This is a genomic window from Paenibacillus azoreducens (assembly GCF_021654775.1).
GTDB classification, from domain to species: domain Bacteria; phylum Bacillota; class Bacilli; order Paenibacillales; family Paenibacillaceae; genus Paenibacillus_AQ; species Paenibacillus_AQ azoreducens.
Genome location: NZ_AP025343.1, coordinates 57,672 through 173,014 on the forward strand (window position 1 = coordinate 57,672; position 115,343 = coordinate 173,014).

Below are 115,343 nucleotides of genomic sequence, written 5' to 3' on the forward strand. Positions count from 1 at the left end.
CGAGCCGCCATGGAAATAGAGAATGATTCCTGTGCGGGCATCCTGTGCGGGGTCAACGATCACGCCGGGGCGATTACCCAAGGTCGTCGGCGCGTTCCGAACGCCCGCAGGTACTTTCATAGTTGCCATCATGGCAGCGAAGTTCGCGCGCATTTCCTCGACGCTTTGTGGTTTGGTGGGCTCAGGACGCCGCAGCATTTCATCCAGAATTTTACGTTGTTCTCTAGACATATGATGTTCTCCTTCTCTTTTTTTAGTCGCTTTCCACCGTAATCTCTCCCAACGATCCGGCTTATTCATAGTGTATAATATAAATGTGACAGAACTTGTCACTATATTTTTTGGGGGTGAATATAATGGGAAAGTCGAGGCGCCTGATTGAATTGATGATGGCAGTAAATCGGAAGCGGAAATTCACCGTCAAAGAGCTTGCTGAAGAATTTGGTGTGTCTACCCGGACTATGCTGCGCGATTTGCAGGAGCTTAGTGGAATGGGAGTGCCTTTATACTCTCAAGTTGGTGCAGGAGGTGGATACCAGGTTCTTACAGAGCGAACCCTTCCACCGATTTCATTTACGGAAAATGAGGCATTCTCCATATTCTTTGCTTCCCATGCTCTTCGACACTTCAGTTCGCTGCCCTTCGAGGCATCTGCAGAGTCCGCACTTCGAAAATTTTACAGGCATTTATCGGATGATGTGAAAAGTCAAATAGACGAGATGCGGCACCGAATTGATTTCTTTACGCATACACGCCCTGAACGAGCTGGCTACCTTGAGATATTGCTCCAAGCGTCCATTAGAAAGTTGCCCGTGACAATCAATTATGGAACACAGAAGTATGAGACCAATGAAAGAACGATTCAACCCATCGGTATATATGCCCATGAGGGATATTGGTTTTGCCCAGCTTACTGCTATTTGCGAAAAGCTTTCCGATTATTCCGGGTAGATCGGATATGGTCAGCCGTTTGGGCGGATGCCGAAGCGTTGCCTACAGTAGATGTTTCAGAGGTGGATTTAACGAATTGGGGACTGCATTTCTACAGCAAACTGGAAAGCGTAGATGTCAAAGTGAAACTAACGGCAAAAGGGATTGAGTTATTCCGAAATAAGGGCTGGATTTTCCCTTGGGGAGAATTACATAGTTCCAATGACGGCACAGGCATACTACAGATGGGTATCTTCCCCTCAGAAATACGATTCTTTGCTGAATACTTCTTTTCGTTCGGTGCTGAAGCGGTCGTGCTCCAACCGGAGGAACTAAGAGAAGCTGTCAGAAGGAAGTTGGTCTGTGCGCTCGAAGAGTATAATGTCCCAAACTCCTAGTCTTCGATTTCGATTTTAAAGGTGGATCGGAATTCTTTTGGGCGTTAGATGCAGAAAACGAGCTTATCCTTATGTCAAGGGGCTTTTCCGGACAATAGAAAAACCCCTTCCCCTATGTCAGCAAAAGGGGCTGCGCTTAAAAAATGCTTTGTGAGTTGGGCGTCAATCTGCTTTAATTTCTTCACAGAACAACCGTCATTTTCTTAGCAAGCTCAGACAAATTTTTGGTTTTAAAAAAAAGATTATGTTACGCAAATGGGCAGTTTAGAGCCCTTATCCTGCCTTCTTGCGTGTTATGTTTCTTACTGTACTAAACTATCCAAATCCGGCTGTAATTTGGATCGCAGAACGTACAGCATGATGGCGCCAACAAGGAACGCGACGGCATCCGCAATGACGAGTGACCAGACTACCCCGTGGAAGCCGTTCATACGATTGGCGATAAACAGCACAGGAATTAGAGTAATTCCTTGAATAACTGACATCACAAACGCTGCTGTTCCTTGCGCCGTCGCTTGGAAGATCCCCGTAAACAACGTGGTCATTCCTGTAATGAACAAGGATAAGAACGTCACATGCAGAATATAGCTGCCCATTTCAATCAATTGCGGGTCATTCGTAAATAAACCAATTAAGTGGTCGGAAATAAGATACACAATGACGCCGAACACGACGGCTAACGCCACAATCACTTTGATCGTGAATCCAATGGTATGCTTCATGCGTAATTTATTTGCTGTAAAAGAGAAGGCAAGGAGCGGCACGACCCCCTCGCATAAACCCATCAGAATAAACTCAGGAAATTGCAATAAACGTGATGAAATTCCGTAAGCCGCTACGGCCGGATCCCCATATTCAACAAGGAAATGATTAAAGATAAGAGACATCGCTCCTAAGAAGATGCTCATAATAAAGACGGGAACTCCAATTTTGATTACATTGCCCAGAATGTCCTTGGTAGCCTTGAACCATTTTATGGATACAGTTAAGAATTGGCTCTTATATCTCATATGGAAGGCATAGAATGCACCCGCAACCAAGTTAGAAATGACCGTAGCAGAAGCAACGCCGATCACGCCCCAATGGAAGACGAAGATGACTAACGCATCAAGAATAATATTTACGACAACACTGAGAATCATACCGGTCATCGATGTGATTGCAGCGCCCTCCGAGCGCACGATATTCTCCAGCGTGAAGAATAATACGACGAATGGCGAACCTATAAGCATAATCGTGACATAGTCCTTCGTAAATCCGAAGGAGTCAGGCGTTGCCCCCAGGCCATGAACGATGGGATCGATCAACGGGAGGCCGACGGCTATCACAATAAGACCGAGAACTAAGCTGCTGTAAAAGGCGAATGAAGACACATGTTTTACATCATCATATTTCTTCTCTCCTAGCAAACGTGAGATAAATGTCCCGCCGCCTATACCAATCAAGTTGCCTAGTGCCATAATGATCGCGAATAACGGCAGGGTTAGCGCGAGTGCGGTTAACATTGCTGTATTGTGGAGTGTGCCGAGAAAATAGGCATTCAGGATGGAATAGATGACACTCATTGACGTGCCTAACATCATCGGTACGGCGAAGTGAGCTACGGCTTTGGCGATGGGTGCTTTCTCAAAGTATTGAAGGTTTTCTGCATCCATATGGATCACCACTTTCTGCTTTAATATTGGTCCTTCATCTAACGGTGTTAGTTTGAACCTTACAGTGTTAGATGATATCATGGATATATAAGCTTGTAAAGCATAAACTTACACTGTTAGATAAAAGGGTGGATACGGATGAAAAAACAGCAGCCTCAGATTTCGGAGGATAAGATACTGAAAGCCTCATGGGAGCTTCTTGGAGAAGAGGGTATCGAAAAGCTCAGCATGCGGCGATTGGCCGATCGGCTGGGGATTCAGGCGCCCTCTTTGTATTGGTACTTCAAGAGCAAGCAGGAGCTCTATCAGCGTCTTGCCAACCAGGTATCGAAAATCATTCTGGATGAGTTCCACTCCGAGGGGGACTGGAGGGAGCAGCTGACGGGGCTTGCGGTTACAGTACGGAGTGTACTTAGCCGGTATCCTTGCTCTACGCAGCTTATGATGATGACGCTGCCCCACGAACCGGACATCATCCGGTTCACCAACCGTATGCTGCTCTGCGTAGAATCGACTCCACTTGACCAAGAGCAGAAAATACAAGTAGTTCTCACCCTTGTGAACTATGTCTATAACTTTGTTCTGGATAATTATCAGCATCAGCGCAATGTCTCCGCAATCCTTAAGGAGCGGAAAGATCTTCCAGGAGGAGAAATGCTTCACCTCCTGGACTCCATGAGCGAGACGGAAGCGGGTCTGTTTCGGAGGATGTTCAAGAGTGGGCTATTTGAGCTGATGGGGACCGACAGTGCGTTTCAGTTCGGCTTGAAGTTGATTCTGCTCGGGATTGAGCAGGTGATAAAAAGCAGCTCTGAATACGATTCTTTGTGAGACGGAATGGCTTCGTTATCATAGCTTTGTTCAAGAATGGGATGAAGGAATTTGTATGGCAAAAATAGATAATGGGGCAGGGGATCATCTTATCATGTTGTTTTCCGTTGAAGGCTCCATCATCAAGGGTTTTGATCATGAATCCCAATTAAGCCCGTATGCACAAGACGAACATAAAGTATGGCCAGGTATCTATGATAACGTTCCAAGCGAATTATTATCTCATCTGGAGCATTCCGTTGGCCGGGTTGGAATTTTTCAGCGCATTTTGAAACTGGCCGTAATGTAGCCGCAGATGCAAATTACATTGCAAGCGTCATCAAAGATTGTCCGCCTGAAATCAAAGATTGTGCCGAACGCATTCGCTTCGTATTCTCGCCTGATGAAGGACGGGATTTCACGAATCATATCATTTGGGCGATAGACTATTTGTCGGAGATACCAGGCGCAATCATTTTTGATGAAAGTCAAAAAGAAATAATTCGTTGCTGGTAAAGAGGTAGCCTGACTATAATAGGGGACTTCTGCACACTCGAAATATTAAATAAATTACAAGGGTTGAAATTGTTGCAATGGAAAATTGCAATCCGATTGAACTCACCTTTACCAGAAAGCTCTGTTGGAGTCGGTGAGTGCTTTGCGTATAAGCCGAAGCGGGATCCCAGGCGGATTGGTTTTTTATCCAGTCGGCGCACCGTTTCAGCTTTTCGGGTTGCAAGTACGTCGTTCTTCGATTTTAACTGTTTGATGCGCTCGGCGAGCAGGTCGTTGTCGGTCGTAGCGCTTTCGTAGCCAAAGGATATCGTAAATGAAACAGAAACAACGACCCGCGCACTTCGGGCATCTCAAGCATTGACAGGAATTAGCAGGTTATCGCTCTGCATGAAATATCTGTGCTTGCTCAAGTTATTTATTCATTTTGTTTGACTTCCAACTTTGCTCATGATTTAGCAGCCATTCTTTACGTGCAACTCCGCCACCATACCCACCGAGTTTGCCATCTGTATTGATTACGCGGTGACAAGGGACGACAATCGCCAGCTGATTGGCGCCGTTTGCTTGCGCTACCGCGCGATAAGCGGTGGGTTTTCCAAGCGCCAGCGCGATGTCGGCGTAGGAACGGGTTTCCCCAGGTGGAATCTGCTGTAATTGCTCCCATACGCTTCGTTGAAATGGTGTTCCAATAAAATGAAGAGGGGTCCTGAACTCGGTTAACGTACCCTCGAAGTATTGAGTCAGTTCTTGTTCAATCGATTGAATGGGTTTTGTTTGGCCGGGAATTATAGCTGCTTTCAATCTTTTTCTCAGTCGTTCAACCTCTCGTTCTAGTCCTCGACGGTCCACGAATTCCAGCAGAAACAGCCTGATCTCGTCGGATATGGCGATCATAGGGCCAAGCTGCGTGTCCAACCACGCTGCCTTGAAAATACGGCTGTCATCCAGGAGTGTAGGAGGTGCGCCCATTATGCGAGAGAATGCATCTCTAAATCCGCTACTGGAATCGTAACCTGAAGCTAATTGCGTATCGATAATCTTCTCCCCCAATCGGATGCTCTTTAAAGCCAGTCCCATTCGACGTGCCCGAGCGTATTCAACGAATGTCATGCCAAAGCGCTTTTTGAACTGACGGCGGGCAGTGGACTCATCGATGGATAGAGTCTTAAAATCATGCCCCTTCCAACGTTTCTCCGGGTTTTGCTCAACTGCTTCGACGAGTAGCCGGACGATATCCGAGACTTGATTCGGATGCGACATGGGTCGGCAGCGCTGACAGGGACGGAAGGAAGCCAGAAGCGCTTGCTGAGCAGTCTCATAGAACTCGCAGTTTTCGTATTTCGGTTTCCTAGCAGGACAAGTCGGTCGGCAAAACACACCTGTGGACGTGACACCAACGTAGAAGACGCCTTCATAGTCAGATCTTTTCTCGACAAGCGCATTATAATATTCGATTTTGCGTTCCTCATTATGGATCATAATTGTTGCACCTTCGCATTAAGAATGAGTTTATTATACCCTGCGCTTATGACAGCCGTAGCCGAAAATCAGGCATTAATTTTAAAGAATTGTATCGATATCCAAAGTGCGCTAGAACGTATCTTTCTAAAGAAAGAATCACCCGCTTGCATAAGAAGGCAAATAAAAAGAGACACTGATTATAGTGTCTTTTGTGTTCTTTCCTTTGTTTTTTTATTCCTGGATTCCCCATATCATTCACTTGTTTTTTTATTTTCCTCTAACTCAGCATTTAATTTAGCATTCTCTCTTAACAAACTTGCATTCTCTTCCCATAACTTTTGTACGTCTGGGACATCCTTGCCGGAAAACCAGCCGCATAAATCGTCTCTTCCTGCATACTCTTGCAATTGATCATGAATAACCAACTGGATATGCTGTACATCTTCAACATAAAATGTGGGTATTTCCTCCAACACTGATCGCTTAAACTCTTGAAGCTTCTGATAGTATCCTCCTAACTCAAAGTCATATGGCTTTTGTTCTAATGCTTCATCTGTGACAACAAAAGCAAACCTGGGTTTACCAACTTCTCCGGCATAATCATATTCCCAATGAGTATAACTCTTTGATTCATCATCACGAAGTGTTAAACCATAGAATCCTCCGAGAATTAGGATATATACATCAGATTCGTCGATCGATCTCTTAATAATTCCCATTTGAGTTTCCTTGAAGAATAGCCCAACTCCAGCAGGAATATGACCAGCTTCAAGTACAGCTTCTACAGCGGCATGTCTTTCCTCAACTAAATCAGCATAAGTAGACGATATGTAGACTTGTAGTTTTTTTCTCATAAGCCACCTTTATGAAATGAAATTAATATAAATCATACCGTTGGCTCACTCCATCTGTCAATATTTACCGAAATCCGCTTCTCTAGTATATGTCGCGGTTTTATAAAAATATTGTCCAGAACATTCGGGGCGTTGTAGCTTCCCCTTTCAGGGCAACCGAAAGGATTATGGACGCAAGAGTTTAAAGGAGTGCGGAGAGAAAAGAAGTAGTGTTACTTTATTAACGGGATTTCAGGAGCCTGTCGTCACGACAGCTCCTTTCGTGTTTTTAGCAGACAGACCCGTTAAGTTGAACCCTATCACAAGCAGGGTGAAAATTTTGTAGCAGCAGCTGCCCTTTTGGCGTGAAGGCAATGTGACAGAATATTGCTATTGTAGCCTCGATTGCCGCGTAGGCCATCACCTCTCCACAGGGGATAACTCTAGTTTATCGTCATGCGATTTCCTTGTTCTCTTCCCCTGTAATGTGGCTAGAACTACCCCGCAAATGATTAGAACGGATCCTACCACTTGCGTTAAGGAAATCGGGGTCCCAAGCGTGATATAACCTAAAACCATGGCAACAAACGGCTGTAAATTCAGAAACAGCGATGCTTTAGCCGCCCCTACTTTTCGAATCTGTCCATTCCAGATGACCGCGCATAAGCCCTGAATAAGCAGCGCCGATCCGATCAAGAGAACCCACCACCAGAAGCGGGGCTGGGCCTGTACGTGAGGCTCGCTCCAGATCGCTATCGGGTATACCGAAATGCAGCCCAGCACCGTCGTATACACGGTTGCGACCAATGCGTCCATACGTTCCGTCAGCTTTCTCATTAGGATCATAGATCCTGATAACGCCAGCATACAGACAAACATGATCGAGATGCCTGGAGTGATGGCAATTCTCAAGCCTCCGCCATGTCCAACGACGAGGAAGACGCCGGCGAAGGCGACAATCGAGCCCGCGGCCATGCGGATCGTAAATGGTTCTTTCAAAAATAAGCGGGCAAACAGCGCTGTGAAAATCGGAGCTAACGACAAGATGAGCGAAGCCGTCGTTGCATCCGTTGTCCGAAGCCCCGTAAAGAAAGAAACTTGATGCAGCAGCATCCCGATCAGGACGAATGGCACCAAATAAACGGAGTCACGTAACGTAATCTTCGTTAAGCGACGGGTTGCAGCCAAATAAATAAGCAGGAACACCGATGAAACCATAAGCCGGTATGCCGACAGGTGCAAGGCGGGAAATGCTTGCAGCAGCAGCGAGCCTAAGACGAAATTGCTCCCGTAAAGGGTTGCACAAAATAAGAGAAGCAAATAAGATCGCAAGCAGATGCGCCTTCTTTCAAAGAAATCCAAGATGATGGAGCGGGTTTAAATGCGTTTGACTGCGATAAGCTCTATTTCAATCCTGGCGCCTCTTGGAAGTTTAGACACTTCTACGGTTGTTCTGGCAGGGTGATGATCGCTGAAATATTGGCTGTACACTTCATTCATCTGTTGAAATTGCTCTAAATCCGTCATGAAAACGGATGTTTTGACAACATCTTCTAAGGAAAGTCCGGCTTCAGCCAAGACGGCCTGCAGGTTCTTTAGTGCTTGATGGGTTTGGTCAATGATGCCTTCCTTCAGATTTCCTTCGGCATCAATTGGCAGCATGCCCGAAGTGTAGACGGTATTTCCCAAAGCGATGGCTTGCGAATAAGGGCCGATAGCTGACGGTGCTTTTGTTGTTGTTATGGCGGTATGGCTCATCGTATTAAATTCCTCTCTGTCTTCTATAAATTTTGTAATAAAAGACCCGGGCCACAATGCCGCGGGCCTCTCTAATTAGGCGAGCGATATCATTAAAATCCGCTCTTGCAGCGGCATCTTTATTTCGCAGGTGCGTACGCTTCATCCAAGAAACCGCGGATGGCTTGAAAAGCCTGAAGTCTGTTTTTCTCCAGCAAAACCATGTGCGTCCCTTCTCCGATTTCGACCCAGCGGCGATAGGCAGCTCCTGTCAGGGAAGTGAAGAAATTCTGGGCTAATTCAAGGGGTACATCAATATCCCACTCGGCATGAACAAGAAGGACGGGAACGGTGATTTCCTTAGGATCATAGAAAGCTTTGCCAGCCGTCCAGTATTCGCGGATATCCAGGATAGGGCCATTGGTCGCCCGAATATGCTCAGGATGATCGGTTAGGCTCCCTGGATCGGAAGCAAGAGTGGCTTTGACCCATTGTTCAAACCAGCCCTCCGGAATCAAATCTCCGCGTTTATGTTCCGGCGCAGCGCTTAGCCAGCGTTCCTTCGTGCTGCCAACAGCAACAAGGCGATACGAACCAAGCGGACCTCCGGTATCGATCGGAACCGGTTTGGAGCTCAGCCATTGCGGAGCGACAAGCGTAAGCTTGGTTACCTTATCGTTGTTTTGACTGGTATAAGCCCCTGCAACCGTTCCTCCCCAAGACATGCCCAGAACATTAACCTTCGTTAAATTCCGGTGTTTCAGAACATAGTCCACAGCTGTGCCAAAATCCCGAACACCTGTTTCCGTACGGACAAGCGGTGGATTAAGGTCGGCAGGCTGCTCCATCTCAGGGGGTCTTGTCGAGCCGCCGTAGCCGCGAACGTCCACGGCGTACACGTCATAGCCATGGCTGGCAAGATAGTCCAGAAAAGTGAAGCCATCCAGCTCCACATCGTACAGACTGCCAATTGGATAGGTAGCGCCATGAACCATCACGATCGTTTTTTCGTTGGAGAAGGTATTCATGGAAGCTGGCCGTTTATTTCGTACATAAAGTTGGATTCCGGGTGTATCGCTTGGGATGCGAAGGTCTTCGGTAACGATATTTACATTATTAAGAAAACTATGGGTTGTCATAAGCTCAGCGCCTTTCGTATTGTGTTTGTGTCAGGTCATATTAAATAAAGTCCCACTTGTATCCGTCCCCGCTTCGAGTCACGTACCCCGCCGCGCTTTCCGGGAAATGCGTGCTGAAATAAATGACTGGACGATCCGCGATGTTCTCCAGTACCCGGAGCCGTGAAACTCGGGCCTGATCGGTAAATTCGCAGTACATGGAATTCCATTCGGGGTTAAAAACCTGGAACGGATGGTGCATCACATCGGCGCCAAATAAAGCTTCTTCTCCGCCGGTTTTAAGACGGATGGACATTTGGCCGATACTGTGGCCAGGCGTCGGAATGAATGTGAAAATATCAAGAAATTCCCCGCCCTCAGGGCTAATGGTTTGCGTTAAGCCGGCTTCAACAACAGGCAATACGCTTTCTTCGTAAACGTTAAAGTTGGCTTCGTTTGCTTTGTTGTGGCTGGCCTCACTTGAGTAATATTGTTGTTCCGCGAGGGGAAATACGTATTTGGCATTTGGGAACGTTGGTACCCATTTTCCGTCAACGAGCTTCGTATTCCAACCGACATGGTCCACGTGCAGATGTGTCAGCAGAACGTAATCGACTTCCTCCGGTGTAACTCCCGCCTCTTTCAACCGTTCGAGATAAGGGAGCTTGAGATTGGCGAGATCCGGATTTAAAGGCAGGTTTTTATCATTTCCTGTAGCCGTATCGATAAGGATCGTATGCTTCGGGGTTTTCACTACCCATGTTCCAATGCTAACAATAAGCTGAGAATTGTCATCGATCAGGCCGGCCGGAAGAGAGTCCCGATTTTCCTCCAGAAACTTGGGGTCCCACGATCCCGCAAAATACACTTCCGGTGGAACACCGTCAAGCATCATCTCCGTGACACGTGTAACGGTAACATCACCTACTTGATAGACCTTGGGAATTATATTAGTCATTCTTTTTGCCCCTTTCGTCCTTTTGACACGTATATATGAATCCGAATAACAAGGAACGGCTTTCCGTTGCCATCATGTGATTCGTGCCTCGTAACCATCGAAAATTTCGCTGTAAATGAAAATTATTCTGTTGAGAATGAACGATCTGTAGTACCCGGGTAAAATTCGTTCGTCAGCCCTAATAAAATAGTAGTCCAATAAAACTGATAAATCAACGTTTTTACACCGTAATTCCGTCCTAGTAAAAGGGCTTGATATTGCTCATGTTTACCCCTATTATAAAATTATGAATTTCGCTATCAGCGAAATTACTTCCGTAATTTAGGAGACTTACAAATGAACTCGATCGGTGAAACCATTCGAAGCACGCGAAAAAAACAGAAATTAACGCTCAAGAGGGTAGCCGAAGCGGCATCTGTATCCTTGTCTTTTCTCAGTGAAATTGAACGGGATAAGGCGAATCCCTCCATCAGTGTACTTAAGCGCATAGCGAACGCATTAAACGTGAATTTTACGGATTTGTTCGGGGAAGAAAAGCGAAGCATTGTCGTTAGAAAAAACGAGCGCAAACCTTTGGTGCATTCCGAGGGTTCTCGCATTACCTGGTACGCGCTCAGCCAAGGAAGCAGCAACAAAATGGGACCGATATGGGGAGTGCTGGAAGAAGGAGCATCTTACGGCGACGTCAGCGTCGGCCATAGCGATGGCGAGGAGTTTCTGTTTGTCCACTCCGGACGTTTGGAGTTTGTACTTGGCAATGAACGTTATACGCTAGAAGAAGGGGACAGCATCTATTATGATGCCAGAACCCCCCATAGTTATAAGAATATCTGGGATGGTGAAACGCTGCTGATAGCGGTTTCTACTCCGCCTACTTTTTAACAAAGTCAGCTCCAACGGTGATGAAATCGGAAAGAAAACATTGGCTGTGCGGACACATCGTTGTCCTACTTGTGGTTTTGAATGTGACCGTGATGTAAATGCCGCCAAAAACATTCTCAAGCGGGCAGTACAACAAATAACAAACGTTTCTTAAGACACGAAGGGCTAGGAATCAGCCTTTATGAGAGAGTGCGGCAATAGTCGGCTGTTAATGAAGCGAGAAGCTCTCCTAAATTATTGGGAGGGAGGTTCAGATTACACTTGACACCGTCGTATTGGTTATATAACATTAATCCTAATAATTAGAATACGTTGAAAAGGAATAGTACGGTTTTCTAAGCGAACAGAGAGCTGTTGGATGGTGTGAAACAGCCGTAGAGAAGATCGGAACTCGCCTTGGAGTTGCTCGCTGAACCATTAAAGTGCGAGTTCAAAAAGTCGGTTTTCAGCACCGAAAGACTGAATCGCGGTCGTTCATCCTTGATTGGCCTCGATTGGTTTTCTTATCAAAAGACGACTTTTTGAACAACCTTTTAAAGTAGGTGGAGCCGGAGCCTGACCGTTATCGTTCAGGAGGATGCAGGGTTTGTCCGTTTATGGCCGACCCGTATCCGCAGAGTGCATGCCGATGGGTGGCATGAATTCGGAGTGGTACCGCGTAAGATGTCAAAGTCTTTCGTCTCTGTCAGAGGAGATGAAGGGCTTTTTTTGCGCTTCCGATCTTTAGCAGATCAGCACAGCAAATCGATGAAGGGAAGGACATCCATGAAAAATGTAAACAAATACGCCAGAGGATATTTTATGCCTCAGGAGACCAGCTTGAAGTGGGCCCAAAAGGAATACATTACAGAGGCGCCGATTTGGTGCAGCGTTGACCTTCGCGACGGCAATCAGGCGTTAATCGTTCCGATGAATCTGGAGGAGAAGCTGGAATACTTCAAGATGCTCGTGGATATCGGGTTCAAGGAGATCGAAGTCGGATTTCCCGCAGCGTCGGAAACGGAGTTCGCTTTTTTACGCACATTGATCGAGCAGGAATTGATTCCGGATGATGTAACAATCCAAGTGCTTACCCAATCGAGAGAGCACATTATCCGCAAAACCTTTGAATCGCTGAAAGGCGCGAAAAAAGCCGTCGTCCATTTGTACAACTCGACCTCCGTGGCGCAGCGGGAACAGGTATTCCGCAAATCCAAGGAAGAGATTATCGACATCGCCGTAAGCGGCGCCAAGCTGTTGAAGGAATGTGCGGAGGAGACGGAAGGGAACTTTCAGTTCCAGTATTCGCCGGAGAGCTTCACCGGTACGGAGATCGATTTTGCGCTGGACATCTGCAACAGCGTGCTCGACGTATGGCAGCCGACGACGGAGAACCCGGTCATCATCAATCTTCCTGCAACAGTGTCCATGTCGATGCCTCACGTCTACGCCAGCCAGATCGAGTATATGAGCGAGCACCTGAACTATCGGGAGCACGTGATTTTATCGGTCCATCCGCATAACGACAGAGGTACGGGTGTGGCGGACGCCGAGCTTGGAATGCTGGCCGGAGCTCAGCGTGTCGAAGGCACTTTGTTCGGCAACGGAGAACGGACGGGGAACGTGGACATCGTCACGCTGGCCCTGAACATGTACTCGCATGGGGTCGATCCGAAGCTGAATTTTGAGAACATCCCTGCGATCATCTCCGTGTATGAACGTCTGACCAAAATGAGAGTAAGCGAAAGACATCCTTATGGAGGCGAGCTCGTATTTACCGCATTCTCCGGTTCGCATCAGGATGCCATCGCCAAAGGCATGAAGTGGCGCGAGGAAAAAGAACCCCGGCATTGGTCCGTTCCATATCTGCTGATTGATCCCAAGGACATCGGCAGGGAGTACGAAGGCGATATTATCCGCATTAACAGCCAGTCCGGCAAAGGCGGAATCGGATATGTGCTGCAGCTGAAGTACGGACTTGATCTCCCGGCGAAAATGCGCGAAAATTTCGGGTATTTCGTTAAAAACGTATCGGATCAGCAGCAAAAGGAACTGATGCCCGATGAAATATACGATATTTTCATGAAAGAATACGTGAATATAAAAACACCCGTCGAGTTCGTTAAATATCGCTTTACAGACAACGAAGATTTTCATACCGTCGTCACGATACGCTCCGGCAATCAAGTCAAGGAAATCGAAGGCACCGGGAACGGAAGGCTCGATGCGATCAGCAATGCGCTGCAAACCGATCTTGGACTGAATTATTCCGATTTGGTCTATACAGAGCACGCTCTGGAAACAGGCTCCAAATCGCAAGCTGTTTCTTATATCGGCATCACGGCTTCCAACGGCAGCGTATATTGGGGTTGCGGCATCGACGCTGACATTATGACCTCATCGGTAAAAGCGCTGTTTAGTGCCGTGAATCGATTTAGCCGTAATAACACAAACTGATCGTTTTTGGGGAGATGAAAGGTGCTTGTATCCCACCTAGAGAGGATGGGAATCTTCTCCCGCTAACGAACAAACGAAGGAGCTGCCAGCGGCAGCTCCTTTTGATTTTCCGCCTCCGCCGTTTTGGCGGAAGGGGCGGGTTCCTAGTCAATCGCGGAACTTATTTGCTTCATGAACATCAAAAAAACGGTCAAGGCGGCGGGGCTTTACATCATGTCGTAGACCTGCTCCTTCTATCCTCGCTATTTTATTCCTCGACGGCGATGCCGGCAGCTTTCAAATGCCCGTGCGTAACGATTCTGCTAAATTGGGATGAAACTTCATCCGCAGGAAGAGGCCGGTCGTTTTTAATCCACCAAATGACAATACCCATGAAAGCCGATACGAGGTATTCGAGCAGCAATTCCTTAGATATCGCTAAAGTGGAATTTCCCTGAGCAGGATCCCATCCCTCGTTTAGTTTATCTTTGATGATATTCTCCATCTTCGCTCGAAACTGATAGATTCTATTCTCTTCAATTAACATGGCATAGTAAAAAATGATGTTGCCCGAAATCTGTTCCAATACCGACTTCATAACAGTTTCGAGTCTGGAAATACTGAAAGGATTCATGTGGATTGGACATAGAACGACGGCCTTCTTTAATTCGCTCAACAACTCATCCATACATGTATCCAATAGATCAGGTTTGTTTTGGTAGTGAAGATAAAACGTGTTTCGATTGATCATAGCCCGATCTGCAATATCCTGGATTGTTATCGCTTCATATCCTTTTTCCTGAATAAGCTCATAAAATGCCTTTCGAACCGATTGTTTGGTGCGCAGTATTCTTAGATCGGTTTTTTTCTTGTTCATTGTTTTCGTCCCCTAAATAAAAAATTTGAATCGTTAAGCGACAAAGCTCTACGAATTGTATTTTATCCTTCAAAACTAAAAATATTGAATATTGAGCGTTGTATTGATCTTCATTATAATGAGCGCAAGATAGATAAACAACAAAGAGTTCATTATTTATCTAATGACTATAAAATCGGATTGAAAGAGGTGGAATGAAGATCATTGTTATTGTTAATTTAGTTCGAAATAAGGCAAATCCGTTCCAAACGGAAATTAACTTTTGTTAAAACAAGGAGGATATTATAGTGGCATCAAACCATCAAAATGAGCTTGTCCTTAAGGCGATCGCTGTGCTGGAAAGTTTAGAGAGCGGCAACCCCGAAGCGATTACGAAGTACATTCATCCCGATAAATATATTCAGCACAATCAGGCCTTGCACGATGGTCGTGCGGCCATGCTTGATGCACTTGATCATTTAAAAGAAATTGGAACAAAGGTAAGCATTAAACGCACTTTAGTCGACGGAGAATATGTCGCCCTTCATTCTGTATATGATTTTTTTGGCACCAAGATCGGTATTGATATTTTCCGTTTTGAGAATGGTCTGATCGTCGAACATTGGGACAATTTGCAAGAGATGGTGGAAAAAACAGCAAGTAATCATACGATGATTGACGGACCGGACACGATTAAGGATATCGACAAGACGGATGCGAACAAAGGACTTGTCAAAAGCTATGTCGAGAACATCTTGTTCGGGAAAAACCCGGACCTGCTTACTTCTTACTTTGACGGGGATAACTACATTCAGCATAGCCCGCATATTGCAGACGGCCTTTCCGGTCTTCATGCTGCATTGGAGGGCCTTAAGAAAAAAAATATTGAGTTTCAATATACTCATCTCCACCAGGTCATCGGACAAGGCGACTTTGTGCTTGCGGTGAGTGAAGGGATTTTTAATGGTCAGCATACTGCTTTCTACGATTTGTTCCGCGTGGAGAATGGAAAGATTGCCGAGCATTGGGATGTAGTTGAGGCCGTACTGCCGGCAGAAAAACGAAAAAATACGAACAGTAGATTTTGAGGTTCATGCAGCTGAATCGCAAGAAGGACAGTGGAAAACGTATGAGTTTATTTAAAAACAAATTCATTATTGCGTTACCCCTTATCGTTATTGCTGTCATCTTCGTCTTTAGCCTTGCCATGATTCCAAGCATCAATCCTGCTCCCCATAACTTGCCGATTGCCATTGTAAATGAGGATCAAGGCTTGACGATCCCAAAAGTAAATATGGGCGAGACAATGGTGTCTAACATTCAGTCAGCTGCCTCTGTGAACTCGGTTGGAGAGCCGCCGATGAAATGGATCGAAGTAAGTAGCGAAGAAGAAGTAAGAGCAGGTCTCGATAACCAAAAATATTATGCGGCTTTGGTGATTCACAAGGATTTTAGCGAGAAGCTAGCATCGCTTACAACGCCGGATCCGTCTTCGCCCCGGATACAGATTTATGTCAATCAAGGCATGAATGCATCGGCATCTAGTATGGCTGAGCAAATGCTAAATCAAGCGGTTCATGACGTGAATAATAAGATGCGTACTGAGCTATTAGCGACTTTCGATCAGCAAGGCGCAGCGATCTCAACGAAACAAGCCGCTGCACTAGCTTCGCCAATCGATTGCGTAGTCATCCATGTGAATGCAACAGGTACGCATAGTGCAAACGGGAATTCACCGATTTTGATGTTCCAGCCTTTGTGGATGGCCAGTCTAATCGGAAGCGTGATTTTCTTGCTTGTGAAGAACAAATCCAATTATGCGAATCATAATGAACGGCTTCAGGCGAATATAGTCCAAGTCTTGTGGGGAGGGGTCATGGCTTTGGCGGCTGGATTTAGCTTCACTTGGTTCGCCAAGAGCTGGGGCGTAGACATTTCTCATTTCGCAGATACAGCTTTATTCTTGACCATTGCTTATTTAACATTTTTTCTGATGATATCCGCTGTTTTCTCTTGGGTGGGACTTAAAGGCATGATTATTTTTGTATTGCTTCTATTCTTAGGTGCGCCACTGCTTAGTTTTGCTCCGGAGTTATTATCTTCGTTTTACCGGGATTGGATATTATCATGGCTGCCGATGCGTTTTATGGTTGAAGGCCTGCGTGAGTTGTTTTTCTTTGGACAAGGCTTTCGCTTGAATCATCCGACCATGGTTTTAATCTGGATCGGCGCCTGCGGCCTGTTGGTCCTGCTTACATCTGCCTTTAAACATTCCCGTAAACCGGAACAGAAAAAAGAGGTTGAAATTGCTTGGAAGTAATCCATAAGACGATCTTAGCCGTACGGATGATCACTCCATACGGCTAAAGGTGCATTCTGAAAATATTTCATATCATGTATTTGCTCTTTTATTTTTCTCTAACTCAGCATTTAATTTAGCATTCTCTCTCAACAAACTTGCATTCTCTTCCCGTAACTTTTGTACGTCTGGGATATCCTTGCCAGAAACCCATCCAGACAAATCTTCTCTTTTTGCATACTCTGGCAATTTATCATGGATAACCAACTTAATGTGCCGTTCATCTTCAGCATAAAATATAGGTATTTCTTCTGATACGGATTGTTTAAACTCCTGAAACTTTTGATAGTTTTCCATTGTTACAAAGTCGTATGGTAGTCGTCTTAATGCTTCATCTGTGACAACAAATGCAAATCTAGGTTTACCGATTTCTCCGGCATAATCATATTCCCAATGAGTATAGCTCTTGGATTCATCAGGAAGCATTGAACCATAGAATCCTCCGAGAATTAGGATATATACATCAGATTCATCGATCCATCTCTTAATAATTCCCATTTGAGTTTCGTCGTGATATAGCTCAATTCCTGCAGGGATGTGTCCAGCTTTAAGTATAGCTTCTGCAGCGGCATGCCTTTCCACAATTAAATCAGCATAAGTAGACGATATGTAGACTTGTAATTTTTTCCTCATAGGTCACCTACATTAATGAAATTAATATAAATCATACCGTTGGCTCGCTTTATATGTCAATATTTCCCGAGGTTTACTCTTCCAGTTACTTGTCTCCTTTTGTCTTTACAATTATTCCACAAGAACATAAAACTATTGTTTTATGGGTTATTTCACAGAAGACATGCATAGATATGAGTTTTGTATAAACAGATTTTCAGAAGCCGATAACCTCATTAAGCTGAACCTTACCATAATGATGGTTAAATCTTTTCGTGCGGGAAGTGCGTGAAGAGCCTGTATTTGACCGGCTCCCATGACCAATTCGCGTGATATTGCATCAACCAAAATGATTATAATAATTCATTACCAAACAAAACATCAATAAAAAGGTAAAATATTACTGTTACTAAAATTATTAAAAATGGCGGTGTCTTGCTTGAGAAAAGTAGAGGTTCGGATATTTACAAAGGATGATATGCAGAAGTTAGGCGATTTGTATCATGCCGTTACATCTAAAAACAACACCGTTTTCTGGTGGGTTGGAGAAGAAGAGAATTGGCTGAATGTATTCGTAGCGATTGAGAGCGGACAAATCATAGGTAAGGGACAAGTTGGTATAATTACCGAGATTCCGCCGGGCAGTTCCCAAGAGCATGCACATTATATTTTTATCAATTTGAAGACACTCCCGCAAAGGGAAGACGACTATCCGCTCTATGATCTCCTATATGAGTGTTTATTAAATAGAGCGTACGAGCTAAAAAAAACGCTGCCTGGTTCGAATCGAACAATGATTGCTATAGGCAACCAATCAACTGAAGAGTACAACAACAATTATTTCGTATCGAAGGGTTTTGTGTACTGGAAGAGTTCGTATACGATGCGAAGAGACTTATCCAAGAAGATTGAAGAGTCCGTACTTACTGCTTCTTACCGTTGCTTGCGAGGGGCAATGGATTCGGAGGAAAGCGTCGATGAATACTTAAAAGTTGACATGGAGATTTGGCCTGAGGCCCCAATCGGGTTAAAGAGGTTAATGGATAACCGGAAGAATTCTTCGTGGACTGCTTTTGTTGTAAGGGAGAATACCACCTTAGTAGGTAGTGTCATGGCTTGGGTGGATAATGATGGAGATGGGATTATTGAAGATCTATTTGTGAGAGAGCCTTGGCGGAAACAAGGGATTGCAAAGCATCTACTTTCTCAGGCGCTCACCTATCTCAAAGACCATGGATGTGCGTTCGCAGAACTACAAGTTGAAACGGCCAATAGATCCGCTTTATCTTTATATCACGCAGTTGGCTTCAAAGAAGTATCGGAAGAAGTGCGTTACCACCGAGAACTCTAAAACGTGAAAACAACTGAGAACACTATTTCAGTTAGGCATACTCAGCAAAGAAAGGGCCATCCCGGCAGGGGTGGCCTAAAAATTTGCCGTTACAGACAGCACGGAATAACGATTAGGATAGTTTAATTATGAATTAATTATTGTAAAGTCATCTTGAAATGATTTTGATACCATTGGAGCGATAGGGAAAACCATGAGGGGGTAGACGCATAATTGTCCGTAGACTACGGGCTTCCCTATTTGAGACGAGGAACTATTCCCTTTGCAGCAAAAAATAAGTCAAAAGCACAAGGAAGTGAACATAATGACAAATCAACAAAAAGTAATAAATATGCCTTTATTTTCACAAACGATAACTGACTTTTGGCGGGCGCAATTTTTGAACGGAGACGTCCTCTATAGCGATGAAGTCTTTACTGTCGCTACTAACCCGGATCTGGACGAAGACAGTCGGGTCATGGTGCTGGAAACCACAGACGGCCGGGTCATGGCGGTTCTGACGCCTGCGATGGCCGATAAGGTAGGCCTTTATCAACGACAAGATCTGTCTGAGGAGATCTTTCGTCAGATGTTGAATGAAGCGGGAGTCACTTTGCATGGCGCAGATTATGTTTTTTATTTTTCAGAAGCCGAAAAGAACGTATTGCTGCAAGAAAGCCTGGAAGGCGTCTTGCGCCGGTTAACAGAGCAAGATGATGCGGTTTTCTCCGAGTTCCAGTCCTCTGCCTCAGAACAAGACTTGGATGACGCTTATGTGGAGTTGGATCACTGGGCGGTGTTCGGCTCTTTTGAGCAAAACCGCCTGGTCAGCGCAGCCAGCATGTATCCCTGGGGGTACAATGCGCAAATTGCGGATCTCGGCGTACTGACCCTGACGACCTTTAGAGGAAAAGGCCACGCCCGTAAAGTGGTGCGTTCCATTTGCAAGTATGCCTATGATCAGGGATACGAACCCCAGTACCGATGCCAGCTCGATAACCAGGCGTCTACGGCGTTGGCTAAAGCGGCGGGGTTGACGCTGTTTGGAAAGTGGGACGTGATTTCTCCCGACTCCACTGACTGAGAGCCGACTCAAAACAGATTCTTTAATTTTATTCAAGCTCTTGCGACGGGATATCCCCTTTAAAATGAACCGCACCAAAGCTTCTTTGGATGTTGCGGAACTATATTTTTCCGGAGCGGTAGCGGCGGAATAGGTGTAATGAAGCCGTGCAGAGAAAAGCGATCAGTATTGCACAGGCTGACAAAATCCAAATTTTACGAAAAGCCGACAACCCTAGGTTCGTGTCCAACCGAATCATTGAGGCAGCCGTTGAAGTGCCTACGGCGAGTCCAATATTTTGCACCATCCGCTGAATGGATCCGATTGTTCCCTGTAATTCAAGGCCTACCGAGCCCATAATAGCCGATAGATTAGCGGGAATAAATATGCCTGCGCCAAAACCGTAGAGCAATAATAAGGCGCTGAATGTAACGCTATGCCAGTTAAGCTGCATTGTACTTAACGCAATAAGAGCGATAAACATGATCCCTAGCCCCGATAATGTTAACGGAGTTATCCCGTAGGAACCGATAAGTTTTCCCGAAAGCTTGGACAGCATAACCAGACCTAATGGGGCTGCTAGATTCACTAATCCAACCTGCCAAGGCATAAGGTGGGCTACCCCCTCAAGATAGTATGCCGGAACGATAAAAGCAATTGCAGTGGCAAAACCCAGGACAAGGGCGGACAGAATCGGGACAATAAAGGCGCCGCTGCGAAATAATGACAATGGTATGATTGGGTTTGTTACCCGAGTCTCCCAGAAGATGTAGCCAATTAAAGATAACGCAAAGAAGCCATATGGAAGCATCCTTGGAAATCCGGGTAATGAATCTGCCGAAAGCCCGCAGAGAAGGCTGAATGTAGCAACACCCAGAAGAACGCTGCCCACGATGTTGAGAGGAACCGGGCTCACTTGCTCTTTCGTCACTCTTGCAATCTTGTAGCATCCCCATAATCCCATGGCACAAATAGGGATGTTTATCCAGAAAATCCAGCGCCATCCCACGAACGAAAGAAGCAGTCCGCCAGCGCTTGGGCCCAAAACATTGCCAAGTCCAAGTATCATCCCCAAGGTCCCTAAAGCAGCCCCTTGCCTCTCTTTTGCAATATAGGTCGTAATAATGGCTGCTGAAGTTGCTTGAAGCATCGCAGCTCCAATTCCTTGCAGTCCCCTAAAGATTATCAGTTGGGGAGCGGAGAATGCACTTCCGCACAGAATGGATGCGATGGCAAAAACGGCCAAACCTATGGAATAAACCTTCATTCGACCAACCCGGTCGCTAATACGGCCGAATATGATGATTGTGGAACTGAGTGAAATAAGATACAGAGTCACCGTCCAAGCAACGGCATTAACATCGACATGAAAAGTCTGCCCGAGCGTCGGCAGCGCCACGTTCATAATGCCCGTATCCAATGCAGATAGAAAAAAACCAACCCCAGCCGTAACAATAATAGGCCAGTCACGAGTGGTTGCGTGTTGTTGATCGACTGCCGTCAATCCTTGCATGTTCGTTCCCTCAACTTTCTGCTTTATTCTGTGTGGATTGTAACATGCCATTATTTCATGTATCATCGAAATATGAATATGTACAAAAATATAGCCTCTATCGGAGCTCTCTTTGGCGACCCTACTCGTACTACAATCCTGGTTTCTCTTGCCGATGGGCGGTCGCTAACCGCAGGCGAACTGGCCTATATCGCCGAAGTGTCGCCGCAAACGGCAAGTGCTCACCTCACCAAGTTGGTCGAAGGGGGGCTTATCGTGATGGAACCGCAAGGGCGGCATCGTTATTATCGATTGGCAAGTTCGAAAGTGGCAGAAGTGATGGAGGAAATGGCTTCTCTCACGACTCCTGTTCCTGCCAGATCCTTGCGCGAATCCGACCAAGCAAAGGCGCTTCGTTATGCCAGGACATGTTATGAGCATTTGGCTGGCGAGCTCGGGGTATCAATTACCAATGCACTTTTGAGGAAAGAGTACATTAAAGAATCGGATGGAAAGTACCAACTTACTGTATTAGGAGAAAAGTGGCTTATAGAGTTTGGAGTGAAAATAGACGGTTTAAACAGGCTTGCACGTTCTATTCCTCGCCATATCGACTGGACTGAACGGCACCACCATATGGGAGGTCCTATCGCGGTCGGCATCACTCGCCGTCTATTTGAGCTGGGCTGGATTGCCAGGGGTGCTGTGAAGCGTTCTATTATAATTACAGACACCGGGCGTATTCAAATTCAACGGGAATTTAACCTGGAGTTATAGAGCAGAAAACGATTATTCGTTAAATTCATAAATGAGATTTATAACGGACAGGAGAAATAACGATGCAACTTTCAGATTCCATCTATTCCGAAATCACCGCTTTATCTAAACAAGGCGAAGATTTAGTGAAGGCAGGCGACCTTGAAGCTGGCAAGCATAAGTATGTTGCGGCCCTCCGCTTATTACCGGAAAACCATCGGGAATGGGAGGCTGCTACGTGGTTATACGTGGCTATTGGGGATGTTCATTTTCGAATGGAGAATTACGAGAAGGCATTCAAGTGCTTTTTTAACGCTGTTCAGTGTCCGAAAGGGTTGGGTAACCCCTATATTCATCTTCGGCTAGGTCAGTTGTATTATGAACAGGGTAATCTTGAAAAGGCAGCAGACGAGCTAACGCGGGCTTACATGGGTGCGGGAATTGATATTTTTATGGAAGATGACCCAAAGTATCTTGAGTTTTTGGAGGCAAACATAGAGATTTGAGGTTTGAATAACAATCAGGCCGCCGATTATTCGGCGGCCTTTTACATAATTATGAAAGTTCAATCAGAGCCCATGCGTTATTTACGCCTCAATAACTTGGGCCAACGAAACGCATCCACCCGTTCGAGCATCGTCCGGAATATCATCCCCCATTGGCGTTCATTTAACGTGCAGATCGGGGCCTGCCGGTCAACGCCAAGATTTTTGAACAGATGTTTAAGCTGAGGCGGGGTAAAGATGCCCTGCAGCACCACGTATATCGGCAGCTCGGGACGTTTCAGCGCGTACTCGGCGAATCCGGCAAAATGCCGGTGGTGGCGGATTTGGACGTAGGGATCTGCTTTGCGGCGAATGCGGAATATAGCTGATTCCACGCTCGGCGGGGGAGAAAATTCAGTCCGCGGAAACACCTTAATCAATTCCAGGTCGAACCACATTCTCCACCGTAAGATGCGCGGGTCACGGATTGGCCTGGAAGTGAAGCGCTTGGCCGCTCCGTATTCGATCAAAAGCATCGCTCCTTGAAAGAAATCGGTCGGGGGGTCCAGCAGCTTTTCTAAAATTGGAGTCGTAATGGCGTAGGGGATGTTCGCGACGACGCGAAACGGTTTATTGGGCAAATAAGCCAGTCTAATATCTTTCTCGATAATGGCGACATTGGCATGTGCTTGGGACTTGGCTTTAAGAATTTCCGCAAAGCGGGGATCATTTTCGATCGCCACAACGCTGCTGGCTTTTTCCGCCAGTGCAAACGTCATAGCGCCTTTTCCGGCTCCAAGGTCCATCACGATTTCGCTGGGCCGGATGCCCGACTGATCGATGATTTGCCGCACAATTCGTGGGTTATGCAGCAGATGCTGACCGCTAAAGTTCGGTTCATTCAGGCATTTCCGCACCTTGCGGTGCTTTTTGTCATTCGGATGCATGTCATCAGTTCCTCCATTTTTACGCATTTGTGACCGAAAAAAATAAAAAAACACAGGCAGACCGCTGCCTGTGTTTCCGGTCATTAGGAGGACATATCCAAACGCAAGAAACCAAAGTTTCTTTTGCCGATTTAGAATTTGGCCTTCCGAAACAGACGCAAGAAGGGTGGAGCCACGACAAACGACACCGACAGGCAGGGCCTGACGCTCTCCGCTTACGTAACCGGCTTTCTTGTAATCCGCTTAGGAAATAGCTGCTCTTTCTTTGTGTTGATCTAGGGGGCAGCATCGATCTCGATCGAGGATTCAGATCTAAGAAGCACAGATGGCCAAAGATTGCATGATATATACCAGAACCGACAATTCGCAATCGGGCGCAGCAGAATAAAGGAAACAGACTACTCTCTTCTCAAAAAATCAGAAAATACAAATGATTCATGGTTTTAACGGTAAGTTGGTAATAAAGGGAATATAGGGGATTTATAGAAAATAAAAATATTTTATACAAATACTGTAACTATTTATCGTTTGAGTTGTTTAATAATATGAAAAACAAATTTTACAAGAGAATAGGAGGCTTTTTATCATGAAAAAATTCAAAGCACTACTGGCAACATCGGCTCTGGCGTTAGCTATTCCATTCGGCTTGGTACAAGCTGAATCGGACTCAGTCGAACAACAAGGTTCAGCTCAAGAGACTCAAGTCTTAAATCAAGATAGTCAGGCGTTTTCAATTTTCACAGAGGATGTAAATCAGAAATTGCTTGATATTTATTCAAAGTATGATCTGAATCAGCCATTTTCTGAAGAAGATGCTGCATACGTGAAAAGCCATACCATTCCAGTTAACCCAGGCGAATTTTCCACACTTGCCGTCAAGAGCAGCAGCTTCTATGGTAAAGGATCTGGGGTCTTTTCATCTGTCGAGACATCCGGAACAGTCACAGTTGATATTGGAGTAATTAATAACCAGGTGGACGTAAATATGGTTACTCGAGATACAACATCAAAATATCATAGTTATATTGGTAATAATCTCCAATTCACTGCCATTGGCCTTATTGGATCAGATGGGCTAGGGAAAGTTGCTGACTTTGATTTGCCTAGCAGTACAAGTAATGGAAACTACGATAAATTGGTTGGGACTAAGAAGTTTGTTGCAAGTGTAGCTTATTATTCTGCTGTTCCTACAGGCAAAGTATCGGATCCGGGTAACACTCAAACAATTAATGTAACAATGAACTAAGTAATAGAAGGAAGGAGAGGCTTATCATAGCCCCCCTTCCTTCTTAATTTACTGAAGATAAGCCACCGCTGCGATAATTAATATCGACACTACAGTTATCAGGAATGTATTTTTTTTAGACATACTGTTTTTTTGAAAAGCTTTATAAAAGGTCCTATTACCCAAGAAGTTACGGTAGAACACATATAAAAGCGCTAAATTTGCAATCATGTATGGAAGCATAAGCCATGGCTTTTGAAATTCTTTTATAAAAGAATTTTCTATTGCATTAAGAAAAAGCAGTCCTATTATTAGAAATAAAATATTTCTTAACAGATCTAAAATTATATATAAAGCATCTTTATACTTTACATTATTCCCCATTTGCTTCACCATCCAATAAGTAATAAAATTTGTATAAGCTTTACATTACATTATACTACATGGAAGTCATTAACATCAAACTAATTGCCCGCCCCAAGTTTCTCCTGCCATCAATTATGAGTCGCCTGGTGCAACTCACACTCGGGCCAATAATGATAATTTGGGGATTTTATATTCCAGCATTCACTGATTTCGAGATCAGTATATTTTTTCTCCAATGCTTTAATGAACCATTCAGCATTTCAATTAAATTCTGAACCTATTCGCGGTCACGTAATCTATCCATACCATCCAGGGATTGCTCACCCTTCATTAAAAATTTCATTGAGTAGGCATCCTTAGGAAAATTTCTTATCACAACAGCCTTGGAACATCCTCATATCTGCATTCAGCAATTCTCAACTTTTCCGCGTCAGCGGATGATGTTTTATTTTGTTGGACTACGAAATGATGTGGAAAAATTTCCAATTGATTAGGTCTATAATAAAACCGATCCATATAACAGCTGTCGCTACCCGAAACCAGATCTGGCTGCGGGTTAGGGGTTGCTTTCGTCCGGCCCATATGGCGACAGCTGCGCAGATTACCGCAATGGCGGCGGCGAAGTAATTTATTAGAATGCAGCGGTTAAACAGGCTAACCTCCGCATATGGATTTGTGATCATCGTAGCCATTAGAAACAGAACCATGGCAGCCGTGATGGTTCCACAACCGACTATCGCCGCCATAAGCAGGCTGGATACGGTAGAGTTCAAACCCTTTCTCCTGCGAATCAGCCAGCGGATGAACATGGCGACCGGTGTGACCGCGAAGAAAATAACTGCCATGGCCCCCACGACGGCCGAAAGCAATAAGACCGCATTCGATCGGCTTGCCTTAACCGGCAGCATATCCATGCCCTGGCCGCCGCTCAAGCGAACTACCTTCCCCTTTTCGTCTTTTTCGACGTATAAGTACGCTGCTGACATTTGTAAGCTTTTACTTTTGGTGTTCTTTAACCTGTACAGATTAGGACTCACTTGCGTGTATTCGCCGGATCTTCCCATGGCGGTGACGGTAAGATCATGTTCGCCGCTTGGTTTCACGCTTACCCGTGTCAGATACCCCATAATCTCCTGAAACGTGGTCAGCGTATTTCGCGATAATACATAATTTCCGGCTGCATCTTGCGATGACGGCAAATGGGTGCCGGGAACAATATCGTTGGCTTTTTTATTTTGAATGAGCTTGTTAACCAGGCTTGGAACGATATCCGGCTCGACTTCCGTATTCGTCAGAACGACGATCCCCAGCCGCTCCTCGGGCACAATCGCAAAATTGCTGGAAAAGCCTACTGCGCCTCCGCTATGGCCGACAGTTCGCGGATTGACGCTGTACTCCCAAAAGCCGTGCGCATTGGATGGCATTTCAGGATGTGGCGTATAGCTTTGGGCAAGCATCGACTGCTGCATTTTAACGGATTTAAACAACGGATGATCAGCGGCAGTCAAGCCGATGGCGAAGCGGGCCAAATCTTCAGCGGTTCCTTTCATGGCACCTGCCGGATAAAACGGAATGTAATGCTTCTCTCTAGCTTCGAACTTTCCGCTCCCGAGGCGGCCATAGCCGGTCGCTTCAAGCTTCTGCAGTTCAGGCCGGTCCCCCAGCTCCGGATGCCCCGATGTATGATCCATCCCAAGCGGCCGTAAAATATGCTTTAACTCATAATCCGAAAAAGATTCGCCGCTTACTTTTTCTACCGCATACCCGGCCAGCGCCGTTGAGAAATTGGAATAAGACATGACTTTTCCGGGTTCATATGTTTGTGCTGGCTGCGAGGACAGCAGAACATTTTCAAGAGAATCCAGCTTTTTCGTCGCTTTAATGAACAGCCCGCCCGAATATTCTTCATAACCTGCAGTATGACTCATCATATCCAGCAGTGTGAAAGGTTTATCGGCACGCAGTTTATCGGCAAACGATTTTGGGAAATAGGTCCGAACATCCTGATCGAGCGCCATCTCGCCCTTTTCTACCAGCTGCATAATCGACGTCCATACGAACAGCTTATTAATCGACCCGAAGCCGAATACTGTTTTCGCCGGGTCAACAGGAGTTTTTTGTTCCAGATTTGCATAGCCGTATCCTTTGGAAAAAATGATGTGGTCGTCTTTCGTAATGACAATGGCCGCGCCTGGCGTCGACTGCCCGATAAAGGGTTCGACAAAACGATCGATTTCCTGGCCAAGCTCCTCATAAGGAATGCCAGACGGCGTACTCATGCTTTCGCCCGCTCCCCTGCCATGTTCGGCAGCAACCAGGCCGGGTGTAGTGAATACGGTTGTACTCGTAAACAGAATCATGATAGCAAACGCAATAACAATTCGCGTCACACGTGTTATTCGTGTTCTCTTCATTTCGCTTCTCCCCTCTTTTTCCGAAATAATCTATAAGGTGTATGGATCCAGCATACAAAAGCAATTCTTAATCAGTCTTTGTCTGTTCCTTAACCAATTCTTAATTGCTAGGGAATTTTTACGGGCTTTATTGAGGAGAAGCAAGACGCAGTGAATCGATTTCACAAATGAGGCGAAATCTTGGGTGTTTAGCTCTCTGCCGATGAAAATGAAAAAGCCGCTCGACGAGGAGCGTCTTGCATTTGCTCTTCTTGCCGCCGGTTACGTTGATTATGCATTCCTTCTATGAAGTACGCGGATCCCAACGAAGCAGAGAACCAACAGGGGCATTTTATGAAGAATATCGCTTTAATCATGTTCCAATACAATACCTTGGTTTTTTGTGTTTTCCCATGATTTTGCGGACGGTTTCTCGCTTCTTAAATGTTATTGGCTTGTAAATGGCATATAACAATCATTTAACAGTCTGTAAAATAGTGATATAATATTTATCAGGTTATAATTCATCTAGAAAAGGTGTGAGACCAGGTCGTACTCTGATTTATTGTGAGAGCGCCTACATCTTTTCTTCAAATATTAGCGTGTAAGGACGGTAAAAATGAGCAGCAGACAAACCGAAACAGACGTTATCTTAATTGGTGCCGGAATCATGAGTGCGACTTTGGGGACATTGCTGAAAGAATTAGTACCGGAATGGAAAATTACAGTGTTTGAGAAGCTGGCAAGCGCAGGCGAGGAAAGCTCTAACGAATGGAATAATGCGGGAACGGGGCATGCTGCACTGTGCGAGCTTAACTACACAGCCGAGAAATCGGACGGATCTATCGATATTAGCAAAGCGATCGTGGTTAATGAGCATTTCCAAGTTTCAATGCAGTTTTGGTCTTATCTTGTAAACAGCAATCTGATTCGTAATCCGCAAGATTTTATCATGCCATTGCCACACATGAGTTTAGTGCAAGGGGAAAAAGATGTAGCGTATTTGAAAAAACGTTTTGAGACGATGTCCAAAAACCCGCTGTTCCAAGGGATGGAGTTTTCCGACGACCCGAAAAAACTGATGGAATGGATTCCGCTTATTATGAAAGACCGTACATCGAACGAACCTATAGCGGCAACAAAAATGGACTCTGGAACGGACGTTAACTTTGGCGCTTTAACGCGCATGCTGTTCGATCACTTAAGGAAGAAAAACGTCGATATTCATTACAAACATAGTGTCGATGACATCAAACGTACAAGCGATGGCTTGTGGGAATTGAAAATAAGGAATGATAGCGGCACAGTCGAACGCCATACTGCCAAATTCGTCTTTATCGGCGGCGGGGGAGGAAGTCTTCCTCTGCTGCAAAAATCCGGTATTCCTGAAGGAAAACATATCGGAGGATTCCCGATCAGCGGGCTATTTATGGTGTGCAACAATCCGAAAGTCGTAGCGCAGCATCATGCCAAAGTATACGGCAAAGCGAAGGTCGGGGCGCCTCCAATGTCTGTCCCGCATCTTGACACGAGATTTATCGATAATAAAAAATCGCTGCTCTTTGGACCGTTTGCCGGCTTCTCGCCGAAGTTCCTAAAAACCGGGTCCATGTTTGATTTGATCGGCTCCGTAAAACCGAATAATCTGTTCACGATGTTGGCGGCAGGTGCAAAGAATCTTTCGTTGACAAAATACCTCGTCCAACAATTGATGTTGTCGAAAGAGAAGCGTATGGAAGAGCTGCGAGAGTTTATCCCGAATGCCAAAAGCGAAGACTGGGATATGCTGGTAGCCGGCCAGCGTGTGCAGGTTATTAAAGATACTGTCTCTGGCGGTAAAGGAACGCTTCAATTTGGTACGGAAGTGGTGACTGCCGCTGATGGATCGGTCGCCGCCTTGCTCGGCGCTTCTCCGGGGGCTTCCACTGCCGTTTCCGTCATGCTGGAGGTCATCGAAAAATGCTTCCCGCAGCATCTAAAAGAATGGGAGCCGAAAATAAAAGAAATGGTTCCTTCTTATGGCTTGCCACTCGTGGAAAATCCTGAGCTTGTCCGTGAAATTCATGCTTCTACGGCGCGGACGCTTGGTCTAAAGAAGTTGAAATCCGTCAGTAGTCAATAACAAAATAGAAATGAAATGAACTCGGCCTTTATCCTGAAATTCATGGAACTAAAGGCCGTTTTGCTTTGCCTTCAACCTTTGTAGGCAAGAAGTGTTTTTCTTTTATGCCCAACACAAAATATGGGAGGAACGTTGTAAATCAACGTAATACATCAAAATGCGCGTAGATCGATTACTCTCCATGTTATTAATTATCTCAAAAAAAGGTATGGTTACAGGCAAAGAGCTTGCGGAACATTTTGAAGTATCCATACGAACCATTTACAGGGATATAGAAAAATTAGGCGAAGCAGGTATTCCGGTCGCATCCATTGGCGGTAAAGGTGGGGGCTATTACATTATGGAAAACTATAATGTGGACAATCTTTTTTTGAAGAGAGATGAAGCTTCCACCTTCATGGCGATCATGAATAATCTAAATTTTCTGTTTGGGAAAAACACACAGTTTAATGATATGGTTTTAAAGATCGAGAATACGTATACACAAGAAAAAAATACGGATAAGTTGAACATTAACATGTCCCATTTCAGTATGGAGAGTGAATTAAAGGAATACCTGTTTCTGATGAACCAAGCCATTGAAGAAAACAAGCTGATGGTATTTGATTATTGCAACAGACAAATGGAATATTCCGAAAGAATTGTAGAGCCGCTTCAAATCACGTTTTCTGCCGGTCATTGGCATTTGGTTGGATTTTGCAGATACAGAAACGACTACAGAAAGTTTAAACTGGTACGGATCAGGAATTTGAAGATGGGTGACAGTTTCGAAAAAAGAGATATTTCAAAGGGAGAAATCGAAGAAATATTTAAGGAAAGCATCCGCAAATCAAGTATTCGAGTTAGCTTGAAATTTTCCAATCGAATGGGCAAGGGGCTAACCGAGTATTTCCAAGAAGCGGATATTCATCAAACGGAAGATAACCAATACATTGTTGTAGATCATTTTCCTCATGATGAAGGGTTACTCAAATATATTTTAAGCTTTGGCAAGGAATGCGAGATTGTAGAGCCCCTTTATTTGAGAGATGAATTAAAAGAATATATAAAAAAATTATTGCTCCCATACAATGGCTGACATACTGATGTCAGTCGTTTTGTTTTATTGTAGAGGTATAGCAGGGAGTTAACATATGAAGAAGCTACAAAAGAATGCGATTGTTCATTTCTACATAAGGAGTGGCACAAAAATGCGTATGGTTGAAGCCTTCCATACCTGTCATGGCCGCAAGCTGTTCAGCAAATATTCGTTAAAAGGTACGCCAAGCGTAATATTCATCGCAGGATTGGGTGATAGCTCGGAGTCATGGGATGTAGTGCAGGACCGGATATCGCGGATCACATCAACCTTTTCGTATGACAGGGTGGGCGTGGGTAGAAGTGAAGCTGCGCCGCTTCCGCGGACATGCCTTGACTTGGTGCAGGAGCTTTCCGAGTTGTTATCGAGTATTCCAATGGAACCGCCGTATATTCTTGTTGGACATTCCTTTGGAGGATTGGTTGCCAGGTTATTTGCGAGTCGTTATCCGGCGATGGTATCGGGGATCGTCCTGATTGATGCTGCACACGAATATAAAGAGCTCGCTTATGAAAAGATTCTGCCTGAGAAGCTGATCTCAGTGAATAGAGCTTATCTCGAAAATCCGATGTTGAATCGGGAGAAGATCGATAAGTTACGGAGCTATAAGGAGGTCGTTGATCATTCACGGCAAAGCAATATTCCCTTGTCAATTATTACAAGCGGGCTGCCGGATGGCGGTGATAGAGATGATGGTAATGATGATAATGATGGCGATGATGGGGAATGGCCACAACAAGAAATATTGCAAATGGAGCAAAGGCTGCAAGCCGGTTTTAAGCGGCTGTCAACGGTAAGCAAGATCAGGGTTGCCGGGCGCAGCGGGCATTATGTTCATCATGATGAACCGGAAATTGTAATAGAGGAAATTATCAATATGTTGAAGGGGATGGAATTGTGAACGATACAAGGATGAAACTCATGACGGACCTGCAAAGAATAGAAAAGGAGCAGTACCAACTTCGTGAAGGAGAGTGTTATCAGGATTTCTTAACTTTGATGCTGCAATTTATAGGGGATCCTCAGCCGGAATTACGGGATGATCTGATTTGTACGACATTTTATGAATGGATTGAAGAAGATGGCAGCAGGTTAACGGAAACGGAATTGCGTGGTCTCCTGGCTGTTCTAACCGATGAGCGACATTTGTTTTATCATATTGGCAGCGAGGGTGACGAGTCTGTATTTACAAGGGCGTTCTCTGTCCTGCCCATCGGTTTGATCGTGTTGCGCCACAGAAAGAAACCTTTTCTGGATCATGCCGAATTCCAGCATCTTAAGCATTCACTGCTCCGCTATTATAAGGAGGAAAAGGATCTGCGCGGCTATCTGCCTGAAGGGGGTTGGGCTCACAGTGCGGCACACGGTGCGGATGCTTTGGTGGAGCTGGTTCAGTGCCAGGAGAGTGATGCTGCGGTACAGCTTGAGGTGCTTGCCGCTGTTCAGGGAATGCTGCATAACGGGATACAAATTTTTAGCGAAGAAGAAGATGAGCGGATCGCCCGTATCGTGGATACCATGATTGACAAAAGTCTGCTCCCGCAGCAGGAGGTCGCAGACTGGATCAGTGGACTGACACACTGCGCCGACTTGCCGCAAAGCCGTGGTCCGAGGATCGCCCGCGTAAATAGCAAAAACTTTCTCCGCAGCCTTTATTTCAGAAGAGGGCAGATCAGCCGTGGGAATATCCTTGACGCTGCCATACTTGCAGGAGAGGCTAAATTGAACAGATTTGCGATAGGGAAAGATTGAATTCATTTTGCGGAAGCTGCTTTTTTGAAAGCAAAAGCCCCCTCCACCGTTTTAGTGGAGAGGGCCGATTCATAAAATGCCTTTGTAACGTTAGGACAAAACGCAAACCTGATGTGTTCGGCTCCGAGTATTTTCTAACGGACCCCATGGACGTTAATTCGCTGAAAAGGGCGGCTTTCATATTGTAACGGACACCACAGCACTTAATTGCTCCTAAAGCACCGCCAGAAGGGGATTTTTCGCAAAATAACTGCATTTGTGTCCGTTAGAATTCATAATGGTCGCAATTGACCCTGATAACGGCCGCTGTGTCCGTTAGAGTTTGGAGTTGCGTTTATATAGTTCAGCTCGTTAGTTTATTTCGTTAGTTCACTTCGTGTAGTTATCAAAATATCCCTGAATAAAGATAACAGGCGTGCCCTTATCTCCACTTCCGGAAGTTAAATCCGACAGAGAGCCGATCAGATCGGTTAATCTTCTTGGCGTCGTACCTTGGGCTTCCATGGCTCCAACCAGATTCGCATCTTTTTTGTTAATATATTGAGATATTGCCTGCTTCAGTTCCTCGCCCCTTAAATCAGCGAAGTTATTATCGGCAAGGTATTTCAACTTTACTTCATTCGGTGTGCCGTCAAGTCCCGCCGTGTAAGCTGGCGATACAACCGGATCCGCAAGCTCCCATATTTTACCCACAGGGTCTTTGAATGCCCCATCCCCATAAATCATCACTTCAACCTGCTTGCCCGTTTTTTCTTTGAGCATGCGCTGGATGTTATCCACGATAGGTTGGCAATTACGCGGGAACAGCTTTACGCTGTTTTCGGTGGATTTGTTGGAGCCTAACAGGCCATAAGCTTCATTACATCCGCTGCCATCAATGGATGCTGTCAGGATGTCATCGAGACCATACACTTTTTCTCCGCCATTGGCTTTCAAAATTTTCTTCGTTCTGAATCTGGTATGGATATCGCATGTCAGCACGTTTTTGGTGTATTCCAAGATCGTCTTTGGATTGTTCGAGAAAATGACTTCGCATTCCACGCCGTATTCTTCAATCAATGATTTATAGTAATCGATATAATCGATGCCGGTAAAAGTATGTTTTTTATAACCAAAAAGCTCGCGGAATTGCTGCTCTGTCAACACATCTGTCCAAGGATTAACCCCTTTTTCATCAAGCATGTCGAGATCCACCAAGTGGTTTCCCACTTCATCCGATGGATAGCTGAGCATGAGAACGATTTTTTTAGCGCCTTTGGCGATGCCGCGAAGACAGATTGCAAAGCGATTCCGGCTTAAGATCGGGAAAATGACTCCAACCGTTTCCTCCCCGTATTTGGAGCTCACATCTTTCGCAATGTGATCAATCGTAGCATAGTTGCCTTGCGCACGAGCAACGATGGATTCGGTAACGGTAACGATATCTTTATCATGAATGTTGAAGCCTTCCGCTTCGGAAGCTTTTAATACGCTATCTACGACGATTTCCTCGATGCTGTCCCCTTGATTGATGATTGGGCAACGGAGGCCTCTAACGACTGTTCCAACCACTCTTTCCAAAATAATCGCTCCTTAGGACTACTATAGTGAATAACATGATTTGGCATTCCTATTTGTAATATACACCCATCTAATGGTATAAGTGAAATTAATATATCGAATAGATGATATAAGAGGTGCTTATGAAGTGAGCAAGTTGGATTTATATAAAGTGTTTTGTATGGTAGCCAAAAGCAAGAGCTTTTCCAAGGCGGCTCAGGACCTTTACATGACGCAGCCAGCCGTCAGCCAGGCGATCATGCAATTAGAAAGGGAACTGGATACTCGTCTGTTCACAAGAACATCGAAAGGCGTATTTTTAACCAACGAAGGCCGTCTTTTATTTGATTATGCGAATTCAGCCATGAATTTAATCCACGTCGGGGAAGAAAAGATGCTGGAATTAAAAAATTTAACGACAGGCGAGTTGAAAATAGGTGTTGGCGATACGATATCCAGGTATTTTTTGCTTCCTTATCTGGAGGAATTTCATAATCGGTACCCCAATATTAAGTTCAAGATTGTGAATGGCACAACCCTTGAAATTTGTACTCTGATCAAATCGGGTGAGGTGGATATTGGAATTTGTAATTTTCCGCTTGAAGATCCGGCATTAGAACGAAGACCATGCATTGATATTCATGATATTTTTGTATATGGGGAGAGATTCAAGAGCATATTATCCCGTCGTGTCAGCCTTGATCAGATAGCCAAACTGCCGTTAATCTTCCTTGAATCGAAATCCAATTCCAGAAAGTATGTGGAAGACTATATGTTGTCTAAAGGAATTAAGATATCTCCGGATTTTGAATTGGGATCACATGATCTGTTATTGGAGTTTGCCAAAATCAATTTAGGCGTAGCGAGCGTGACAAAGGAGTTCTCTCAGGAGTATCTGGATAAAGGCATATTGCATGAAGTTCGATTAACCCAGGAAATACCCAAGAGAAGCATTGGCGTATGTTTTTTAAAAAGCGTATCTCTATCGCCGGCATCAACGAAATTTGTTGAGATTATAGAAAAAAAGTTGTTGGACTAACGCGCCCATATATTTTCACCGTCGGGCATTCCGTAAATGGTTTGATAAAAATGAGAGAGCCTTAGGCTGCATTGTTTCTGGCCAAGTTGTTTTCTATACTCTTATAAAACTTTGAGTGGGAGTGGGTATGGGATGATCAAGCTGAAAGATATCGGGAGGTTCGAGGAGCTGCCGGAAATCGCGATGGACATTTACACAGGAAATATACCGGGTTTGGAGGCTGCAATGGCAGCAGGCTGGGATATTGAAGAAGGCATCGTACTTAGCAAGTATATTACGTTAAGCCCGCTCGATCTGGCGCTGATATCGGAGAGGCTGGATGTTGTTAAGCTGTTGGTAGAGCGCGGCGCCGATTTGAATGTCTCCAATAATCCGTCTTTTTTGCGAGCCGTTCGTTATTGCAAAGAAGACATCGTTCGCTACGTTGCGGCGCAAGGCGCTAAGCTGGACATGCTCAATCAAGTCGGGTCCGGCGCTTATTCACAGGCCTACTATGGAAACAAAAAGAATATCCCGCTCATCCATGAGCTGGGCTTGGATATTAAGCTGCATGGCGGCGCTGTATTGCGTCAAGCCGTGTCGGATCATGACCTTAAGACAATCGCTTATTTACTCGAACATGGGGTGGACATTAATTATAATCAACCGGATATGGTCTATCCTTACCGGGCGACTCCGTTAACCGTTGCAGCGCGCATGGGGAATCCAGCCATGGTCAAATATTTGGTTGAGCACGGCGCAGACGTTACTCTAGCGGAAAAAGATGGCGAACGCCCGTACACGATTGCAGTCAGCAACAAGGATACGGTCCTGGCTGATTATTTGAAGTCGCTTGAGCCCGCAGAGTTTCATAATCTCGAGAACAAAAAGCATGAATTGAAAAAATATAAATTGACCGATGAGCTGATCAGCTTTCTTACCGGGGACAAGCTGCGCCTTGAACTGGCGCAAAATGAATATGAAATCGGGTATATCGATTTTTTCACATTGACCGACACGATCGAGATGAAAGTCGGACGGCAAAAGCTGCTGCGGCTGTCAGCCGACTTCGACAATTACTCCCATCTGCAGCTCGTGTGGAATCCAAAGAAAAAAGGCCTGATCGGCTGTTACGACGTGGAGCATCAGGAGTATGCGGATTTGTGCAGCTTTGCAGAGTTTCTTGCGCAGCCTGAAATGTACCTCATCAAGTTTCTTGAGGGGGAACTGTAACTGGTCAACGTTATACAATGTCGCTCTCGCTTATGAGGGGCATTTTCAAGCTCGATGAATCCAATATATTGCTGCGAAAAGAGCATGATTACTGCACCGCCATTCTGCCTTAAACGGTATAATAATGGAAAAGAAGCGGACATTAAAAAAGCGATGAAATTATAACAAGCGCTAAAAAATAACAAGGACAGACAAGACAAAAGATAAGGAGAGTCTATGACAAAACATATAGGATCAGGATGGAACTTCGACAATAGTTATGCCCGGCTGCCGGAATTATTGTTTGCCCGTGCAGAGCCAAGTCCCGTACGCTCGCCGAAGCTGGCCATTCTTAATCATCCTTTGGCAGCATCCCTGGGCTTGAGCGTTCAGGCGCTGCAAAGCGAGGCTGGCATAGCCGTATTTGCCGGGAATCAAGTGCTGGAAGGGGCCTCGCCTCTGGCTCAAGCTTATGCCGGGCATCAATTCGGATATTTTAACATGTTAGGGGATGGCCGGGCTATTCTACTCGGTGAGCAGATTACACCCCAAGGCAAGAGGGTGGATATCCAGCTGAAGGGTTCAGGCAGAACGCCGTACTCTCGTGGGGGGGATGGCCGGGCTGCAATTGGACCGATGCTGCGCGAATACATCATCAGCGAAGCCATGCATGCGCTTGGCATCCCGACCACCCGCAGTCTTGCCGTCGTGACAACGGGGCAGTTCATAACCCGTGAAAAAGAGCTTCCGGGCGCCGTTCTGACACGGGTAGCTGCGAGCCATATACGTGTCGGCACCTATGAATATTTGGCGCAATTTGGCACCGAACAAAACCTGCGCATCTTTGCCGACTATACCATAGATCGCCATTATCCAGACATTGAAGCGGGTGAGAACCGATATCTTGCGCTGCTTGAAGAAGTGATCAAACGCCAGGCTTCGCTTATCGCCAAATGGCAGCTGGTTGGCTTTATTCACGGCGTGATGAACACCGACAACATGACCATTAGCGGCGAAACGATCGATTACGGCCCTTGCGCCTTCATGGATGCTTATGATCCCTCCACGGTTTTTAGCTCCATTGATACGCAAGGACGCTATGCTTATGGCAATCAGCCGTACATTGCCGGATGGAACCTTGCGCGATTTGCCGAGACGTTATTGCCGCTTTTGCATGATGATCAGGAGCAGGCTATCAAGCTGGCCCAGGACAAAATTTCCGGATTTATGGATTTGTATGAGGGGAATTGGATTGAGGGCATGAGAGCCAAGCTGGGGATTTTTAACGGAGAAGATCCGGATAAAGAACTTATTAACGACCTTCTCGGTCTGATGGAAAAATATCATGCGGACTATACCAATACCTTCCGGGCGTTAACCTTGGATACAATCGAGGGCACGGATCTGTTCGGGGCTCCCGAATTCGCCCAGTGGCATGAACGCTGGAAGGCGAGACTCGGCAGACAGCAAGAATCGGAAGCCGCCTCCAAGCAGCTGATGCGAAGCAGCAATCCAGCGGTAATTCCAAGGAATCACCGGGTCGAGGAGGCATTGGAAGCCGCATCGGAACAGGAAGACTACAGCGTGATGGAACGGCTGCTTACGGTTTTATCCGACCCGTTCGCGTACTCCGCCGAACAGGATGAATACTGCGGATTGCCTGCGTCAACCAAACCTTACCGGACGTATTGCGGTACGTGATGAAGCGGATGTTTCGCTGCGGATTTTCCGCTGTATGACCCGTTAAGCCCGAGCTGTATCGCAAGAACGGCAAGTTTCTTTGATGAAATAAACGGGGCTTCTTATAGGTTCGTCATTTGAACTGCAGGTTTAAATTAGCCATTTTGACCAATACAGTATTTAACAGTATTTAACGGTATTCAAATTAAAGGCCATCCCGTTAAGGATGGCCTCAGGCTGTCGAGAAAGTCTCGGCAGTTATTTTTTTATATCCCAGGGCCGTAGTGCTTCCTTCAGGCTGGCTACGGTGATTTTTCCTAACGATATTTGTGCTCGGACAAACCCCGGCTTATATCCTACCGTGTTAACGGCTGCCCATAAGCTAACGAAACCCACAATCGTTATTCGGGCAAAAATGAGCCGCCAAAACTTCTAACGAAACTGGGAAACGCTATTCAGCTCCATAGAGGTTCATTTAGCCGTATTTCGTGCAAATAACGATCTGTAGTTTCGTTAAATTCAAATCTGCATCGTTTTTGTGAATATAACGCTCCCTAGTTTCGTTAGGAGTATTCAGATAAGCTAAGGCGCGCGGGCAGGGCCTGGAGAAACAGGTAGGATAAAAATAACCACGCACATTGATTATTAGTTTAGATGAGAGAAAAATATAAGTCTATATCTTTTTAGAAAATACTGTTAACTTAGGTTTATCCCCCGGCCGGGAAACTTTCAGAACTGGAGGTTTGAGATGGTAAGTCGGGAACTATTGGCTAAAGTGGCGGAGTCCTTTGAATTTGATGTTGATACACTGGTTTTTATCAGTCATTCGTGCAATGAGGTGTACCGGTTCACCAAAAATGATCTTCTATATATCTTGCGTTTATCTGAAAAACCATTTCATGATGTGGACAATTTGAAAGCGGAACTTCACTGGGTTCGATATTTGGCCGAAAAAGGAGTGCGCGTTTCGCTGCCGATCACAACGAAGGATGGGAAATTAACTACCGTTTACAACGAGAATGATACGTGGTTTATTGCTGCAGTGTTTCAAATGGCACCGGGGATTGTTTTTGATAGAGAACCGCAAATATGGGGCCCTTCCTTATTCCATACATGGGGAGAAACAATGGGGGAGATTCACCGGCTTACAAAAGCTTACGAACCTGCCGAGCCTAGCTATAAAAGAGCTGAGTGGAGCGCAGCGAAAATCAACAACCCTAACCTTTTCCAAGGGAACTATCGAATTTTACTTGACAAGTTAAAATCCCTCGAGGGAATCATTTCGTCCCTTCCTAAAGATAAGGAATCCTACGGATTGATCCATTATGATTTCCACCCCTATAACTTTCTTGTCGATCAGGGAGATATTACGGTCTTTGATTTTGATGACGCGATTTATGGCTGGTTTGCGCTTGATATCGGTGTCGCGGCCGCTCATGCCGTATGGTGGGGATCGCCTAACAATGATCGGAAATCAAAACATGAATTTTCAAAACGGTTCCTAAATGAATTTCTAACAGGTTACCTCAGACAAAACCATTTGAACCAGTACTGGATCGGACAGATTCCGATGTTCATGGACTACAGAAATATTAGTTCTTTCTTCTGGTGGCTTCATAGTTGGGATGGGAACGAGGTTAATCTGTCGGAATTTCAGAAAATTGCAATTGTAAATGGAGTTGAACTGATCCAGAATGGTCTTTCTTTTGATGGGTGCGACATCCAGTTATAACAAACGAGCTCGGCATTCAAATCATAGGCCATTCAACAATCTGACCACAGCAAAAACTGTGGTTTTTTTTGTGTTCATCTTCTTGTCATTTAAATTAATCACATGACATTAGTCACACTTGACTATATGATATGGAGTGACTACACTATGGTTATGGATACATAATCATCGATGACTATATGTTGTTATACACAGGATTCGAATTGAGAATGGGGTGTATTTATGAAGCGTGAATTAAAGTTGAGTCTGCTTGTTTTCGCCATAGGGGTGTTTATGGCAGCGTTAGATAACGGGATCATTACGGCTGCGCTGACGACACTGACCAAATCATTTCATGTCTCTGCAACTTGGGGTGCTTGGTCGATTACGGTATATACTTTAGGTCTCGCAATCAGTGTTCCGATTATCGGAAAGCTCTCCGATCGGTATGGACGTAAAACATTATTTATGGTGGAAGCAACGTTGTTTGGTTTAGGATCATTATTTGTTGCTCTAAGTCCGACCTTTACTTGGTTTTTGATCGCGAGATTCTTTCAATCCATGGGCGGCGGCGGTATTTATATTATTGCTAGCTCCTTTGTCCTCAATACGTTTCCAAAGGAGAAACAAGGTCAAACGCTGGGCATGTTAGGCGGAATGAATGGAATCGCATCAGTGCTTGGCCCCAACATCGGTTCCTTTATTCTTGGTGTTACCGGAAGCTGGCATTGGCTGTTTTTGATCAATGTTCCTATCGCAGCCTTGCTTGTTCTCTTTGGCGCAAAATATATTCACGAAAAACAAATCCTTACGCAATCCCGAATGGACTGGGTCGGCGTAACGGCGCTCAGTCTGGCGATGTTATCCATGATGTATGGATTTACAAATTTGGATGGCGTGAACTTTATCGATAGTTTAACCTCAGCATCTTTCCTTGGATTTTTCGGTGCAGGGGTTGCGCTGCTTATCTTTTTGTATTTTGTGGAGAAAAGAGTGGAGAAATCATCGATTGATCCGATCCTGCCCATGTATCTGTTTAAAGATAATACATTTCGTTGGACGCTCGTATTCGCGATGTTCTCAGGTTCGATTATCGCGTCGATAATATTCGTTCCGGGTTTTGTTGAGCAGTATCTCGGCGTAAGCAGCACGGTATCAGGGTACTGGTTCACGCCGCTTGCGCTCGCTTCCGGGATCGGGGCGGCATTGGGCGGACGGCTGGTGGATAAGAAGGGCTCTGTCTTTACTTTATTGATCGCAAGCTCCTTGGCGGCTATCGGGTTCCTGCTGTTCTCGCTGTGGGTAACAACCAAATGGGAGATGGTGTTTGCCAGTGTTCTGGTCGGCGTAGGTTTTGGTTCGATGATCGGCGCGCCGGTCAATGTATTAGCGGCTGAAAAGGCAGGGGCTAACAAAGGCGTGGCACTTTCGACCACCTCGCTTGCCCGTCAGGTTGGCCTGACGCTGGCCCCAACGTTTCTCGCAGGGTTTATCGCGCGTTCGTATATGAACATGGGTAACGTCATCCAAAGCAATATGAAAGCAGCGAATATCGTGCCTGCAGGATCAGGAGTGATGCAAATGCCGGCTCAAATGGATTTCAACTCCCTGCAAGCCAGCTTCCAGCATATCCAAGATCCAACTGTAAAGCAGGTTATGATCGACTCTCTTCATCAGGTCGCGGGGAATGGTTATGGCGGATTATTTACCACATCGGCGATGATTTGTGCCGTCTGTATAATGCTTGCTTCCGTCATTGGCGTCGTTCGGAAAAAGCAAAAAAATCATCAGGTCAACGCGGAACTTAATGTAAGTAAATAATTAAAATTTAAAATAAAGCAGGCAGCGATTATCCACTGTCTGCTTTTTGTGTCTAACCATCCTCGTTTGGCGTGGAAAGAGGGCGTTAGGGTATGGGGCATCCGGAAATAGGCAGGGTAATATCTACAATCGTGCCCTTTTTGATTTCACTTGTGATGTTGATGCTGCCTTGATGGTCTTTAATGATTTTGTTGCTGACAAGTAAGCCCAGCCCTGTTCCCTTCTCTTTTGTCGTATAAAAAGGTTCACCGAGTCTGGGAAGCAGTTCCTGAGATATGCCGCAGCCGTTATCCGAAAGGCGAATAAGGACCTCGTTGTCGCTTAGAAGTTTGGTTTGAATACCGATTTCACCATTCGCAGAAATGGCCTCCAGGGAATTTTTGATGATGTTGAAAAACGCTTGTTTTAATTGATTTTCTACGCTGTTGATCGTAACGGGCGGATTCGTAAAATTGGTACTGATGATGATATTTCTTGAACTTAGTTCTGGTTGGAGTAATTCTATAACGTTTTCTATAATGCCGTGCAAAAGCATTGGTTTCATATCGAGGTTTTGCGGCTTCGCTAAAACAAGCAGCTCACTGACGATAAAGTTGATTCGATCCAGTTCAGACAACATAACGTCCGTATAAAGGGAATTCTCTGAAAGTGCAGGCTGTAAAAACTGAATAAAGCCCTTTAATGAGGTCAGCGGATTTCTGATTTCATGCGCTATACTCGCAGCCAATTCACCAATAATGGTCAGCTTTTCCGTTTTACGCAGAAGCTCTTCGTTTTGTCTCCTCTCCGTAATATCCCGCGTAACGTTAAAAAAATAAGGGCATTCGCCATCCATGTTGAAAAAAGGCATTCCTCTGGATTCCAAGTGAATCCAGGTTCCGTCTTCAAGTTTGTATCGATATATGCAGATAACAGGGGTTTTCGATTGGAGCATGTAAGAGTATCGTTCACAAACGAGAGATGCATCGTCAGGATGGATATTTTCAAAGCGAATTCGATCCGTGCCTAGCTTCTTCACATGTGAGGGAGAACTGTAAGTGGTATCGCCATTTTTATCCATCACGGAAATGAAGTCCACTGTGTTTTCAGCAATAAACCTGTATTGTTCCTCGCTCTTGCGCAACGCTTCTTCGGAGTGTTTTCGCTCTGTGATATTGCGCGATACGACCAGGAAGCCCTCGATCTCAGCGTTCTCGGATAAAATCGGCACACAACGGGACTCAAAATATACCCATGACAAGTTTTTATGTTTAACTCTATATTCCAACTGAACGGTTTTTTTATGGATGGAGATGGATTGCCGGAGATTCAGGATTTCGTTTATATCATCAGGATGAACCATATCCAAAGTATCCGTTTGAAGATATTCATCCGGAGTGTATCCCAAGTGAAGCTCTACGGAAGAAGATACGAAAATCTTTTGCAAATCCAGATCATAGGTGCTGATAATGTCATTCGTATTTTCTACGAGTATCCGGTATTTGGCTTCGCTTTCCAACAATGCGGTTTCAGCCGCTTTGCGGCCTGTAATGTCCCTGGCGATCACCGAAGTACCGACGATTTTCCCTGCCGAATCTCGTATAGGGGCACCTGTCAGACATACCTGAACCAACGTACCGTCTTTTCGCATTCGTACAGTCTCATAATCCGAGAGCTTTTCTCCAAAGAATTTGACCGGATGGAACACTTCTTTCGTTTCGTTTATTAAATGTTCCGGTACCAGGCAGTAAGGATCTTGGAGCAGATCTTGGTATGTCCAGCCATAAATTTGCTCAAAAGCATGATTGATGAGAAGTATATTCCCTTGCATGTCTCGAATGGAAATCGCGTCCGTCGTCGTTTCGACAAGAGACTGAAGCAGTTCCTTCAAATAGATAGGTTCGTTGCTTAGGTTCGTACGAAGAGTATCTTTATCCATAGGCGATCCCTACCTTAAAGAAAGATTTTTTTAATATAAATTCTATCTTTCTTGTAAAAGTCCTTGGGAATATCCCCCCTGTAATACAGAATTTCCGTCATTTTTGCGTCCGTAGAATATTTTACCAAGTCGTAATACTTCCGCCCTGTTCGCTTACCGGGAAGTATGTGATGATGGGTACATCAAAGAGTTCAAGGCCACAAGGCTTCGAACTTTGACCTTCAGGCTATGGCGGTCCTTCCTTCTAATTCAATTGGGTGAACTAGGGCCGCGGCTTCCCTGAAGGATTTTTATTCATGAGAGGAGGCATCCAGGCTATAATATTCCTTCCTTCTACTGACATTTAAACCATTTAGGGATATTGCTTTCCTGGAGTCTTTATGATGATCAATACCATTTATTTACGAAGAGCGAACAAAGTGATTGTGAACCGGGGGCAAGGTTCTAACCGGATTTCGGAAGCTTATTTGGCTACGGCGATGAAAAATATCGAATATCTTGGTTTTACGTTCTCCCATCATTTGATGGGCACTGTCCGCACTTTATCCAAGGAGCAGTTTGAAGCATTTTATTCTCAGTTGGTCGCCGATCTGAGGGTGATGGTTGGCGCTCATGTGGAATACAAACCGATGTATCCTGACTTCCCAGTGCAGGTCATGGAGCAATCGGATGCCGAGCTTTATCTGAATGCGGTCTATCATTATCTTACGTTGGATTTGCCTGAGTATAAGGCTGCTGGGAGAATCCCTTTAATGGATAATATCAACCTGAAAGTGATTGACCTGGGAAGCAAAGCGGAGTTTCATACGATGATACGCCAGCTTATTGAGGCCAAGGTATCGATCTCTGCGACGGACAAAGAGGATATCGATGCTGCGATAGAGTGTGCGGATGTAGATGAACTGGATGGGATACTTCCTTCCGAAATTCCGTTCAAGGAAAATGCGGGATTTGTTGTGGGTTCATTATTGAAGCATGATAAGGCCAATATGAAACTCATCGGACGATACTTCAAGACCGCAACCGATGTCCTTCGCTTGGCTGTTGCATGGTCGGATGGCGATGTCAGTCTGGCCGAGGCCACGCGTTTTCGCAAATTTAAGCGTCCCGAGAGACGGCTGCTGCTTAGATTGCTCGAACAGTGCTGCCCGATTACAGAAGACATGCTGAGATATAAACAGCGCTGGATTCGATTAGGCGAAATTTTGCATCCTTCAGAATATAAAAATCAATTTGCAGGGTGTAAGGAAGCTTTTGATATTTTGCGCAATAATAAGCCCTTTACGACCTTTAACGGAAGTGTCGAACTCGCATTCCAATATCATAATGTCTGGACTTTGATCGATCTGTTGATGCAGCGTCCGGGTGAATTTGCAAGAAGACTGGATCATTTATTGCGATTAACCGAGCATGCGGAGTATGTGGTGTTGGCATTCGGCGAGGTTGCGAGTCAAGTTTCGACGCCTGTGTTGCTGCAGGTGAAAAAGCATTTTGCACATCGCCATGAGCCTCAAGACTTGCGCATCTTTTTCCCAAAAGGAAATATAGCCAAAGCAACCGCGATTCCCAATACTCTGCCGGAGATTGATGCAGCGGCATGCCAGGACATCGTAGGAATTTGCGATCAGGTGCTTATACAGCGATTTTCGACGCTGCCTTCGTTAGGGAAAATCTATGTTGATGAACGCTTGAAAAGCTATAATGTTCCGTTCTCCCAAAGATCGGCAAGCAAAGCTTTGCGTACGATTGTTCGGGGAAGCCGTGTGCCCATGCAGGAGGGGGATACGATCCGTTTCTTCAGCTGGTGGAAAGAAGGGACAGTGAACGGCAAGCATACCGGCCGTGTCGATATCGATCTGTCCGCTGTCATGTATGATCGAAACTGGCAGTGTGTTGAACATATTTCATATACGAATCTGCGATCCTCCAAATACCAGGCCGTGCATAGCGGAGATATCGTGACAGCTCCTCAAGGAGCGTGTGAGTTCATCGATCTTCATATCCCTTCCATCGTGGATCATGGCGTGCGTTATATCGTCGCTACACTTCATTCGTATACGGTTCAGCCGTATTGCGACTTGCCGGAATGTTTCGTGGGGTGGATGATGCGCAAAAAACCGGGTTCCGGCGAGATATTCGAGCCTGCTACGGTGGAGAATAAAATTGATGTCACAGCCGATACGCAGATTGCGATTCCCGTCATCCTGGATCTGGTGGAACGTGCGGTCATATGGACGGATCTATCGCTGACGAGACATCCTAACTACTACAATAATATCGAGGGGAATCAAAAAGGGATGGTCTTAATGGGCAAAGCCATGGCTGCTTTACAGAAGCCGGATCTGTATGATTTATTCATGCTCCATGCTAAGGCAAGGGGGGAGTTGGTAGATACTGCGGATCAGGCGGATGCGATATTTTCGGAGGGAAAAGGGATTACTCCATATGATATCGAGCAGATTATGGCTGAATATCTTGTGTAGATGCAGCAAAAAGCCAGTCTCCGGATCATCTCCGGGAGGCTGGCTGCTTGGATTTTGCTTGCAAATGGGGTCTCATCTGCGTGAAAAGATCAGGCCATTTCGTGGAGATTTTCGACATCCTGCAGCAGATCGGGTATCCAAGCTTCTGATCCAGGAATGATATCTGTCCCGCCATAAACAAGCCAATGCAATGTCTTGATCAGCCAGCATATACCGCCTATTCTCAATTGCCAGTTCAGATGATCCACATGAACATCAGCTATTTCGAGGTAGGCTGAAACTATATCTTCCTTCGATACATGACTCCAGGCTTGTGCCTCCCCAATCAAACAGTATAGATCTCCAAGATGAGGGCTTAAATAGGCTGTGGACCAGTCAATCGGCACGACGCTATTATCCTCGATCAAAAGATTCTTTGCATGATAATCATGATGAACGATGGTGGCGGGTACCGTTTGATAGAGTTGTTCTAAATAACGAGGCAGGACTGCCTTAACTTTAAATAAAGCTTTGTATTCTGCTAACTTTTTCGATTTCAAAAGACCATCTAGCAACCCTAAAAATTTTTCAGCTGAAACGTAATAAGTGTTCATGATCTGCTTAGGAAGAGTCTTTTCCAAGTTGGATGCTGCTTGCATTCTTAGTCTTGCCAATTCCCTTGCAGCCTCCAAAAAATAAGCCGACTTTGGATTCTCTTCCAAATTTTCTTTTCCCGCATCTTCCATGATCATGACTCCGCTGCTCTTCAACTGCACATATTCAAAAATCTGCGGAGCTTTAATCTGCAACGGACCCACTAAATCCCGATATACTCCAGCTTCGCCGGCCATCTCACGGCCACCCCATTTGATGATGCGTGATTCACCATTCGTTAGCTTTATCCTGTAGACTTCAGAAAGAGTCCATTTTCTTAATAACGACCATTCAGCAACCTCATTCAGCAAAGGTATTTTGGAGCAATAATCTGAAAAGCATGTTGGAATCATTCCATTTTTCCCTCCCGCACAATATTGTACGAAACAGATTTTTACATATATGGCGGGGAAAATATAGACTTATAATTCTCCTTTTGGTATGATGTTGAATGAGGTCTTGAAAAATTTCAGGACTCTTTTTTTATGTCTTCGTAATCAATGGTGGCCATTTCAAAAGGATGGCCTTTCTCTTTTAGCGTTAAAAATAAGTCCAAAACTGTTTAATAAAGTTCTTTTTCGCCGATATGTCCATTTTGTCCGTCTAATCCTATTACAAGCGAGGGTATTCATGCTGGTCATTGATTTCGTTATCGCCAATTTATTCATACCTGGTCTGCTTATGTGGTGGGTTTGGAAATCCAGGGGATCGAACTGGGCAGGGAGTATTCTTTGTTTGCTGACTACGGCGTCTTATTTTGTGTTTTATTGGGTTGGAGAGTTCAATAAAGCGATCACGTTATTCGGTGCAGTATGGACGCTCCTTATTCTTTTTGCATCCTATCGCCTAATCAAAAAGTCGAAAACAGCTCCTTTATTTCCACAAAAGATAGGTAAGCGTGTGGTCCTTTCCGTTATTGCGCTGATATCCTTCATCTTTATCTATTTGAACCTGTCGTCATTACAATCCAGTTTTTATAAGAATCGGCTGGAAACGCAGCACTTTATCTTTTACAGCTCCAAAAACGATGACTCGCTAGATAAGCTTGCAGATCTTCTGGAACAGAACTATGGACGTATTACAGATGCGATTCAAGTGAAGCTGCCTGCGAAAACGAAGGTTACCGTATTTCCAAACCCAATGAATTTTATTTATTCGATCGGGCAATTTTCTAACTTTTGGTCGCTTGGCGTTTTTGGCGAAGACGCTTTATACATTGTATCCCCAAAATATCGGCCCTCCATGTTTCAATCAACCGTTCACGAATTTACGCATGTCGTCTTATCGCATGTTGACAGTAAGCGGCCCACATGGTTGGAAGAAGGGGTTGCCAATTATTTCGGGAAAACAGACTTAAATGCCTTGAACGTGCTTCCCCCTTTGGTATCTGCCGGCAAAATACCTGGCTTTGATGAGTTAGACGGGTCTGCCTTCGTTTATAGGAACGGATATCCATATTCGTATACCATTGTGGAATTTTTGGCTGCCAAATACGGATATGAGAAATTAAATGATTTTATCAGGCATCCTGAGGATTGGGATCGTATCTTTGGGGTCAGCAAAGCGGAATTGCATGATCTATGGGTGGGTTATTTAAGAGAAAATTACGGTTCAAAGATGGTAAGAGCAAAGTAAGTAAGAAAATGACCTTTTTGATCACGATGAACGATAAGAGTTGGTTTATGTTATAGGAGGGGACTTCCCCTTCTTTTTTGTTTTATTCCTATCAATAAGCAGAAAACGCGCCATCATAAACAATAGAAATTTTGGGGTCCATCACTTTTCATCGGTGTGATATGATTGATTGCAGAGGAAAGAGTTATTGATCAGCCCCAGTTTGGGGAAATTTGAAAAGGTGTTTGGTTGCTACAGAAACACCCTGTTTTTATACATATTTGTTTTATATTTCCATAAAATCATCATGCTGTCCCCGTCGTAATCCGTGATGAAGCTTTATCATGCCGCCGGCAACATGATAGGCGTAGAAGAACAATATTTGCTTCTGAAACAGAGGATCGAACGCGAGTTGGAACTGCCAATTCACGCCGACATTACCCGTTGGTATAAACAGTGGAAGTCCTTGAATCCCATTCCGTCAGCTGAAGCAACAATAAGGCATCGCTCTGGCCGGACTGCAAAGTTATGAAATCAAAGATAAGGGATAGGCATATCCCAGAGAAGGTTGCCAAACCGCCCAACACATCTGAGTCCTCAAGCACAGATGACGCGTGCCGAGGTAACGGCGCTTATCGCAAGAATGCTCAAAACAACTAATCTGATCGACATGTAAACAAGCGATCTACAATAGCTAACTTAGCCAAACAACCATCCCGGGTTTTGATCTCGCGGATGGTTGTTTTCTCAACGCCCAATGGGTAGGGAGAAACCGATTAGATCCACTCATCGTATGTTTGGAATTCAAATGATAAGAGGCGTGAATCACTTGATTATTCACTTTTTGAGTGTAGGGATACTTTCAATCCCGAATCCGTCAGCTAACCTCGTAAGCGTTATGAAAGAGGAATTTGTTGTGTGCTCATGAAAGCTACGGGAAAGTCCAACTTTCCTGTGGCTTTTTTGTGCCAAAATTGATTTTATGGGTAACAATAAGGGTACATCCATGGTTTCTTCAACTTAAACACTGGCGGTGACATAAACAATGGCAGCATTGAAAAGGTTTCTTATTGGCCGGCCTCTAAAATCTAAAGAACTGGGAGAACAAAAATTAAATAAGAAAAAGGCATTAGCCGTACTTTCATCGGATGCGTTATCTTCCGTAGCCTACGGTCCGGAGCAGATCCTCTTAGTTCTGGTCACCGTCAGTACAGCGGCTTTCTGGTATTCGATCCCTATCGGGATTGGAGTGCTCATTTTATTAACGGCGTTGATTCTGTCATATCGGCAAATTATTTTTGCCTATCCACACGGCGGAGGAGCATATGTTGTGTCCAAGCAGAATCTGGGGATTCTTCCTGGATTGGTAGCTGGAGGCTCTTTGTTGGTGGATTATATTTTAACAGTAGCGGTCAGTGTCTCGGCGGGGACGGATGCGATAACGTCAGCTTTTCCTGTGCTGCATGAGCATACGGTAGGGATTGCCGTAACATTTGTTATTCTGATTACCATTTTGAACCTGAGGGGTGTAACCGAGTCGGCATCCATCTTGGCCTATCCGGTTTACTTATTTGCATTTGCGCTGTTCATTTTGATCGGCGTAGGGCTGCACAATATCATGACCGGTCATGTTTCCCCCAATCTTCATACGCCAATAGGAACACCTGTAGCGGGCATCAGTTTATTTTTGCTGTTAAAAGCTTTTGCATCAGGCAGTTCGGCCTTGACAGGTGTTGAAGCAATATCCAATGCCATCCCGAACTTCAAAGATCCGGCCCCGAAAAATGCCGCCAGAACATTAATGGCGATGGGGGTTCTGCTAGCCCTGTTGTTTTCCGGTATCGTGTTTCTTGCCTATTATTTAGGGATTTCCCCGAATCCCCAGGAGACGGTGGTATCCCAGATCGCCAAGCAGACGTTTGGACGAAATTTTATGTACTTTTTCATCCAGGGAACAACCGCTCTGATCCTTGTCCTTGCCGCCAATACAGGTTACTCGGCCTTCCCGCTGCTTGCGGTTAATCTGGCGAAGGACCGGTTCATTCCTCGAATGTTTACCGTAAGGGGCGACCGTCTTGGTTACTCCAACGGGATCATTATTCTTGGTTTGCTCTCGATCGTGCTGATAATCGCCTTCCACGGGCAAACGGAACATTTGATTCCGCTGTATGCGGTAGGGGTATTCATTCCATTCACGCTGTCACAGACAGGCATGATGGTGAAATGGATTCGTGAGAAGCCTGCGGGCTGGGTGATGAAACTAATCATCAATACGATCGGCGCGCTGATCAGCTTTACGGTTTCAGTCATGTTCTTTGTAACGAAGTTTCCGCAAATCTGGCCGGTGCTGATATTTTTACCGCTGATCGTTTATCTGTTTCATCGCATTAAGAAGCATTATGAAGCGGTGGGTGACCAGCTACGTTTGTCGACCTGCGAACCGGTGGTTCCGATTGAAGGGAATGTCGTTATTCTTCCCGTATCCGGCATCACGCATGTTGTCGAACGTTCCTTAAATTATGCGCAGTCTCTGTCAGCGGACCAGATTATTGCAGTCTACATTCCTTTTGAACGGGAAGAGGAGAACAGGTTTGAGGAAAAATGGAACAAGTGGCGCCCCGACGTCCGACTGGTCACATTGCCTTCACCTTACAGGAGCATCATCCACCCGCTAAGTAAATTTATTGATACCGTTCACCGGAAAGCAAGCGAGTCAAATTATCAGGTGACGGTTATCATTCCCCAGTTTATTCCTAAGCGCAGCTGGCAGAATTTGCTCCATAACCAGACAAGTTTAATGATTCGTACGTATTTGTTGTACCGTAAAGACGTGATTGTGACAACGGTACCGTATCATTTGAAGAAATAAGGAAAGGAAGTAAAACCACCATTAACATAATCCGTGATGAGGCGTTGTTGTAAATTGGTGTTTAGAGAATTATTTTCATGATATGATTGTGTAAGAGATTCTGCCGATAAGAGGAGCGGGTTGATTTCTATGGACTTGGAAGCGCAAAGGGCTTGGAGTCAAAGCCATAAGGCACTAAATAACATCATTTTAAAACCCCAAGAACATTCGCAAGCGATTCAATTATTTCTTTCTCTACATGCCTGGCTGCATTCTCCGGCCGTTGGAGACACAGACAAGCCAACACTGGAAAATTTAGCGGTAGAACATTTGAATGAAACAACTTTCAGAAAGTATCCGGTAACCCTCCCGAATACCAAAAACTCGATAGCATGGCATCTATGGCATATTACTCGCATTGAAGATATGACTATGAATATTTTGGTCGCGGATGGTCAACAAGTTCTTTATGCCGGAAATTGGTTTGACAAAATGAATACTGGATTTTCCCATTCCGGTAATGAGATGAGCGGAGAGGATATTGCTGATCTAAGTTCAAGCATCCATTTTGAATCCTTATTGGCATATCGAACAGCCGTGGGTAAGCAAACACGACAAATCGTATCGGAGCTGGCACCAGGACAGTTCAAAGAAAAAGTTGAACCAGACAGGATCAAACGATTGTTTGATGAACATGCCATTACGCAAGATGCGATATGGTTAGCCGAGTACTGGAGCAAGAAAACTATAGCCGGGCTCATGTTAATGCCTGCAACGAGACATATTTTTTTGCACCTGAAAAAATGCGTACATATAAAGGATAAACTCAATAAACCATTAAAGAATCCGCTTCAAAGTTAAGGAGTCCCTGATCTCAAGTCGGTTTCCCTAGTAAAATAGAAAAAGCCTGATTGCTTCAGTACAAGCAAATCGGGCTTTTTATCATTGATTAAATCGTGCGGCCAGGGCACATCTTCACAAGGCGGATCCCGCTATGATGACGGCTTTGTTTTTGGAATGGTAAACGAAACCGAGGTTCCGAGGCCCAATTCGCTTTCAATCTTCAGACCGCTGCCGCAAAATTGCATTAAGCGCCGATGGGTGTTAAATAAACCGATTCCCGCGCGTTTATCCGTTTGTTTGTCCAAGATATGCTTCAATGTATCTTCATGAATTCCCACACCGTTATCGGAAACGCGTATTTCGACAAATTGGCCAAAATCGGTAATTCGTATGCGTACTTCGCCGCCCACGCTGCGCTTCATAATGCCGTGAGAGACCGCATTTTCCACCAACGGCTGAATGGTCAGGGGAGGAATGCGGATATTCATGGCGTCCACGTTATCATCGATTTCCCACACAGTCTGAAGTCTGTCTTCAAACCGTTCTTTTTGGATGAAAAAGTAGGAACGAATCAGTTTGAGCTCACGGTCAAGCGGGGCTGCCTGATCGAAATTTGGAAGATCGATGCCAAGCCTGAAATAATTGGTCAGCTCCTCGATGACGTCGTCCATTTTATCGGTGTCGATCCTGCTTAGGGCAGATACTGCCGTAAAGGTATTGTTCAGGAAATGCGGTTGAATTTGAGCGTGCAGCAACGCTGCTTCCATTCGCAGCCGTTCGTTTACCGACTTTTTCAGATGGGTCAGCGATTGAACCCTCGTCTTCAGCTCTGTCGCATTCATCGGTTTGGTAACATAGTCATTGGCGCCTGAACGGAATCCGGCCTCAATGTCTTTTTCCCGATTGCTTGCTGTTAGAAGAAGTATGGGGAGCTCGGCGATGGAGAAACGTTCGCGAATCCGCGCAGTCAGTTCATAACCGGACATGGCCGGCATGATCACATCGGAAATGATCAGATCCCATTCGCCTGAACCCAGGAGCTTGAGCGCTTCCTCACCGCTAAAGGCCGTGGATATTTCATAATGTTCCTCCGCAAAAATCGTTCTGAGCACATTCAGATTGACGGGATCGTCATCGACAGCCAGCAACCGAATCCGGTCCGAGGATGGGGTATAAGTTCCATCATGCACAGGCATCCGGGCATCTTCGGTCCTGCCGTCTTCAGACACAGCATCAGCCGCTGCTATCAGCGGTATGGCCGACTCTTCGGCAGCCCGGTCTGCGGTGATCTTTAAAGTAAAGGTGAATTCGGAACCCTCATTTGGCTTTGAGCGAACGGTCAATGTTCCCCCGTGCATTTCGACAAGTTTTTTGCAGATGCTGAGGCCAAGTCCGAATCCGCCCCTGAGTGCATCCTGCGATGACGCAGCCTGCTCGTAGGGTTCGAAAATTCTCTTCATGGTATCCGTATCCATCCCGATGCCCCTGTCTGTTACCGATACGCTTGCCCATCCATCGTGAATGTCAGCATCCACAGTAATCTCGCCGGCATTGGAGTATTTTACGGCGTTATGCAAAAGATTAAACAGGATTTGGTTCAGTCTGTTCTCGTCGGCATAAACAAGCGGGAAAGCAGCAGGTACGCGGTTGTTCAGCAGGATCGCTTTGCCTTCTGTCATGAAGCGGAGCATATCGATCACGCTTGAAGCCACGCCATGTAAGGATACGCCGGTAAAATGCAGGCTGATCCGGTTTTCCTTTAACCTTGCCATATCCAGCAGATCATTCAGCGTATAAGACATGCGGCGACCGACCTCGACAAGCATTCGCAGGTCATTGGCGCTTTGCTTTCCGAGTTTATGCCGCTCTCTTTCCGAGAGGGCATGCGAAATATTAATCATGCCATGCAGCGGATTCCGCAGTTCATGAGCGACGGTAGAGAGAAATTCATCTTTTTGCTTATCCGCTTGCTGAAGCGCCTCCGCCAATTGACGCGTTGCCTCGGACATCCGAAAATAGCGCTTGGACCAAAAAACCGACAGGCAAATCATCGCAATAATGAGATCGAACGGATAAGAAATCATTTCGATATGCAGGTAATTAAGCACAAGGAGCCAGATCATACTGCTGAATGCGGCAATCGCAGCCAGGAGCAAGAAAATATTATCGGCATCGATTTTCGCCGTCGACCGGAACATCATCAACGCCAAGCAAAGGCAAGGGACAAGCATCAAAACCAGATATACTTCCTGTAAAAGCAGTGCAGCGTGTAACGGCAGGAGCAGGACGGATAGAACCGCAATGCCGCACAGCAGCTCATATGCCCGTGCAGCCCTGCGCCGCAGTGCTGATGGCAGCTTGTCTTTAATTAACTGATGTACGAAATAGCCGCCGGATAGCGCAACGAGATTTTCTATTTTTGAGCCCCATCCAAAAGGGAGCGGAATCCAGGTTTGCAGCAATCTTTCCCCGTCCAGCAGCGTTGCGAGAATAACGCATACAACCATCAGGGAGTAGTAGATCAGCCTTCGATCCCTGCCGCCCACCAGATATATGATAATGCCGTACAGAACGTGAATCGCATAAACGACGCAAGCAATCCAGATCATGTTCGTTGAAAAGGTCAGGTCTTTCCTCAGGGTGTCCTCAGGCCCGAATTTCATTGAGCGGACAATCCCGCCATTGCGGGAGTTATCGAAATTCGAAGCCTGGATAACGAGTTCGATCTCACCTTTGTTCTCGTTCCCTAAATCGAAGTACGTCGTATATGGGACATCGAGCGGGATGTAACCATCTTTATTGTCCGCGGGCTGGCCGGAATGACCGAGAAGCTGCCCGTTTATATATACCTCCGATGAGCTTTTAGTACTCGAAATGTGAATGCCGTAAGCATTCCCTTGGTCCGGATCGACCAGGATCCTCAGCCGGTAAGTGCCGAAGCCGTATTTGTCTCCGCCATTGGTCCCATCTTCAAGCTTCCAATTACCAGGCACCTGAATCCATCTGCTCGGGGATTCGTTATCGGGTTGGCGTGTCCCGTCGTGAAACTGAAAGCTGCCCGGATAAAACTGCCATTCACCGTTTAGGGGAATGGAATGTTTGGTTAGAGAATCCCAGCCGCGCAAGTCTAATACGCCTTTGGTCGCAACCGGATAGTGCGAAGCCGAATTATAGAGAAGCCACAAACAACGGAAACCCGTCAATACCGCCAAAAATATCGTTGTGATAATCCATATTTTCCTTTTTGCCATCATAGCTATATAATTCGACATCTTTTTCCATATCCCTCTAAAGACACACGTAAAATATGATTTGAAACATCATATTTATGAATATTATGCGACATTAGACAGGGTGGCAAGGTTGTTTGCAAGGTTTGCCCTGCTGGAGAGTCCCGTCCCGGAAATGGTATAATCTCCAAAAGGGTTATTTTGGGAGGCTTAAAACATGCAGGATGAACTTTTGGCAAAGCTGGACCGGTGGCATGAAGAGGATCAATTCGATGAAATCGTGGAAGCAATCACAGAGATTCCCGATGAGGACAGAGATTATGTGCTGGTCAGCCATTTAGGCAGGGCGTTAAATAATCTCGAACGTTACGAAGAGGCGGTGGAACAGTTTTTAACCGTTGCGGAAGAGGGCAAGGATGACCCGCTTTGGCATTACCGCATAGGCACATCGTACTATTATTTGGATCAATATGACGATGCCCGGAGAGAGTTTGAAATCGTAAATCAATTAGACCCTGAAGATGAGGATGCCTTGGAATTCCTGGAATGGATTGAGAGCAAAACCGCTCAAGATTCAATTGAAGAGTCCGAGGAGCATGAGGAGTCCAGTGCGGAGCCGAATGCTGAATCGAACGCCGAGTCTAATACTGAAAAGAACGCTAAGGTGGATGCAGGACCAAGACCCGAGATAAACGTCGATTCCGATTTCGTGAACTTTTGGGATGACAGCGAAGAGGCGTTTGAAAAATATATTTTGAATCCGGCTACGGATGAGCAGATTGCTGCCGTGGAAGAACGGCTCGTCTTCAGGCTGCCTGCTTTTTATATTCATATGATGAAATTACATAATGGCGGAATTCCCCAAAACAGATGTTTTCCTTTGAAGGAGACCGTTTCTGGCGGAAAAGATCATATTACCATCTCAGGTATTTTGGGCATTGGTCGGGAAAAGAAACATTCGCTGTGTGGGGAATCGGGCAGCTGGCCAACCATTGAAAATGGCGGTTATCCGGAATTTGGCGTGATGTTCTGTGATACTCCTTCCGAATCCGGAATCGTTATGTTAGATTATCGTCCATCCGGAAATGACGGCGAACCAGAGGTCGTTTACGTGGATAAAGAAAATAACTACAAGGTCACCAAGCTGGCCGACAATTTCGAGGCTTTTATTCGCGGATTGGTGCATGAGAATTCCTACGGTGCCGGAGAGTAGGATCGTTATATCCCGGATACGAAATGAGAAGAACATGGAAATATCCAGTGTTTTAAAAACGGAATAGAAGCTTACGGTGTAACGAAAAAGGGCAAGCTCTTCCTCAACAGGAAGGGCTTTTTTCTATTTCTGAATAAAAGCTCCATGGAATTTTTCAAACAAGCGATCTGCAGTATAAAAAAATGGATTGAATTTATTGTAACTACTAGTTATAATACAAGACATAACAAATAAAAACGCTTACAAGAAGAGGAGGTGAAGCAATGAAAATAGCAGGAATGAATATAACGTATCGGCATTTTCCTTTCAGGGACTTTTTGAATTCGATGGCTCGATTGGGGGTTGAAGATATTGAGCTATGGGCGGGCGAACCGCATTTATACGTTTACCGCAACGTTCTGGGCAACATAAGGCAAATAAGAAAAGAGCTGCAGTCTCGAAACATGAACATTGCTTGCTACACGCCTGAACAATGCGTATACCCATACAATATTGCGGCTTCCGACCCCTGCTTGCGTCAAAAGAGCATCGATTATTTTATTGATAACCTTTACGCCGCTCTGGAGCTGGGCACCGATATGATGCTCATGACTTCCGGAATAGGGGACTTCTCCGTTCCGCAAGAGGAATCGTGGAAATATGCCAGCGACTCCCTCGATCAGATCTCCCATGTGGCCGAAAAAGAGGGGGTTACCCTTGCATTGGAGCCTTTAACCCGTTTCGAATCGAATCTGATTACCGACGCCAAAGGAATCAAGAGCATGATAGACGGGATCAGGTCCCCTTCATTAAAAGGAATGATCGATACCGTAGCCATGCAGCTCGCAGGCGAAACGCCGGAAGATTATTTTTCCGTTCTCCCGGAGATATGCCATTTTCACTTGATCGATGGGGACGGTTTGTCGGATGCGCATCTGGGCCTAGATGACGGGGTGCTCCGTTGGAGAGAATGCTTAACAAGTCTTCAAAGCTATCGTTACGAGGGAGTCTGTACGTTAGAGATTATGGGATTCGAGTATTATCGGAATCCGCATGAAGCGCTTATGAGATCAATCAGGAAAATAAGGGAACTCGGAGTCTTATCATCTTGATTTGGAGGAACTCTCTATGAGTAATGGCACGCTTACGCGAAAACTTGGTTTCTGGTCGGCCCTGGCCATCGCCGTTGGAACTACGGTAGGTTCCGGCATATTCGTCTCTACCGGGGACGTTGCCCGAGCTGCGGGCATTCCCTCGATTTCGATTCTGGCCTGGATTATCGGCGGAATCATCGCGATTCCGCAGGTCATGGTGCTGGCCGAGCTGTCGACTGCTTACCCCCAAAATGGAAGCGGTTACGTCTACCTGAATAAAGCGGGATGGAGACCTCTGGCCTTTCTGTACGGATGGGCGACGTTCTGGGCGTTGGATCCCCCGTCCATTTCGATCATGGCTTTGGCTATCGTTTCTTACCTGGCCAGCTTCTTTCCGTTTTTCTCCGGAATCGCCGGCAAATTACTGGGGGTCGCGATCATCCTGATCATCACTTCCATCCATTATCGCAGCGTGAAAGGAGGCGGAAGCTTTCAAGTTTTGATTACTGCGATCAAAATTATTCCGTTCCTGATTGTTATCATCCTGGGTCTGATGTACATGAACTTTGACCATTTTTCTTACACGCCTGCGCATGGAGCCCCACAGGGAAGTTTGATCGGCGGCGTCTCTGCCACGACTTGGGCTTACACCGGAATGGCCTCCATCTGTTTTATGGCCGGAGAATTCAAAAATCCGGGGAAAACCCTTCCGCGGGCATTGATTAGTTCGGTATTGATCGTATTGGCTTTATATACGCTGCTTTCGGTTTGCGTTACAGGCCTTATGCCGTTTGATAAATTGATGGGATCCAGCGCCGCCGTTTCCGATGCCGTCAAATACATCCCCGGTTTATCCGGTATGGCCTCATCCTTTGTAGCGATTACTGCGATTATCGTCATTTTGGGTTCCCTGAGCTCTTGCATCATGTTTCAACCCCGACTGGAATATGCAATGGCAAAGGACGGGCTGTTCTTTCAGCGCTTTGCGAAAGTCCATCCCAAATTCGAAACGCCAAGTTTTTCGATCATCGCCCAGGTTACGTTTGCCTGCATACTAGTGTTCTTCAGTAATTTAACGGCATTGCTCGGCTATTTTACGCTTATTCAATTGGTGATTAACATTTTGGATTTTGCCGCGGTTTATAAATGCCGGAAAAGGGATGACTATAACCCGATTTACCGGATGCCGGTGTGGCGGGTGACGACCGTTTTGGCGATACTTGGGGCGGCATGGCTTGCATGGGGAACTTTTACGTGGGCTCCGGTACAAGGAATGATAGCAGCACTTATCGTCATTGTTACAGGTTTGCCCGTTTATTACTATTGGGAAAAGAAATATGGACCGAACCCTAATAAAGGCAGCAAAGGGGCCGCCTAGCGGATGGTCCTACAGAGATAGGCCAAAAAATCAATTGTAAATATTATTATGTTTGAATACAATACAAGATATAACAAATAAAATAGGGATATATTGGAGATTAATCTCCGGTATAGGGAGGAAACGCAGATGCTAAAATTTGATGAAGAGTTGTTTCTTAAACTGGTGGAAAAAGAAGGTCTGGCCTTTAGAGGACAAATTGAAGATATTGTGGATGGAATCGCCAAAAAAGGGTACAGCAATATTTTTCTGATTGGTGCGGGCGGCACGATTGCCATGATGTATCCGTATGAATATATTTTAAAGTCGAATTCCACCATCGATGTACATGCCGAGATCGCCGCTGAATTCATGGTCATGAACAATAAACATTTCAATAAAGATTCGGTTTGCATCTTCACCTCCGTGTCCGGAACGACGCAAGAAACGGTGGCCGCGGCACAATTTTGCAAAGAACGGGGAGCGACGACATTTGCGCTGGTGGCCGAACCGGATACCCCGTTAACCCAAATAGTGGATCATTGCATAACGACCGGCTCCGAAAAACACTCGTTCGACACTTTCTTTATGCTGCTGTATATGGTCATTTTCCGTTTCATGTATAACAACGATGAATTTCCTCAATATGAACAATTTGCGAAGGAAGTTTCTTTACTGCCGCGCGCCATTCTGGACGCCGTCAAATCCTTTGACAAGCAGGCGGAGGCTTTTGCCGTCAAGCATAAAGATACTGATTACCACATGATGGTCGGCTCCGGCAACCTATGGGGGAATACGTACTCCTACGCCATGTGCATATTGGAGGAAATGCAGTGGATACATGCCAAGTCGATCCATGCGGCGGAGTTTTTCCATGGCACGCTTGAGCTTGTTGTTGAAGATACCAGTGTCATTTTATTAAAAGGTGAAGATGAAACCAGACCGCTGATGGACCGCGTGGAGAGATTTGCCGAAAAGATTACGAAGCAGCTTACTGTGATCGATACCAAAGACTTCGAGATGAAAGGCATCAGCGAGGAATTCAGAAAACACTTTGCCGTAAGCATCAACTGGTCGGTATTAAGCCGCATCAGCGTCTATCTGGAACGTGAAAGAAACCATCCGTTAACGCTCAGAAGATACTATCGTCAAATGGAATATTAAGATAATGGACGGCACTACTTTAGGTAGTGCTTGTTCTTTCGAATCAGGAAAGGCGGTGGAAGGATGAGAATCGTTACAATCGGAGATAACTGCATGGACGTTTATCAGGCCAGCGGAATGGCTTATCCGGGCGGAAACCCTGTTAATGTGGCCGTCTATTTACAAGAATTAGGAGCGGAGACTGCCTATATGGGCTGGGTTGGAACCGACCCTTATGGTGAAATCATGATCAAATCCATTCAGGGCAAGGGCGTCGATACTTCACGGATGGTAAAAAAAGAAGGGAACACAGCCGTTACTTACGTTGAAATGGTGGGCAATGACCGTAAATTTGGCGATTACGACGAAGGCGTCATGGCACATTTTGCTCTTACGACGGAGCAGCTCGACTTTGCCCAAACGCATCAGCTTGTGCATGCGGGGATATGGGGACATGCGGATGAGTACTATCCTTTTTTTAAAGAGAAGGGATTGCTTACATCATTCGATTTCTCGGACAAGCTGGGCCACGACCTGGTAAAAACGTTAACGCCGTACGTCGATTACCCGTTTTTTTCTTACGTAAAAGATGATGAGCATATCCGCCAATTTTTGAAAGAGGTGAAACAGCGGGGCTCCAAAATCGCCGTGGCAACATTAGGGGAAAATGGTTCGATTGCCTATGATGGGGAACTATTCTATCAGCATGGCGTAAACGATGTGGATGTCGTGGACACGATGGGAGCTGGCGATTCTTTTATTGCCGGGTTTATATATGGCGTGTTAGGAGGGCGTCCGATTCCTGATTGTTTGGAGCTGGGCACATCAAGGGCTGCGAAGACCATCGGTTATTTCGGCGCATGGTGACTGGAATGGACCATCAATGTATAATGGATATCATAAACATTGATGGATAAGGATGAATGTTAGATGAATTTAAATCCTTCAACCCCCCAGCCGCTGTATATGCAGATCAGGCAAATGTTGAAGAATGATATTCAGCAAGGGCGATATAAACCGGATGAGCAAATTCCGACTGAAGCGGAGCTTTGCGACATTTATAATGTAAGCCGGATCACAATACGGAAAGCGATAGAAGAATTGGTCCGGGAGGGGACGCTGACGCGAATTCCGAGAAGAGGGACCTTTGTTGCCTCCAATAAATTCCATAATGAGCTGTTATCTGTAAGCGGATTCTCGGAGTTTAGCCATCAATTGGGCATGATCCCCAACTCGCGAATTTTAAGAAGCGAAGTGATTCAAGCGTCCGAGGATGTGGCCAAACATCTTTTGATTGAAGAGGGAAGTCCGGTACTTGAGCTTGAACGGCTGATGTATGTTAATGACCGCCCTCTTTTTTATGATATCGCGCATTATTCGCTGATCCGTTTTCCTGATCTGGAAAAAAAGATCGCCATGAACGATTCGACCTATAAAATCCTCTCGGAGGATTACCATACGGAAATCGTGAGCAACGATAAGATTATCGATGTGATCGGGGCGACCAAAGATTACGCGAAATTATTGGAATGCGATGTTGGCGCCAATTTGTTTCGGATATTAAAGATTGCTTTTGATGCGAACGATAAACCCGTTCATCTGTCTACTTTCATGTGCGAAACCAATAAGGTCAATCTGACGGTTCACCGCGCCAAATAGCATGCCAACGCGAAACCAATAATGATAAAAACTAAAGATCCCGCGAGATTTCTATAAAACAGGCCTCAAAAGCCTGTTTTTTCTTTGGTTGCGCGTACAGAAGGACGGTGAAAGCGCCCGACCGCGAAGGGGCCTGGCCCCTGCGAAGCCGGGGGACCTGCATATAATGAAATCCGTGCATGGATGGCCCCGAAACAAAGTGCCCCTCTTACAGGAGGCAAATTACTTCCGCGAATCCGAAATAGTTGCAGTTCTTTGCAATAGGGACCTACAAACCAGAGAGATACTAAAAGCTAGGTAGGATACAGAGAGTATGATCAATCCATTCACGAAATCGGGGGCAATAGTTAGCCTATCGAGGGATGGAACCCCGCTTTCATAAGGAACGAGATAAAAAATGTAATACAGCACCCCAGTCAGGATTAAACCATTCAAAACCCAGCATATGAGGATGATGAAAAGGTTTGGTTTTTTGAATGAGTAACTCGCTTTCTTTCTTAACCGTAAGACAATAGTTGGCAGCCACATCAGCAGTACAATGATTGTAAACAAAGCGCTGAACCCCGGAAGCCCTCCATTTTTCTCGATGGTATTCCCGGTAATGTCCCAACCGAACCCATGCCCGATCGATTCGTCGAAAATAGCCGCATGATGCATTTCAGTAAGGCTCGCTGAATGAAGAACGGGATTGTTCCCCTTTGCGGAGCTACTTAGAAGAAAAGATATATACTTGCCCAAATCTTCGGCATTCGTCGACAATCCCGCAGAACCCAAAGTAGCAAAGGACAATTTTTCGTGAAATGGGTGGATATCTCCCCAAATGTAACGATGCCCGGTGGCTGAATTAGATGATTGATTCCCAGTGGCAAAAACTGTCCGACTCATTCCCAGAGGATGAAACACCTTTTGACTCATATAATCGGGAAAAGGCAGGTTTGTCACCTGTTCGGCGATTAATTGCAGCAAGTCATAATTCATGTTGGTGTATTCATACTTTTCACCGGGAGGCGCAACTAGACGTACATTCTGAAGCTTGTGTTCTAGTTGGGATGAGACAAGATTCATATCGGATCCTTTGATATCATGTGCATTAAGCCGACCCGGAAGTCCACTAGTATGATGAAGCAAGTCTCTGACAGTTATCCGGTCGGAGAGCGAGGCATCTTTCGTTGCAAACCATGGCAAGTATTGTTTAATAGGTAAATCCAATTCAACTAGCCCTTGATCACGAAGCTGCATGATGGCTAATGACGTAAATACTTTGGAGATGGAACCAATTTTAAAATTCGTTTGGGAATTAACTCTCTGGGTGCCCCCAAACTCATTCAATCCATATCCTTTGGCATAAACGATGCCTTCCTCGTTTGCAAGCACGAATGCCATACCAGGAATATTGAAACGCTGCATGTTCTGTTGAATCTCCGCATCAATCTGCTGTACCTTATCCAGTAGCTGATTAGTTGCTCCATTAGCCTTTGTGAAGGGAAAGAAACAAAAAAGAACGACGAAAATTAGAATGAAAAATGTACGAATAATAGGTTCCCTCACTTTATGTAGATTGCATAGTTTTATATTTCCAATTAAACCAAATTCCACTTGGGAAATACATAGGAAAACTAGATGTGTTTTATTTAAACAAAAGGTCATCCTTAGAGGATGGCTTTTACGTTTCTTCTAACAAGCAATAGAACAAGCCACTTTTCGCCAGGCGAGACCAACTCGATTTGCCAGAAGAATTATTTTCACCGCAAAAACACTTGAAAGTGACGTTACGTCATTTTGTATAATCGAGGCAATGAGCCATGAGTATGGTTCACACGGCGGGTGTACAGGAAAAGAGACGGATATAAAGGGGACGATGGAGATGAAACGAGAGGATGCCTTTATTTATGCTTGCGTTATTATCGGCGGGGGGATTGGATTAATGTTGGGCAAGCCCTTTCCGGGAGTTGTCGTCGGCTTGGGACTCGGGTATCTGCTGAAATCCGTCGTAAATAAAGATAAAGAAAAATAACCCGGTGGAGGTGCTTGTTTTGATTCATATAAAGGAAGTTGCCAAACAAACGGATATTACGGTCAGAACCCTTCGGTATTATGATCAGATCGGGCTTCTGACAGCACCGGCCAAAACGGAAGGAGGACATCGCCTGTATTCCGAAGAGGAGCTGAAGAAGCTCCAATATATCCAATTTCTCAAAGGAATGGGTTACAGCCTGCAGGATATTAAAGATATGTTATTGGGCTCCGATTGGGATTGGCTGGCCAGTTTGCAGAACCAGTTGGTTTGCATCATGGAAGAGCAGCAAAGATTAAAGCAAATTGAGTCGTCCCTGCGGGAGCTGATCAATGGGATTATCGTCGAAGGCGGGGATGAACGGGCGGCGGTGCAGAAGCTCATTCGGTTATCGCATCAACACAAAAAAAGAGTTCCGGGCTTCAAGGAGAGCCTGTTTAACGAGAGGGAAATTCAGCTTTTGAAAAAGGTCCCCAAAATGAATGGGGAAGACCCGGATTCCATGGAATGGATCGCTTTGCTGGGACAGCTAAAGCAGCATATGAAGGACGGTCCCGATTCGCCTAAAGTCCAAAACATCATCCGTCGTATGCTGGAAAAACAAGCGGAAGAATTTAAAGATGAAGATGAATTTATTGATAAATTATGGGAATCGAGAAAATCCTCAAAACAATCCGAGATGCTTGGCCTATATCCAATCGAAAAGGAAGTTCTTGATTTTATGGAGCAGGCTTATGACATTTATATGGCTTCTTTTCAGGAAACAACAAAGAAAGGAAGAGAATCATGAGTTTTGAACTGTTGGGTATGATCGGGGGCTTGGCCTTATTAGATACGCTTAGTCCGGCAACTTTGGGAGTAACGGTATATTTGCTGATTTCTGAAAAAGAGCGGGTAGGTTCGCGCTTAATGATTTATTTGGGGACTGTTGCTGTTTTTTATTTTTCGGTAGGCGTAGCACTTATGTTAGGGCTTGATGCGCTGCTGTCTGCAGTGTCCTCTATTTTTCAAAACCGCACCGTAAGCTGGGTAACGATGATAATTGGAGTGGGGCTGTTTATAGCGAGCTTTTATTATCCCAAGAACAAAAAAGAATCTGATTTACCAAGACCGAAGTCAAGAACCAATACATCCATGGTTGCATTCGGCATCACGACATCACTCATCGAAGTGGGGACAGCTATTCCTTATTTCGCTGCGATCGGCCTGATGACAACCTCGAATTTGGCCGTTTATCAATGGCTCCCCATTTTGGCCGGCTATAATTTCATTATGGTGCTGCCGCCATTAATTCTGTTTGTTTTGCATGTATTATTAGGGAGGCTTATGCAAAAACCATTGGAACGGCTGCGAACCAAACTTGCAAAAAATGCGGGTTCGGCTGTCTCATGGATCATGTGCATCGTTGGGCTGATTTTGGTTTACAACAGTGTGGATAATCTGTGACTTAGCCATCACTCGAATAATCCATCCGTATCACGGCGAAGGCCATCCTGCCCGGATGGCCTTAAACATGCCTAGTTCATTCCAAGCCATCAAGAACTCCGGCCGCTTGCACGATCCGGGATCGTGAACGACACGGTTGTTCCTGCATCAGGTTGGCTGACGATGGACAGCCCTTGACCGTAAAGCTGCTTGAGCCGCCGGTTGGTGTTGGCGATGCCTATTCCGGTTTTACCCTTCAACGTTGGATCCAGCAGCTGAACAACCTGTTCATGCTCCATACCTTTGCCGTCATCTTTGACTTCAATCAGCGTCCGGCCGGGCTGTCGGGTAATCCGGATACAGACGGTGCCGCCTTTTTGGCGGCTGAGGACGCCATGTTTGACGGCATTTTCGATCAGCGGCTGAATCGAGAGCGGAGGCAGAAGCAAGTTGATTCCAGGCTCAACCTCCCATTCAATGGCGAGCTTGTCCCGGAACCGCTCCTTTTCAATATACAAATAGGTTTTCGCAAGCTCCAGTTCATGGGAAAGCTTGACCAATTCCCCGGTATTCAAAAAATCAAAGCTGATCCGTAAAAAAGATACAAACGCCTCGGCCAGATCCTGCATTTTCTTCGTATCGATCTCACTGAGCGCCATAATCGAATTGAGCGTATTAAATAAAAAATGCGGGTGAATTTGTGCCTGCAGATAAGCCGCTTCCATGCGCAACCGTTCATTGATGGATTGCTTCACCATGATGAGCGCCCGGATTCTGTATTTCAGTTCCAACGCATCCACGGGTTTGGTCGCATAATCGTTGGCTCCGGCCGAAAATCCGGTGTAAATGTCAGCCGGTTGACTACGCGCGGTCAGGAGCAGAACCGGCAGCTCTGAAATGGAATAAGTCTCCCGCACTTTCTGCGTCAACTCATAACCGGACATGTGAGGCATCATCACATCGGCTATCAACAAATCCCATTGCTGTGTGCCTAGAAGTGTCAACGCTTCTTGTGCCGACCCGGCAGTCGTAACATGATACGGCTCTGCCGACAGGATGCCGACGAGAACATTCAGATTGACAGGATCGTCGTCTACGGCCAGGATATTCATTTTTTCCTCACTAAACAGCGGTGGCATGTCAATTGAGGCAGCCATCTCACCGACTGTCGTGTCCGGAACGAACAAACTAAAGGCCGCGATTTCCGTTTCGTCTGTCTTCTTATCCGGTTGAGCGAGATCCTGCGCCAGCGGGAACTTCGCCTCTTCCGCCAACAGAAGATCAAAGCTGAATACGGAACCTTTGCCCGGCGTGGATTGCACCGCCAGTGAACCTCCGTGCAGTTCCACCAGCTGCTTGCAGATGCTAAGCCCAAGTCCGATACCCCTTCCGTCGCTTATTCCGTAAGAACCTTGCTCGTATGGAAAAAACACTCTTGCCTGCGTGTCCTCATCCATGCCCACCCCTGTATCAGAAACGGAAATGATGACAGATCCGCCCCTTGTTTTGGCGGAGACGGAAATCGTCCCTTCTACCGTATATTTAAAAGCGTTATGCAGCAAATTGTACAAAATCTGCACCAGTCTCTTTTCATCAGCCAGGACAGGGGGCAGCGATTCGGGAATATTCAGCTGCAGCTGAACGGGTTTGCCCTCGGCCATGAATTTAAGCATTCCGGCAACGCCGGGAACGATGGATTGAATTTTCAAGGGTTCTTGCTGCAGCATGATGCGCTGCTCCTGAAGCCGGGCGACATCCAGAAGGTCGCCAAGCATACGCGACATTTGGCGGCTTATGGTGATCAGCAGATCCATATCTTTGAGGCTGTTTTGATTCATGCTCTGCTTCTCATTGGTCACAACGTTCTGGGCGATATTCATGATCCCATGCAACGGGGTTCTCAATTCATGTGACGTATTGGCCAGAAATTGGTCTTTCCGTTTGTCCGCCTTCTTCAATTGTTCGTTAAGCAGGGCATTTTCATTGGCGTGACGGAAGTATTTTTTGAACCAATAGGTAGAGAATCCGGCAATGGATGTGATGATATCGATTGGATAATACACCACGGTATCTTCTCTGAAAGTATCCCATAGACCCCAAAGAAAATTGGATGTGATGCCGGCAGCGGACAGCAGCAAAAAAACGATGTCCTTGTCGGTTTGCTTCCTGAAGATCATTCCACCGACGATATATAGAAACCAGGCGAATGGAAGCGTGTAGAAGAAATGAAATATACCCAAGTCGACCGCTGCATTGACCAGCGAGGCGTTTGCTGCAAGAAGGAACCCCGCAAAAGCAGCGGTCACAACGGCGTACACTCGAATCCATTGTTTTTTCTGGGGGATCGAAGTGAATCTCCTGAACACCACCAGAATCAGAAACGTCTGCAGCAGAAGGGCAAGCAGTTTTATTTTGAGTGCCCATGTGTAATTGGCCGGCAGCCATAAATAAAGGATGTTATCGTGGCCGGCCACGATGGATATTGCAAAGGACACCGTTACCAAGGCAACAAAAAGCAGCGTTTTTTCTTTGGGATTAAAAACATAAAGAATAAGAGCGTAGAAGCTGTGAAGCAAAATAACGATAAACGTAACGAGCTGAAATCCGATCGAATACCAGCGCACATAATCGATTTCTGCCTGCGTGCCGAAACGAAGCGTCCTCAGGATTCCGCCATTGTACGGATCATCGAAATTGGCCACCCGAATGAGCAGCTCGACTTCCGTCGCTCCTTTTTTAAAATAAGAAGCCGTGTATGAAACATTTTGCGGCTTATACTTGTCCGGATTCACATCGGGCTTGCCGATGTCATTTCCGGGAATGCCATTGATCTCCACGCCGGATGAGGCTTGTATCCCCTGAAGCCAAAATGCTACAGGCTCCTCCAGCGGATCGGTTAAAATACGCAGCCTATATGTTCCGTACCCATATGACAATGAATCGGGGTTGTTTTTTTTCAGTCCGCTGCTCCAGTCTCCTGGAACCCGGATAAAGCGGGCCGATTTCTCATCATGATTTTGTATCTCCTTATGTGAGATTAGTTTCCCGGGATAAAACTGCCACTCCCCATCCAGCCGGATCGAGGCGGATTGCCCCAGGTCTTGGCCGCGCAAATCGAGCACGCCAAGAGTAACCCCGGTGTGCTTGGACGAAGGGAAGATCTCAAGCCAAATCCACCTCAAGCCTTGAAGAACGGCAAGAAGCAGCAAAATGGTGCTTATATTTTTAAAGGTGGTTTTTTGGGTTATTTTCGTCATCATGCATAAGAAATTCGACATAAAACGCGTGTATTCCTGTTCAATAGCGGAAATGAGGCGATGATCTTCTCGAGGTGGGCGGTAGTTCACGGAAAACAAATGCCAGATACAAATGAACTTTCCGTATAGGCTATTCGTATTATAGTTATTCTACTGGAAAAGCGCATGGAAAGAAGATATGGTGCTGCATTAAGATGTATATCACACCAATGGAAAGGTGAAGGAAGATGCTCAAAATAAAACATTTTACCAAGAGCTATAAGGGTGGCAAAAAGGCCGTAAACGACTTGAATTTAGTGGTCGAGAAAGGCGACATTTATGGTTTTATCGGACATAACGGTGCGGGAAAAACAACAACGATCCGATCGGTTGTTGGTGTCCTCGACTTTGAAGAAGGGGATATTGAAATTGACGGCATCTCGATAAAAAAAGATCCGGTTGCCTGCAAAGCGGTTACTGCGTACATTCCCGATAACCCGGATCTATACGATCATCTTACCGGCATACAGTACTTGAATTTTATTGGCGATCTCTTTAGCGTTTCCCAAGCAGATCGTGAGCTGCTCATTAAGAAATATGGCGATGCTTTTCAGATTACAGCCAGTTTAGGCGATTTGATCTCCTCGTATTCTCATGGCATGAAGCAAAAGCTGGCTATTATTTCTGCTCTTATTCATAAACCAAAGTTGTTAGTACTGGACGAACCTTTTGTTGGACTTGATCCGAAGGCTGCCCACATGTTAAAGACGATCATGGCAGAGCTGTGCAGTAACGGCGGTGCCATCTTCTTCTCAACCCATGTACTTGATGTTGCAGAAAAGCTATGCAATAAAATTGCTATCATTAAAGCGGGCCAATTGGTAACCCATGGCAAGACAGAAGAAGTTAAGGGTGACAACAGCCTTGAAGATGTGTTCCTGGAGTTGATAGACAATGATTAATATATGGAGATTAACGAAGATACAGCTGCTTTCTTCATTTGGCTTGAATAAAGCATTGCATACGCGCGATGTTAAGGAAAGACGTAAATTCCTTCTGCTGAGCAGCGGTATTCTCATTGGTGTGGTCATGATTGCAGTGTTTTCATTTGGATACAGCTTCATGATGGCACAGGCCTTTGAACAAATAGGCCGTATGGATCTGCTGCTGGCCGTTATGATGGCGGTAACTTCTATTATCGGGTTCTTTACAACGATCTATAAAGCAAGCGGAGTATTATTTGGTTTTAAAGATTATGATTTGGTCATGTCGTTGCCTATCCCAACTAGCCATGTCGTAGCGAGCCGTGTTCTTCAGCTGTATGCGCTGAATTTATTTTTCACTGTGATGGTGATGCTGCCAGCCGGTGTGGTTTATGCAATAAAAGTGAACCCTCAAGCGTTATATTATCTGTTTTTTCTGATAGCACTTATGTTTATTCCGTTACTGCCCATCATTGCGGCAACCATTATCGGCGCACTGATCAGCTGGATTTCCTCCCGTTTTAAAGCGAGTCGAATGATCAGCCTCATTCTAACCATGGTTGTCATCATTGGAGTTATGATTGGTTCGTCCCGCATCAACGGAAATGAGCAGGCACTTGTCGATATGAGTACACAAATGGCAGACATGATATTTAAGCTGTATCCTCTTGCAGCCATGTATGTAGATGCCGTTTGCTCTTATCGAATGGGTCCATTGCTATTATTTATTACAAATTCTATGCTGGCTTTTATACTGTTTTCCACTATACTGGGCACGAGATATAAAGCTATACACACTGGCTTAACGACTTCTCATGCAAGCAGAAAATATACAATGAAGCCGCTAAAAACATCTTCTCCTTTTCGTGCCTTGTACAAGAAGGAGCTGCGTCGATATATCAGTTCTCCCTTATATGTGCTGAATACGGGTATAGGCATGATTATTTTGCTCGTGACATCGATTGCCTTATTGTTTATTAGCACGGAGAAACTTGGGCAACTGATAGAAATTCCGCAATTGTCCGATTACCTGAGCAAAATGGCTCCACTGGTCGTTTCTTTGTTCGTCATTTTAAGCTGTACAGCGTCAAGTGCTATTTCTCTCGAAGGAAACAATCTATGGATACTAAAAAGTTCGCCGGTATCAAAGAAATCCATATTGCTCAGCAAAGTTGCGGTGAATCTCACCGTTACAATACCTGTCTCGATGATTAGCTGCGTGATGCTCATGATATCGCTGCGCACTGGATGGATTGAAAGCTTGTTATTGCTTGTTATCCCATTAATATATGCGTGTTATTCGGCGCTGATGGGAGTTATTGTCAATTTGAAGCTTCCTAACCTGGAGTGGACAAGCGAAGTCACGGTGATCAAACAAAGTGCGTCGGTATTCGTGTCCATGTTCACGGGCTTCATCAGTATAGTCGTTCCATGTGTTGTACTGTTTCTTCTATCCCATGTAAATGGCAATCTGATCTTGTTAGGCATTGGAGCAATCATGTTAGCTGTATGCAGTGTGATGTATAGATACATCCAGATCAAAGGGGAGAAGCTGTTTCAGGCTCTTTAAAAAGCGGCACAGGGCTTGATCGGATAGAACGATCGGGCCCGTCACGTTTTTCATTTTACAAAGGCTGCCTTACAGTAACAATGATAATACAAATGTCCAAATACATACAAAGGTCAGGAATCCTATACTGTATTTTAAAACCATTTTCGTTAAAACAGACTCTTGACCTGTTTCGCCGACAGCAGCTGTTGCAATGGCAATAGATTGCGGGGAAATGAGTTTTGCCATCGTGCCTCCCGCAGTATTGGCGGAAACCAGCAATGCCGGATTTGTCCCTATAATATGGCCTGCAGTGGCTTGAATCGGCGCAAACAATGTATTGTTGTTCACGACGGACCCCGTCATAAATACCCCTATCCAGCCTAAAATTGGCGATAATAATGGAAAGAAGTTTCCGGTTGCCGCAATCTTTTCACCTATTGCACTTGTTAAGCCGCCATAAGTCATTAATTTAGCTATGCCTAGGATTGCGCAGATCATCACAATGGGAATCCAAAATTCCGCAACTGTTTTTCCAAAGAGCGAAAATCCTTTTGAGAAACCGATGGATGTTGTCGTCATTATTGTTGTTAGGACGGCAAGCAAGATGGCCGTACCCGTTGCACTTATTAAATCGATTTTCGAGATCAGCGTAGAGCCCGGTATTTTAAAGGCTAATGTCGTAAAATCCAGAGCCCCGCCTTCCGTAAACAGACCTTTAAATGCAGGCAGGCTCCATATTAAAACAAATATGCTTAATAAATAAAATGGAGACCAAGCCTTGATAATATGAACAACCGTATGTTTTTCCGTTTGAACCGCTCGATCATTCAGTAAGAAGATATGCTTTGGCTGCCATTTTTTCGAAAATAAGGCCAGTATCCCTAAAGCTAGCAAAGAAGGAATGATATCAGCCAATTCAGGCCCCATTATCAATGTAATCATGGCTTGAGATGCTGTATAGGTGACAGATACCACTAAAATGGCTGGCAGAGTTTCTTTAATTCCTTTAAATCCATCCACTAACCAAATGAGCAGAAACGGAATGGTAAAATTGATTATAGGCAACGTCAACGCCGTCATCATGGATACATCCATGGAAGTTACATTACCTTTTAAGTTTAATGCACCTGTTATGGCAACAGGAATTCCGATTGCTCCGAACGCTCCGGAAGCACCATTAGAGATTAGACATAACATGGCAGCTTGCAAAGTTTTGAATCCTAAGGAAACTAATAGAACGGCGCAAATTGCGATGGGCACGCCAAAACCCGCAGCACCTTCAAGAAAGGCATTAAAGCAAAAACCAATGAGTAAAAGTTGAAGACGCTGATCTTGCGAAATGCCGGCAATACTCGCACGTAATATGTCGAATTTTCCCGATATTACGGATGTCTTATATAACCAAACAGCCATAATAATAATGTAACCAATGGGCCAGATTCCTTGAATTACGCCTTGTATCACACTACCCATGGATTCACCGAACGGCAAGTCAAATAAAAACATCGAAATCAAAAAGGTAATCACCAAGTTCAGTAAAGCTGCATGGATCCCTTTCATTTTAAATAGGGTCAAACATAAAAGGAATGAAATAATGGGAACAGCCCCGACAAGCGAGGAGATCATGAGATTGTGAAATGGGTCAAAGGTTTCTACTAGCATGATAGTGCTCCCTTTTATGTGTTCTTTACTTTTAAACAAGCTATCCATTCAGTCAGCATCCACCATATTTTTTGCAATGTATTAGGAAATATTCAAATTTTTCCCGACCGAGCGAAGATCACTTATGGAGGTCGCAAGAAGAGGCGTTCAGCGGTGCAGTACATTAATGCCTTAGACGGCTAATTTATGTTCAAAATTTTTTGGGCTATAATGAGTGAATGGATATTCGAATACATGTAGAGGATGGAGTAGAATTGTCAAAATCTATTGTGGAAAAATTGGGTCTGCAAAAGTACAAGCGAGTGGCGATATTAAATCAGCCTGAAGGCACGGATTATTTCGCAGAGTTGACAGGTTATGATACAGCACTCAACGGGAATGCGTATGATCTCATATTTGCTTTTGTGCTGGATCTGGAGTCGTTAAAGGAGCTTGTGAACCGCGTCATTGAACGGCAGCATCTGCAAAAGAATGGCTATCTTTTTGCGGCATATCCTAAAAAGGGAAATAAAGTGTACGCTACGTTCATCCACCGCGATGATTTGCTTGCGGGACTCGGAAGCGATGAGCAGGGGTATATTGGGACAAGCAATATTAAATTTGCGCGCATGGTGGGGTTGGACGATGTTTTTACAGTTGTCGGTTTCAAGGAGGATGCAAAGGGTAGAGGCCAGACGTCTTCCAAACCAAGTCAGTGCGTGGATGATTATATTTCATTGATTCCCAACGTGGAGAAGGATTTGGAGGATACCCCGGAGTTGCTCGCTATTTACCAATCTCTTACCCCAGGGTACCGTAAAGATTGGGCTCGTTATGTGTACAGCGCCAAACAAGAGGCAACACAAGCGAAACGCCGGGAAGAAATGAAAATGATTCTCCAGGCAGGTTATAAAAGCCGCGATCTTTATCGTAAGGATCATCCATAGTATATAAAATCCCTGTAACTGTGCCATCCCCTAATCATTCTAATTAAACTTTACCTATCAGGTCTTAGAAAACCTTGTTATCATACATGGTAAGGCTTAACATATTAGGGGGATTTGAATGTTGAACGTATTTCATGTTGCCCAGACCCTTATGGATTATGTTGGAAAAGTTTATCCCGAAGAAGTTGCGATTATTGCTTATTACGGGTCATATGCTCAAGGAACTGCCACAAAGCGTTCTGACCTGGACTTCGATTTCATTCCAGCCACATCAAAAGGATACCAAGCGAGTATTCAGTTTATTATTGATGGCATAAGTTTTGATTTTTGGCCCATTAGTTGGGAACGAGCGGAAAGAATGGCCTCATTCCAAGACGAAAAAACCACGATTATCGCGGATTCTAAGCTTCTGTATGTTCGTTCGGACGAGGACCGAAAAAGATTTATGAAGCTTCGGGATACCATTTCTACAATGCAGGGCCTGGAAAATGTACAAAGGATGGTTGAAAAAGCAGAATCGGAGCTTCATAATGTTTATGTGCATTTGTATAAGATGAGCCGTGCTGGCGATTCCGAAAATATAACATTTTATAGAACAGAAGCATATGGAGTTTTAACGAAGGTATTACAAAGTCTTGCGCTTTTAAATAGAACTTATTATACAAGAGGTTTTGGAAAAAATAAGGGGCAAATTCTAAGTTTGCCATTGAAATCGGCGTACTTAGAGCTGCTTATGGAAACGATTATGCACAGCGACGTGAACACCGACATTCTTCAGGCTTGTGAAAAACTTACGGAAGAAACGCTTAAATTGGTGCTGGATCAAAAAGAAAAGCACTACCACTCTCCTTCTTACCCCGATAGAATGAAAGGCTTTTACGAGGAGATAAAGGGAGTTTTAGATAAAATCATTACGGCTTGCGAAATGAATGATTACGATACAGCATTTTTCTCTGCTGTCCATGTGCAGGACGAAATTGCCGCCTTCTTATTCTACGCGGAAACGGGACACTGGCCCTGCGACTTGATAATCGATTCATCCGATCTGGACATCTACAAGCGATTGGGATTCCCGGATCTGGTCGCAATGCTAAATTCCCGTGATTTATCGCGATTACAAGCCGCTGTAGAGCACTTAAGCACTCTCTTAAAGGGGCATCTCCGAACTAAAGGAGTCGAAATCAACTGTTTTGAAAACATTGAACAGTTCACAGCATTTCTTGAGGAGAGGGAGGGTTCAGCTTAAGCTTATGAAAACAGTAAGTGATTATTCAAACAAGAGATCATCCCGTGCATAGAAAAATGACCAAGTAAGTAAATCCTTGCTCGGTCATTCGCTTTAGACTGTAAGCGCTTGCACCGCTTGTCGCTCCTAGAAATAAAAATAATGTTAATATCGCGGGGATTGTTTTTTTTCATTTTATATCCTCCTTGTTCAAAGTTTGTTCTATTAACAAGATAAAGTCTCCCTTGGATTTAACTGCGATGGCTTTAGCAGTTTCAAATCCTTCAACTGAGTAAATTTCTGAACCAACTTCATATTCGTTTGAAAAAGTTCCGTGGTACTCTATATTTTCGTCCCTTGCAAAAACTTCAACTTCGCCGATTTTTGATCCAACTTTATCTAGCTTCTTATCCGTTTCCTTGTAAAATGTGTTGTTCCAATTGACAAAACCAAAGGCCCAAGATTTTGAGGAACTAACTACAGTAGACTGCTTATTATTACAGCCTATGAAAAATACCAGCATCATCGATACCAAAATCAACCCGTATTTGCTTGGCTTATTTATAATATCACCGCCTGTATTTATATTTTATGGTATTATATACCATTAATTATTCTGTTTCTATACTAAAATGTTATTATATGTAATTTTAATATAGAATATGGAGAGAAATGTTATTGAAGGATAGAATAATATGGTCGAATTTTCTATAGAGTAAGGTAAATTGAGGAATAAGGTAATTGAAAAATTAGGAGGGTAGTTCTTCATTTTTGTTCACGCTGCTGAACTCTTGTTGGAAGAAGTGTTATATTAACGAGAAGACATCCAGTCTCGAATAGATTGTCCGACATTGGATGTCTTCAAATTTACTACGCCATCCGATCCAATTCTAAAGGCAAAAATGCATAGTCGCCGTCTCTAACGATCTCACATTTACGAACGGTAATCGGATGTTTAAAAATGGGCCCATCGATGACCGTCGTATGAAATTCGCCGCCTTCGCCGCAGGGGTCGATGCCGCGGGCCTGCAGTTCTTCCACAAATTCATGGGTCAGAACCCGTCCCAAATCTTCCTCCTTCATCCCTAACGATAGATTTACCGTGACAAGCATCGTGACGAAGCCAAGATTTATAAATTCTTGAACGGCTTCCAGATGATCCATCTCCCATAACGGCATCCCCAGCTTCAAACCGGCATTTTTCGTCACCTTATCATGCCAGCAGCCGTGAGCAGGCATGTCCAAATCTCCGGTCACCAATGCTTCGGCGCCTTTGTTTTTGGCTTGTTTTAACAGTCCCGTAAAGACGGATTCATAATCCGTCCAGCTTGCTGCTCCGGTATATACCGGGAGGCCGACCGATTCTGCTTGGGCGCGAATGATTTCGGGCGGCATGCCATGGGATCTGGAGCGCTTTCCTTCTTCCTCCAGCATGATAATCAGCCCAACAGCTTCTCCTACCTGCATGGCTTTATATAAAGCCAGAACACTATCTTTTCCACCACTAAAAGAAGCTATAAATTTATGCCCGCAGGCACCGTTTTTCCAGTTCATATCTTCTGTGATCCCTACCTTTTCAATCCTGTTTTCACGTTGATGTATTGTTTAGTCTTATTGTATCAAGGATTGGGGAGGTATGCGGATGAAAATCTCATTGTGAAAAAGCTTCGTTTGTTTTTACTCGCAGACATAACAGATCGACGAAAAACAGGATTAGCATAAATGAGGCTGAGCTTACGGGTTGCATTAGATTACCGATAGGTAGGGAGGTGACAGGAGAGATAATATAGTTGATCAGCGCTATTCCTGCGAATAAAGCAGTATTAAATAATAAGAAATGTGTTATTCGATTGATATTTTTTCGGGAAACAATATGCATGATGAACGCCGCTATGATAAATGAAAATAAAAAGAATTTTTCAAACGTGGATACCCATCCTCCAAGCTGTTCGATCGCATTGAAATCTTGTTCAGTTAAGTTGCTTTTGGATAACCAATAATACGATTTATGTAGGCGGTAATCGTCTAACAGTACATAACTGTAATAGAATATGAGCATTATGATTGAGTAAACTATAAAAAACTTTTTGTTGAAGGTTTTATTTTCATTCCGATCAGAGAAAAAATGCAATCCGCTCCCCCCCTAACGCTGAAATACTAACTTAACACCAATTAAACACTTATTTGTAAATCTAAATATTTATTCCTAAGCTGCCGTATTGTCATGTCCATATTCAGTATGCATTTTTATATTACCATATATTTGAATAATTGATATCGATTTTCTGTTGTCTTTTCTCTAAAATTACAAACTTATGGGGGATTGCTAGTGATTGGGGTGTCAGAAGATTGAAGGGGAAGAATGAACCTCAGATCGCCATTATAACTGTGCAGCTCGAAGAAATGATGGCGATCCGGCGATTCATAGAAAAATAAAATACTCAATAAATATCGCCCTCATCAGGGGCTCTCACGTGGAATCCGATCTCTCTTAATATCGCATCATCGAGTTATGCATCATTCCAGGAGAGTCGAATCCCCGACCTCCTTGGTGACAACTATTATACATTTGCTCTAAATCGGAATCGCCCAGGTTTGGATGCATTTCTCTCATAAAGGGAAGCATTTCTCTAAAGGTTCCTGGTCCTGCCTGAGCGTACACTGCAGTTCCAATGCCGACAGATATGATCACAGCGCCGATCCCGGCTAACACTTTCGTTTTCATGGGGCAACTTCACTTCCTTAGCTTAAATTTGGTTACATACTATACCCTCCATACCTACTATTCAGCGAATAAAATCACATTCCTGAAATGGCAAACGAAATATTTAGGAACACGATTACTTAGCCAATAATTCGCAGATGATTTATCCGTATACCCTAGAAACAATCATATAAGTCTACAGCTGTTTGCTGAGCTTTTAATTTCTCTAAAAAGACGGGATCGTCTACGATCTCCCCAAGCTCATAAAACAGCTGCTCCTGGCTTTCCAAATCCTCGGCTCTTAAAGCCAGCATAAACACAAAATAGATAGACTCGTTTTCTATAGTAAGAGGACACTTCAACTTGTGTAAAAGAACCCTGCTCCGCCTCACCAACGTGTTTTTTCCGTGGGGAAGAAGAATGCCGCCGCCGATCGAAGTGGAGGACATCGCTTCCCTTTTAAGCATGGATTCCGTGTATCCTTCCTCAACATATCCCTTTTCCCGGAGTTGTTCGGCCATTTCTACCAGCAAAAGTTTCTCGTGAACTTTTTCGGTGTGAATCTTGATCATGGATTTGTCGAGCATGCTCCGGAGAACAGGAAAACGATGGGCAACCGGTTTGCTGTTTTGCCTTGATTCTATAAAATGCTGCAGCTTCTGCTGATCAGCATCAGTAAAGAGCGGGGAAATCATGCAAACCGGTAAATCAATCTCATCTAAAGGCGCTACACTGATCAGGAAATCAGGTTTGTACAATCTTATAGACTTATTCAACTCTGTAACAGAGGAGGTGGCGACAATATCTACAGAGTCAAACGACCGTTTTATTTTTGTCCGCAGCAGTTGTGAGATGCCTATTCCCATCGTACAGACTATAAGAGCTGTTGCCGTTTGCTGCTGCCTATTCCTCTCAAGGGAGGATTGGAAATGAACGGCCACATAACCCACCTCATCCTCAGGCAGATGGATTCCATACTCCTTCTCAAGGTCAGGCAGCACAGAATACAGAATCTCAAGAATATAAAAGTACATTTTCTTGATTTCTCTTAGCATCGGATTCACAATGATCAGACCATGTCTGTATCGGGCCACTGCTGTGTCAAGATGGATGGCCAGAAGAACTCTCAGATCTTCATCCTGAACGATGGAAGGGCTTACCTTTTGGCTGACTCTTCTAATCAAATCTTCGGTAAAGGTTACAATTCCCGGCTCCAGTTGTTTCAATATATCTTCACGTTCATTAGGTTTCAAGGCAGGATCAAGATGAATTTTGGCGCCGAGCAGATGAAGGGTCAAGTTTAATATTTCCTCTTCCGGGAGGGAAACGGCAAAAGCGGTATCCAAATCCCGGACTAATGCCTTCATTTGTTCATATTCGGTTTTTTTCCGGATGACATCAGAATCTCTGGGCAGCTCATTCAACGTGAACCCCGATTTAAAGCGGTGATAGGCAATTAACACATGGAACAGCAGAGATTGGAAGGCCAGGTCCGTAAAGCTGAAGGTAAGCGTGCTTTCGAGTCTCCGCAGGCGGCATTCGGCCATCTGTTTTTCACTTGGAGCAAACCAGTCGGCTATCATTTCAAAGCTGCTTTTGTTTGCAGCGGGAGCAATCTCGGCGATGGTGGAAATGGCACACCGCTTCATTCGTTCCGGCCCCTCCAGTTTTACGCCGTAGTTTTGTCTGCGTATCAAAACAAGACGATACCGCTCCGCCCATTCGTCCAGTTCGTCCAAGTCTTCCCGTATAACCGCTCGATTGGTGAAGAAATGCTCGGCTAGTTCCTGGATCGTCACCCACTCGTCACGAATTAAAAGCAGCTTGGCGATACACAGTTTGCGGTGATCCTGCATCATGTCTACTTGGACATGGTCTAATTCCTGCAGCAGATGTTTTTTCTCAAAATCTTCCGCATGCAGGCAAACACCAGCGCTTGGTTTACGGATCAGTACCGCTTGAGAGCGCTTTAAAATCCAGTTGTCCAAAACCTTGAAATCGTTGCGGATCGTTTTCTCCGAACAGTCCATTTTGGAAGCCAGCTCTTTGATCGAGATAAACTCCGGTTCTTTTGTAAGAAAAAAAGTAAGCAAACGTTTTTGTCTTGCGTTCATTTTTCACCTCATACCTCCACTCGGGCAAGGGAAGAAGAATGGTTGCCGTATTGTACAACCCACATTTTTAAAAAAAAGAGCAAGGAAGTTTCTTGCTCTTTTGGAACAGTGTAGAATTTATAGAGTTAGTTCTGCCACGGCAGGAACTTTGTTATTCACATATTGTTTGATTTCTTCTGCTGATGTCATGTTAAGAGCCTCTTCCGCCAGTGCCTGCATCTCCGCTCGGTTCAGCTTGCTCATCAGTGCCCGGGCGGAGAGAATGGACCCTGTGCTCATGCTGAATTCATCAAGCCCCAGACCCACCAATATCGGGATGGCCGTCAGATTGCCAGCCATTTCCCCGCACATGCCTACCCATTTGCCGTGTTGATGCGCGGCATGAATGACATTGCGGATTAAACGCAGTATAGCCGGATTGAGCGGTTCCGATAAGTAGGAGACCCGCTCATTCATCCGATCGGCCGCCATCGTATATTGTACAAGATCGTTAGTACCGATACTGAAAAAATCAACTTCTTGGATAAGAATGTCTGCGATCAGGGCGGCGGATGGAACTTCAATCATCATTCCGACTTCCATTTCACGGTTATAAGGAATGTTTTCCTTGTCCAGTTCCTGCTTGGCCTCGGCCAGGATGCTATTTGCTTCTCTAAGCTCCTGCATGGTTGCAATCATCGGGTACATTAGCTTAATGTTGCCGAAAGCGCTGGCACGGAGTATCGCGCGCAGTTGGGTTTTGAAAATGTCCTTCCGATCCAAACACAGCCTGATCGCCCGGTAACCTAGAAACGGATTTGCTTCTTTAGGAAGATCCATATACGGGAGCTCTTTGTCCCCGCCGATATCGAGCGTCCGGATAACGACAGGGGCTGTGCTGCCGAATATTTCTGCGACCACCTTGTAAGCATCGAACTGTACTTCCTCGGAAGGCAGACTTTCGCATCCCATGTAAAGAAACTCCGTACGGTACAAGCCGATCCCTTCGGCTCCACTGCGTTTAGCTGCGTATGCGTCCTGAGGATTCCCGACATTTGATACAATCTCAAGAAGATGGCCATCAGCGGTTACGGACGGTTGATCATGGAACTTTTTCAACTCCTGCATGCAGGCATTATATTGCTGCTGAAGTACTTGATAGGAGGCAATAACGGATTCCGGCGGATTAATGAGCAAGGTTCCTTTGGCCCCGTCCAGGATCACATAATCGCCTGGTTTTACTTTCGATGTTACTTCATTCAGACCAACGACGGCGGGAATTTCCATGGAGCGGGCCATAATCGCTGAGTGAGAAGTATGACCCCCGATATTGGTAGCGAAGCCGGCAATTTTTTCGCGGTCCAGCTGGGCAGTGTCCGATGGAGTCAGGTCATTGGCGAGCAGAACAACAGGATCCTTCACTTGGTCGAGTCCGTCGGCTTCCAACCCAAGCAGATGTTTCATCATCCGTTTGCTTACGTCGCGGATATCCGCTGCACGTTCCCGCAAGTACTCGTTGTCCATGCTTTCGAACAAAGCAACGATTTCCTCGGTTGCATCGTTTAGTGCGGCCTCGGCGTTAATCCGGCCGTTCTGAATCATTTCTTTCGCCCTGCCGATATACTCCTCATCTTGAAGAACAAGAATATGGGTGGCAAAAATTTTAGCATGTTCTTCATCTATGGTTTCCTCTGTCCATGCCTTCAACTCTTCCAGCTCGGCGATGGATTGATCCACCGTGGACTCCAAACGTTTTATTTCCAATTCCGTTTCCTCAGGAGGCAGCGTTCGTCTTATAATCTCTGCCTGCGTATCTTGAAGAATAAAGGCAGGCCCCATCGCATAACCGGAAGCTGCAGCAATTCCTTGTAGTTCTATCATGTTCTAAAGCCCCTCCTTTTGGATTATTCCAAAATAGATTCGATCAATGCCCCAATTTCATTGAGGGCTTCTTCTTCTTTTTCCCCATCGGTAACGACGGTGACGGTATCTCCATGGTGCAAACCAGCTGCCAGCACGCCGACGATACTTTTAGCGTTAATTTTTTTATCGTCTACTAAAAAACTGATTTTGCAGGGAAAGGAGGAAGCTTTCTTCACGATTTCACCTGCAGGCCGGGCATGAATGCCCATTGGATTTTTAACAGTAAATTCTTTTTGCATAATCGGTTACCTCATTGTATTTGATTTGAGTTAATTGTTTTCGTAATAACATTAGAGAGTGCCGAGCAGTTCCAGTACTTCTTCCTTGGAGGAAGCCTTCATCAGTTTTTCACGGAATTCATCGTCAATCAGCTTGCGGGACAACTGGGTTAAAATGACAAGATGATCATTGCTGGCGCTTGCCTTCGGCACCGCAATCATGAAAAACAGGTTGGCGGGCTCATCATCAATGCTTTCCCAGTTAACAGCCTGTTTTTTTAAACCGAATACGAGTGACGGAGTTTTGACCGCGTCCGTTTTGGCATGGGGGATGGCAATGCCCATTCCAATACCTGTGCTGGACTCTTCTTCACGGGCATAGATCGCTTGTTCGAACTCGGCCTCATCGTTCAGAAGTCCTTGTGATTTCAGCATGCCGATCATCTCGGAGATGATGGCTTGTTTTGTATTTCCCGATAGTTCCAGTGAGATAAGATCGTTGTTAATAATATCGGTAATTTTCATGTTGATGTCTCCTCTGTATCGTTTGTATCGTTGATTAGTCTTGAGGAACTTCTTTTTTCAGTGCATTGACCAAAACGGCCGTGACAACGGTGCCGACAGCAAGTGCCACGAAGAACATACCCACATGACCAACCGCATTAAATGCGGCAACAATCGGTCCTCCATGCGGTACGGAATCCGTTACTTTACTTTCCATGGCGATCACAGCAGCAACCATCGAGCCAACGATGATACTTGGAATGACGCGAAGAGGGTCCTTGGCGGCGAAGGGTATAGCCCCTTCCGTGATGCCAAACAATCCCATGGCCAGGGCAGCTTTCCCGGCATCTTGCTCTTCGGCTTCATATTTGCGTTTATTAAGCAGGGTGGCTAGTCCCATTCCAAGCGGGGGTACACAGATCGCTGCAGCGATAGAACCCATGATGAAGGTATTACCCTGTCCGATCATGGAAGCGCCGAACAAGAAGGCAACTTTATTAAAAGGCCCACCCATATCGAAGGCGATCATGGCACCCAGGATCATGGCGAGGACGATACTGCTGGCTCCCTGCATGCTGTTCAGCCAACTGGTCATGGCTTCCATCAGGTTAGCAATCGGTGTCCCCAGAACGAAAATGAACAGTAAACCAACGATCAATGTCGAAAAAATCGGAATAATCAGAATCGGCATAATGGGTTGAATAACGGATGGCACTTTCAGTTTTTTGATGAATTTTGCTATATAACCGGCAAGAAACCCGGCGATGATGCCTCCGATGAAACCAGCCCCAGCCGCACTGCCGTAGAAGCTGCCGTTTGCGGCAATATATCCGCCCACCATACCTGGAACAAGGCCGGGCCTGTCTGCAATACTTACCGCGATGAAGCCCGACAAAATAGGAATCATGAAGGTAAAGCCGGCAACCCCGATATCATTGACCGTTTTCCAAAATGAACCATCGGGGATTTTCACGCCTTCCGGCGTTGGCTGTCCTCCGATAGCCAAGGAAATGGCGATCAGTAATCCCCCGATCACCACAAACGGAATCATATAAGATACCCCGTTCATCAGATGGCGATAAATCGGATTTTGTTTGGATTTCCGTTCTTTCTTCACTTCCTGGATAGATTTTAGCGTTCCCTTCTTATCCCCCGTGGCCTCTTCTACTTCACCATAAATCGGAACTTCGCCGGTTTCAAATTGTTTGATTAATTCTTCAGGGTTTTTAATGGCTGAAGTAACGCGAGTTTCCAATACTCTTTTTCCTTTGAAACGTTCTTTGTTCAAGACTGCTTTGTCCGCAGCAATGATAATGCCGTCTGCGGCCGCAATGTCTTCAGGTGTCAACTCATTTTCGATACCGATGGTGCCTTGAGTTTCCACTTTCATGTCGACCCCAAGTTTGGCTGCTGTTTTGGACAATTTTTCAGCTGCCATATACGTATGGGCGATACCGTTCGGACAGGACGTAATTCCAAGCAGTTTCATAGCGACAGCCCTCTCTTCATTTAATTTATTTTGGATAAAGTAATAGCCTCAACACTATTATGCTTAATTAAATAAGAGGAGATAGGACTGAATTCTTACCGCAATATGTGGAAAGAACCTTATTATTAACCGCTTTCATAGGAATTTCCTATAAATGAGCATTAAATTTCGGCGAAATAAAGTCACATTTCGAATGATGCATCGTTCCTCGGTTCTATCTCGTAGTTTCCGCACAATAACTGGTTAGCTGGTCTACACAACTTGGACTTGTATTTCATATATATATATTAAAACTACTAGAAAGGTGGGCCTATCATGGCTTTAACAACAGGCATCATTACGAATACGGGAACCGCTCCCGCTACAAACCTTGTCATGAACATTGACAATGATAATCTTAGTTTTTCATCTACCGTTGTTTATCATGTATACGTATGGAACAACGTGGTGAGCAAATCCCTGGTTTATGCCAATTTACTGAATATCAATGCGAACACGAGCCAAATCATTAACTTGAACATCGCAGGGAATACTTCTTACGAGGTTCAATTTCTTGTCAACGGACAGGTTCCAACAGATACGGTCATCACTGTATTCGGAACGGATTCATCCGGAAATGTCATTCACTATCAAAATGTGTTGAATACAGAACTCACATCCATTGCGCAGCTTAACCCATAAGTTGAAGTGCCGCAACCAATAATCTCCTGCATGATCGATGTTGCATAAAGGATGGCGATTCCCGGTTCAGGGCATGTTAATCAAAAAAGTGATTTTGGGGTGATTAGCAATGTCCAGAAGAAACAGGAAATACGCGGTACCCGGAGCCGAACGCGGGATGCAGACATTCAAAGCCGAAGTGATGAGACGCGAAGGTTATGATGTGGATCCAAACCATCCGGATGACGTGAAATATGAAGTGGCCAAAGAGTTAGGCGTTCCGCTCAAGCCGGATGGCAACGGCGATTTGACAACCGAATCGGTTGGTCATGTCGGAGGGAAAATCGGCGGTTCCATGGTTCGCGAAATGATCCGGCTCGCGCAGCAGCAGATGGTGGATCAAGAAAAAAAGTAAGAACGCGTGAACAAAATAACAGCCCGCTAAAACATTAGCGGGTTTGTTCCGTTTCTTATGTGCGCTAGCCGAATTACCAGAGAGTCATGCTTTTATTTGCCCCGTTTTTCAAGATTCCGTGCGGTTTGGCTTAGCTCCACGTTTTTGTGATCTTCAAATGTCCCGAGCGCCCAGTCATACAACGGGTTTGTCACGCCGTACCAATAGTTTTCATTTTTAAAATGATGCCATAGGTGAACCTTTTTCATCCAGCGCCCCCACGGCGACACGGGTTGGACCGGGCGATGGGCGATATAATGCTTCCACTCGTAAAATAATAAAAATATCATTACCCCCGCGATAAAAGCATTTGTGATCACGAGACTTGAAGTAAGGAAGTAGGCGATCGCCCCGGCAATAGCCATGTTGGGCAGAGTGTACCATACTGGCAAAAATAATAAATGTAAGTTGTTTGGATTGACATGATGATCATAATGTAAGCGCTTAATCAGTTTTAAAAAGAATGGATTCTTGGGTGTTTTGATGTGGAAAAGAAAGCGGTGCGTGAAATACTCGGCTGCAGAATATGCGGCCATCCCAAAGGCAAACGCAATCCATGGCCCGATGGATGTCAAATTTGGAATCAGAAAGCCAAAGCTGATCAGGAACAGCACGCACATGATACATATGTCGGGGAAACAGAAAAATTCTTTTGCATATTTAGCCTTCATACCAAACGCCTCCATAATGCATTTTGATTATGATTATGCAGGAAACGTGGGGGTTATAGCAGGCCACATCCGATGGCAGTACATTTTTTAGAAAAAATATAAGTGAAAATGGATTTGAAACCTCCTTTTCTGTTTAAAATTTTTGTAGGAAAATGATTAAAATTGTAACTAAACAAAGTTAAGAGCGTTATAAATTTGAAGGGCATGTATAACGATATGAAGTTGAAACTCTCATTTTTTGTCGGTCTAAGAAGAAAGTAAGAACATAAGGAGAACGGGCTATGAGGAAAATAATGATGACGTCGCTTCTAGCTTTAGGTCTGGTTTTCATGAGTCAACCCCTTATTTCCCATGCAGCGCAAAGTGATGATGAAAAAAGACCCGTCGAAGTCAATGTAAATGGAAAATTCATTTCTATGGATGTACATCCGATCATGGATAACACCCGGTTGTTTATTCCGATTCGATCCTTGTCCTCTTTAGGGTTGTCGTACAGCTGGAATCCTTCTACTAAAATAGCTGCGGTAAAAAACAAGAATGGGGAATACTTGAAAATTACAGTAGGCAGTAACATAGCTTATAAAGCCAATCAGCCGATTAAAATGGACCAAGCCGCTAAAAGCAATGATGGACGCGTGCTCGTTCCAATCCGTTTTGTAACCGAAACTTTAGGTTATAACGTTCAATATGATGAGATTCGCAGATTGGTCTTTGTTACTTCCAAGGACTATAAGTTCGATATGAAAACCATTTATCAAGACGATACGCTCGCTGCTCGAAAAGCTGCAATTTCCTTGCCGATCACGGCTGATTTTAAACCAACGCTTGGTGTTTCAGGCATCTATCACGAATATAGATTTCCTCTGGGAAGCGCGGAAACGTACATTTTTTTTGACGGCCGTTTTTATACTTTTGTGCAAATCCAGAATGGCAAAGCAGTCGCAACGGGCCAATTGGACGAAAGTGATTATTCCCGTACGGCAGGCAACGTTCCTCCTAATATGATTTTCGATACGGATCCGATCATGGAGCCTTTTCGTCATAGCGTTCTCTTCTATGAAACGAGAAAAGACGGAACCGCTACTACTACGGCAGTCTATAAAGGTGACCAAGGGGGCGGCGGCTCAATTAACGCTGAAATGAAGGTGTACTCGGATATCATTCAAGCACTTCCCAATGAACAATAGAAGTTTTTAATCGTAAACCAGGCAGAGTCCAAAAGGGCTCTGTCTTTTTCATTTTGGTTCAGTTAATTCAAATCTCTTCAGTGAAGCAGTTAAATTCCAAATGATGTGGTACGACCCTTTACCGCAGCAAACATCGCAAATGCAAGTATGAAGTATGGGATAAAATTATTTTGATAAAAAACAAAGCCAAAATTTCATTCCTACACTCTATATAAGTAAGAGGGAAGGGAGATAACGATGCCACATGGATATACATAAGCTCGTCAAAAAAGCGCAAAAGGGCAATGAGAAGGCATTTCTTGAGCTGTTTCAGCAGCATGAGGAAGCGATATACCGGATCGCCTACACATATCTGAAAAACAAAGAAGATGCGCTTGATGTGGTTCAAGAGACGGCATACCGCTCTTTCAAATCCATCGCGGGCTTGCGCGAGGCAAACTACTTCAAGACATGGCTCATCAGAATAGCGATCAACCAGTCCATTTCAATCCTGAAGCAAAGGAAAAAGGTCATCCCGCTGCCGCCGGAATATACCGAGCAACAGGCTGATAGTTCTAGTGAGGAGGATATTCCTCTCTCGGTCACGCTGCAGGAACTGCTGGACGAACTGGATACTCACGAGAAAAGCGTCATCTTGCTCAAATATTATCAGGGGTACACGTTTCAAGTGATCTCGGACATGCTTGAGATCCCTCTTGGCTCAACGAAATCGATTCTATATCGGGGGTTAAACAAACTGCGGAAAAGTCTGAAAAGGGGTGAAATATCGTGAGCCAAGACAATCGGATTAAACAAGAGATCGAGAAGATTGAAATTCCGAAGGAACTGCATGAGCGCAGCCTATTGGGGGTTCGGCAGGCCAAACGGGAGCTCTCGGTGAAAAGCAGGGTCGTGAAAGCTATCAAAGTCGCAGGCATCACTGCCGCAGGCCTTGTGTTGGCCGTTGCTTTGGGAACGGCTGCATCTCCAACGTTCGCAGATTACGTGAAATCGTGGTTTTCGCTTCATCATACGGACGAAGGGCTCAAACAAGCGGCGGATGAGGGATTTGCGGAGCAAATCAACAAGGAGGTAACGGATCAAGGAATCACGTTCAAGGTAAAAGAGGCGATTCATGATGCGTTCCGCATTTCGGTCTTGTACGGCATTGAGCGGGATGGCAAGCCCATGGACCCGGCCCGGCTGTTTGATACGTTCATTCCAAACGGACCTGACGATAACCCATACGTCAATCGGTATGAAGTCGTCGACGAGCAGGGGAATGTGCTTCCTTTGAGTCTTCAGCAAATGCGGGTGGAACAGAACCAAATATTGTTCATGTCCCTTGACGATCTTCTGAAGGGCCGGGAGCTGCAGTCGATGTCCGATCTCCCGGACCGGATCATCGTGCGCTTCGACATCAATCAGATCGGCAGTACCTATGGGAAATGGCATCTGGAGGTACCCATCGATTTGACGAAGGCAAAGGCCTCGACGACTTTGATTCCCATTAACAAGCGGTATATATCGCCGATGGGCTTCAGCGTGGACTTTAAGCAGCTCCGCCATGGACCAAGCAAGTCGGAAGTCGTGCTGCAAGTCAATGAAACGCAAGACTGGAGAAAAGGGAAGAAAAGCGATCCGATGCTCCGGTATGAGGTGAAGAACCGCCAAGGCAGCATTGTCGCCGCATTTGACGGCATAAACCGTCCGGATCTGGGCCTCGGGGACTTCAATCTGATTAAGAAGTACTGGAGCAGCCAAGGAGAGCGGGGGCATATGACATATGCACATCCATTTTTGCCTTTCACAGACAAGCAGGATTTGACGTTAAATCTGACTTCCGTTTACTGGCTGGAACGGCTGCCTGAGGAGGTATCCGTGAAGCTTCAGCCGGAGATACTGGCAGAACATCCGTTGGTGAAGGAGGTGAATGGGAAGAGTATTACGTTCAAAGCGCGAGTTAAGACGGAAAAAGCGCCTGAGCTGCTCCAGAATGGCCGCAGCGTTTTTGAAGGAGAAGGTTGGATACTGGAAGCGGATCAACAGCTTGGTTCCGATGTCATCGATATCGAGTGGCACATTAAGGATGGGCAGGGTCAAGAGATCCAGGTGCCGTCAGAAGTGCTTTTGGAACAAGACGCAGAAGGAAATGACCGAAATCGCAAATTGTTCTTTTTTCCGAATACTGTGCGGAAGCCTGACAATCTGACATTGTCCACGGATACCTGGACGAAAAAGGCCCCGATCGATTGGAGTATTCCGCTTGTCCCATCATCAGAGCCGCTCCCGCCGGTTCATCAAGAACCGGTATATGAGATGACCGTAGAAGATTTGAAACCAGGCATTGTTGCCAAGGCGGAGCAAGCATTGCATGAGCTGGTTCCGGATAAGCCGTCACGGCTCTTTGGCGTCGCCGATTATTCGGATCGTTGGTTCCTGTACGCCAGGGACAACAGCGGCAGCATCGTCATCGTAGACAAAAAAACGGCTGAACCGATCATTGTCCAGCGCGTGGTTCCATACAGCGAGTTGGATCAGAATCTTCGTCAGACCGTAGAGGATACGCTGAGTCAGATGAAACCCGAGCAACCGATCGTGTTTAAGGAAGCCATACGGGACCGATCGCAGAAGCGGAATCGCTGGTTGTTCAGCTCTGAGCAGGCCGGGATTACGATTGATGTTGCGACGGGCAAGGTGGAGGAAGCATTCATCCGTTATGCGCCGGGACATTTTGAAGAGCAGGCCAAGGCAGCCGCGGAGCAGGCTTATCAAGTATTTTCGCAGAGCAAGCCACTACAGTTCACCGGCATGACCCGGAAAATGACGCCGAAGGAACATGTCTGGGAGCTGGATCGGGAGATGAATCCTTACGTGAAGGTTGGCGTACGAACAAACCGGGTATGGTCGGTGGAACAGAGCTATAAAAATGATGATCCAGGAGACGAGGCTGCTGCCCGGAAGAAGTATGCCGTACCGCTTTATACGAAAGAGCAGGCTGTTGCGAAGGTGGGAGCCATGGTCCAGTCCATATTCGGACTCCGTCTGGAAGGATACGAGATGAGCGTGAAACTGAACGAGTACACCTTTACGAAAAAGGACTCCATGACGATGAAAGGCACCGTCAACGCCAAGGGCGATTTCTGGAAGCTGGAGCTGATCCCAAGCGAAGGAATTCAAGATTAATCATATGAGCGCATGAGCGCATCAAACATGCTTAAACCATTTTAATCAGGAGGCAATTATAATATGAACATCAAAAAAATCCTCACGTTAACACTGGCATGCAGCATCCTCGCTGCAACCCCGATCATGGCCGCACCTGTGGACGGAAACCCGGGAGGGGAGGAAACCATTCAATATACCGATTTGGACCCGAAATTGACGGAAGCGGCAGAAAAGGCAATTGAACAATATGCTAACGGAAAAGCCTTCAAGTTGGAGGAAGCGTTTAAAAACGATTATTATGAGGGCAAAACCAAAAAAGAGAGCTGGATCGTTCAATCTAAAGACCGGAACGTTGTCGTCTCGCTGGACGCGGTTTCAGGCAAGGTGTTGACCGTATCGCTTACGTTCACCATTCCGGAAGTCACCGGCGATTACGCAAACTACTTGAAGGCGGCGCAGGCGGCTGCCAAACAGCTGTATCCGAAAACGGAGCTTGCTTTTACCAAGGCTCATTATTTTAAGAGCAATAAAGCAGGGCTGCAGGAAGCCACGATGACCTTTGCCTCGGAAGATCGTCAGTTTATCGCTATGGATACCAATACATTAAAACCGACGATGTATTCCTTGAAATTTAAAGCGGCTGACGTGGACCGCAAAATCGTTGCAGAGGCTGAAAAAGCTGTGAAGAGCATGGGGGTTAAGGTACAGCCATTTACGGATATTGAACGCAGAAAAACGAACGGCGAAACTGGCGAAGATGCGTGGGTTTTGACACGGAAAGTGGGAGTCAAAGGCGATTTCCCGAAAAAAAGAGTCGTGATACAGGAGGATAACCGGGCTTTTGTTGTTGACGCCATTGCCATAGTCGAAGGGAAAACAGGCAAGCTTATTTCAGTCACGATCGAACGGGCAAGTGATAATCAGAAACTGAAGAAGCTTACGGAGAAAGAAGGCATAACACTCGTCAAACCTGTCGCGAAGCAGCTGTTCGGCGCGGATCTCTCTTCCTATACTTTAAAGGTGGACAAAGATTGGGGAGATTATGTGTTCACCAGCAAAGGCAAAGAATCCATCATTGCCAAATTCGACAGCTACGGCAATCTCGTACGTATGGAACGCAAAAAATAATATAGAGAGCATATGAATATGAATTAGGTTAGAAGCATGTACTACGTTCGCCCAGGTATCTCTAACGAAACTACAGAGCGCTATTGCCTCAAAAACAAGAGCAAATGAAATCTAACGAAACTATATATCGTTATTTGGGATAAAAGCGGGCTTGCGGGCACTTATTTAGCTTAATAGCGATACCCTGTTTCGTTAACATTTCAAAACCCCCTTTTTGTTGCAAATAGCGATGTCACGTTTCGTTAGAGATAAACCAGCAGGCTGCCATCATTTGCAATGGCAGCCTGCTTATGTTTACGCCAATATGGAACCTCCATCCACAACAATCGTTTGGCCGGTAGAGTAATGCTCCCGCATCAAATACAGAAAGGCTTCCGCGGCGTCTTCAGGTTCACCTACCCGGCCGACAGGGATGGCTTGGCCGGATGTTTCATACATGATGTTCCGGTCTTCCTCGGGGATATGGTTCCACATCTCGGTGCGCATAAGCCCGAAAGACACGGCATTGACACGCAGCGGCTGCAGTTCAACCGCCAGCGCCCGGGTCAAGGCTTCGATCGAGCCGCATATGCTGGCAGGAATGGTGAAACCTTTCGGCGGCTTGGCTCCGGCAACGCCGCTGGTTAACGTGATGGATCCGCCCGGCCTGATCTTTTCGCTGCCGAATTTAGCGGCCATATAAGCTCCCCAATACCGCAGTTCAAAGGATTTGCGGGCCGAATCCAGATCGATTGCGCCGATATTTTCCACCAGCAATGGGTCGCCGGCCGTAAACACCAAATGGTCAAATGCGCCGATTTGGCTGAAAAAGCCGCGGATCTCTTCTTCATTTGCCAGATCCACCGCATACCCCTCCGCATTGCGGGGCAGGCGCAAAAGCGCAGCGTCAACACGTTCTTTGCGGCTGGATACGACAACGACGGAAGCACCTTCTTTGGCAGCGGCTGCGGCGGTTGCGAATCCGGCACCCGATGTTCCCCCAAGAAGAATCACCCGTTTTCCTTGTAAAGTACGGTCATGCCTGATTTGTTCAGTTGTTTCCATGCAAACTCCCTCATTTCTCTGAATAATGTGTGGAAAGCGGTACGAGCGTTCTTTTCATTTTCATGGTCTGCCCCTGTGATGTACCGGTCTTGCCAGATGCCTGATTGCGGTGTATTCGCTCCTTCTTTTATCCAGGCGGTAAGTCGATTATAATGAGTGCTGTAACAACCAAACAGATCAGCAATTGTAGTATTACTTCGTATACTATTGGTACGAATACTGGTATAAATACTATCAGGTAACGGGGAGGATCGTTGGTATGAACTCAGAACGAAGACGAAAGGAACTTGGCGATTTTCTGCGGACCCGCCGCTCCAGGGTTTCCCCGTATGAGGCGGGGCTGCAATCATCCTCGCGCCGCCGGACGCCAGGCTTAAGGCGGGAAGAGGTTGCAAGTTTGTCCGGCATTTCTTTGCCATGGTACACGGCACTTGAACAGGGACGGGATATACAGGTGTCCGAGCAGGTACTGGAAAGCCTGGTGCGGACTCTTCGGCTGAGCCGCGATGAACGCAATTATCTATTCATGCTGGCCAAGGCCAACCCGGCTGTAGCTCCCATTAAGGAAGTGGATGAATCCATTCCCCCGGCGCTTAAGCAGATCCTCGACAGGTTGGGGACCTATCCCGCTTTTGTCGTCGACAGACGGTGGAATGTTCTGGCTTGGAACAAGACGGCGGGTACTTTATGCGGGGATTTGGAACAGGCGAAAGAACTCGAGCGAAATCTCCTATGGCGAACCTTCATGATGGAAGTCTCCAAAGACCGCATCGTTAACTGGGAAAATGTCTCTGCAATGCTGCTGGCGCATTTTAGAAACCGTTATGCCATGTATATAAACGATGGATGGTATCAAGACTTAGTCTGCAAACTGCACGGTCACAGCGAGCCTTTCCGGGCATGGTGGGAACGGCATGAGGTTGCCGGGAACTCGGAAGGAGACCAGGTGCTTAATCATCCTGAGACAGGTTTGTTGTCTTTTCACTACAACACGTTTATGGTATCTGAAAGCAGATGATTATCTGATGAGGGTATATACTCCCATTGAAAACACGGGGACCGAGGAAAAAATAGAAGCGCTTTTGGGTGCATTGTGATCTGGGCGATATATATAAATAAGAAGAGCAGCCCTCCCTGAAGGAGGGCTTTTGTAATGCGGATCTCGGCAAGTCAAGTCTCAGACACATAACAAAACGACAGCTATAGCAAGCATCACTAGCGCATTGACCGCCATGGCAGGCTTATGTTTGGCACGGAAAAGATGGGCATGAACCGCTCCGATCATCAGCACCGCAAGGAGCAGCGCCGCCGCCTTGAGCAGTCCCGGGATCCAGAAAGCCGTAATAAGCCCAAGTACGCCCAGAAGCTCCAATGATGCGGTTGCGAACATAAACCACATTGGATAGCGGTACTCCTCCCAGTGATGTACCATGGTTTTGTTACGGGAAAATTTCATGTAGGCGGAGAACGCGAACATGGCAATCAATATGAATTGACCGATGATGAGTACATAATACAAGGGGCTTCTCTCCTTCGCCCTATAAACGGGCATCTATTATTGAAACTCATTATAGATTGAACTAAGCTACATAAGATGTAGTCCAGCCTACAATCCGAAAGAAACGGGTGATCTCTTTTTGAGCAGAATCAAATATCTGTCGAGAGTCAATTTATTTCAGGTGTTGGATACGCCGGATCTGCAAGAGATTGAAGATGGCATCCCTATAGAACCTGTCCCCAAAGGAACAGTCGTTTATTCCCCGCATACCAAGAAGCCAATGTTGTATCTAGTGAAGTCCGGAACGGTCCGCCTCTATTCGGTGACGGCTGAAGGGAAAGAACTAACGCTTGATGTTTTGGGTACAGGGCATATTTTTGGCGACATCGGTTCTCTTGTATCGGATCATAACGTACACGCGATTGCCTTGGAGGAGTCCGTCATTTGTACAATGGACTATGAACAGTTCAAATTTCTCCTTCGCGAGAAGCCTGAACTCGGGATCAGGTTCATTGAGATCATGTCGGCGCGTATCAAGGAAGTGGAAGAACTCCTTGAGCATATGGCATACAGCAGCGTTAGAAAGCGTCTGCTTTTCCTGCTGTACAAACTCTCCACAAAATTCGCCGAGAATTCTGGCACGGAAGCGGAAGGGGCCGGACAAACGGAATGGGTTAAGCTTAAGGTGGAGTTGACGCATCAGGAGCTGGCCAGCATGACGGGAAATATCCGCGAAACGGTCACGGAAACACTGAATCAGCTTATGGCGGAAGGGATTTTGAAGAAAAATGGTTCCCGCAAGGCTCTGTGGATTCATACGGAACGTTTAAAGAAAGCGCTGGTTGAATAAGAGATAGTACTGGCGCGGAGCTCCAAACCTATAAATAAAAAATAACCTTGACCTTGCAGTATACTTCAACGTTTATGCTTGTTCTAAGCTACTTCGTACGGAAGGATCAAAGATGAAGTTGGAGGTGCTGTGGTCATGAGAGTTTTTGAAATTATTGTTATTTTGGCTGATCTCGCGGTGGCAGGAGGAATTCTTTATATAAGAAAAAATCGGCGTTTGGATGCGGGGCTGCTTACGTTTTCGGTGCTGGCTTTGCTTCTGCACGGCATTATCGAGCATTTTCGAATTCAGATGGTTCCGGCCTACGCTGTGTCGCTGGCGCTGATTATTGTATTGATTCGCAGATTGGTCAAACCTGGCGGCATCATCAAACCGCGGTCTCTGCTTAAAAAAAGCTTATTATCGATCGTGGTGCTGGTTTTTGCCGGGGTCTCCGTCGGTTTAAGCATCCTGCTGCCCGTCTTTACGATGCCTGAGCCGACCGGCAGTTACGCTATCGGCACCGTATCCCGGCATCTAACGGATGACTCGCGCCAAGAGACCTTAAGCTCCGATCCGGACGATAAGCGGGAGCTCATGGTGAGTATTTGGTATCCGGTAGACCGGAACCAAGCCGTTGGCAAACCCAAAGAACATTATCCGTCCGAAGTGGGCGAAGCGATCAGCCTCGTTTTTGGCATTCCCAAGCTGGTATTCAGCCATGTGACGGAAATTCCGACGCATGTAGTATACGGAGCGGAGTTGTCCGCTGCCGAAAACAAGTACCCGGTGCTGCTGTTTTCGCCGGGGGTCCGTTCAACACGTTTCCAAAGCATGACGGCTATTGAAGAATTGGTCAGCCATGGATATATCGTGGTAGGCATGGATCATCCTTATACATCGGCCAAGGTCGAGTATCCGGATGGCAGAGCAGTCTTCTATGAACCTGATCCTGCCTATCCTACATCGGCAGAGGTATATGAGCAAAACGTAAAAGGTGTCGGTATCCGCGTGGCGGATGCGCGTTTTGTTCTGGATATGATCACGAAGTGGAACGAAAACGATCCGGACCATATGTTCGAAGGGAAGCTGGATTTGGAGCGCGTCGGCATCTTTGGGCATTCGTATGGCGGGGCAACAACGGCTGAGGCCATGGCGCAGGATTCGCGTTTCAAGGCAGGCGTAAGCCTGGAAGGCGGATTCTGGGGAACCGTCTCCCATACCGGATTAAAGCAGCCGTTTATGTATCTGATGACAGGCGGCACGGCGGAGAGCCTTCAACCAACGACTGTCAAAAAAGACAAGGTATTTTACGAGGAATTTGCCCCTGATCTGGATTCCGTCATGACCAAAAGCACAAATGACACCTATTATCTGACCATTGATCACTTTTTCCATCAAAGCTTTACCGATATAGCCCTGCTGGCTCCTGCGATGTTTGCCAAAGAGATGAGCGCAGAGCATAATATCGATATTACCAGATCATACGTGAGGGCTTTTTTCGACCAATATTTGAAAGATGAACGTCAAGACCTGCTCGAAGGACCGTCGTCTGATTATCCGGAGGTGCAGTTTGACGGGAAATATACGAAAAGAAGAGTACAATAAGATAAGAAAGCCGCTGGGGGGATGGGCGTGAAAGGAATGACAAGGGGCCAATTGGCCAAACGAACCGGTTTGAGCATGGCAACTCTCCGATATTATGAGGAAAGCGGCGTCCTTCCCGCCCCCCGCCGGGTAGAAAACGGGTACCGCATCTACACCGATGATTACTTAGTGAAAATCAAGTTCATTAAGGATGCCAAATCACTTGGTTACTCGCTTAAGGAAATAGGTGCAGCGCTAAAGATGCTGAGCCAGGATATGGAGGCAGAGACGTTGGAGGCGCTTGTCCAGGGCAAGATCAAGGAGATTGAAGAGAAGATTCAATCGTTGGAGTCTATCAAGTCCATGCTTTCGGGTTTGCTTCAGACGCCCCAGGAGGACGTTCACAATTACCTGCGGTCGTTTCGCGTGCCAGAAGACTGAGGGGATTGCCGTTCGGTCACGAACTTAGTTTCAGCTTAAGGATGAATCGAGTGGGCCGGGAGTTGCCATTGGCAATCAAATAGGATCAAAAATAACGACAGCGGCAGCTTGAACATGTAATTCATGTTCCAAGCATGCCGCTTTTTATTAAGATTAAAGATAGTTACGGAAGGATTATTCTCTCCCTTTATTTTTTTGTAATATTCCCCAGGCAAGTGAACCAATTAAAAGCCCATGACAATACATAGTGAAGATCATTTTAAAGAAAGGAGCAACTCATTGGAAATCGATGAATTAAACGATCTTGTAAAGCAGCATGGCAAAGCGATTTACGGGTTTTGCCACAAGCTTACCGGAAACAAGGCGGACACGGACGATCTTTATCAGGAAACGTTCCTTAAAGCAATGGAAATGCTCCACAAAATGGATGCAAGCCATAATCCCAAATCATTTCTAATATCCGTCGCCATTCAATTGCGCAAAAACAATCGGAGGAAATTTGCTTGGAGACGCCGGATTGCGCCTACAGTGGAGTTCAAAGAAGAAGTGGACAAGATCTGCCCTCCTGATGGAGAAGCAAGCCCGGAGAATGCCGTCCTGTCCGATGAGCTTCGAGGCATGATTCGCGATGCCGCTGACAGCCTGAATGATAAGTTGAGGATACCGCTTTATATGTACTACACGGCAGAAATGTCCGTCGAAGAGATCGCGTCGGTTTTAAAGATTCCCCCGGGAACCGTGAAAAGCAGACTTTTCCAAGCACGGAAGGCCATGAAAAAGATATTGGAGGTTGAGTCTTTATGAATGATTCGGAAAAGTGGGACTTGCTGCTCAGCAAAGCTTTGGCTCCGGAAGCGGAGCCCGACGAGAAGCTAAACCAAAATATCATTAATGGGTTAAAGGAGAGAGGACGCATGAAGCGCGTATACAGAAAGAGGGTTTCTGCAGGAGTGCTGGTTGTCGTATTCACGCTTGTCATGTCTTTCACGGCATATGCAGCCACGCAGTTGTTTAATTCCAAGCAAGTGGTCGAACACTTGGGAGAGAAGGATTTGGCCCAAGCCTTTGATAGCCGGGACGCTATTGAAATCAACCAAACGATCGATTCGGCAGGCTACAGATTTACTTTGCACGGGATCGTCTCAGGCTCGGGGCTTAAAGGATTTGCCGATACTGCCCAAGGCTTCAATCCGGAGAGAACGTATGCCGTTGTATCCATTGCCAGACAGGACGGCCATCCGATGCCGGATACTAAAGATCCGAAATACGGCGAGGAACCGTTTTTCGTTTCGCCTCTGATTAAGGGAGAGAAACCGTGGCTGGTAAATATCGTTACGATGCATGGCGGTTATAGCGAGTTTGTGTTGGACGGAATAATGTACAGATTAATTGAATGCGACGGAGTGGAAATGTTCGCGGACCGAGGAGCGTATCTGGCGATCAGCAGCGGCAGCAGTTTTTATAGCAACGACGCCTTCGCTTTTAATGAGGGCACAGGTAAAATAAGCCCCAAGGCAGGCTACAAGGGAGCATCCATTGTGTTCGATCTGCCTTTGGACAAAACCAAAGCCGACCATGCCAAGGCAGATGCCTATCTTGAGAAATTATTGAAGGAACTGTCAACGGGAACCGCAACGGCCCCGGCAGCCTCCAATGATGAATCGAATTTGGCGAACGAAATCGAAGAATTGAAGAGGAAAATACCAAACGGCAAGGTCATTCCCGAATCGATCCAAAAAGTGAGCTATGACAATAAAGGAAACATCATCTATGATTACGATGGTTGGCACATCAAGATTTTGGCCAGCGAATTGTTCAAGGAAGGCCAAACGGGATATTCGGATAGCGTTCAATTCAGCGGGGACGGTAAAACCAACAAAGCGCTGCAATTTTTCAGGGACGAAAAAGGCGTTATTACCGGGAAAATAACCATTTTGGATTAGGCTCAAACGAAGCGGCAGCCTGGGACGTGAAAGTCATGTTCCGGACTGCCGCTTTTTTTCTTTTTTACGGATTGAAAAAATAGATGTTGAAATTCCAGTAACGGGAACTTTTATACTTTGATCGAGCAAGCAGCCAGAACAGAATGGAGGGTTTATGAGGTCTTTTGAATTATTGTCTACCATATTTAATATTCTATTGCTCGGCTGGGTCATACTTGCGAGGAACAAGCCGCAGCGGGGGCTGCTCATTGGTTCGGGGGTTTCCATTATACTCGAGCTGGTGCACGGACTTGCCGAAGTTATGCGCTGGCAGATGATTCCGATCTATGCGATGACGCTCGTCCCCATCGTTATGTTTGCTTTAAGGCGCTTTTTTAAACCCAAGGAAGTGAAAAAGAAAGCATCCCGAATACGGGCCATTCTGATTGCGTCGCTGGCTGTGTTTTACTCCGTAATCGCCGTGGCCCTGCCGATTGTGCTTGGAGCCCGGCAGGCTTGATCAATCCGATCTCGTCATAGTACCGGATGGTTTTCGCGTTGGTCCCGGTCATTTTAGAGGTTTCTCCAATGGAATATGTTTTGTCCAAGTCATCACACCCCCTTTACTCTCCATAAAATACTTTGGATTGAAGCACATCCAGTGCCCGTTGAATGTCCTCCAGTTCTTCTGAGGAAGCATCCTTGATCCGTTCCAGAAAGCGTCGGCCGATGCGTTGAAAGGCGCCGTCCATCATGGTCTGCCCTGCTTCGGAGAGTCGGATCAATTGCTTGCGCCGGTCTTCGGCAACGTTAAATTTCTCGCATAGGTTTTTTTCGGTTAACTTCTTGAGCTCACGGCTCGTATTCGGCATGGAAATATGCTTACAGTCGCTAATTTGGCTTAAGGTAACGGGCTGGCTGACAGCGATATACTCCAGAATGCTATATTGAACGGGCGTAATGTCGTCCGGCTTGATATCTTTGGTCAATTCATGCGTCACTTCATGCACGGCCGTTGTAAAAGTCACGAATTTATGAAATAAAGCTTCGTTGTCCATAACAATCACCTCATATTAAAACAATAACAAACTAATTATCAATATACAATTATCATTTGACAACTAAAATGAAGATGTGATACTGTTTTGTTATCAAATGATAAGTAATGGGAGTGAAGCCATGAACGTGTTGACGATTTATACGCATCCTAATCATCGGAGCCTAAGTTATGCTTTTTTGCAGAAGGTCATCCAGGGGAGCCGCGAGAACGCGCATATCACGGATGTTCAGGTGCTTGATTTATATGAAGAGGGGTTCGATCCGGTCTTGGTTTTTAACGAGAACAAGCGGAGAAGGGATATGCACATCGATCCCAAGCTAGAGAAGTACCGTGAGCAGATCCGCTGGGCGGACAAAATCGTATTCGTGTATCCGATTTGGTGGGGGCGTCCTCCCGCGATGCTTTTGGGGTATATCGACCAGATGTTTGCATCGAATTTCGCCTATCGGGACAATGGTGGGCTCTTCCCGGAGGGGCTGCTGAAAGGTAAATCCGCGGTGTGTATATCCACCATGAAAGGGCCTGCCCTCTATCCTTTATATTGGCTGGGTAATGCGCATAAAATTCTCATGAGAAAAGCGCTGCTTAAATACGTGGGCATCCGAAAAGTGAAGTTTTTCGAATTTGGGAGCATGGAGAGCACGAAGGGCAGACATGAGAAGAAATTGAATCGGGTGTATCACTATTTTAAAGCGATAGCCCGATAACCAGTATCGAACAGAACAAAGCAATGCTCATCATGGGCATTGCTTATTTTGTCATTCACTGAAATCCCTCGGCTTCTCTTGTTGATTTACATCTGTCTTACTTTCCTCTCTATTCCTTGAAGCAATAATTCATTTCCTTTAGCAAATAAGCGGTATTTGGCCTGTATTTTTTATAATCTCTGTAACAGGAGAATTACTGGGGGTATATTTACTATTTCCCATTAACTGCATATAAAGGATGCATCCTCTTCGTTCAAGCGAACCTAACAGTTCGGAAGACTTCAGGTTGTGGTTCCACCGCAAGTTTCTTTGGAATGATAGCAATTTTGTGAATGGCAAAATACTTGTCCAAGCTTAATGATATACTATTCGAATGAATAAAATAAACGCCAGCGTGCGAGACCAACAAAGAAAGGATCGGATGCCCTTCATGACAAACCGCAAATGGTCGCTCGCTTTGATCGTTCTCATTGTTATTTTCGGATTCGTACTTCTCCGGTTCCTCTCTTCCTCACTCAAGGTAGATGATTTGGTATGGCAAATTGGACAAAGCAATACGGCAGATCCATCGCTTAAGCATGTGGTTCTGATCGCGCAGGAGCTGGACAACCCATTCTGGCGCGAGATGGAGCAGGGGGCGAATGAAGCTGCCGGCAAACTGGGGATGAAAATCGATTATACGGGGCCGATTCGGATCAATCCATCGGAACAGGCAAGGCTTCTGGAAAAAGCGATTGCCGCAAAGCCGGATGGCATTTTGGTGCAGGGCATCGGAAATTCGGACTATGACCGGCTGATTGGCAAAGCGATCGATCAGGGAATCCCTGTGCTGACGGTCGATGCGGATGAACCGGAAAGCCCCCGGCTTGCTTACGTCGGCACGGACAATCGGGAAGCGGGCAAGCGGATGGGGGAACTGGTGCTAAGTAATGCCCAAGGATCCGGCCGAATCGGCGTTATCATCGGCAGCGAATTGGCGGACAACCAGAAGCAGCGGCTTGAAGGTTTCCGTTCCGTTGTTTCGGCTGTACCGGGGTTTCAAGTTGTTGATGTCCGTTCGTCCAACATTTCACGCATTGGAGCAGCCAAAGAAGCGGAAGCCATGTTGGCAAGCCACGGGGACATTGACACGATCATTGGATTCAGCGCCCTGGATGCGGCAGGCATTCTGGAAGGCGTCAAAGCAGCCGGGAAGGAAGGCCACGTTAAGATTTACGGGTTTGATGATTTGGATATGACCCGCAAAGGCATCTCCCGCGGAGAAATCCGGGCTTCGGTTGTGCAGCAGCCGATAGAGATTGGAGCCAAAGCTATTCATGTGCTGGATCAAGTGTTCAGGGGAGAACAACCTTCTCCGAAATATTTGATTGGCACGAACGTTTTGGAGCGCGGCCAGAAGGAAGCGGGGGACAACAAACGATGAATATGCGTAAAATGTTGTTCATTGTGATTCCTCTGCTGTTTATATTAAATAATGCGGTGTCTTTTTTTATTTTCCAAAGCGGACGGACGGTACAGCAAAGCTATAATATGATGCTGGATCGGGTATTATTATACAAACAGATTGAAGAGAAAACGCGCGACAATCTTCGGGCGATCAACGTATATATCATGGACCGCGATAATAGCAGCCTTGGGACGTATCAAACAAAGAGCGATGAATTGAAGGAACTTCGTTCAAGCTTGTCTGCTCAGACAGCGATTTCATCCACCGAGCTAATGGTCCGGAGCTATCGCCATATGCTTGATACGTTTATGTTGCAGGAAGCGGATATCATAAAGGCTTTAAGCAGCCGGACGCCGCTCGCTTATGCCGCATCTTACGGGGAGGCGGAGACAACGGCGTCTTTCATCCAGGAAGAGGCCTATCAATTGATCGATCAGGAGCTGAGCTATTACCAGCCGTTTTACCGTAAAATTTTCGTTCAGACCGAGGTTATGAATCATTGGGGCGTGGCCGTTTTTATTTTGAATACGGTGCTCAGCGTGGTGCTCGCATATTGGATATCGCTGCGGATTACCCGGCCGATTCAGGAATTGGTGCGGACGGCGAAGCAAATTTCGGATGGCAACCTGCAGGTGGCCCCTCCCCAAATGAGCGCTCATAGCGAATTCCGGATTCTTGCCGAATCCTTCGACCACATGCAGGAGAATTTACGGCTGTTGATTCAAACGGAAAAGGAGAGTTTGGAAAAGGACCGTCTAGTGAAGGAACTCGAGCTGGAAGTGCTGCAAAATCAAATCAATCCTCACTTCCTGTTCAACTCCTTGAATGTGTTATCCAAGCTCGCACTGATTGAAGGCGCAGAGAAAACAAGCGACCTTACCGTCTCCATGTCCAATCTGCTCCGGTATAATCTGCGCAAGCTGGACCAGCCGGTTCCGCTTCGGGATGAAGTGGAGCATGCCAAAGAATATTTCGTGATCCAGCAGGCCCGTTTCCGGGAGCGGATCCGGTTTGTCACGGAGATTGATGAAGCCGGACTGGACGTGCTGGTGCCTGTGCTTACGCTTCAGCCTCTCATTGAAAATGTGTTTGTGCACGCGATTGAAGGCATGGAGGAAGGGGCCGTTATAAAGCTTGCCGTTTCATGCCATGGGGATGAGACATGGGTGGCGATATCGGATAATGGAGCCGGCATGAACGAACAGATTAGGGAATCCTTGCTTCATTATGATCGCGAGGAACCGGTGCGGAAGGAGAGCGGATACGGCGGCCAAGGGCACTCTACCGGGCTGGGAACGCGTAATGTGTTCAGAAGATTGGAGTTATTTTATGACAAAAAGGATATGGTCGACATTCAAAGCGAACCGGGCAAAGGGACAACCGTCCTGATACGGATTCCTGCTGCGGGAAAGGGGGATGGATATGTATCGCCTATTAATCGCGGACGATGAAGCGCTGGAGCGGGAGGGCATCGAATGGATCGTAAACCGGATGATGCCGGGTACCTTTGAGATCTTTCATGCGGAAAACGGCCGTATGGCTATCCAGAAAGCAGCAGAGCTTCATCCGCATATCGTGATGATGGACGTGAGAATGCCGGGGATTCAAGGGCTGGAGGCGCTGAAGGAAATTAAAGCCCGGAACCCGGATGTCAAAATGATATTGATTACCGCGTATGAATATTTTGAATATGCAAAACAGGCGATAGCGCTTGGCGTTCAGGAGTATCTGGTCAAACCGGCCAAAAGGGAGCAGATCGCAGCGGTGCTGAGGCGGTTGCTCGATGAAATTAAGGAAGACCGTCGAAAGCGCAATGAGCAGCTGGCGGTTCGGGACCAGTTCTTTCAATTGCTTCCGCTTGCCGAGACGGAAATTGCGCTCCATCTGATGTCGGAACAGGTGAACGAGACGGAAATTGAAGGTTTGGCTGATATTTTACAGCTTTCGGCGGAGAAAGGCTGCGCATTGGTGCTTGCGTTTCCGGAATTGGGAGACGAGAAGAAGAAAATATACGATGCGGTTAAAAACATGACGCATGGCATCGTGAAAGAGCGGTGCGGTTCCGTGGTCAGCTCGATGGTTCATAGCCATATGGCCATATTTCTTATCGGGAAGAAACAAGCGGCGGATGAACCGATCAGGGAAGAAGCTGCAAAGCTGGCGTCCAGGTTGGCCGAAGCCCTTCAGGAGCAATGCGGTGTCACTATTTCCGTAGGGATCGGCTCTATGCAATCGGATACAGTCGGGATCAGGCGGTCTTATTATGAGGCTGTTTTTGCCTCCAAATACGACAATCAATGGGGAAGCATCTGCCGCTTTGAGGATTTGAACATCGCGGACAAGGACGAAGCAGGGAAAGCTTCCGATCAGCTGCCGATTGACGGCGTTCCCGCCGGCGAATCTTCATATGTGGAGCTTGCGATCCGCCAAATCCGCGCGGAACGTGAGCAAAGCACATCGAACATGCTTGACCGGGCCATAGCTTACATCCGCGACAGATTCGCAGAAGAGTTATCGCTGGAGGATGTGGCGGAGCAGGTTCATCTGAACCCCTATTATTTCAGCAAAGTGTTTAAGCAGCAAACGGGAGAAACCTTTATCGACTATGTCACCAGGCTTCGCATCGACAAGGCGAAGGATATGATGCGGGATGGAGAGCTAAGCTTGAAAGAGGTCTGCTATGCGGTCGGCTATAAGGATCCCAATTATTTCAGCCGGGTCTTTAAAAAGGTCACAGGAGTAACGCCTTCCGAGTACCGCGCGCAGCTTCAATAGATTGAAGGTCCATGCCGCGGCATGGACTTTTTTAAGATATGAAGGAGAAAATGTGCTAATTTGCGGATCGACGCCGGAGCCTGAAAAACAAGAATCAATTAAATGCTGGCATAACGCAAATTAGTGAAGGGATTCGGCCATTAGTAAGATGCCCCTCCATGTTACAATTAGTGTTGTAACCACCGGTGTTATAATTGCGCCGGTAATCGCATGAAACACAAAATATAGCTTAGAAGGGGCATCCGATGATGAGCTCAACGATAGAAGTGCAAAGCACGCAGCAAGTCAGCATGAAGTTCGTCACGCTGGTTTCCATTGTCGCTGCTTTAGGCGGTTTGTTATTTGGATTTGATACGGCCGTTGTTTCGGGCGCGGTCGGCTTCATGAAGGAACGTTTCGACTTAAGCGAATTTCAGGTCGGCTGGGCGGTTTCCAGCTTGATTATCGGCTGTATCGTCGGTGCAATCAGCTCCGGCGTAATAAGCGAAAAGTTTGGCAGAAAGAAAACGCTGATCGCAGCCGCTATTTTATTTATTATCGGTTCATTTGGTTCGGCTATACCGGATACATTCAGCGGATTTATTATCGCCCGTATGATTGGCGGAATTGGCATCGGGATCACCTCAACGCTCTGTCCGCTCTATAATGCGGAGATTGCTCCGGCTAAATATCGCGGCCGTTTGGTAGCGCTTAATCAGCTGGCAACCGTTACGGGTATCTTTCTTGTTTACTTTGTCAACATGTGGATAGCCGATCTCGGCGATCATGCTTGGGATGTTTCCACAGCTTGGCGCTGGATGTTCGGATTCGGAGTTATTCCGGGCGTATTGTTTTTGGCCCTGCTGTTTTTAGTGCCGGAAAGCCCAAGATGGCTGATCAAACAGGGCAGAGCGGCGGAATCCCTGCCGATCCTGCTGCGGATTCACGGGGAAGAGCTCGCCAGACAAGAAGTGCTGGACATTAAGGAGTCGTTTAAAGAGGAGAATGGCTCGATCCGCCAATTGTTCAGCCCTGCATTGAGACTGGCCCTGATCGTGGGCGTGGGACTGGCTATTCTTCAACAGGTTACGGGTATCAACGCCGTTATGTATTATGCGCCGGAAATCTTCAAGCAGACGGGTGCGGGAACCAACTCTGCCCTGATGCAGACGATTTTTGTCGGACTGATCAACTTCCTGTTTACCATTCTGGCGATCTGGCTTATCGATAAGGTGGGGCGCAAAGTGTTATTGCTGGTCGGATCTGCGGCAATGGCGATCTGTCTTGCCGTAATTGGCATCGCTTTCCACACAGGACATACTTCCGGACCGCTTGTGCTGATCTTTATTTTGATCTATGTGGCAGCTTTTGCTGTTTCGCTTGGACCGGTGGTATGGGTTGTTATGTCCGAGATTTTCCCGAACCGGATTCGCGGCAAAGCGACAGCGATTGCTTCCATGGCCCTATGGGCAGCGGACTATCTTGTTTCGCAGGCCTTCCCGCCGATGCTTGCTTCTGCAGGCCCGGCGATCACCTTCTGGAGCTTCGGCCTCATGGCGCTGATTACCTTTATTTTCACATGGCGCGTGATTCCCGAAACCAAAGGAAAATCGCTCGAAGAAATGGAATCATTGTGGGCTTCGCGAAAAGCCTGACACTTAACAAAACGGGGATGCTCTAAAGTCATTAGACTTTGGGGCATTCCCGTTTTGAGATTATGTTTTTTGGGCCCCCGCAAAGTATTTGGGATAAGCATCGTAGCATAGGTTCCACTTTGTCCGGGTGACTTTGTGGGGTTATCTTGCTTTTAATTACAACAATTCCGTCGGAGCCAGAAAATCAAACATTGGCATATTTCTCATCAATCCAAATGCAAGAGTCAGGATTAGCATGAGTACCATCATTCCATTGCTTAAGGTCTTAGCTTGTTTCTTCTTGGCAATCCAATATATGGCGTATAAGGGAATCAGAAGGAATACCAAGGCGTTATACCGGAATGCCTGAACAACATCCAAATTCAGCAGAGATAAAGCGGCCCTCGTAATTCCGCATCCCGGGCAGTACCATTCGGTGAGTTCGTGAAAGATGCACGGGATGTAAATATGGGTTAACGGTAACCATACTTTTAGATAGAGCAGCCCTGCGGCAGCAAGAAGAGCGCCTCGCAGCAGAAGGGCACGTTTTTTGGGATTAAGCTTCTTGTACGAGATTATTGACATCATTCTGAACCAATGCGTATGTAACGATGGTTAAGCCGAAAAAGTTGAGGATGACATAAAGAATGGAGTTGTCGGATATGATGTGGCCGCGTATTCTTTGGGCGTGGGCGACATGTTGGCCGACTTGATAAGCCCAAATGAATGTCCAGATACCGCAAGTAATTAAGCATAGCAGGAAATGTTTGCCTCCGGTAAAGGAGTCGTCTCTGCTCAGGACGCCGACTTCATTGGTTAGAACAATAAACCAGTAGATCCCGTAGATACCGCAAGTGACCAGAGTTAAAATAATGGACAGCACGATGTTACGTTGAATGATCATGGATACACCATCCTATGGATTTTATGTATGAAATAAGGTACAACCGCCTGGATGTATCTTGCGGAATCTCATATCCGGTCAAGATAACATTTGATAGATTTGAGCTCACAAGGCAGGAAAATACTTATTTCGACAACATTATCATAAACAGTAGATTTTAAATTCACAAGGAAAATATAAAATTTCATTGATAGACGAAGAGTATATATAATGCAAAAAACAGCAAAAATAAAACCCGAAAGCACGTGCTCCTTTTATATTAGGATTTTGCAACATCCTGATATATAAGAGAAACCGGTTTTTCGGGTTATTCTTATTTGGATAAGGATTGGCGCATTTACAATAGGTTTCGTCCCTGATCCGTTTCCGTATACACCGCGATCACAACGATGGCTGTTTCATCCCCGATATTTTTAACCGAATGGGGTGTGCAGGCATTCCATGAAAAAGAATCTCCCGCATTGATTTCCGCCGTTTCCTCCCCCTGCTGCACAAAAACTTTGCCCTGAATCAACATATGCACTTCTTCGCCTTCGTGGGCATGGGGCGTTTCGCCGGTAGAGGCGCCGGGAGGCATTTCGACCATCATCATTTTTACGTTTTTGGTCGAGCTCAGATGCGCCACCTTCAGTTTCTCCGAACCGTTGAATACGGTGACTTTCCGTTCATCCTTCCGGACAATTTGCATCCGTTCTTCCTTTTTCAGCAGCAAATAGGCCAAAGGGACCTTGAGCGCCTGTGCAATACTCTCCAACGTGGCAATCGAGGGCGAGGTTTTATTCGTCTCCACTTGGCTCAGAAAACCTTGGGACAGGCCTGTTTCCTCGCAAATTTGGGCAATCGTAATATTTTTCCGTTTCCGGATCGCACGGATGTTGGAGCCGATGTCCATAAGCTTCACGCTTCCTTCGAAATATTTGTAATACTAATTTAATATTAATATTAACAAATTTCCTATTGACATTCCAGTAGGGAATGATATAAATTACTCATATAAAATTTATTTTATTATTACTAATATTTTTGGAATGGAGATGATTTTATGATTAAACATACATGGGTGCAGACTTTATTGCGCGTGGTTCTGGGCGTGATTTTCATGGCGCATGGAATCAGCAAATTCCAAATGGGTCTGGTCAATGTAGAAGGTTGGTTCAGCTCTATAGGAGTTCCTGGATTTATGGCTTATGTGGCGGCGATTATTGAATTGGTCGGCGGCGCTATGCTGATCCTTGGATTGTTCACCCGCGTAGTTTCGGCTTTGTTTGTCGTTTTGATGCTGGGCGCCATTGTTACCGTGAAATTGTCCGTGGGCCTTTTGGGCAATAACGAGACTGCTGGTTATGAGCTCGATCTGGCCTTGATGATGATTTCGGTGTACTTGCTTGCCGAGGGACCGGGATCGCTGTCGGTGGACCGGTTTATTTTCAAAAAACGTTCGGTTCAATAAGAAAAATACTTATCGAAGTATTTTCACAGTAGACAGACCGCTTTTAGCGGAAATTTTTCTTGCGATATAAGGATGTGGACTTCTATAGCCTAAACTTTCTGCCCTGAAAATTATCAGCTCGTAGTATCGTTAGAAAAGCCGTTTTTGGCAATACGAAACTAACCCCAGTAACTTGCTTTTTTAAAAAATGGGTTTGAACCGCTTAAGCCGTTTGTTCTTGAATGCTGACTGTAAGTCCAAGGGACTCTAGTCTCTTAATCGAGTTGTTAATCAAGATGTCACGCTTTCGCTTATCAAAGTAATCAAAGCCAAGCTCCACATATTCTTGTTTTCGCGTTAACAAGATATGTACGATCGTTAGAATGGTATGTCCTACGGCGACTGCGGCTCTATTTTTTCCGCGTCGTGCAGCAATACGATGATACTGGGCTGCCAGGTACGAATTTTTTTTACGTGTCACCGCCCGCGCCGCCTCAGTTAGGGCACTTCGCAGTTTTTTGTTTCCTTTTCGTGTTTTGGCTGACCTTTTCTTCCCCGCGCTTTCATCGTGACCTGGAGTCATCCCTGCCCAGGAACATAAATGGCCAGGGGTTGGAAACCGCGACATGTCCGTACCGATCTCTGCCAAGATTTGTTCGGCAGTTCGTTTACCGACACCGGGGATCGAATCCAATAACTTCAGGTCCTCAGCAAAAGGGTCCATACGTTTATCGATTTCTGTATCCAATTCGGTGATCAATTCGTTCAGATAATCGATATGAGCGAGCTGCTTCTCGATCATGAGCAGTTGATGAGGGCCAAGTCGCCCTTCCAGCGCCAGTTTCAACTGTTCTTTCTTCAGCTTTAGTTTCTTTTGGGCGAAATCGGCCAAGACAGAAACATCGGTTTCACCGTTAATTATGGCTTCCAACATGTTTCGTCCGGAAACCCCGAGTACGTTGGAAGCGACTGAGGATAGCTTGATGTTGCCGCCTTCGAGCACCTTTTGAAGCCGATTCGCTTCACGCGTTCGTTCTTCAATAATGCTTCGCCGGTAACGAATCACCTCTCGCAGTTCCCTTTGATCTCGGTCCGGAATATAGCTTCCTTGCACCAAACCATGCCGCAGCAGCTTGGCAATCCATTCAGCATCCTTGACATCCGTTTTACGTCCAGGGACAGATTTAATATGTTGCGCATTCACGACCATGGGCTTGAGTTCTTCCAATTCCAACAGGTTATATATCGGTTTCCAGTAGTCTCCGGTGCTTTCCATCGCGACATGGGTGCAACGGTGTTGTTTGACCCAGTCTACCAATTCAATCAGGTTTCGGGTCATTGTAGCAAATGTTCGAATCTCCTTTCCTTGAGGGGTGATAATGCAGGCGGTGATGCTCTTCTTGTGAACATCCAGACCGCAGCAACGTTCGATTAACACTTCCATACGTACTTCTCCTTACGACTGGGTGATTTTAAGGCTGGTGCAACTACCAAAAAGGGTTATTCTGCCCTGCGTGCTTCCCGAAGGAGCAACAATCTGCGATGCACCGGGTCGTTGTGGTCCGTCTTATATACGGGTTCGAGACACCAAGAAAGTACGACCTACCTTCGCCAGCCATAGTAGCAGTATGGACAAAATTTTCATCCATCAGTGGTGCCGCGAAGCGGCATGGAAGTCTTATATCTAAAGAAAAATACTTATCGAAGTATTTTCACAGTAGACAGAACACGTTTAGTGGAAATTTTTCTTGCAATATAAGGGTGAACCTCTTGAGGTTTATACTTTCTTATATCTAAACGTCGATCGACGTAAAAAAAAGCATTTGAATTGATGCTGCAAAATCCGGTATTGATAAAGGAGTGAGTTCATATGATGCCATCTTATTTCTTTGCGCATGGCGCGCCGTCGCTGGTGCTTGAAAAACATGCTTACACGGATCTATTGAATAACTTTGCAAACAGCATCCCTAAGCCTAAAGCGATTGTATTGTTTTCCGCCCATTGGGAGGAATCCGTGCAGACGGTGAGCGCAGTGGATGAATATAGCACCATATACGATTTTGGCGGGTTTCAGGATGAGTTGTATCAAATGACTTACCCGGCTCCGGGGAATCGGCCTTTGAGTGAAGAGATCCGGTCGTTATTTGCCAAACACGGCATTTCAAGCAAACTTGATGAAAAAAGAGGGCTCGACCACGGTGCCTGGGCGGTGCTGAAGCTGCTTTATCCGGATGCCGACATTCCGGTCGTTGCGCTTTCGGTAAACCGGTTCCTCAGCAATGAGCAGCAGTATGCAATCGGAAAAGCATTGTCTGAGCTGAAAGAGAAGGATGTGCTTATTATTGGCAGCGGCGGTACCGTTCATAACCTGCGCAGCGTAAACTGGCGGGCAAACGGAGTTGATGAGTGGGCCGGAGCCTTCGACAACTGGCTGCAGCAAAAGCTGGAGGCTTGGGATACGGCTTCACTGTTTAACTATCGGGAGCTGGCTCCGCATGCCGCGATGGCGGTACCGACAAATGAGCATTTTATTCCGCTGCTGATCGCGATGGGCGCGGGGGATGCGCACAAGCAGGCTAAGCTGCTTCACCGCAGTTATCAGTATGGTAATTTGAGTTTGAGCTGCTGGCAGTTTGATTGAACAAGGGGGAAATCCGCAAGTTGCGGTGAAGCTGCGCTGCAGTTGATGCATAGATGAAGACGACAGCGTATGCTGTGCATTATGTCCCTTGTCTACCTGGCTAAATAGTTTTTGAAAATTGCAAGTGAAATAATAAAAAAGACCGTCTTCGGACGGTCTCTTTTACGTTTAAATACGATTGGGTTTCAAAACATATATTTGTATTAAAACACCCTGCGTGCGGTAACAAACCGTTTTCTCCACTGGCCTTCAAAAGGCTCGAAGTGAACGCCCTGCTCCTTGGAGTATGTATGCAAAATTTGGTTGTTCCCCGCATAAATGGCGACATGTCCGATATCCAGTTTGCGCGCGGTGAAAAACAGCAAATCACCTTTGCGCAAATCATTGATGGAGACTTCCTTGCCGACCTTGGCCTGATCATACGAAACGCGGGGAAGATCGACCGAGAGCGTATCCTGGAACACGCGTTTCACAAAAGAAGAGCAGTCGAAGGTACTCGTCTGATCCGAAGAAGCGCCAAAAAGGTACGGTGTTCCCAGATACTTTTGACCATAGGCAATCAGCGCATCCCCTTGTTTCTCAGTGAGAGAGGGGCTGGTATAGTCGGTATATTTCGGTTTGGCCGATACGTATCCGGTTTGGCGGTTTTCGGTTTGTACTTCAAGCCATAAAGCATTTACTTCCCGGATGACATGGATTTTCGTGCCGGCCTGAAGCATCGCCAGCGAAGCGCCTGCAGCGGAATCGGGCGTGCTCCGTAAGTTAACGTCCTGCCGGATGGACGTTTCGTAATTTACTGCCGATGCAATGCGGACGGTTTTGGTATTTTCTTCCCACTTGACTGTGCTTCCCAAGGACTCGCTAATGAAACGCAAAGGGACCATGGTATAACCGTCTGCAATTTGTCCGGGAACATCGACAGGCATGGCTTGTCCATTGATAGAAGCGGTATGTTCGCCAATGCGGTAGATTAAGGTTGTGTTCCCTTTGGTGGCAGTAACGATTTTGCTCGCATGATTCCAGGTGAGCTTGGCGCCCTGGTTTTCGAAAATGCCGCGCATCGGAACGAGCAGCGTGCCGTTTACGTTAAGCGGCTGTATTTCGGGCAGAAGCTGGCGGTCATCCAGGAAAATGGATACTGGATTGGCGGTGCCTTGGGCGCCTTGAGTCTGCCCTGCGGTTTCTGCATGAGTAGGAACAGAATAGAGCAATGAGCCCATTAATACCATAAGGAGTGCGGCTTTACTTTTTGTCATATATTCATCACCTTGTTGATTGATTTGGATTGACTCCATGCGGCTCTATATAATTGGACGAAAGCATGCTCCATTGGTTTTGTGGAAAATCATGGAACACTCCTTAGGAAGGCTTCAAATACAACTTTTAAAAGGGTATGGATGGCTTCGATTTAGGTTTTTTCTTGGGGTTGAAAATCTACAAATAATAGTTCAATATAAAGATATCAATTATTAAAATTTATGGATTGAAGTGTAATGATTTCAAATATTGCTGTTGGATAAACGAATGGAGGACTGTCTCATGGAAATCGGAATCAGTACGTTTGCAGAAACAACGCCGGATGTTCATACCGGTGAGGTCGTAAGTCACGCGCAGCGGCTGCGGGAAATCGTAGAGGAAATCATTTTGGCCGATCAAGTCGGTCTTGACGTGTTTGGGGTTGGCGAGCATCATCGGAAGGATTACGCGGCTTCATCACCGGCGCTTGTGCTTGCCGCGGCGGCGCCGCAGACGAAACGGATCCGGCTTACCAGTGCGGTCACGGTTCTTTCATCTGCGGACCCGGTACGCGTATTTCAGGATTTCGCCACATTGGATGGGATCTCGGGCGGCCGTGCGGAGATTATGGCGGGACGTGGATCTTTTATTGAATCCTTCCCGCTGTTTGGCTATGATTTGAACGATTATGACGAGCTGTTTGACGAGAAGCTGGAGCTTTTGCTCAAAATCAGAGAATCCGAAAAGGTGACCTGGAAAGGCGGGCATCGTCCCGCAATCAAAAATCTTGGCGTATATCCGCGTCCGGTTCAGGAGCCTCTTCCGGTGTGGATCGGCAGCGGCGGCAATCAGGAGTCCGTTGTTCGTGCAGGCCTGCTCGGGCTGCCGTTGGTTCTGGCGATTATCGGGGGAAGACCGACGCAGTTTGCGCCTCTTGTCCAGCTGTATAAAAAGGCGGCTGCCCATGCCGGCCACGACATTTCCAAGCTGCCCGTGGCATCTCATTCGCATGGTTTTATCGCGGAGGAGACGGAGCTTGCGGCAGACAAGTTTTTCCCTTCTACGCAGGCAGCCATGAATGTGATCGGACGGGAGCGGGGCTGGGGCCATTATGACCGTTCTACTTTCGATATGGCGCGAAGCTTCGAAGGCGCGCTGTATGTTGGGGACCCGGAGACGGTGGCCCGGAAAATCATCCATCTTCGCAAAAAGGTGGGCATTAACCGTTTTATGCTGCATGTCCCGGTTGGCAGCATGCCGCATCAGGATGTCATGAGAACCATTGAACTGCTCGGAACCGAAGTAGCGCCGATTGTCCGAGCGGAAATTGCCAAGTGGGAAGCTGCGGGAGAGCCTGAAGAGTAATATTTTTCCATTGTCGAAATCAATAGACAAGCGGTAGAATAATTCCTAATAATTACATTTGGTTACGACAATGGAAGTGAGGTTTTTTGTAATGAACGCAGTTGCTAAGGTAAGCCGGTTTGTAGGCGGAACGTTTTCACTGTGGGTTATTTTATTCGCTTGTCTGGGCTTCTTTTTGCCCGAGGTCTTCATCCATTTAAAGGGGTACATTTCCCTTTTCCTGGGGATTGTTATGTTCGGAATGGGACTTACACTATCCTCGGCTGATTTTCGTGAAGTTTTTCGTCGACCCGCAGAGGTGCTGATTGGCGTAGTGGGCCATTATATCATCATGCCGCTACTTGCTTATGTGTTGGCACGTGTGCTGAATTTGCCTCCAGATATCGCCGTTGGCGTCATTCTTGTTGGATGCTGCCCGAGCGGTACCGCATCCAACGTCATGACCCTGCTGTCCAAAGGTGATGTCGCGTTAGGCGTTTCGATTGCTTCCGTCTCTACGTTGATTGCGCCGCTGGCTACTCCAGCCTTGATCAGTATGCTGGCGGGACGCTGGATGCCGGTTGACGGAGGGGCGTTAATCAAGGATATTTTGATGGTCGTTATTTTACCGATTATTCTCGGCGTGATCGTCAAAACCTTATTTAAAAAGCAAGCCGAAGCGAGCGTCCAGGCCCTTCCGCTTGTTTCAACGCTTGCGATTGTGGTCATCGTGGCGATTGTGGTAGGCGGCAGCAAATCCAAAATTATTGAAAGCGGCCTGCTGATCTTTGCGGTTGTCATTTTGCACAACGTGCTGGGTTACTTGCTGGGTTACTTGTTTGCCAAGCTGTTCCGGATGAATCTGAGCAAACGCAAAGCGGTCCTATTTGAAACCGGCATGCAAAATTCCGGGCTTGGGGCAGCACTGGCATCGGCGCATTTTAATCCAATCGCAGCGGTGCCAAGCGCGATCTTCAGCGTCTGGCATAATATTTCGGGTTCGCTGCTCGCTACGTGGTTCGCGCGAAGAGCCGAAAGAGAAGCGGCATCGGATGCCAGCCGGTCAGCATAAAAAGGTGGCGAATTGGGCGTGACCGTATAGGAATCTACCTTAAAGGGAAGTCAGCGAGTGGGGAAACAGAACGTATAGGAAAACCGTTAGGGATATATCGGGTGCCGCACATTGTTCGTATTGCGGTGTGGATTATGCTGCTTCAGGCTTTCCGGGGTATGGGACAGTTTATTAATCATCTCCTTTTTCCTTCACGGAAAAGATGCAAAAGTGCAGCTTCTCACCGGGGAAATGGCGACTTTTTGGAAAAAGATCGCAAAAGGAATCAATTTCATAATGAATAATATTACGGGTATTTGAACAGCGGCATTATGAAATAGATTCTTGAATTCGCTTTTTGGTTTTAGCAAAATCCTACATGACAAAAATGGCCGGCTGACTGGCTGTTCCATCTGAAAAGTTGCAAAAGTGCATCTGCTATAGCGTTCCAGGCAATTATGGCTAGAAAGCTTGCAAAAGGGCACCTTTTTCCCAGCTTTTAGGCATAAACAGACGATTCATGGTCAAATGGATGTACTTTCGCAACATTTTTCCTGATCACATCATCAACTAATTTTCAATGAAACAATGAAAAAAGATGCACTTTCTTTTGCAACTTTTGTTGGAAAAGGAGTTTAGGAGCGGCGGTGAAAAGCCATCATGCGACGTCTCAACACCGTGGGCGGTGCTGCAGTGGTACGAAAGCAGCTTTCTCACCGCGCGATAGCTGCTAGCGCGCGGTATGCCGTTGCATGACGGTGGTCCACCACAAAGTTGAAATGACTGTGAAAAGTAACTCTTAAAGGAGATTCAGGGCAAAATTGATTTTGGAATATTCCCATGCTTGGCAATGATATCCCATTTGGTGGTCAAGTTATTTAATGGCGATGTCCTTGAAGACCGCAAAACGATAAAGGAGCTGACTAAGGCCATTGGCCTTTATGTCAGCTCCTTTTGTTTGACAGCCCCGGAACTGGGGAACAAAAGCTTGAAACGATCACTTGGGCTCCATGTTCTTTTTAACCGAAAGATAATATTCGATGCCATCCAGAACCCGTTCCAGCCCGAAT

The 115,343-nt window shown here is 45.9% G+C and carries 98 protein-coding genes, 1 pseudogene, 1 riboswitch and 1 other annotated feature (2 of these 101 cut by a window edge); of the genes and pseudogenes, 61 read left to right on the forward strand and 38 right to left on the reverse strand.

Annotated features, from left to right (window positions below; genetic code table 11):
* On the reverse strand, positions 1–231 hold the start of the coding sequence (locus tag L6442_RS00355) for an alpha/beta hydrolase (protein ID WP_212979434.1). It extends 663 nt beyond the left edge of the window; 231 of the gene's 894 nt are visible here — the first part of the coding sequence; the start codon lies at positions 229–231; the stop codon falls past the left edge of the window.
* Positions 232–356: 125 nt separating this feature from the next.
* On the opposite strand from L6442_RS00355, the gene L6442_RS00360 reads away from it, so the two are divergent.
* The gene (locus tag L6442_RS00360; protein WP_212979433.1) at positions 357–1,328 is read left to right on the forward strand and encodes a helix-turn-helix transcriptional regulator; all 972 of its coding nucleotides are present in this window, start codon (positions 357–359) and stop codon (positions 1,326–1,328) included.
* A 302-nt stretch (positions 1,329–1,630) separates the two neighbouring features.
* Here the strand turns inward: L6442_RS00360 and L6442_RS00365 are convergent, their stop codons facing one another.
* Positions 1,631–2,983 carry an MATE family efflux transporter gene (locus L6442_RS00365; RefSeq protein ID WP_212979432.1) on the reverse strand — a complete coding sequence of 451 codons (1,353 nt, stop codon included), beginning with the start codon at positions 2,981–2,983 and terminating at the stop codon, positions 1,631–1,633.
* A 138-nt stretch (positions 2,984–3,121) separates the two neighbouring features.
* On the opposite strand from L6442_RS00365, the gene L6442_RS00370 reads away from it, so the two are divergent.
* Positions 3,122–3,814: a TetR/AcrR family transcriptional regulator gene (locus L6442_RS00370; protein ID WP_212979431.1), complete on the forward strand. Its 693-nt coding sequence runs from the start codon at positions 3,122–3,124 to the stop codon at positions 3,812–3,814.
* Between the two features lie 55 nt (positions 3,815–3,869).
* On the forward strand, positions 3,870–4,103 hold the full coding sequence (locus tag L6442_RS00375; RefSeq protein WP_212979430.1) for a hypothetical protein: 234 nt from the start codon (positions 3,870–3,872) through the stop codon (positions 4,101–4,103).
* A 617-nt stretch (positions 4,104–4,720) separates the two neighbouring features.
* Here the strand turns inward: L6442_RS00375 and L6442_RS00380 are convergent.
* The 6 genes from L6442_RS00380 to L6442_RS00405 form a co-directional block, all read right to left on the reverse strand.
* On the reverse strand, positions 4,721–5,788 hold the full coding sequence (locus L6442_RS00380) for a bifunctional transcriptional activator/DNA repair enzyme AdaA (RefSeq protein WP_212979429.1): 1,068 nt from the start codon (positions 5,786–5,788) through the stop codon (positions 4,721–4,723).
* 233 nt (positions 5,789–6,021) lie between these two features.
* Entirely contained in the window at positions 6,022–6,624 is a 603-nt protein-coding gene (locus tag L6442_RS00385) for a DUF4062 domain-containing protein (RefSeq protein ID WP_212979428.1), read from the reverse strand.
* 399 nt (positions 6,625–7,023) lie between these two features.
* Positions 7,024–7,935, reverse strand: a complete 912-nt coding sequence (locus L6442_RS00390; RefSeq protein WP_212979427.1) for a DMT family transporter — start codon at positions 7,933–7,935, stop codon at positions 7,024–7,026.
* Positions 7,936–7,980: 45 nt separating this feature from the next.
* Entirely contained in the window at positions 7,981–8,361 is a 381-nt protein-coding gene (locus L6442_RS00395; protein ID WP_212979426.1) for a RidA family protein, read from the reverse strand.
* Positions 8,362–8,480: 119 nt separating this feature from the next.
* On the reverse strand, positions 8,481–9,479 hold the full coding sequence (locus tag L6442_RS00400; RefSeq protein WP_212979425.1) for an alpha/beta hydrolase: 999 nt from the start codon (positions 9,477–9,479) through the stop codon (positions 8,481–8,483).
* A 40-nt stretch (positions 9,480–9,519) separates the two neighbouring features.
* Positions 9,520–10,416 (reverse strand): MBL fold metallo-hydrolase, encoded by an 897-nt coding sequence (locus L6442_RS00405; RefSeq protein WP_212979424.1) that lies wholly within the window; start codon positions 10,414–10,416, stop codon positions 9,520–9,522.
* Between the two features lie 336 nt (positions 10,417–10,752).
* Between L6442_RS00405 and L6442_RS00410 the strand changes: the two genes are divergently transcribed.
* The 3 genes from L6442_RS00410 to leuA all read left to right on the forward strand — a co-directional run bounded on the left by L6442_RS00410 (position 10,753) and on the right by leuA (position 13,734).
* A complete protein-coding gene (locus L6442_RS00410; RefSeq protein ID WP_212979423.1) occupies positions 10,753–11,298 on the forward strand; it encodes a helix-turn-helix domain-containing protein in 546 nt (181 codons plus the stop codon).
* A gap of 40 nt (positions 11,299–11,338) precedes the next feature.
* Positions 11,339–11,452 (forward strand): zinc ribbon domain-containing protein, encoded by a 114-nt coding sequence (locus L6442_RS00415; protein ID WP_212979422.1) that lies wholly within the window; start codon positions 11,339–11,341, stop codon positions 11,450–11,452.
* Between the two features lie 149 nt (positions 11,453–11,601).
* Positions 11,602–11,985: a binding site (T-box leader), on the forward strand.
* A gap of 78 nt (positions 11,986–12,063) precedes the next feature.
* The gene (gene leuA, locus L6442_RS00420; RefSeq protein WP_212979421.1) at positions 12,064–13,734 is read left to right on the forward strand and encodes a 2-isopropylmalate synthase; all 1,671 of its coding nucleotides are present in this window, start codon (positions 12,064–12,066) and stop codon (positions 13,732–13,734) included.
* 247 nt (positions 13,735–13,981) lie between these two features.
* On the opposite strand, the gene L6442_RS00425 is transcribed toward leuA, so the two are convergent.
* Complete coding sequence (locus L6442_RS00425; RefSeq protein ID WP_212979420.1) at positions 13,982–14,590, reverse strand: TetR/AcrR family transcriptional regulator; 609 nt, start codon at positions 14,588–14,590, stop codon at positions 13,982–13,984.
* A gap of 287 nt (positions 14,591–14,877) precedes the next feature.
* Here L6442_RS00425 and L6442_RS00430 point away from each other — a divergent pair, with 287 nt between their 5' ends.
* Positions 14,878–15,657 carry a nuclear transport factor 2 family protein gene (locus tag L6442_RS00430; protein ID WP_212979419.1) on the forward strand — a complete coding sequence of 260 codons (780 nt, stop codon included), beginning with the start codon at positions 14,878–14,880 and terminating at the stop codon, positions 15,655–15,657.
* Positions 15,658–15,698: 41 nt separating this feature from the next.
* Positions 15,699–16,889, forward strand: coding sequence for a YhgE/Pip domain-containing protein (locus L6442_RS00435; RefSeq protein ID WP_212979418.1), 1,191 nt, complete (start codon positions 15,699–15,701; stop codon positions 16,887–16,889).
* Positions 16,890–16,961: 72 nt separating this feature from the next.
* On the opposite strand, the gene L6442_RS00440 is transcribed toward L6442_RS00435, so the two are convergent.
* Complete coding sequence (locus tag L6442_RS00440; protein ID WP_212979417.1) at positions 16,962–17,561, reverse strand: DUF4062 domain-containing protein; 600 nt, start codon at positions 17,559–17,561, stop codon at positions 16,962–16,964.
* 418 nt (positions 17,562–17,979) lie between these two features.
* Between L6442_RS00440 and L6442_RS00445 the strand changes: the two genes are divergently transcribed.
* Together L6442_RS00445 and L6442_RS00450 are read left to right on the forward strand one after the other, a co-directional pair.
* The gene (locus tag L6442_RS00445) at positions 17,980–18,891 is read left to right on the forward strand and encodes a GNAT family N-acetyltransferase (RefSeq protein WP_212979416.1); all 912 of its coding nucleotides are present in this window, start codon (positions 17,980–17,982) and stop codon (positions 18,889–18,891) included.
* Positions 18,892–19,195: 304 nt separating this feature from the next.
* The gene (locus tag L6442_RS00450; protein WP_212979415.1) at positions 19,196–19,954 is read left to right on the forward strand and encodes a GNAT family N-acetyltransferase; all 759 of its coding nucleotides are present in this window, start codon (positions 19,196–19,198) and stop codon (positions 19,952–19,954) included.
* Between the two features lie 100 nt (positions 19,955–20,054).
* Here L6442_RS00450 and L6442_RS00455 read toward each other — a convergent pair whose 3' ends face one another.
* Positions 20,055–21,446, reverse strand: a complete 1,392-nt coding sequence (locus L6442_RS00455) for an MFS transporter (protein ID WP_212979414.1) — start codon at positions 21,444–21,446, stop codon at positions 20,055–20,057.
* Positions 21,447–21,518: 72 nt separating this feature from the next.
* Between L6442_RS00455 and L6442_RS00460 the strand changes: the two genes are divergently transcribed.
* Both L6442_RS00460 and L6442_RS00465 read left to right on the forward strand, forming a co-directional pair.
* Positions 21,519–22,202, forward strand: coding sequence for an ArsR/SmtB family transcription factor (locus tag L6442_RS00460; RefSeq protein WP_212979481.1), 684 nt, complete (start codon positions 21,519–21,521; stop codon positions 22,200–22,202).
* Positions 22,203–22,264: 62 nt separating this feature from the next.
* A complete protein-coding gene (locus L6442_RS00465) occupies positions 22,265–22,687 on the forward strand; it encodes a tetratricopeptide repeat protein (protein WP_212979413.1) in 423 nt (140 codons plus the stop codon).
* Between the two features lie 77 nt (positions 22,688–22,764).
* Here the strand turns inward: L6442_RS00465 and erm are convergent, their stop codons facing one another.
* On the reverse strand, positions 22,765–23,613 hold the full coding sequence (erm, locus tag L6442_RS00470; protein ID WP_212979412.1) for a 23S ribosomal RNA methyltransferase Erm: 849 nt from the start codon (positions 23,611–23,613) through the stop codon (positions 22,765–22,767).
* Positions 23,614–24,199: 586 nt separating this feature from the next.
* Between erm and L6442_RS00475 the strand changes: the two genes are divergently transcribed.
* The gene (locus L6442_RS00475; RefSeq protein WP_212979411.1) at positions 24,200–24,859 is read left to right on the forward strand and encodes a hypothetical protein; all 660 of its coding nucleotides are present in this window, start codon (positions 24,200–24,202) and stop codon (positions 24,857–24,859) included.
* A 48-nt stretch (positions 24,860–24,907) separates the two neighbouring features.
* Here the strand turns inward: L6442_RS00475 and L6442_RS00480 are convergent, their stop codons facing one another.
* Both L6442_RS00480 and L6442_RS00485 read right to left on the reverse strand, forming a co-directional pair.
* Entirely contained in the window at positions 24,908–25,222 is a 315-nt protein-coding gene (locus L6442_RS00480) for a hypothetical protein (RefSeq protein ID WP_212979410.1), read from the reverse strand.
* A 440-nt stretch (positions 25,223–25,662) separates the two neighbouring features.
* Complete coding sequence (locus tag L6442_RS00485; RefSeq protein ID WP_237100162.1) at positions 25,663–27,618, reverse strand: serine hydrolase domain-containing protein; 1,956 nt, start codon at positions 27,616–27,618, stop codon at positions 25,663–25,665.
* Positions 27,619–28,216: 598 nt separating this feature from the next.
* Between L6442_RS00485 and mqo the strand changes: the two genes are divergently transcribed.
* The 4 genes from mqo to L6442_RS00505 all read left to right on the forward strand — a co-directional run bounded on the left by mqo (position 28,217) and on the right by L6442_RS00505 (position 32,549).
* Positions 28,217–29,719 (forward strand): malate dehydrogenase (quinone), encoded by a 1,503-nt coding sequence (gene mqo, locus L6442_RS00490; protein ID WP_212979409.1) that lies wholly within the window; start codon positions 28,217–28,219, stop codon positions 29,717–29,719.
* A 181-nt stretch (positions 29,720–29,900) separates the two neighbouring features.
* A complete protein-coding gene (locus L6442_RS00495; protein ID WP_237100163.1) occupies positions 29,901–30,797 on the forward strand; it encodes a helix-turn-helix transcriptional regulator in 897 nt (298 codons plus the stop codon).
* Between the two features lie 112 nt (positions 30,798–30,909).
* A complete protein-coding gene (locus L6442_RS00500) occupies positions 30,910–31,698 on the forward strand; it encodes an alpha/beta fold hydrolase (RefSeq protein ID WP_212979407.1) in 789 nt (262 codons plus the stop codon).
* A complete protein-coding gene (locus tag L6442_RS00505; protein ID WP_212979406.1) occupies positions 31,695–32,549 on the forward strand; it encodes a DUF2785 domain-containing protein in 855 nt (284 codons plus the stop codon). Before L6442_RS00500 ends, L6442_RS00505 begins: the two co-directional genes overlap by 4 nt.
* 369 nt (positions 32,550–32,918) lie before the next feature.
* Here L6442_RS00505 and L6442_RS00510 read toward each other — a convergent pair whose 3' ends face one another.
* Positions 32,919–34,109, reverse strand: coding sequence for a coenzyme F420-0:L-glutamate ligase (locus L6442_RS00510; protein ID WP_212979405.1), 1,191 nt, complete (start codon positions 34,107–34,109; stop codon positions 32,919–32,921).
* 127 nt (positions 34,110–34,236) lie between these two features.
* Here L6442_RS00510 and L6442_RS00515 point away from each other — a divergent pair, with 127 nt between their 5' ends.
* The 5 genes from L6442_RS00515 (at position 34,237) to L6442_RS00535 (ending at position 41,530) form a co-directional block, all read left to right on the forward strand.
* The gene (locus tag L6442_RS00515) at positions 34,237–35,127 is read left to right on the forward strand and encodes a LysR family transcriptional regulator (protein WP_212979404.1); all 891 of its coding nucleotides are present in this window, start codon (positions 34,237–34,239) and stop codon (positions 35,125–35,127) included.
* Positions 35,128–35,259: 132 nt separating this feature from the next.
* Positions 35,260–36,339 (forward strand): ankyrin repeat domain-containing protein, encoded by a 1,080-nt coding sequence (locus tag L6442_RS00520; RefSeq protein ID WP_212979403.1) that lies wholly within the window; start codon positions 35,260–35,262, stop codon positions 36,337–36,339.
* 216 nt (positions 36,340–36,555) lie between these two features.
* The gene (locus L6442_RS00525; protein ID WP_212979402.1) at positions 36,556–38,019 is read left to right on the forward strand and encodes a protein adenylyltransferase SelO; all 1,464 of its coding nucleotides are present in this window, start codon (positions 36,556–36,558) and stop codon (positions 38,017–38,019) included.
* A 727-nt stretch (positions 38,020–38,746) separates the two neighbouring features.
* Positions 38,747–39,730: a phosphotransferase enzyme family protein gene (locus L6442_RS00530; RefSeq protein ID WP_212979401.1), complete on the forward strand. Its 984-nt coding sequence runs from the start codon at positions 38,747–38,749 to the stop codon at positions 39,728–39,730.
* A gap of 222 nt (positions 39,731–39,952) precedes the next feature.
* Complete coding sequence (locus tag L6442_RS00535) at positions 39,953–41,530, forward strand: MFS transporter (protein WP_212979400.1); 1,578 nt, start codon at positions 39,953–39,955, stop codon at positions 41,528–41,530.
* Positions 41,531–41,615: 85 nt separating this feature from the next.
* On the opposite strand, the gene L6442_RS00540 is transcribed toward L6442_RS00535, so the two are convergent.
* Positions 41,616–43,448 (reverse strand): PAS domain-containing sensor histidine kinase, encoded by a 1,833-nt coding sequence (locus tag L6442_RS00540; protein ID WP_212979399.1) that lies wholly within the window; start codon positions 43,446–43,448, stop codon positions 41,616–41,618.
* A gap of 383 nt (positions 43,449–43,831) precedes the next feature.
* Here L6442_RS00540 and L6442_RS00545 point away from each other — a divergent pair, with 383 nt between their 5' ends.
* Positions 43,832–45,931, forward strand: coding sequence for a TerD family protein (locus tag L6442_RS00545; RefSeq protein WP_212979479.1), 2,100 nt, complete (start codon positions 43,832–43,834; stop codon positions 45,929–45,931).
* An 89-nt stretch (positions 45,932–46,020) separates the two neighbouring features.
* Here the strand turns inward: L6442_RS00545 and L6442_RS00550 are convergent, their stop codons facing one another.
* Positions 46,021–46,917, reverse strand: coding sequence for a phosphotransferase (locus tag L6442_RS00550; RefSeq protein ID WP_212979398.1), 897 nt, complete (start codon positions 46,915–46,917; stop codon positions 46,021–46,023).
* A 277-nt stretch (positions 46,918–47,194) separates the two neighbouring features.
* On the opposite strand from L6442_RS00550, the gene L6442_RS00555 reads away from it, so the two are divergent.
* The 3 genes from L6442_RS00555 to L6442_RS00565 all read left to right on the forward strand — a co-directional run bounded on the left by L6442_RS00555 (position 47,195) and on the right by L6442_RS00565 (position 51,887).
* Positions 47,195–48,199, forward strand: coding sequence for a gluzincin family metallopeptidase (locus tag L6442_RS00555; RefSeq protein ID WP_212979397.1), 1,005 nt, complete (start codon positions 47,195–47,197; stop codon positions 48,197–48,199).
* Positions 48,200–48,912: 713 nt separating this feature from the next.
* A riboswitch (cyclic di-AMP (ydaO/yuaA leader) is annotated at positions 48,913–49,090 on the forward strand.
* Positions 49,091–49,223: 133 nt separating this feature from the next.
* Positions 49,224–51,047: an APC family permease gene (locus tag L6442_RS00560; protein WP_212979396.1), complete on the forward strand. Its 1,824-nt coding sequence runs from the start codon at positions 49,224–49,226 to the stop codon at positions 51,045–51,047.
* Positions 51,048–51,176: 129 nt separating this feature from the next.
* Positions 51,177–51,887, forward strand: a complete 711-nt coding sequence (locus L6442_RS00565) for a DinB family protein (protein ID WP_212979395.1) — start codon at positions 51,177–51,179, stop codon at positions 51,885–51,887.
* A gap of 131 nt (positions 51,888–52,018) precedes the next feature.
* On the opposite strand, the gene L6442_RS00570 is transcribed toward L6442_RS00565, so the two are convergent.
* Positions 52,019–55,141 carry an ATP-binding protein gene (locus L6442_RS00570; protein ID WP_212979394.1) on the reverse strand — a complete coding sequence of 1,041 codons (3,123 nt, stop codon included), beginning with the start codon at positions 55,139–55,141 and terminating at the stop codon, positions 52,019–52,021.
* Positions 55,142–55,316: 175 nt separating this feature from the next.
* Between L6442_RS00570 and L6442_RS00575 the strand changes: the two genes are divergently transcribed.
* From L6442_RS00575 to L6442_RS00600, 6 genes are all read left to right on the forward strand, one after another.
* The gene (locus L6442_RS00575; protein ID WP_212979393.1) at positions 55,317–56,312 is read left to right on the forward strand and encodes an SMI1/KNR4 family protein; all 996 of its coding nucleotides are present in this window, start codon (positions 55,317–55,319) and stop codon (positions 56,310–56,312) included.
* Positions 56,313–56,575: 263 nt separating this feature from the next.
* Positions 56,576–57,403, forward strand: coding sequence for a TIM barrel protein (locus tag L6442_RS00580; protein ID WP_212979392.1), 828 nt, complete (start codon positions 56,576–56,578; stop codon positions 57,401–57,403).
* A gap of 16 nt (positions 57,404–57,419) precedes the next feature.
* Positions 57,420–58,763, forward strand: a complete 1,344-nt coding sequence (locus tag L6442_RS00585; protein ID WP_212979391.1) for an amino acid permease — start codon at positions 57,420–57,422, stop codon at positions 58,761–58,763.
* Between the two features lie 129 nt (positions 58,764–58,892).
* Positions 58,893–59,906 (forward strand): SIS domain-containing protein, encoded by a 1,014-nt coding sequence (locus L6442_RS00590; RefSeq protein WP_212979390.1) that lies wholly within the window; start codon positions 58,893–58,895, stop codon positions 59,904–59,906.
* A 63-nt stretch (positions 59,907–59,969) separates the two neighbouring features.
* Positions 59,970–60,752 (forward strand): fructoselysine 6-kinase, encoded by a 783-nt coding sequence (gene frlD, locus L6442_RS00595; RefSeq protein WP_212979389.1) that lies wholly within the window; start codon positions 59,970–59,972, stop codon positions 60,750–60,752.
* A 63-nt stretch (positions 60,753–60,815) separates the two neighbouring features.
* Positions 60,816–61,544 (forward strand): GntR family transcriptional regulator, encoded by a 729-nt coding sequence (locus L6442_RS00600; protein WP_212979388.1) that lies wholly within the window; start codon positions 60,816–60,818, stop codon positions 61,542–61,544.
* A gap of 222 nt (positions 61,545–61,766) precedes the next feature.
* Here L6442_RS00600 and L6442_RS00605 read toward each other — a convergent pair whose 3' ends face one another.
* A complete protein-coding gene (locus L6442_RS00605) occupies positions 61,767–63,191 on the reverse strand; it encodes a serine hydrolase domain-containing protein (RefSeq protein WP_272880313.1) in 1,425 nt (474 codons plus the stop codon).
* A 217-nt stretch (positions 63,192–63,408) separates the two neighbouring features.
* Between L6442_RS00605 and L6442_RS00610 the strand changes: the two genes are divergently transcribed.
* Genes L6442_RS00610 through L6442_RS00620 form a run of 3 tightly spaced genes read left to right on the forward strand, consistent with a single transcriptional unit; the run spans position 63,409 to position 65,004 of the window.
* Positions 63,409–63,558 carry a hypothetical protein gene (locus tag L6442_RS00610; RefSeq protein WP_212979386.1) on the forward strand — a complete coding sequence of 50 codons (150 nt, stop codon included), beginning with the start codon at positions 63,409–63,411 and terminating at the stop codon, positions 63,556–63,558.
* Between the two features lie 19 nt (positions 63,559–63,577).
* Positions 63,578–64,348 (forward strand): MerR family transcriptional regulator, encoded by a 771-nt coding sequence (locus L6442_RS00615; RefSeq protein ID WP_212979385.1) that lies wholly within the window; start codon positions 63,578–63,580, stop codon positions 64,346–64,348.
* A complete protein-coding gene (locus L6442_RS00620; protein ID WP_212979384.1) occupies positions 64,345–65,004 on the forward strand; it encodes a GAP family protein in 660 nt (219 codons plus the stop codon). The genes L6442_RS00615 and L6442_RS00620 overlap by 4 nt, the downstream gene beginning before the upstream one ends.
* 89 nt (positions 65,005–65,093) lie before the next feature.
* Here L6442_RS00620 and L6442_RS00625 read toward each other — a convergent pair whose 3' ends face one another.
* On the reverse strand, positions 65,094–68,261 hold the full coding sequence (locus L6442_RS00625; RefSeq protein WP_212979383.1) for a hybrid sensor histidine kinase/response regulator: 3,168 nt from the start codon (positions 68,259–68,261) through the stop codon (positions 65,094–65,096).
* 206 nt (positions 68,262–68,467) lie between these two features.
* On the opposite strand from L6442_RS00625, the gene L6442_RS00630 reads away from it, so the two are divergent.
* Positions 68,468–69,181, forward strand: a complete 714-nt coding sequence (locus L6442_RS00630; protein WP_212979382.1) for an ABC transporter ATP-binding protein — start codon at positions 68,468–68,470, stop codon at positions 69,179–69,181.
* Positions 69,174–70,772: a putative ABC transporter permease subunit gene (locus tag L6442_RS00635; RefSeq protein ID WP_212979381.1), complete on the forward strand. Its 1,599-nt coding sequence runs from the start codon at positions 69,174–69,176 to the stop codon at positions 70,770–70,772. The genes L6442_RS00630 and L6442_RS00635 overlap by 8 nt, the downstream gene beginning before the upstream one ends.
* A gap of 69 nt (positions 70,773–70,841) precedes the next feature.
* Here the strand turns inward: L6442_RS00635 and L6442_RS00640 are convergent, their stop codons facing one another.
* A complete protein-coding gene (locus tag L6442_RS00640; protein WP_212979478.1) occupies positions 70,842–72,416 on the reverse strand; it encodes an L-lactate permease in 1,575 nt (524 codons plus the stop codon).
* A 254-nt stretch (positions 72,417–72,670) separates the two neighbouring features.
* Between L6442_RS00640 and L6442_RS00645 the strand changes: the two genes are divergently transcribed.
* Both L6442_RS00645 and L6442_RS00650 read left to right on the forward strand, forming a co-directional pair.
* Positions 72,671–73,342, forward strand: a complete 672-nt coding sequence (locus tag L6442_RS00645) for a YdeI/OmpD-associated family protein (protein ID WP_212979380.1) — start codon at positions 72,671–72,673, stop codon at positions 73,340–73,342.
* A 118-nt stretch (positions 73,343–73,460) separates the two neighbouring features.
* Positions 73,461–74,588 (forward strand): nucleotidyltransferase domain-containing protein, encoded by a 1,128-nt coding sequence (locus L6442_RS00650; RefSeq protein WP_212979379.1) that lies wholly within the window; start codon positions 73,461–73,463, stop codon positions 74,586–74,588.
* 169 nt (positions 74,589–74,757) lie between these two features.
* Here the strand turns inward: L6442_RS00650 and L6442_RS00655 are convergent, their stop codons facing one another.
* The 7 genes and pseudogenes from L6442_RS00655 to L6442_RS00685 all read right to left on the reverse strand — a co-directional run bounded on the left by L6442_RS00655 (position 74,758) and on the right by L6442_RS00685 (position 83,498).
* Entirely contained in the window at positions 74,758–75,093 is a 336-nt protein-coding gene (locus L6442_RS00655; protein ID WP_212979378.1) for a hypothetical protein, read from the reverse strand.
* 344 nt (positions 75,094–75,437) lie between these two features.
* Positions 75,438–76,133, reverse strand: a complete 696-nt coding sequence (locus L6442_RS00660; protein WP_212979477.1) for a Dph6-related ATP pyrophosphatase — start codon at positions 76,131–76,133, stop codon at positions 75,438–75,440.
* Positions 76,134–77,058: 925 nt separating this feature from the next.
* On the reverse strand, positions 77,059–77,292 hold the full coding sequence (locus L6442_RS00665) for a hypothetical protein (protein ID WP_212979377.1): 234 nt from the start codon (positions 77,290–77,292) through the stop codon (positions 77,059–77,061).
* A 155-nt stretch (positions 77,293–77,447) separates the two neighbouring features.
* Entirely contained in the window at positions 77,448–79,385 is a 1,938-nt protein-coding gene (locus L6442_RS00670) for a BglG family transcription antiterminator (RefSeq protein ID WP_212979376.1), read from the reverse strand.
* 117 nt (positions 79,386–79,502) lie between these two features.
* Entirely contained in the window at positions 79,503–81,245 is a 1,743-nt protein-coding gene (gene ptsP / locus L6442_RS00675; protein ID WP_237100164.1) for a phosphoenolpyruvate--protein phosphotransferase, read from the reverse strand.
* A gap of 23 nt (positions 81,246–81,268) precedes the next feature.
* Complete coding sequence (locus L6442_RS00680; RefSeq protein ID WP_194234652.1) at positions 81,269–81,526, reverse strand: HPr family phosphocarrier protein; 258 nt, start codon at positions 81,524–81,526, stop codon at positions 81,269–81,271.
* 51 nt (positions 81,527–81,577) lie between these two features.
* Positions 81,578–83,498 (reverse strand): annotated as a pseudogene (locus tag L6442_RS00685) (fructose-specific PTS transporter subunit EIIC).
* A gap of 315 nt (positions 83,499–83,813) precedes the next feature.
* Here L6442_RS00685 and L6442_RS00690 point away from each other — a divergent pair.
* Both L6442_RS00690 and L6442_RS00695 read left to right on the forward strand, forming a co-directional pair.
* Positions 83,814–84,179: a hypothetical protein gene (locus L6442_RS00690; protein WP_212979373.1), complete on the forward strand. Its 366-nt coding sequence runs from the start codon at positions 83,814–83,816 to the stop codon at positions 84,177–84,179.
* A gap of 109 nt (positions 84,180–84,288) precedes the next feature.
* The gene (locus L6442_RS00695; RefSeq protein WP_194234648.1) at positions 84,289–84,573 is read left to right on the forward strand and encodes an alpha/beta-type small acid-soluble spore protein; all 285 of its coding nucleotides are present in this window, start codon (positions 84,289–84,291) and stop codon (positions 84,571–84,573) included.
* Between the two features lie 92 nt (positions 84,574–84,665).
* Here L6442_RS00695 and L6442_RS00700 read toward each other — a convergent pair whose 3' ends face one another.
* The gene (locus tag L6442_RS00700; protein WP_212979372.1) at positions 84,666–85,283 is read right to left on the reverse strand and encodes a sterol desaturase family protein; all 618 of its coding nucleotides are present in this window, start codon (positions 85,281–85,283) and stop codon (positions 84,666–84,668) included.
* A 281-nt stretch (positions 85,284–85,564) separates the two neighbouring features.
* Between L6442_RS00700 and L6442_RS00705 the strand changes: the two genes are divergently transcribed.
* The 4 genes from L6442_RS00705 (at position 85,565) to L6442_RS00720 (ending at position 90,745) form a co-directional block, all read left to right on the forward strand.
* Positions 85,565–86,470, forward strand: coding sequence for a copper amine oxidase N-terminal domain-containing protein (locus L6442_RS00705; RefSeq protein ID WP_212979371.1), 906 nt, complete (start codon positions 85,565–85,567; stop codon positions 86,468–86,470).
* Between the two features lie 244 nt (positions 86,471–86,714).
* A complete protein-coding gene (locus tag L6442_RS00710; RefSeq protein WP_212979370.1) occupies positions 86,715–87,242 on the forward strand; it encodes a sigma-70 family RNA polymerase sigma factor in 528 nt (175 codons plus the stop codon).
* A complete protein-coding gene (locus L6442_RS00715; protein ID WP_212979369.1) occupies positions 87,239–89,635 on the forward strand; it encodes a DUF4179 domain-containing protein in 2,397 nt (798 codons plus the stop codon). The genes L6442_RS00710 and L6442_RS00715 overlap by 4 nt, the downstream gene beginning before the upstream one ends.
* 63 nt (positions 89,636–89,698) lie before the next feature.
* Complete coding sequence (locus L6442_RS00720) at positions 89,699–90,745, forward strand: hypothetical protein (protein WP_212979368.1); 1,047 nt, start codon at positions 89,699–89,701, stop codon at positions 90,743–90,745.
* Between the two features lie 294 nt (positions 90,746–91,039).
* Here L6442_RS00720 and L6442_RS00725 read toward each other — a convergent pair whose 3' ends face one another.
* Positions 91,040–91,789: an SDR family oxidoreductase gene (locus L6442_RS00725; RefSeq protein WP_212979367.1), complete on the reverse strand. Its 750-nt coding sequence runs from the start codon at positions 91,787–91,789 to the stop codon at positions 91,040–91,042.
* A 259-nt stretch (positions 91,790–92,048) separates the two neighbouring features.
* Between L6442_RS00725 and L6442_RS00730 the strand changes: the two genes are divergently transcribed.
* A complete protein-coding gene (locus L6442_RS00730; RefSeq protein WP_237100165.1) occupies positions 92,049–92,807 on the forward strand; it encodes a helix-turn-helix transcriptional regulator in 759 nt (252 codons plus the stop codon).
* Positions 92,808–92,966: 159 nt separating this feature from the next.
* Here the strand turns inward: L6442_RS00730 and L6442_RS00735 are convergent, their stop codons facing one another.
* On the reverse strand, positions 92,967–93,308 hold the full coding sequence (locus tag L6442_RS00735; RefSeq protein WP_237100166.1) for a DoxX family protein: 342 nt from the start codon (positions 93,306–93,308) through the stop codon (positions 92,967–92,969).
* Positions 93,309–93,426: 118 nt separating this feature from the next.
* On the opposite strand from L6442_RS00735, the gene L6442_RS00740 reads away from it, so the two are divergent.
* From L6442_RS00740 to L6442_RS00765, 6 genes are all read left to right on the forward strand, one after another.
* On the forward strand, positions 93,427–94,137 hold the full coding sequence (locus tag L6442_RS00740; protein ID WP_212979365.1) for a Crp/Fnr family transcriptional regulator: 711 nt from the start codon (positions 93,427–93,429) through the stop codon (positions 94,135–94,137).
* Positions 94,138–94,272: 135 nt separating this feature from the next.
* Positions 94,273–95,724: an alpha/beta hydrolase gene (locus L6442_RS00745; protein ID WP_212979364.1), complete on the forward strand. Its 1,452-nt coding sequence runs from the start codon at positions 94,273–94,275 to the stop codon at positions 95,722–95,724.
* A gap of 27 nt (positions 95,725–95,751) precedes the next feature.
* Positions 95,752–96,144, forward strand: coding sequence for a MerR family transcriptional regulator (locus L6442_RS00750; protein WP_212979363.1), 393 nt, complete (start codon positions 95,752–95,754; stop codon positions 96,142–96,144).
* A gap of 279 nt (positions 96,145–96,423) precedes the next feature.
* Complete coding sequence (locus L6442_RS00755; RefSeq protein WP_212979362.1) at positions 96,424–96,948, forward strand: RNA polymerase sigma factor; 525 nt, start codon at positions 96,424–96,426, stop codon at positions 96,946–96,948.
* On the forward strand, positions 96,945–98,087 hold the full coding sequence (locus L6442_RS00760; RefSeq protein ID WP_212979361.1) for a hypothetical protein: 1,143 nt from the start codon (positions 96,945–96,947) through the stop codon (positions 98,085–98,087). The genes L6442_RS00755 and L6442_RS00760 overlap by 4 nt, the downstream gene beginning before the upstream one ends.
* 154 nt (positions 98,088–98,241) lie before the next feature.
* Positions 98,242–98,586, forward strand: coding sequence for a hypothetical protein (locus L6442_RS00765; RefSeq protein WP_237100447.1), 345 nt, complete (start codon positions 98,242–98,244; stop codon positions 98,584–98,586).
* 103 nt (positions 98,587–98,689) lie between these two features.
* Here L6442_RS00765 and L6442_RS00775 read toward each other — a convergent pair whose 3' ends face one another.
* The gene (locus L6442_RS00775) at positions 98,690–99,124 is read right to left on the reverse strand and encodes a MarR family winged helix-turn-helix transcriptional regulator (protein WP_194234636.1); all 435 of its coding nucleotides are present in this window, start codon (positions 99,122–99,124) and stop codon (positions 98,690–98,692) included.
* Between the two features lie 121 nt (positions 99,125–99,245).
* Here L6442_RS00775 and L6442_RS00780 point away from each other — a divergent pair, with 121 nt between their 5' ends.
* From L6442_RS00780 to L6442_RS00800, 5 genes are all read left to right on the forward strand, one after another.
* Positions 99,246–99,833, forward strand: a complete 588-nt coding sequence (locus L6442_RS00780) for an NAD(P)H-dependent oxidoreductase (protein ID WP_194234635.1) — start codon at positions 99,246–99,248, stop codon at positions 99,831–99,833.
* A gap of 430 nt (positions 99,834–100,263) precedes the next feature.
* Positions 100,264–101,256 carry a substrate-binding domain-containing protein gene (locus tag L6442_RS00785; protein ID WP_212979359.1) on the forward strand — a complete coding sequence of 331 codons (993 nt, stop codon included), beginning with the start codon at positions 100,264–100,266 and terminating at the stop codon, positions 101,254–101,256.
* The gene (locus L6442_RS00790; RefSeq protein WP_212979358.1) at positions 101,253–102,731 is read left to right on the forward strand and encodes a sensor histidine kinase; all 1,479 of its coding nucleotides are present in this window, start codon (positions 101,253–101,255) and stop codon (positions 102,729–102,731) included. The genes L6442_RS00785 and L6442_RS00790 overlap by 4 nt, the downstream gene beginning before the upstream one ends.
* Positions 102,703–104,055 (forward strand): AraC family transcriptional regulator, encoded by a 1,353-nt coding sequence (locus tag L6442_RS00795; RefSeq protein ID WP_212979357.1) that lies wholly within the window; start codon positions 102,703–102,705, stop codon positions 104,053–104,055. The genes L6442_RS00790 and L6442_RS00795 overlap by 29 nt, the downstream gene beginning before the upstream one ends.
* A gap of 245 nt (positions 104,056–104,300) precedes the next feature.
* Complete coding sequence (locus tag L6442_RS00800; protein WP_373871824.1) at positions 104,301–105,689, forward strand: sugar porter family MFS transporter; 1,389 nt, start codon at positions 104,301–104,303, stop codon at positions 105,687–105,689.
* A gap of 156 nt (positions 105,690–105,845) precedes the next feature.
* Here L6442_RS00800 and L6442_RS00805 read toward each other — a convergent pair whose 3' ends face one another.
* From L6442_RS00805 to L6442_RS00815, 3 genes are all read right to left on the reverse strand, one after another.
* Positions 105,846–106,256, reverse strand: coding sequence for a DUF2752 domain-containing protein (locus tag L6442_RS00805; RefSeq protein WP_336513156.1), 411 nt, complete (start codon positions 106,254–106,256; stop codon positions 105,846–105,848).
* Positions 106,225–106,572 (reverse strand): DUF4234 domain-containing protein, encoded by a 348-nt coding sequence (locus tag L6442_RS00810; RefSeq protein WP_212979356.1) that lies wholly within the window; start codon positions 106,570–106,572, stop codon positions 106,225–106,227. Before L6442_RS00810 ends, L6442_RS00805 begins: the two co-directional genes overlap by 32 nt.
* Before the next feature lie 337 nt (positions 106,573–106,909).
* Positions 106,910–107,464, reverse strand: coding sequence for a helix-turn-helix domain-containing protein (locus L6442_RS00815; protein WP_212979355.1), 555 nt, complete (start codon positions 107,462–107,464; stop codon positions 106,910–106,912).
* A 150-nt stretch (positions 107,465–107,614) separates the two neighbouring features.
* Between L6442_RS00815 and L6442_RS00820 the strand changes: the two genes are divergently transcribed.
* Complete coding sequence (locus L6442_RS00820) at positions 107,615–108,022, forward strand: DoxX family protein (RefSeq protein ID WP_212979354.1); 408 nt, start codon at positions 107,615–107,617, stop codon at positions 108,020–108,022.
* A gap of 202 nt (positions 108,023–108,224) precedes the next feature.
* Here the strand turns inward: L6442_RS00820 and L6442_RS00825 are convergent, their stop codons facing one another.
* The gene (locus L6442_RS00825; protein ID WP_237100167.1) at positions 108,225–109,445 is read right to left on the reverse strand and encodes an IS110 family RNA-guided transposase; all 1,221 of its coding nucleotides are present in this window, start codon (positions 109,443–109,445) and stop codon (positions 108,225–108,227) included.
* A gap of 426 nt (positions 109,446–109,871) precedes the next feature.
* On the opposite strand from L6442_RS00825, the gene L6442_RS00830 reads away from it, so the two are divergent.
* A complete protein-coding gene (locus L6442_RS00830) occupies positions 109,872–110,642 on the forward strand; it encodes a DODA-type extradiol aromatic ring-opening family dioxygenase (RefSeq protein ID WP_212981217.1) in 771 nt (256 codons plus the stop codon).
* A gap of 203 nt (positions 110,643–110,845) precedes the next feature.
* On the opposite strand, the gene L6442_RS00835 is transcribed toward L6442_RS00830, so the two are convergent.
* The gene (locus L6442_RS00835) at positions 110,846–111,898 is read right to left on the reverse strand and encodes a C40 family peptidase (RefSeq protein WP_212981216.1); all 1,053 of its coding nucleotides are present in this window, start codon (positions 111,896–111,898) and stop codon (positions 110,846–110,848) included.
* A 283-nt stretch (positions 111,899–112,181) separates the two neighbouring features.
* On the opposite strand from L6442_RS00835, the gene L6442_RS00840 reads away from it, so the two are divergent.
* Together L6442_RS00840 and L6442_RS00845 are read left to right on the forward strand one after the other, a co-directional pair.
* A complete protein-coding gene (locus L6442_RS00840) occupies positions 112,182–113,243 on the forward strand; it encodes an LLM class flavin-dependent oxidoreductase (protein WP_212981215.1) in 1,062 nt (353 codons plus the stop codon).
* A 91-nt stretch (positions 113,244–113,334) separates the two neighbouring features.
* Positions 113,335–114,294 carry a bile acid:sodium symporter family protein gene (locus L6442_RS00845; RefSeq protein ID WP_212981214.1) on the forward strand — a complete coding sequence of 320 codons (960 nt, stop codon included), beginning with the start codon at positions 113,335–113,337 and terminating at the stop codon, positions 114,292–114,294.
* A 976-nt stretch (positions 114,295–115,270) separates the two neighbouring features.
* On the opposite strand, the gene L6442_RS00850 is transcribed toward L6442_RS00845, so the two are convergent.
* Positions 115,271–115,343, reverse strand: partial view of a TetR/AcrR family transcriptional regulator gene (locus L6442_RS00850; protein ID WP_212981213.1) — the 3' end only. Its footprint extends 704 nt past the window's final position; 73 of the gene's 777 nt are visible here — the last part of the coding sequence; its start codon lies beyond the right edge, outside the window; its stop codon occupies positions 115,271–115,273.

What these genes read in the sequence shown, in the direction of transcription:
- L6442_RS00360 (WP_212979433.1), top strand. Translation starts at nt 357, where the DNA reads ATGGGAAAGTCGAGGCGCCTGATTGAATTGATGATGGCAGTAAATCGG.
- L6442_RS00365 (WP_212979432.1), bottom strand. Translation starts at nt 2,983, where the DNA reads ATGGATGCAGAAAACCTTCAATACTTTGAGAAAGCACCCATCGCCAAA.
- L6442_RS00370 (WP_212979431.1), top strand. Translation starts at nt 3,122, where the DNA reads ATGAAAAAACAGCAGCCTCAGATTTCGGAGGATAAGATACTGAAAGCC.
- L6442_RS00375 (WP_212979430.1), top strand. Translation starts at nt 3,870, where the DNA reads ATGGCAAAAATAGATAATGGGGCAGGGGATCATCTTATCATGTTGTTT.
- L6442_RS00380 (WP_212979429.1), bottom strand. Translation starts at nt 5,788, where the DNA reads ATGATCCATAATGAGGAACGCAAAATCGAATATTATAATGCGCTTGTC.
- L6442_RS00385 (WP_212979428.1), bottom strand. Translation starts at nt 6,624, where the DNA reads ATGAGAAAAAAACTACAAGTCTACATATCGTCTACTTATGCTGATTTA.
- L6442_RS00395 (WP_212979426.1), bottom strand. Translation starts at nt 8,361, where the DNA reads ATGAGCCATACCGCCATAACAACAACAAAAGCACCGTCAGCTATCGGC.
- L6442_RS00400 (WP_212979425.1), bottom strand. Translation starts at nt 9,479, where the DNA reads ATGACAACCCATAGTTTTCTTAATAATGTAAATATCGTTACCGAAGAC.
- L6442_RS00405 (WP_212979424.1), bottom strand. Translation starts at nt 10,416, where the DNA reads ATGACTAATATAATTCCCAAGGTCTATCAAGTAGGTGATGTTACCGTT.
- L6442_RS00410 (WP_212979423.1), top strand. Translation starts at nt 10,753, where the DNA reads ATGAACTCGATCGGTGAAACCATTCGAAGCACGCGAAAAAAACAGAAA.
- leuA (WP_212979421.1), top strand. Translation starts at nt 12,064, where the DNA reads ATGAAAAATGTAAACAAATACGCCAGAGGATATTTTATGCCTCAGGAG.
- L6442_RS00425 (WP_212979420.1), bottom strand. Translation starts at nt 14,590, where the DNA reads ATGAACAAGAAAAAAACCGATCTAAGAATACTGCGCACCAAACAATCG.
- L6442_RS00435 (WP_212979418.1), top strand. Translation starts at nt 15,699, where the DNA reads ATGAGTTTATTTAAAAACAAATTCATTATTGCGTTACCCCTTATCGTT.
- L6442_RS00440 (WP_212979417.1), bottom strand. Translation starts at nt 17,561, where the DNA reads ATGAGGAAAAAATTACAAGTCTACATATCGTCTACTTATGCTGATTTA.
- L6442_RS00450 (WP_212979415.1), top strand. Translation starts at nt 19,196, where the DNA reads ATGACAAATCAACAAAAAGTAATAAATATGCCTTTATTTTCACAAACG.
- L6442_RS00455 (WP_212979414.1), bottom strand. Translation starts at nt 21,446, where the DNA reads ATGCAAGGATTGACGGCAGTCGATCAACAACACGCAACCACTCGTGAC.
- L6442_RS00460 (WP_212979481.1), top strand. Translation starts at nt 21,519, where the DNA reads ATGAATATGTACAAAAATATAGCCTCTATCGGAGCTCTCTTTGGCGAC.
- L6442_RS00465 (WP_212979413.1), top strand. Translation starts at nt 22,265, where the DNA reads ATGCAACTTTCAGATTCCATCTATTCCGAAATCACCGCTTTATCTAAA.
- erm (WP_212979412.1), bottom strand. Translation starts at nt 23,613, where the DNA reads ATGCATCCGAATGACAAAAAGCACCGCAAGGTGCGGAAATGCCTGAAT.
- L6442_RS00475 (WP_212979411.1), top strand. Translation starts at nt 24,200, where the DNA reads ATGAAAAAATTCAAAGCACTACTGGCAACATCGGCTCTGGCGTTAGCT.
- L6442_RS00480 (WP_212979410.1), bottom strand. Translation starts at nt 25,222, where the DNA reads ATGGGGAATAATGTAAAGTATAAAGATGCTTTATATATAATTTTAGAT.
- L6442_RS00485 (WP_237100162.1), bottom strand. Translation starts at nt 27,618, where the DNA reads ATGAAGAGAACACGAATAACACGTGTGACGCGAATTGTTATTGCGTTT.
- mqo (WP_212979409.1), top strand. Translation starts at nt 28,217, where the DNA reads ATGAGCAGCAGACAAACCGAAACAGACGTTATCTTAATTGGTGCCGGA.
- L6442_RS00495 (WP_237100163.1), top strand. Translation starts at nt 29,901, where the DNA reads ATGTTATTAATTATCTCAAAAAAAGGTATGGTTACAGGCAAAGAGCTT.
- L6442_RS00500 (WP_212979407.1), top strand. Translation starts at nt 30,910, where the DNA reads ATGCGTATGGTTGAAGCCTTCCATACCTGTCATGGCCGCAAGCTGTTC.
- L6442_RS00520 (WP_212979403.1), top strand. Translation starts at nt 35,260, where the DNA reads ATGATCAAGCTGAAAGATATCGGGAGGTTCGAGGAGCTGCCGGAAATC.
- L6442_RS00525 (WP_212979402.1), top strand. Translation starts at nt 36,556, where the DNA reads ATGACAAAACATATAGGATCAGGATGGAACTTCGACAATAGTTATGCC.
- L6442_RS00530 (WP_212979401.1), top strand. Translation starts at nt 38,747, where the DNA reads ATGGTAAGTCGGGAACTATTGGCTAAAGTGGCGGAGTCCTTTGAATTT.
- L6442_RS00535 (WP_212979400.1), top strand. Translation starts at nt 39,953, where the DNA reads ATGAAGCGTGAATTAAAGTTGAGTCTGCTTGTTTTCGCCATAGGGGTG.
- L6442_RS00540 (WP_212979399.1), bottom strand. Translation starts at nt 43,448, where the DNA reads ATGGATAAAGATACTCTTCGTACGAACCTAAGCAACGAACCTATCTAT.
- L6442_RS00545 (WP_212979479.1), top strand. Translation starts at nt 43,832, where the DNA reads ATGATCAATACCATTTATTTACGAAGAGCGAACAAAGTGATTGTGAAC.
- L6442_RS00550 (WP_212979398.1), bottom strand. Translation starts at nt 46,917, where the DNA reads ATGATTCCAACATGCTTTTCAGATTATTGCTCCAAAATACCTTTGCTG.
- L6442_RS00555 (WP_212979397.1), top strand. Translation starts at nt 47,195, where the DNA reads ATGCTGGTCATTGATTTCGTTATCGCCAATTTATTCATACCTGGTCTG.
- L6442_RS00560 (WP_212979396.1), top strand. Translation starts at nt 49,224, where the DNA reads ATGGCAGCATTGAAAAGGTTTCTTATTGGCCGGCCTCTAAAATCTAAA.
- L6442_RS00565 (WP_212979395.1), top strand. Translation starts at nt 51,177, where the DNA reads ATGGACTTGGAAGCGCAAAGGGCTTGGAGTCAAAGCCATAAGGCACTA.
- L6442_RS00570 (WP_212979394.1), bottom strand. Translation starts at nt 55,141, where the DNA reads ATGTCGAATTATATAGCTATGATGGCAAAAAGGAAAATATGGATTATC.
- L6442_RS00575 (WP_212979393.1), top strand. Translation starts at nt 55,317, where the DNA reads ATGCAGGATGAACTTTTGGCAAAGCTGGACCGGTGGCATGAAGAGGAT.
- L6442_RS00580 (WP_212979392.1), top strand. Translation starts at nt 56,576, where the DNA reads ATGAAAATAGCAGGAATGAATATAACGTATCGGCATTTTCCTTTCAGG.
- L6442_RS00585 (WP_212979391.1), top strand. Translation starts at nt 57,420, where the DNA reads ATGAGTAATGGCACGCTTACGCGAAAACTTGGTTTCTGGTCGGCCCTG.
- L6442_RS00590 (WP_212979390.1), top strand. Translation starts at nt 58,893, where the DNA reads ATGCTAAAATTTGATGAAGAGTTGTTTCTTAAACTGGTGGAAAAAGAA.
- frlD (WP_212979389.1), top strand. Translation starts at nt 59,970, where the DNA reads ATGAGAATCGTTACAATCGGAGATAACTGCATGGACGTTTATCAGGCC.
- L6442_RS00600 (WP_212979388.1), top strand. Translation starts at nt 60,816, where the DNA reads ATGAATTTAAATCCTTCAACCCCCCAGCCGCTGTATATGCAGATCAGG.
- L6442_RS00605 (WP_272880313.1), bottom strand. Translation starts at nt 63,191, where the DNA reads ATGACCTTTTGTTTAAATAAAACACATCTAGTTTTCCTATGTATTTCC.
- L6442_RS00610 (WP_212979386.1), top strand. Translation starts at nt 63,409, where the DNA reads ATGAAACGAGAGGATGCCTTTATTTATGCTTGCGTTATTATCGGCGGG.
- L6442_RS00620 (WP_212979384.1), top strand. Translation starts at nt 64,345, where the DNA reads ATGAGTTTTGAACTGTTGGGTATGATCGGGGGCTTGGCCTTATTAGAT.
- L6442_RS00625 (WP_212979383.1), bottom strand. Translation starts at nt 68,261, where the DNA reads ATGTCGAATTTCTTATGCATGATGACGAAAATAACCCAAAAAACCACC.
- L6442_RS00630 (WP_212979382.1), top strand. Translation starts at nt 68,468, where the DNA reads ATGCTCAAAATAAAACATTTTACCAAGAGCTATAAGGGTGGCAAAAAG.
- L6442_RS00635 (WP_212979381.1), top strand. Translation starts at nt 69,174, where the DNA reads ATGATTAATATATGGAGATTAACGAAGATACAGCTGCTTTCTTCATTT.
- L6442_RS00640 (WP_212979478.1), bottom strand. Translation starts at nt 72,416, where the DNA reads ATGCTAGTAGAAACCTTTGACCCATTTCACAATCTCATGATCTCCTCG.
- L6442_RS00650 (WP_212979379.1), top strand. Translation starts at nt 73,461, where the DNA reads ATGTTGAACGTATTTCATGTTGCCCAGACCCTTATGGATTATGTTGGA.
- L6442_RS00655 (WP_212979378.1), bottom strand. Translation starts at nt 75,093, where the DNA reads ATGATGCTGGTATTTTTCATAGGCTGTAATAATAAGCAGTCTACTGTA.
- L6442_RS00665 (WP_212979377.1), bottom strand. Translation starts at nt 77,292, where the DNA reads ATGAAAACGAAAGTGTTAGCCGGGATCGGCGCTGTGATCATATCTGTC.
- L6442_RS00670 (WP_212979376.1), bottom strand. Translation starts at nt 79,385, where the DNA reads ATGAACGCAAGACAAAAACGTTTGCTTACTTTTTTTCTTACAAAAGAA.
- ptsP (WP_237100164.1), bottom strand. Translation starts at nt 81,245, where the DNA reads ATGATAGAACTACAAGGAATTGCTGCAGCTTCCGGTTATGCGATGGGG.
- L6442_RS00680 (WP_194234652.1), bottom strand. Translation starts at nt 81,526, where the DNA reads ATGCAAAAAGAATTTACTGTTAAAAATCCAATGGGCATTCATGCCCGG.
- L6442_RS00690 (WP_212979373.1), top strand. Translation starts at nt 83,814, where the DNA reads ATGGCTTTAACAACAGGCATCATTACGAATACGGGAACCGCTCCCGCT.
- L6442_RS00695 (WP_194234648.1), top strand. Translation starts at nt 84,289, where the DNA reads ATGTCCAGAAGAAACAGGAAATACGCGGTACCCGGAGCCGAACGCGGG.
- L6442_RS00700 (WP_212979372.1), bottom strand. Translation starts at nt 85,283, where the DNA reads ATGAAGGCTAAATATGCAAAAGAATTTTTCTGTTTCCCCGACATATGT.
- L6442_RS00705 (WP_212979371.1), top strand. Translation starts at nt 85,565, where the DNA reads ATGAGGAAAATAATGATGACGTCGCTTCTAGCTTTAGGTCTGGTTTTC.
- L6442_RS00710 (WP_212979370.1), top strand. Translation starts at nt 86,715, where the DNA reads ATGGATATACATAAGCTCGTCAAAAAAGCGCAAAAGGGCAATGAGAAG.
- L6442_RS00720 (WP_212979368.1), top strand. Translation starts at nt 89,699, where the DNA reads ATGAACATCAAAAAAATCCTCACGTTAACACTGGCATGCAGCATCCTC.
- L6442_RS00725 (WP_212979367.1), bottom strand. Translation starts at nt 91,789, where the DNA reads ATGGAAACAACTGAACAAATCAGGCATGACCGTACTTTACAAGGAAAA.
- L6442_RS00730 (WP_237100165.1), top strand. Translation starts at nt 92,049, where the DNA reads ATGAACTCAGAACGAAGACGAAAGGAACTTGGCGATTTTCTGCGGACC.
- L6442_RS00745 (WP_212979364.1), top strand. Translation starts at nt 94,273, where the DNA reads ATGAGAGTTTTTGAAATTATTGTTATTTTGGCTGATCTCGCGGTGGCA.
- L6442_RS00760 (WP_212979361.1), top strand. Translation starts at nt 96,945, where the DNA reads ATGAATGATTCGGAAAAGTGGGACTTGCTGCTCAGCAAAGCTTTGGCT.
- L6442_RS00765 (WP_237100447.1), top strand. Translation starts at nt 98,242, where the DNA reads ATGAGGTCTTTTGAATTATTGTCTACCATATTTAATATTCTATTGCTC.
- L6442_RS00775 (WP_194234636.1), bottom strand. Translation starts at nt 99,124, where the DNA reads ATGGACAACGAAGCTTTATTTCATAAATTCGTGACTTTTACAACGGCC.
- L6442_RS00780 (WP_194234635.1), top strand. Translation starts at nt 99,246, where the DNA reads ATGAACGTGTTGACGATTTATACGCATCCTAATCATCGGAGCCTAAGT.
- L6442_RS00785 (WP_212979359.1), top strand. Translation starts at nt 100,264, where the DNA reads ATGACAAACCGCAAATGGTCGCTCGCTTTGATCGTTCTCATTGTTATT.
- L6442_RS00790 (WP_212979358.1), top strand. Translation starts at nt 101,253, where the DNA reads ATGAATATGCGTAAAATGTTGTTCATTGTGATTCCTCTGCTGTTTATA.
- L6442_RS00795 (WP_212979357.1), top strand. Translation starts at nt 102,703, where the DNA reads ATGTATCGCCTATTAATCGCGGACGATGAAGCGCTGGAGCGGGAGGGC.
- L6442_RS00800 (WP_373871824.1), top strand. Translation starts at nt 104,301, where the DNA reads ATGATGAGCTCAACGATAGAAGTGCAAAGCACGCAGCAAGTCAGCATG.
- L6442_RS00805 (WP_336513156.1), bottom strand. Translation starts at nt 106,256, where the DNA reads ATGATGTCAATAATCTCGTACAAGAAGCTTAATCCCAAAAAACGTGCC.
- L6442_RS00810 (WP_212979356.1), bottom strand. Translation starts at nt 106,572, where the DNA reads ATGATCATTCAACGTAACATCGTGCTGTCCATTATTTTAACTCTGGTC.
- L6442_RS00815 (WP_212979355.1), bottom strand. Translation starts at nt 107,464, where the DNA reads ATGGACATCGGCTCCAACATCCGTGCGATCCGGAAACGGAAAAATATT.
- L6442_RS00820 (WP_212979354.1), top strand. Translation starts at nt 107,615, where the DNA reads ATGATTAAACATACATGGGTGCAGACTTTATTGCGCGTGGTTCTGGGC.
- L6442_RS00825 (WP_237100167.1), bottom strand. Translation starts at nt 109,445, where the DNA reads ATGGAAGTGTTAATCGAACGTTGCTGCGGTCTGGATGTTCACAAGAAG.
- L6442_RS00830 (WP_212981217.1), top strand. Translation starts at nt 109,872, where the DNA reads ATGATGCCATCTTATTTCTTTGCGCATGGCGCGCCGTCGCTGGTGCTT.
- L6442_RS00835 (WP_212981216.1), bottom strand. Translation starts at nt 111,898, where the DNA reads ATGACAAAAAGTAAAGCCGCACTCCTTATGGTATTAATGGGCTCATTG.
- L6442_RS00840 (WP_212981215.1), top strand. Translation starts at nt 112,182, where the DNA reads ATGGAAATCGGAATCAGTACGTTTGCAGAAACAACGCCGGATGTTCAT.
- L6442_RS00845 (WP_212981214.1), top strand. Translation starts at nt 113,335, where the DNA reads ATGAACGCAGTTGCTAAGGTAAGCCGGTTTGTAGGCGGAACGTTTTCA.